Here is a 95,217-nt window from a genome sequence, read left to right as displayed (position 1 = left end):
CAATCGCTGTGAGAATTCCCATCTCCCATTCCGACGAAGAGAGCGGGCGATGTTGTATTTCAGGCGCCTGCGAAGTTTACAGAAATTCGTCTCAATCCACTCATCAGTCCATAACCACTTTAATCAAGAACGTCACCTGACCAGCCGAGAAGAATTCAAGTTTCAAAGAAATACCGCGCTTGTCGAGTGGCAGCAGCTTGGTGCGGCATAGTAGGGGCACCTTATCGCCATTTTACGCCAAACAGAGATGTGGTCGCATTCGTCTGACAGCACCGCCATTTTCCTAATCTCTTTTAAAATCGATGATGTAGGGATATTAAAATTTACCTTTCCCGCACGTCTCTCCTCACGCTTCCCCTTCCTGTAGTCGTTAAAGACGAGGGTTCTATTATAGCGCCTTCTCGGTTTCAATCAGGAAGACGATTGATGAGGCCGGCATATCGCCATTAACAAGCTGACAGGCAAAGGGTAGCGAAATATCGCTGTCGAATATGACCGTGTCCACACGGGAGAATAGGCCATTGCTTGAAATGTAGTGGGAAGAGGGGGATAAAATAGTGAGAGCACTACGCATGCATCGCGGCATGACATACGAAGCGCCGAAAGGATTGCGAAACCGAAACTATCGGCTTGGGTAATATGCCAATGACATTATTTTGGAACGTTGGATGATAACCGCGCCCGACCAGTAGATGTGTAAAGGATTGTTCCGGAAAAACTTCCCAAACTGATGTAAGGAGCAACTTACAAATCAAGTCACGAATATATTTTGTAAAGGTTATCTTTGTATACTTTCTAGAATTCTATAAATTTTGCAGGTGACCTATAAAAAGGATACCCACCATTGTCTGAATTACATAAACAAGCCATGATGCCGTCGGATCGGAAGTTCGGTATATTTTTTGCGTTAGTATTTCTCGCAGTGGCAATTTATTTCGGCATCCAAGAAAGCGGCTTTTGGGCTGTTCTGTTCGCTATTGCTGCCGCAGTATTCGGGCTGTTCGCGGTCATAAGCCCTCGTCGTCTACATTTCCTCAACAATCTTTGGTTTAAATTTGGCTTACTATTAAGTCGCATTGTAAATCCACTTGTTCTCGGGCTGATATTCTTTGTTTTACTCACACCGCTAGGCATAGCAATGCGGATGTTTGGACGGGATGAACTAAAATTGCGAAAGCGCAATGTAGAAACTTATTGGGTAAAAAGAGAGCCGACGGGACCAGAACCCGAAACTTTCAAAAATCAATTCTAAGGACGTGAAATGGATTTTATCAAAGAACTCTGGGCATTTCTTCGTGCACGTAAAAAGATCTGGATGGTTCCATTGATCGTTTTAATGGTTGCGATTGGCGGGTTGCTCATATTGGCTCAAGGTTCTGTCGTGGCGCCATTTATCTATGCGCTTTTCTAGCAGGGGTGAGGGATGTACATTCTAGGAATTTCTGGATATTACCACGACTCTGCGGCCTGTCTCTTGCACGATGGTGAAATTATTGCGGCAGCTCAAGAAGAGCGTTTCACGCGCATAAAGCATGACCTCAAATTCCCGATTAATGCGGTTGATTATTGTTTGTCTGAAGCAGGAATAGTTGCCTCACAGTTGGACCATGTTGTGTTTTATGACAAGCCCTTCTTGAAATTCGAACGAATTCTTGAAACCTATATTGCTTTCGCACCGAAGGGTTTTAAGAGCTTTTCCGCATCGTTACCTGTGTGGTTAAAGGATAAGCTGTTCCAAAAAACTATTATTACCAAGGAACTGAAAAGCAGCCTTGGTGATGATGTGGATTGGAACAAGAAGCTGCTGTTTTCCGAACATCATTTAAGCCATGCCGCCAGCGCTTATTTCCCATCCCCCTTTGACAACGCCGCGGTTCTCACAATGGACGGTGTTGGCGAATGGACAACCACTTCACTGGCAATTGGAAACAGAAATAAACTGGAGGTACATAAAGAGATACATTTTCCTCATTCTTTAGGGCTTCTGTATTCGGCATTAACTTACTACACCGGGTTTAAGGTCAATTCTGGGGAATATAAAATCATGGGCCTCGCACCTTATGGTGAGCCCAAATATGTCGATACAATCAAAGATAACCTAATTGATATTAAGGAGGACGGGTCCTTTGCCCTGGATATGTCATTTTTTGACTATTGCACGGGGCTCACTATGACCAATGAGAAGTTTGATGAATTATTTGGTGCACCTCCCCGCAAACCAGAATCTGAGCTGACGCAGCGGGAAATGGATTTAGCGGCGTCTATTCAAAAGGTCACCGAGGAAGTTGTTATCAAGTTGGCGAAAGGCGTGGCAAAGGAAACGGGTGAAAAGAATCTTTGCTTGGCAGGAGGTGTGGCGCTTAACTGCGTCGCGAACGGTATCTTGTTGCGGGAGAATATTTTCGACAAGATATGGATTCAGCCTGCAGCCGGGGATGCAGGTGGCGCACTTGGAGCGGCGTTCGGCGCCTATCATATTATGTTGGACCAACCACGAGCTCCGTCAAGCGGCAAAGACAAAATGAAGGGTGCGTATCTGGGGCCAAGCTTCTCGCCGGACGATATTGAAAAAAGCCTCAAAGATTGCGGTGCGGTTTATTCTACCTATACCGAGAGTGAGATCATTGAACGTACTGCGCAAGCGCTGGCGGAGGGCAAGGCAGTTGGTTGGATGAACGGAAGGATGGAATTTGGTCCACGTGCATTAGGCGGGAGAAGCATCATTGCTGATCCGAGATCACCAACCATGCAAAAGCTTCTTAATCTTAAGGTGAAGTATCGAGAATCCTTCCGGCCTTTTGCCCCTAGTGTCTTGAGGGAAGACGTAGCGGAATGGTTCGAACTTGATGTTGATAGTCCTTACATGCTGTTTGTTGCGGATGTCGACAAGAGCAAACGGAGGGAAATGACGGATGAAGAGAAAAATCTGTTTGGCATTGATAAACTGAATGTTCCCAGGTCAGAAATACCGTCAATCACGCATGTCGACTATTCCGCGAGAGTTCAAACAGTTCATTTCGACACAAACCCCCGCTACCACAAACTTATCAGCCGGTTCAAGGAGCTAACGGGATGTCCGGTTTTGGTGAACACGTCATTTAACGTGCGTGGAGAGCCCATTATTTGTACCGCAGAAGACGCATTCCGATGTTTCATGGGAACAGAACTAGATATGCTCATAGTGGGAGAAACGTTGCTTTTAAAAGAAGATCAAAACGCATCACTTAAAGAAAATTATGAGACCAAATATGAATTCGACTAAAATTCTTGCCTATTTCGGATTTGTCCGTCCCTACAATTTTAATAGGGCGATCCTCGTTTTACTAAGTGCCTTCTTTGTGTTTCTTACAATTTGTCTGGCTGCATTTTTGCTTGCGGAAGGAACCTTGGGGTACAAGTTTAATGTATCATTTATAATATATTTGCTCGTGTTGTTTGTTTTATCTATTGCGATGGTCAGGTTCCCAGGGGTTTCCCTGATTATTTTGTTCGTCGGTGTGCTCGAGTTTTCATTGGCGACAATTTCAGAAATCGGATACCGCAAAAATTATCTTGCGAATTCATTGTTTCCAAACAACTGGGGGGACTTTAACAAAGGAAGATTTAAATATCATCCGCTGCTGGCTGGTGTGCCAGTAAAAGGGTATCACTACAAAACCCGAGAGGGGCAGGAGTATTCGCATAATTCCCATGGCTTGCGTGGGCCGGAACTGGAATTCAGTCCAGGCGATACGTTGATAAGTGTTTATGGTGGCTCGACGACTTATGATCTAACGGTTGGTGACGGAAAGACCTGGCCAGAATTACTTGACGGCCTTTTGGGAAATGGCTTTGTTGTCGCCAACCACGGTATGGATGGTTATTCAACGGCAGAGCATGTTATTCAAACAGCATTTTACCGTAATAAACTCAATTATCCTGTGACCTGTGCGGTTTATTATATCGGGTGGAACGATATTCATTCGGCCCATCTGCCCAACCTTGATGACGGATACGCCAATTATCACATGATCTTCCAGGTCGATGCCTTGGAGGTACGGTCAACCAGTGGCGCCGCGTTTTCACCGCTTATACTTATTGGGTCGAGACTATTGGGGACGGTAATTGATACAGTTCCACAGCCAGCCGAAATTAAAATCGGTCCGCAACGGGGTTCTGATCAAAAACTGGAAGAAATTTTCAAACGGAACGTTGAAAGCCTGATTGCGCTAAATTCCGTGGATGGGACAATACCGATTTTTATCGGGCAAATTTTGAACCGGTCGCAACTCGTTTCCGACAAGACAAATGAGTGGATGGCTCTGACAATGGAAAAGGATGTCTGGCCCCTTCAGGAGCATTTCAATAATATTCTGGAAGGAATCGCACGTCACAGAAATGTTCCATATATTTCAGTCGATGTTAATGAATTTAATGATGCAGATTTTTCTGACATAGGTCACTTTTCTCCATCAGGATCAGAAAAATTCGCCCGTCTAATCCTGGAAGATGTTAAGTCGAGCTGTCGGCCGCATCAATAAACAATGCCAAGGAGGCGAACCTTCCAATCCCGAAAGAGCCTATCATTTTTATGAAGGCGACGACGGCCATAAACGGTCCCTATGACGATGTGGAACTGCCGGCGTCGTCCACGAAGCTGGACTGGGAGGTTGAGCTCGGTTTCGCCATCGGAAAGCGCGCGAAGAATGTGTCGGAAGCAGATGCCCTCGACCATGTCGCCGGATATTTCATTGTCAATGAACTCTCCGAGAGGGACTGGCAGGCGGAGCGCGAAGGCCAGTGGACCAAAGGGAAAAGCCATGACACCTTTGCCCCGCTGGGCCCCTGGTTTGTGACGGCCGATGAAGTTGCCGATCCCGGTGACCTGAATCTTCTCCTGAAAGTAAATGACGAGACGCGACAGGACGGTTCCACAAAAACAATGATTTTTGGGGTCGCGGAAGTGTTAAGCTATATTAGTGGCTTCATGACCCTGGAGCCAGGTGATATCATCTCGACCGGGACGCCTCCGGGCGTTGGGTTGGGGATGAAACCTCCGCTTTACTTGAAAGAAGGAGACCGCATGCATCTGGAAATTAATGGCCTCGGCCACCAGCAACAGCTTGTCGTCAGAAAAGCAGATTAGCGCCATCATGCAGGACTCAAAAGCCACTCAAGATTTTGGGGAGTTTGATGTTGTCATCGTCGGGGCCGGTTCGGCGGGCTGTGTGCTCGCGAATAGGCTGAGTACTGACGCCGCCACCCGTGTGTTGCTGATTGAGGCCGGCGGCAGCGATAACCGCTTCTGGGTACATGTCCCGGTCGGATATCTATATTGCATGGGGAACCCGAAAACGGACTGGTGCTACAAGACCGAACCGGAAGCCGGGCTGAATGGGCGATCTCTTGCCTATCCTCGCGGCAAACTGCTGGGCGGTTGTTCCTCCATCAACGGGATGATTTATATGCGCGGGCAGGCGCGCGACTATGATCACTGGCGTCAACTCGGGAATGTCGGTTGGGGGTGGGACGACCTGTTGCCCTACTTCAAGAAGTCCGAGCATCATTATGGTGACGCAGGCGAATTTCATGGCACGGATGGGGAATTGCTGGTTGAAGAGCAGCGCTTGTCCTGGCCGGTACTGGATGCAGTGCGTGACGCCGCCGAAGAGTTGGGTATTGCACCAACGGATGACTTCAATGCGGGTGATAATGAAGGCTCCGGCTATTTTCCGGTGACCCAGAAAAAGGGCATCCGCTGGAATGCGCGAAAAGCCTTTCTGGACCCGGTCCAAAACCGCAGTAACCTCACAATCCTGAAGAATGCCCAGGTGGAACGCCTGCTATTTGACGGCAAGCGCGTCATCGGGCTGGAAGTGCGTCGTAACAATAGGGTCGGGAAGATCACCGCCCGAAAAGAGGTGGTTCTCTCAGCGGGTTCAATCGGAACCCCGCAAATCCTGCAGTTATCTGGCATTGGGCCGTCGGAGATTTTGAAGGATAAGTCTATCCCGGTCGTTCACGAACTCAAAGGTGTTGGCGAGAATTTGCAGGATCATTTGCAGATCCGGACTATTTTCGGGATTGAAGGGGCCGCCACGCTGAATGAACGCTCCAATAGTCTTTTTGGCAAGTTGTCGATTGCCGCAGAGTATTTTCTGAAGCGGTCCGGCCCCATGGCGATGGCGCCGAGCCAGCTGGGTATTTTCACGAAATCATCCGCCGAATATGAAACGACGAATATTGAGTATCACGTTCAGCCACTGTCACTGGATGCCTTTGGGGAACCATTGCATAAATTTCCCGCGATTACGGTTTCCGTCTGCAACTTGCGCCCGGAAAGCCGTGGCTCCTGTCATATCAAAAGCAACGATCCGCGCGATTATCCCGCTATCAAGCCCAACTACCTGTCAACACTAACAGATCGTAATGTTGCGGCGGATAGTATCCTGCATGCCCGGAAATTAATGGCCACCAAGAGAATGTCGGCGTTTTCCCCGATAGAACTCAAGCCAGGGGCAGATATCTCGGAGCCTGACTCACTTGCGAAAGCAGCGGGAGATATCGCGACGACCATCTTCCATCCCGTCGGGACCGCCAAGATGGGAAGTGACGAGTACGCTGTTGTCGATGACCAGCTTCGCGTTCACGGGATTGGCGGATTGCGTATTGTCGATGCGTCCATCATGCCAACAATTACATCGGGCAACACCCATGCTCCCGTTACCATGATAGCGGAAAAGGCCGCAGACCTGATGATGTCGTCCCGATAACGGTGGAAACGGGAACATCCTTCCCGAAATTATTTCAACAGGCGACGTCTTCCGGCATTTCTTATGCGGGGGCTTTTTTTGGAATGATGTTGCGAAGATGCGGCACGCATCAGCAGGACAATTTTTTAATCCTGGCGCGTTCAGGAGGGGCAAATTTGGACCTGCCGCGTTTACATACCTTTAGGCATCTTTAAGGCAACCCATATTCGGTATTAGCCAATTAACCGAATAATGTGATAACACGGTCGGAAAAGAACAAAAAACTCTGGAGAACAGAAAGATGAACGCCGCTTTACAGGATCTGCTGAAAATTAGAAGTCGTGACGACATGCCGTCAGTGGAGATCACGGGAAATGATCCGGTATATTCCACCCGGTTCAAGGTTGCGGAAACGGGCGCGGCCATACTGGCGGCCACAGGGGTCGCAATCTCTGATATCTGGGAAATGAAAACCGGGCGGTCTCAAAAAGTATCTGTAGATGTCCGCCATGCGGCGATGGCGCTTAACAGTGTTGCCCATTTGATGATCCGGCAATCCGATGGAGAGTACAAAGTCTACGGGGACTCACCCCTGGCACAGGCGGCCTATGACACCATTCGGGCCTATCCCACCAAGGACGGACGCTGGTTCATGCCGCATTTCGGGATGAAGCAATTGAAGGAAAAAGTGCTCGGCATTCTTGACTGCGAGCAGACGCAGGAAAGCATCGCCAAGGCGGTTGCAAAATGGGATGCCGAAGAGATCGACCAGAGAATTGCTGCCGCCAATGCCTGCGGCGGAATTGTCCGCACGGAAGAGGAATGGCGCAATCATCCTCATGGGCAGGTTCTTGGCGCTCAGGCGGTTGTTGAGATCGAGAAGATTGGCGAGAGCGAGCCAGAGCCCTTTCCTGAGGACGGGCCGGCGCTTCAGGGAGTACGGGTTCTTGACCTGACACGAATTCTTGCCGGGCCTGTTGCTGCGCGGACGATGGCCGAGCATGGGGCCGATGTCCTGATGGTTGGGGCAAGCCATGTCCCGCAGATCAAGAAATTTGTTCTTGAACTGTCTCATGGTAAACGAAGCTGTTTCCTGGACCTTAATACAGCGGAAGAATCCGCCCGATTGAAAGAACTTGTGCGGGGCGCGGATGTGTTTTCGCAAGGATACCGGCCCGGCGTCCTTGATGCGCGTGGTTTTGGCCCCGAGGAGTTGGCGAAAGAACGCCCGGGACTGATCTATACCTCAATCAATTGCTATGGCGAGGGTGGGCCTTACAGCAACCGGGGCGGATGGGAACAGATTGCCCAGACCGTGACGGGAATCAGCCATGAGGTCGGCAATCCGCCCGAGCTTCTGCCGGTTTATTTCTGTGACTATAGCACAGGATATCTCGGCGCCTATGGCACTCTGCTGGCGCTTGCCCGCCGCGCGGTTGAGGGCGGCAGCTACCACGTCAAGGTATCGCTATGTCGATCCGCAATGTTCCTGCAGGATCAGGGACGGGTTGACTATCCGCGGGAAGGAATGGGCATCTCGGCCGAGGAGGCACGGTCGCTGCAAATGGACAGTGAGACAACATATGGGCAGGTTCGCCACCTCGGGCCCGTTATCCGCTTCTCTGAAAGCAAGCCCGGCTGGGGTTGGCCATCTCCGGCCCTTGGCGCGGACAAGGCGGAATGGTTGTAAAATATTACGGCTTTTAACTAGTCGCGTGCATACAAACTTCAAAGAAATGCCGTAACAGTCTGGCTGCAACAGCCTGACACGCCATAGTAGTATTTTTTTATTATATCCGGCACCTCAGTGAGGCGAATTCGCCTTCGCCCTACAGTCGCCAGGCGGGTTTTCGCATGCCTGGTGAGAACAACTTTTTGCTGTAAGAAAACTGAGAATCCGTGCTAGACTGACACGCTTTAAGTATCCAATGGTGACGCCTAAAGTTTTACATATTAAAGGGAAAATTAACTGTATCTGGTGCATAACCTTATTTTTAGCGGGGAAATAGCTGGAATAATACAAGGCTTGATAAAGTTTAATGGGACATGTAAGCGGAGTTCAGGGCACCACTCTAAATAGTAGCTATGCAGTTTCCGTGGGGCATGACGTCGCCGCCGGGATCGCCGCAGATGTGCTTGAGGCGGGAGGAAATGCCATAGACGCCGGAGTAGCTGCATCCATTGCGCTCACCGTCCTGCATTCAGAGCAGGTACAGTTTGGCGGCGTTGCGCCTATCCTTCTCTATATTGCCGATGAGAACCGGTACTTTTCTATTGAGGGGGCCGGACGCTGGCCTGCGAGTGCCAATCCAGGATTTTTCGAGGAAAAGCACCGGGGCCGAATTCCGCAAGGTATTTTGAGAACCGTTGTTCCGGCCGCACCAGACGCCTGGGTGACGGCACTGTCAAGGTTCGGGACCATGAGCTTTGCCGATCTCGCAGGGCCTGCACAAGTTCTTGCCGCCGAAGGCTTTTCCGCGCATGAGGATCTCGTCTCCTGTTCCGCCCAGTTTGAGCGCCATTACCGACGTATCAGCGATGATAATGCCCGCATCTGGTTGCCGAACGACGCCCCTGTTAAACCAGGACAGAAGTTCCGCCTGCCTGATCTTGCAAATACAATCAGCATCCTGATCGATGCAGAAAAGAAAGCCGCTTCAAAAGCAGGGCGCGCGCGCGGACTAGAAGCGGTGCGCGATGCCTTCTACAAAGGCGAAATTGCCGACGCTATGATCCGACATGTAAAGACCTATGACGGCTGGCTCACGCATGCTGACCTCGCCGCTCATCACACGCCGGTAGTTGAGGCCACCCGGGCACGCGTTTTCGGAGGAAGTCTTTTTACGCCGGGAAGCTGGACACAGGGTCCGGCTCTTTCACAGGCGTTACAAATCCTGGAGGCGGGCGGTATCGCGCGACACGGTCATCAATCCGTCGACGCTTGCCATATGATGATAGAGGCGCTGAAGCTGGCGCTGGTGGACCGGGAAGCCTTTTATGGCGATCCGGATTTTGTGGATGTGCCTCTCGATATATTGCTCTCGCCTGCGTATGCCGCGAGCCGGGCTGCCATGATCCAGATGGAGTCTGCAATACATCCTTTGCCGGCCGCTGGCCAAATACCGGAAAAACCAATTCCCAGGCGAGTTACTCCAAATAACACGGGCGAGAATGCCGTGACACTTGATACCTCTATCGCGGCAATTATCGACGGCGGCGGAAATATCTTTGTGTCCACGCCCAGCGATCCGTCCTTCGACGGCCCGGTGGTGCCAGAGCTTGGTTTTGTCATCTCGACCCGCGGGGCGCAAAGCTATACCGATGCGGGCCACCCGGCATGCCTTCAGGCCGGAAAACGTCCCCGCGTCAGTGCCTACCCCCTTATTTTCAGGGAGGGGAACGGTCGCCATATAGCGGGCGGTGGTCCCGGCGCAGACTTGCAGCTTCAGGCCATGGCGCAAACCCTGATACATCATCTTGCTCATAACCTCAGCCTGAGCGAGGCTTTAAATGCGCCACGCGTCTTCACCCATGGCATCCCGGCTTCCACCGAACCCCATCTTTCATTTGCCGGAAAAGTCGTTATTGAGGAGACCGCTCCCGAAGCAATGATGACGGGGCTTTCTGCGCTTGGACATAAAGCCTCCCTTGGCAAGGTCGGTGGCATTGCCCAGCCCTCCATTTGTCTTGTTGCCGGTCATCCAGATCAGGAGATGGAAGCGGTGGGGGACCCGCGTCGTGCCAGCGGTCAACGCATCAAGCAGAACCCGCATTCCGGAAAGGGGGCATCTTGAGCTGTTCTCTTATGACTGATAGCTGGACTGTTTCCGTCCATACCAACATTGCCGACATTTCGCCGGAGGATTGGGATCGTTGCGCCGGCATGGACAATCCTTATGTCCGCCACTGCCATCTGCTTGCGCTGGAAGAAAGCGGTATTGCCAGCCCGGAAAACGGTTTTCACCCGCGACATATCCTAATGCGCGATCGGAAAAACAAGGCCGTTGCCGCAGCTCCCGCCTACCTCAAGGATCATTCAGAGGGTGAGCTTGGCATCGATCTTGGCCTTGCCATGGCGCATAGCCGCGTGGCGGGATCCTATTATCCAAAACTCCAGGTCGAAGTCCCGATGACGCCGATTTCCGGGCCGCGCTTGTTGGTGCATGCGGCGGTCGATGAAGACGAGGCCCGAGGTGCCTTACTGGTGGCACTTCGGCAACAGGCGAAGAAGGACGGCGCGTCTTCCGTACAGGTCACCTATATGACCGCGCCGGAGTGGGAAGCTACAGACGCTGCTGGATTTCTAAAAACAGAGGGCAACGCCTATATCTGGCGTAATTCGGGCAATGAGAATTTTGAGGACGTTCTGGCATCGATGCACAAGCGGGGACGCGTCAAGGTACGACGGGAGCGGAAAAAAGTCGCATCTGAAGGTCTGACCTACAAGCAATTTACCGGAGCCAATATTACGGCGGAACTGGTGGCACCATTTTACGATTTATATGCGGCAACCTATCATCGCAATGAAACGGAACTGTGGCATAATCGCGCTTATTTCGAGCATATTTTCCGGTCAATGCCAGAGGCGCTGGATATCACATTCGCCTATCAAGGAGGCGACCCGGTCGCCATGCAGCTCAGTTTTCTTGGTGAGGATATGTTGTTTGCCCAGCACTGGGGACAATCGGCCGACATCCGGTTTCTGCTATTTGAGCTGGGTACCTATCAAACGATTGAATCCGCGATCAGGCTGGGAATACCCGCCATCAATTTTGGTACGACCGGGCAGTATAAGGCCGAGCGCGGCATCGGCATGGAACCGGCGTATCACAGCCTGTGGTTTCGCTCAGAAGATTTTCGGGAAATTTCTGAAATGGGATTAAAGCGTAAACGGGCCGCCGCCGAGAAAGAGCGCGCAATAGAAACCTCCCGCTTGCCCTATAAAATGACCGTTGCCGGGGGAGGCGGGGAATGAATATGCAGATGTCACATCGTACCTTACCCCGCACCCTGATGCGAATGAATAGTCTGGACACCGGCGGTAGCATTGTTTTTCTTCCGGATTTCGGCGGCAATGTCATTTATGCCCAGCCGATACAGAAATTCCTGTCTAAGGAATATTCATGCTTTGGTGCGCGCCTTGCGCCAGATATGGTGGAGGCTCTCGACAGTCTCAGCTTGATCGATATTGCAGAGCGTTTCGCAGTTGATATTCACCAGACGGATATCCCCCGCCCAATCCATATCTGCGGTTTTTCATTCGCCGGTTTTCTGGCCTTCGAGGTGGCCCGACATCTTTCGACACTGGAACAGGAAACGGGGGAGCTCCTCATTCTGGATACCCGCATGCGACCACGTTCCATGTTTGCGCGTTTCCTGCACAACCCGATACAGGAATCCCTCTACGCTGTACGCTTTTTTATCAAAAACTGGCGCTCTCTTCTTTCACGCGCGGACGACCAATTGATCCTCCATCGATACGGACAAATCCGTATGGATCTTGGCAATCATGCCGAAGCTCACCGGACGATCATACGCCAATTGTACGGCAAGATGGCAGAGTATCATCCGCGTCCCTGGACAGGCTCCGCCACCATTTTTCGTGCCGAGGAGATTCCGTGGGGCTTCTTCCTGGATGACCTTGGATGGGGCCGTCTGATTAGAGGTCCGCTCTCATTTGTGAATGTGCCGGGCAACCATCTTTCGATGCTGCGCAACGCGGAAAACGCTGCGGTGCTTGCAGAAAAATTGCGCCTTCGGCTGGAGGCTGTAGATAAGGAGCAAGTTGATGTTTGAATTGCCGATCAAGCCGGGCCTTCATGCTTTCGATCACTTTTGCCATCATCTCGACGGAATGCTCGTCGAGAAGTCGTCGCAAGAATTCGCTGACCTCCCAGCCGGGTCTGTTTCCTATGAAGACTTGGCACGCGATATGCGCTGCCTTGCTGCAGCGTTCGCCCGGACGGGGCTTGTTGCCGGGGATCGGGTGCTTGTCGCCTCGAAGGATGAGGATGCAACCATAAAACTTTTTCTCGCGTTGCTTCGTGCCGGGATGACACCGGTAATCGGGGATTCAGATATTACCGGCCCCGAACTGAGCGAGTTGCTGGAGGTATGCGATCCCGCCGCGCTCTATGGGGATGAGGTCATGCTGGACAATGCCGATTTGGGCGGCAGGCTGCCCCAAAGCCGGATTGTTCCGATCCGCGACGTTCATGAAACTTTGTCGACCAGTCGCGATCCCGGCACTTGGCGTGCCATCGAAACCAAACCAGAAGTGGCACTTCTCGTGTTGACGTCCGGCACAACTTCGACGCCCAAGGCTGTTGAACTGACTTTTGAAAACCTGATCGCGCAACTTGCCATTTTTGAAACGGTCTACGGCTTTGACAGCGCTACGCGTTTGCTTAACCTGCTACCGCTCCATCATGTGGACGGGCTGATCCGCGGGCCACTCGTGGCGCTTTGGTTCGGTGGGTATCTTTATCGAGAGACGCCCTTTTCAGTGCAGAATGTGCCGACAATTCTGAATAAATTCTCAGAAAAGAAGATTACCCATTTTATCACGGTGCCCGCTATGCTCCGGATCATGGCGCGTCTCGGCAGTGATCAAAGAGACGCTTTTTGTGGGCCTGACTTCCGGTTTATTTTGTGCAGCGCCGATCTTCTTGACGTCCAACTCTGGACCGATGTCGAGGAGAGCTTCAAGGTGCCTGTGGTCAACGCCTATGGGTTGAGCGAAGTGGTCTGCGATGCCCTTTTTGCCGGGCCGGACAAGGCTACCCGCCGGATTGGGTCACTCGGGCGGCCCTATGGCTGCATAGCAGATGTTTTGGATGACGATTTCCGTCCCGTTCCCCAGGGCGAGGTTGGCGAGCTGGTGTTGTCAGGGCCGACAGTGATGCGGGGCTATTTCCAAGCGCCGGACATTACCGCAAATGTATTGCGTAACGGTGCCTTTCATACGGGCGACTATGTGCGCGTCGGACCGGACGGACTTTACGATTTCGTGGGGCGCAAGAAAACGGCAATAGTATCCGCCGGGGCGACAATCCACCCGGAAACCGTGACGATCGTTCTCTCCACCATGCCAGGTATAGCGGAGGCTGTCGCTTTTGGCGTTCCCGATGCAGCGCGCGGCGAGAAGCTGGTTGCAGCAGTTGTACCGCAGCCAGGTCAGGAGCTTACCGCTGCCGATGCCTTTGCCTTCTGCCGGCAGCATCTCTCGGCAGAGCGGACGCCAACCGACTTTTATATTATGACATCGCTCCCGCGTAGCGCCGCGGGCAAGGTCCTGATGGCCGAGTTGACGGCCATGGCTTCCTCAAACGTGGCCACAGTAGCACAGGATATTGCTCCTTCCGAGGAGGGGAGTGGAACTCTGGAGGAAAAAGTCTGCGCGGTCGCGGCGACTTGCTTCAATGTCGACGCCACCGGGTTGTCGGCGGACTCCACGCCGTTCAATACGGATGGCTGGGATTCATTAGCGCATATGACCCTTATCGAGGAACTCGAGCTAACCTTCGACATGCAATTCTCCGCTGCTGAAATAGCCTCGATTGCGTCCCTCGGCGACGCCATGGAATTCATTCAAGGGGTTCTAGATAACTAGGCCGGCAATTCTGTTGAATAGCTCAAACCAGCTCGAACTCGTCTGAAAATTCCGTGAGAAGATATCACTTTCATCTGGAATGACTGATCCAATCCCGGCTTTACCAAGCGGTTGATGTGACAAAATCAGCATTTTCCATGTAGTGGAATATAGCACCAGCTTGGTTGCTTGCATTCTATCGTGATTGGTGGTTTATTTTATATTAGAATAAACGAAAGTAAAAATGTTTTCATGGGAGGTGAAAATGACTGAGAAGACTATGGATCGCAGAAAATTTCTGAAAGGCAGCGCGCTTGCGGCCGCCGCAACCGCTGGAAGCTTTGCAGCACCTGCAATAGCGCGGGCCGAACCTGTTACATTGAAAATGCAGGCAGCGTGGGGCGGCGGCATTTTTCTTGAAAATGCACAATCATATGTTGACCGGGTTCATGCCATGGCAGGCAAGGACATCAAAATCGACCTTTTGCCCGTTGATTCGGTAGTAAAGACCAGTCAGATGCAAGACGCGGTGCATCGCGGAGTGCTCGACGCAGCCCATTATGTGCCTGCCTACTGGTACTCTAAATCCCCGACGGCGTCGTTGTTCGGCACCGGCCCGTGTTTCGGCTGGTCGTCGCAGGAAGTACTCGGATGGGTTAATTATGGTGGCGGACAGGAACTATTCAACGAGTTGATGGGTAATCTTGGCCTGAATGTTGTCTCGTTCTTCAACAGCCCAATGCCGGCACAACCGCTGGGATGGTTTAAACAGGAAATCACGGACGTCTCCCAGCTAAACGGGCTGAAATACAGAACCGTTGGTCTTGCTGCCGATGTCCTCCTCGAAATGGGCATGTCGGTCGTACAGCTACCGGGCGGTGAAATCCAGCCAGCGATGAAGGCCGGTTTGATTGATGCGGCGGAGTTTAACAATCCGACGTCGGACCGCGATTTCGGTATGCAGGATGTTTCGAAATTCTATCATCTTGCTTCCTTCCACCAGTCTCAGGAATTCTTCGAGATTACATTTAACAAGAAGAAATATGAAGGCCTTCCCGCAGAGTTACAGGCAGTATTGAAATATGCGTCTGAGGCGGAAAACTCCAACTTTTACTGGAATAATACCAAACGCTATGCAGACGATCTCAACAAACTCCGGGACGAGCAGGGCGTAAATGTTTACCGGACACCGGATAACGTCATGGCGGCTCAACTCGCGGCCTGGGATGTTGTTATCAAGCGGATAAGCTCCGAAGATCCGTTCTTTGCAAAGGTAGTCGACTCGCAAATGGCTTATGCCAAGAATGTCATGGGCTATTTGAACCTGAACCAACCGGACTACAAGCTGGCCTATAATCATTACTTTGGCTCGTGACCACGAGTAAATGTAATACGCTCCGGGGACTACAAGTTAGTCCCCGGTTTTGCTTAGGAGTTTGCGGATAGGGTGCGATGACAAAATTCGTCTATACGATTGAGGGGCTAAACCTCTGGGTAGGCAGGGCATTTGGCTGGTGCATTATGATACTGACCTTTTCGGTATCCTATGAGGTTTTCGTCCGTTATGTGTTGAACTCTCCGACGGTCTGGGCATTTGATGTAATGGTTCAGATGTATGGTGCGTTGTTCCTGATGGCAGGACCTTATGCCCTCGCGCAGGATTCACATGTTCGCGGCGATGTGCTTTACCGCCTGTTTCCCATACGCTGGCAGGCCCGAATAGACTTCGTGCTGTATATTCTGTTTTTCTTTCCCGGAATACTCGCCCTGTTCTGGTATGGCGCGGAAATTGCCGCCGACAGTTGGCGATATAAAGAAGTAAGCTGGAACAGTCCAGCCCGCATCCAGGTCTATTTTTTCAAAACACTTATTCCCGTGGCCGGCTTCCTGCTGATTTTACAGGGCATAGCGGAAATGGTGCGCTGCTGGAAAGCAATCAAGCAAGGAGTATGGATGGATCGGCTGGAAGATGTGCATGAGACCGAAGACATGCTGATGCATAAGTCCGAGATACACAAACCATGATTTCAGCCGTTTCCTTCGCTTTTATTTTGAGAGACGCCCATGACAAACCCTGAAGTCGCCATTTTCATGCTTTGTTTGTTTATCCTGCTGGTGTTGCTGGGCTTTCCAATCGCCTTCACACTTTTGGCAATGGGCGTAGCGTTCGGCTACTACGCCTATTTCCAGGGCGGGATCGAAAGCTTTGCCGACCTGTTCAGCAACAATATCTTTTATCTGCTGAATCAGAATACCTACTCGGTAATGGAGAATGATACGCTGGTTGCGATCCCGCTGTTTCTTTTTATGGGGTACGTCGTCGAGCGGGCGAATATTGTTGATCGGCTTTTTTTCTCCTTGCAGATGGCGGCGCGAAACCTGCCCGGTTCCATGGCGATTGCCGCGCTGATCACATGCGCGGTCTTTTCGACAGCCTCGGGTATCGTTGGCGCGGTCGTCACCCTGATGGGACTGCTTGCCTATCCGGCGATGGCCAAGGCCAACTACCAAAAGGAGTTTGCCGCGGGGGTTATTTGTGCCGGCGGCACGCTTGGCATCCTGATACCGCCTTCCATCATGTTGATTGTCTATGCGGCAATTGCCGAATTATCCCCTTTGCGGTTATATGCTGCGGCCGTATTTCCCGGCCTGATCCTCGCCGGGCTTTATATGGCTTACGTCATTATCCGTGTCCTGATAAAGCCGTCGATTGCGCCAAAGCCACGTCAGGAAGATATCCCCCCGCCCATCAAGATTTACATGGACCTTCTTGTATCTTTTGTACCGCTGACAGCCCTTATCATGCTGGTGCTGGGATCCATTCTGGGCGGACTTGCCACGCCTGCTGAGGCCGCGGCAATGGGGGCTTTGGGTGGGCTTGTGCTCGCGGTCCTTTACCGTTCCCTGACCTGGAAAAAGGTCAAGGAAAGTGTGTTTCTGACGGCGAAGGCCACGGCGATGGTATGCTGGCTGTTTGTCGGATCATGGACCTTTGCGTCGGTTTTCTCTTATCTCGGCGGACATGATCTCATAAGTGCCTGGGTCGTCGGCTTGAACCTTGAACCCTGGCAGTTTCTGGTTCTGGCGCAGGTAATCATTTTCCTGCTGGGTTGGCCGCTTGAGTGGTCCGAAATCCTGATTATTTTTGTGCCGATTTTCTTGCCGATGCTTGATACCTTTGGCGTCAATCCGTACTTTTTTGCGATGCTGGTTGCGCTGAATTTGCAGACCTCCTTCCTGACCCCGCCGATGGCGATGTCGGCGTATTATCTTAAAGGGGTGTTGCGCAACGCCATCCAGCTTGTTGAGATTTTCAGGGGTATTATTCCCTATCTCGGCATTGTTATCCTTTGCATGGTTCTCATGTATCAATTCCCTGGCATTGCCTTGTGGCTGCCGGACTATCTTTTCGGGAAGTATATCCCTTGATGACAGTTGTTGACCAATCAATGCCGAATGTCCTGCCCGCCTTGGACGCGGTCCGCCAGATACGTGACGGACGGTTGACGTCGGTGGAGCTGGTAAGGGCTTGTCTCAACAGGATTGAGGAAACCGACGGGCAGATCAAGGCCTGGGCCCAGCTGGACCCGGATTATGCCTTTGCCCAGGCAGCGGAAATGGACAGTATTCGCCGCGCTGGCAGGCCCCTCGGGACGCTGCATGGCATTCCCGTTGGTCTCAAGGATATTGTTGATACCCGGGATTTTCTCACTGAGCGGGGAACGCCGATTTTTGCCGGAAGGCAACCTGCGGAAGATGCCGCGATCGTCGAACGACTTAGAGATCAGGGAGCGATCATCCTAGGGAAAACCGTAACGACCGAGCTTGCTTTTGTGCAGGCAGTTGAAACAAGGAATCCGCATAACGTTGCTCATTCCCCGGGAGGGTCATCGAGCGGATCCGCTGCCGCCGTTGCCGCTTTCCAGGTTCCGCTGGCGATCGGCACCCAGACCAATGGGTCGGTCATTCGTCCGGCCTCTTTCTGCGGAACATATGGGTTCAAGCCGACGCGTGGCATGATCTCGCGTCGCGGCATCTTGCAGACTTCAAAATCTCTCGATCAGGTGGGGGTATTTGGCAGGACGCTGGAAGATGTGGCGGCATTATCAGACGTTATTAAAGGATATGATCCGGCGGATCACTCGAGCTATGCCAGGCCCAGGCCGCTAATGCTAGAAGGATGTCGTGCCGATCCCCCGGTGGACCCCGAATTTGTCTGGCTAGAGCTGCCCTTTAATAACCGACTGACGCCGGCAGCGCGGGAGGGGCTGGAAGAAATCATGGCCTTGCTTGGTGACAGGGTGGACAAAGTTTCAGTTCCGGCTTCCTTTGACGGGTTCATCGAGGCACAACGGGTTATCCATGAATTTGAAATCTGTCAGCATCTGCAGGAAACATTTAGCGGATACTGGGAGAAAATCAGTCCCGCGCTGCAGCAGATTGTTGAACATGGACGGACCATCAGCGCGGCCCAATATGAGGACGCGGTTCAATTTATGGTCTCTGCAAACGAGTATTTTGACGTATTCTTCCATGACTATGATGCCGTTCTCACGGCAAGCGCACCGGGTGAAGCATCAGAATTTGTGGAAGGCACGGGAGACCCCGTTTTCTCAACCATCTGGACATTGTGCGGCTTGCCCTCAGTAAGCCTGCCCCTTCTGGTTGGCGAAACCGGCCTTCCGATTGGTGTGCAGTTAGTTGCGCGGACAGAGCAGGATGATCGCTTGTTCAGGACCGCCAACTGGATACAGAATAAATTGAAAGCGCAGCAGGCGTAAGGATAGGGAGAAAAGGAATGCTGTCGGATATAAGCAAAAAAATCCTAGGATTCATCGGCATAGCATTGGTGGCGACCTTCGTTCTTGGCCTCGCCTTCAGCATCTCCAGCGGCTTTGCCGGTTTCTGGGGAGGACTGCCGTTCTGGATCGTCTCACTTTTTGTTCTCTCCATGGCCGTCTATAATTACTGGGAAGAAACACTGCGGAAGAAGTGACACCATGGCGGCAGAGAAAGTTCTTTGGATTACGCGTAAGCTTTCCGATAAATCACTTGAACGGGCGGCGAAAGACTATGACGCCATCATCAATTACGAAGACGGGCTGCATAGCGCTGACGAAATTGTTGAGATGAGCGCCAAGGTCGATGCGATCCTTCCCTGCCATTCGGAGCTTTTTACGGCCGATGTGGCAGCGAGACTTGATCCCCGTGTTAAAATTATTGCGAACCATTCCGTTGGCGTTGATCATTGCAATCTCGATGCCCTGAAAGCGCGCGGTATTGTTGTGACGAATACCCCGGATGTTCTTTCCGATGCGACGGCGGAAACGGCCTTTCTGCTTATGCTCGGCGCGGCGCGGCGGGCGGTTGAAGGTGACCGGATTGTGCGGTCAGGGGCGTGGAATTTCTGGAGCCCGTCCTTCATGGTCGGCAAACAGGTTACCGGTCAACGCCTTGGCATCATTGGAATGGGTCGCGTCGGTCAGGCCATGGCCAGAAAAGCGCGCGGCTTCGATATGGAGGTCCATTACTTCAACAGGCGGCGACTGCCAAAGGAGCGAGAACAAGGCGCGCAATTTCACGAGGACATCGACAGCCTGCTAGCCGTTGCTGATTTTCTGTCCCTTCATTGCCCCGCGACGCCGGAAACGACGGGAATGATTAATGCGGAGCGTATTGCCCGGCTTCCAGATGGCGCGGTTATTGTGAATACCGCGCGCGGTGCGCTCGTTGATGAACCAGCACTAATTAAAGCCCTGACGTCGGGCAAGATCTTTGCGGCTGGCCTAGACTGTTTCATAACGGAGCCGGGGGGCAATCCGGCTTTCTCGGCCTTCGAGAATGTTTTCATGCTGCCCCATATCGGCAGCGCGACGGTGCAGACACGTGATGCGATGGGCGCGCGGGCACTCGATAACCTGGATGCCTTCTTTGCAGGAAAAACTCCAACCGACACGTTATAGCAGGGACGCTAAATGACCGAAATGACACGGCTTTCTGCAGGGAAGAGAGCCTGAATCTCGAGCAGAGAGCCGCGATATTTTGGCGGCCAATGTTTCCTAAACTGAGATGGTTTCTCAACTGGCTGAGAAATTGGTCACCAACTCCATGGTAATCTTACGTGATATCCACTGGCGATAAATTTATCCCCGGCAAGATCAGTGCCCACAGCCCGTCAGCTGCGCGGGGCTGGGGTCTTTTGACAATGCCATTTTAGGTGTCAGGAAAGGCCGGTAATCTTCTGATATGTGGTTTTCCTTGACTGCAGCCGGAAATTTTCAGCTAGCAATCGATAGCTTTGCCGAAGCGTGATTCTTTGATAGGTAGAAAGGGCCATAATCACCTAGTATCAAATCGATAGTAGTCATATGATACCCTGATAATAGTAACGGATGGTGGCATGACATGGGCATATGAGAAAATTTCGGGGCTTTCTCTATGGCGAGTGACACCGTCCATTGAACCGCTGGATGGTGGTATGACGAATGCGAACTTCCTCGTGACGGAGGGGGAACGCCGCTATGTCGTTCGTCTGGGGGAGGATATCCCGTTCCATCATATTGCACGCACCCATGAGCTGGCGGCAAGCAAGGCCGCGCAGGCAGCGGGCATCTCGCCGGCGGTTGTTTATAGTGAGCCGGGCGTTCTGGTTCTCGAGTATATAGTGGGGAGGACACTCGCTCCGGAGGATCTGCGCGATGACGATTTGCGTGATCGGGCGATCCGCCTGATCCGACGCAGTCACCGGGACATTCCGGCATTCCTGCACGGACCTGCACCGATTTTCTGGGTCTTTCATACGCTGCGGGAGTATGCCCGCCTTATAACCAACAGCGATAGTCCCCATAAGAACCGCATTACCGAGTATCTTAGAACTACGGCGGAGACAGAGGCGCGGTCCGGCCCCCACGATATCGTCTTTGGCCATAATGACTTGCTGGCGGCCAATTTCATAGATGACGGTGACCGTCTCTGGTTGATCGACTGGGAGTATGCGGGCTTTAACACACCGCTTTTTGATCTTGCCGGGCTGGCGTCCAACAATGATTTCACGGAAAGCTCGCAAAGATCGATGCTGGAACGCTATTTCGAGGCACCGCTCAACGATGACCTCTGGGGGCGGTATCAGGCGATGAAGATTGCGTCTCTTCTTCGGGAAGTGATGTGGAGCATGGTATCGGAAATTTATTCCGAGCTTGATTTCGACTATGGACACTATACTCAGAGCTGTCTTGAACGGTTCGAGCCGGCGTACGAAAGTTATAAGAAGGACAATCTCTGAATGGCGAAAGATTTACCGACGACGGCGCGGGCGGTTGTGATTGGTGGCGGAATTGTCGGCTGTTCCACGGCCTATCATCTGGCGAAGCTCGGCTGGACGGATACGGTCCTGCTGGAGCGGAAAAAACTCACCTCGGGAACGACCTTCCATGCCGCGGGGCTGGTGGGTCAGCTTCGGTCCAACGCCAATATCACGGAACTTCTGGGTTACTCTGTTGATCTCTACAACCGGTTGGAAGAGGAAACCGGGCTCGCCACGGGATGGAAGATGAACGGCGGCCTCCGTCTTGCCTGTAACGATGCGCGCTGGGAAGAAGTCAAGCGTCAGGCAACCACCGCCCAGTCCTTTGGCCTGGATATGCAGCTCTTAACACCAGCGGAGGCGAGGGAACTCTGGCCCATCATGACGGTGGAGGATGTTGTCGGGGCCGCGTTCCTCCCGACCGACGGGCAGGCCAATCCGTCCGATATCACGCAAGCACTTGCGAAGGGTGCACGGATGGCCGGTGCGACGATATTTGAGGATACGGCTGTAACGGACATCCGGATAGAGCGCGGGAAAATCAAGGGTGTACAGACGGATAAAGGATTTATTGAATGTGAGGTCGTAATCTGTTGCGCTGGGCAATGGACGCGGGAATTCGCCGGCCGTTTCGGCGTAAATGTGCCGTTGGTCCCGGTCCAGCATCAATATCTGATAACCGAACCGATCAAGGATATGCCACGTAACTTGCCAACGCTGCGCGATCCCGACCGGCTGACCTATTATAAAGAGGAGGTCGGCGGCCTGGTCATGGGCGGGTATGAGCCCAACCCCGTGCTGTGGGCGGAAGCCGGCATTCCGGAAGATTTCCATTTTACCCTGCTGCAATCCGACTTTGACCATTTTGAGCCGATGATGGAACTCGCTCTTGGCCGCGTCCCGGCGCTGGAGACTACCGGGATCAAGGAACTGGTCAATGGGCCGGAAAGCTTTACACCGGATGGAAATTTTATCCTGGGGGAAGCGCCGGAACTTAAAAACTTCTTTGTCGGTGCCGGTTTTAATGCTTTTGGTATCGCCTCGGGCGGCGGCGCGGGGATGGTCCTCGCCGAGTGGGTGGCGAAAGGAGAGCCTCCCTATGACCTTTGGGCTGTCGATATCCGCCGTTTCGGCAAGCCGCATTTCGACGCCGACTGGATCAAAAAACGCACCGTTGAGGCCTATGGCAAGCATTACACCATGGCCTGGCCGCATGAGGAGCATCAAAGCGGCCGGCCGTTTCGAACCTCGCCACTCTACGACAAACTGAAAGCCGCTGGTGCTTGTTTCGGTGAGAAGCTCGGGTGGGAACGGCCGAACTGGTTTGCGGATGTAGAAGCGGGAGAGACGCCGGAGGATACCTACAGCTTCAGCCGGCAAAACTGGTTCAAGGCCGTCGCGCGGGAGCATAAGGCGACGCGGGAGGCCGCGGTTCTGATTGACCAGACATCCTTCGCGAAATTTCATCTTACCGGACCGCATGCCGCCGCTGCATTGGACTGGATCGCGGCAGGCAACGTGCTGCGGCCGCCCGGGTCTGTTATCTATACCCAGATGCTGAATGACCGGGGCGGGATTGAATGCGACCTGACCGTGACACGCCTTGACCAGAATGAATTCTATATCGTGACGGGAACCGGTTTCGCGACCCATGATTACAACTGGATCTTGAGAAATATTCCGCCGAATATGACGATCGCCTTGAGCGATATTACCGAGAAGCGATCCGTCCTCTCGCTGATGGGGCCATTATCGCGGGAAATTCTGTCGCAGGTCACGAATGATGATATTTCCCATGAAGGCTTCCCCTTTGCGACCGGCAGAATGATCGAGATCGCGGGCCATCCCGTTATGGCCCTCCGCCTGACCTATATGGGGGAACTCGGCTGGGAGCTTCATATGCCTGTTGGTCACGCAGCTGCCGTATATGATGCCCTGATGACGGCCGGGGCGCCTTCCGGTCTTTCGAATGCAGGATATCGGACGATCGAAAGCTGCCGCCTGGAAAAGGGTTATCGCGCCTGGGGGGCGGATATCGGCCCGGATCACACCCCGATTGAGGCCGGGCTTGGCTGGGCCGTGAAACTGAAATCAGGCCGCGATTTCAAGGGGCGTGCGGCAATCGAGACGCAGAAGGCGGCGGGCGTCAAGAAAATGCTCGCCTGCTTTACGGTTGATGACCCGGATGTTGTCCTGCTCGGACGGGAGACAATCTACCGAAATGGCAAGCGTGTCGGTTGGCTTTCCAGTGGAGGCTATGGTCATACAATTGCAAAATCCATTGGCTATGGATATGTTCGCAATCCGGAGGGCGTGGACGCGGAGTTCGTGCTCGATGGCAGGTATGAGCTGGATGTGGCGCTAACCCGCGTACCGTGTCAGGTGCATCTGGAACCGCTTTACGACCCAGGGATGAAGAAGATTAAATCGTGATGACAACTGCGTGATACCAAACGAATGTCTGAAAATAGCTATATAGAAAATGTCGAGGTGGCCGGGGATGGGGACTATATTGTCCTCCATACAAAACGCGGCGACAGTTTGCGGTTTCATGCCATCTGGCTCCGGGACAATGCGCTGGATGCGGATACCCGTTCCCCGCAGAATGGTCAGCGTCTTATCACGATTGATGACATTCCTGCAGACACCAGGATTTCCAACGTGTCGATGGACCTGCCGGACAGGCTCACCGTCACCTTTCAGCCGGAAGCAAAAACGCTTTCATACTCGCTCCGCTGGCTACAGGCCCATGCCTATGATATCGCGGAGGAGCGACCTGCCGGATGGCTAGGCCCAAATATTGAGCTTTGGGATGAGTCGTTGAATAGCAATGTCCCAATGGCCGATTTTGACTCGGTCAAGCGTGATAAAATGGCATTGACGAAATGGCTCAGCGATATTCGCCGGTTCGGATTTGCGAAAATGACAGGCGGCCCCGTAAAAAGCGGAGCACTCCTGGATGTTGCCGCGCTGTTTGGCTTTGTGCGGGAAACGAACTACGGAAAATGGTTTGAGGTGCGGGCCGAAGTGACGCCAACGAACCTTGCCTTTACCTCGGCGGGATTGCAGGCCCATACGGATAACCCCTACCGCGATCCGGTGCCGACGATGCAAATTCTCTATGCGCTGGAGAATTCGGCGAATGGCGGGGATTCGCTGGTTGTGGATGGTTTTAAGGCGGTTAAGCGGCTGCAAGCGGAGCATCCCGATTATTTTGACCTTCTGTCCCGTTACAGTGCCAGGTATGAGTATGCCGGACAGTCGGACGTCTGCCTGCAGGCCCGCAAGCCGATGATTGAACTGGCGCCGGACGGGGAGCTTGTCGGGGTCCGTTTCAACAACCGCTCGATCGCACCAGTCACGGATGTACCATTTGAGAAAATGCCGGACTATTACGCCGCCTACCGGAGCTTGAGTGAAATCATTAATGACCCGGACATGGCAGTCAGCTTCCGTCTGGAACCCGGCGACTGCTTTATTGTCGATAATACGCGCGTATTACATGCCCGCAATGCCTACTCCGGTCGCGGAACGCGCTGGCTACAGGGCTGCTATCCTGATAAGGATGGCCTGCTGTCGACTCTTGCGACCCTTGAACATCAACATTTGGGAAGAAAAGATGCCTAAGCCCGATTTTTCACACCTTACCAAGGACAATATTGTCGCCTTTATCGCCGATATTTTTGCACGGCGCGGCGCCGAGGAATATCTTGGCGAAGAGGTAACAATCTCGGAGCATATGTTCCAGACGGCGGAACTTGCGGAGGAATCGGGCGCGAATGAAGAGCTGATCGTTGCGGCGCTGTTGCATGATATCGGGCATTTTACCAACGAGTTTCCCGATAATGCGGCGGAACTTGGCATCGACAGTCATCATGACCGGGCAGGGGCGGCCGTTCTGGCGCCATTTTTTCCGAAAATCGTCACTGACTGTGTGCGCCATCATGTCTCGGCGAAGCGTTATCTTTGCACGGCAGAACCCGCCTATTTTGCAAAGCTGTCCGACGCGTCGGTTCTCAGTCTGAAATTACAGGGTGGTCCGATGAGCGAAGCGGCCGCAGCGAAATTTGCACAGAACGAGGATATTGACGCAATCGTCCAGGTGCGCAAATGGGATGACGAAGGCAAAATCCCTGGCAAGAAAACACCGGGCTTCTCTCATTATGTCCCGATGTTGCAACGGGTCGTTGACAGTAATATGCGGGTGTGAGTTTCGCTTAAGCTCTCTTCAGCGAAATACGATCATGCGCCATTTCCATGAATGCGCTCACCAAATTGCCCTTGCTGCGTTCCTTCAAGCAGATCAGCGCTTCATCCATCAGCGGTTTGCATCCTGAAATCGGGATCTTGCAAAGCCGCTCGTCATAGCCGAATTCGGCCTCTGAAACGATTCCGATGCCGGCGCCGCTCGCGACGATTTCACGGATAGCTTCCCGACCCACCGCCTCAATCGAGGGTTTAAGAGTGAGGCCCGCAGCGGCAGCAATCTGCTCAAGTTTCTGACGGGTTTTTGATCCCTTTTCCCGAAGTACAAGGGGCTTGGTCACCAGTTCCTCCAAGGAAATGGATTTAAGTTTACCCGCAGAACTCCTTTTCGAGGCAAAGGCAATAATCGGAGTCGAACTCAGTTTTACAATATCGAAATCGCGCGATTCCGGAATTTCTCCCAATACACCTACATCTGCCTCATAACTGCAGAGTTTTTCAATAATTTCCGGGGTATTGCCGGTGCTGACGGAGATAAACACCTCCGGAAACTGCTGGCGGAAGGGGCCCAGTACAGGATGAAGATGCTGCACTGAATCGGCAATTATCCTCAGCTTTGCAGACCCCAATGCCCGTGATTCCGATAATAGTTCGTGGGCCTGATGCTCAATATCGAACATCCGATGGGTAATTTCGAGAAGTTTCTTGCCAAAATCTGTTAGACTGACCTGTTTCTTTTGTCGATTAAACAACAAAACGTCATACTCAGTCTCTAGTTTACGCACCTGATCCGATATGGCCGGCTGGGTCAAGGATAGTGCTTCGGCCGCACGCGAAAAGCCCCCTTGAGTGGCGACGTAGTGAAAAGCACGAAGCTGTACATACCGCATATTTTTTCCAATCCAGTGTACCGACAGTATAGCTTAGACAAGGATTGAAGGCCATATGTATCGATTTAAATTATAGAACGATTTTAAATAACGATTTTACATATATTACGTTGTTAATTAGATTTTGGATCACTATTGGTTAATTCTTTTTTTACGGCGAGGGTTTGACGCGATGAAAATGGATCAGGAATTGCAGTCAGGTGCAGCGTTTCCGCCACCCCATATGGGCGAGCCTTATCTGCTCACCCCGGGTCCATTAACCACGTCCTTTGATGTCAAGCAGGCGATGCTGAAGGATTGGGGGTCATGGGATGGCGATTTCCGGGCGATGACAGCGGCGCTTTGTGAAAAGCTGCTTGCCATTGCCGGTAATGAGAGCGGTGACTTTGACTGTGTTCCCATGCAAGGGAGTGGCACCTTCGCTGTTGAGGCAATGCTGGGGTCCTTTTTGGGACCGGACAGCAAGACGCTGGTGCTGGTCAATGGCGCCTATGGGAAGCGGATTGTTGAAACGCTCTCCTATCTTGGCCGGGAACACGCGGTTATTGATAAAGGGGACTATATGCCGCCGCGTGGAGATGAAGTGGCCGCAGCCCTGACCGGAGATCCGACGATAACGCATGTTGTCCTTGTCCATTGTGAGACAAGTTCCGGTATCCTTAATCCGGTGCAGGAAATTTCCGAGGTTGTTGAAGCCGCAGGACGCAAGCTTCTGATTGATTCGATGAGTGCTTTTGGCGCGCTCCCGCTTGATGTCCGGGAGATCAAGTATGAAGCAATGGTCTCCTCCGCCAACAAATGCATAGAGGGCGTACCGGGGTTCGGCTTTATCATTGCCCGCAAATCCGAGCTGGAAACCGCGAAAGGTAATAGCCATTCCCTCAGCCTGGATGCGCATGCCCAATGGGTTAATTTCAAGAAAACAGGGCAGTGGCGCTTTACGCCGCCAACCCACACTGTTGCGGCCTTTATGAAGGCACTGGAATTGCACGAGGCCGAAGGCGGCGCACCGGCCCGGCTTGCGCGATATGAACGCAACAGGGACGTTATGGTGGCAGGCATGCGCGACCTTGGTTTTGAAACCTTGCTGAAGGACCGCTGGCTTTCGCCGATTATCGTTACCTTTTTTAATCCAGCGCATGCCAATTTCAGCTTTCCCCGCTTTTACGACTTGATGAAGGCCCGGGGCTTTATCATTTATCCTGGTAAGCTGACGGTGGTGGACAGTTTCCGGATTGGCTGTATTGGTCGGCTTGATGAACAGGTGATGCACCGTGTTGTGACGGCGGCGCGCGAATCCCTAGAAGAAATGAATGTCGATAGCGCAAGCCCGCCTGAAGCCGCGCTGAAAGAACGTGCCCGTCTGGCGGCCTGAAATATCTGAATTGGAGTTTAGAAAATACGATGAATAAAATGTCCCTGAGCGGTGTTACTGTGAACGACCGGACGTATCCTTTCCCGAACCGGACAGCAGTGGTAATCTGCCTTGATGGCTGCGAACCGGCCTATATAGATGCCGCGATTGACGCTGGCGTAATGCCGACGATGAAGCGTATACGTGAGACCGGGACCATGAATCTGGCTCATTGCGTGATCCCGAGTTTTACCAACCCGAATAATATGTCGATTGCGACGGGACAGCCCCCCGCCGTCCATGGAATTTGCGGTAACTTCCTCCTGGATCCGGAAACCGGGGAGGAAGTGATGATGAACGACACGCGCTTCCTTCGGGTGCCGACGATCTTCAAGAGTTTCTATGATACAGGTGCGCGCATCGCCATCGTCACAGCAAAGGACAAGCTCCGGGCATTGCTCGGTCATGGGCTCAAGTTCGACGAGGGGCGGGCGCTCTGTTTCTCGACAGAGAAATCCGATACGACCACCCTGGCTGAACATGGCATCGACAATGCATCCGAGAGCCTTGATATTCCGGTGCCGTCTGTCTATTCGGCGGAACTTTCCGAATATGTCTTCAATGCCGGCGTGAAGTTGATGACTTCCTTCAAGCCGGATCTGATGTATCTGACAACAACCGATTATGTGCAGCATAAGGCCGCGCCGGGAACGAAGGACGCCAATGCCTTCTATGAAATGTTTGATTCCTACCTTGGTCAGCTTGATGCACTCGGCGCGGCGATTGTCGTCACTGCGGATCACGGCATGAAACCCAAGCATAAAGCCGATGGTACGCCGGATGTGATTTACCTGCAGGACCTGCTGGATAAGGAAATCGGAAACGGGGCGAGCCGCGTGATCCTGCCGATCACCGATCCCTATGTCGTGCATCATGGCGCACTCGGTTCCTTCGCGACAGCCTATCTCACGCCGGACGTTGACCAGGCGGCCGTGATTGCCAAGCTTGAGGCAACAAAGGGCATTGAACTCGTTCTCGACAAGGCGGCCGCTGCCGAACGGTTCCAGCTTCCGCCGGACCGGATTGGAGATATTGTGATTGTGTCCGGAGAGAACCAGGTACTCGGGACTTCAGCGGACCGTCATGACCTTTCCGGCCTTGAGGTGCCGCTTCGTTCCCATGGCGGGATCAGCGAGCAGGTCGTGCCCTTTATCGTGAATGTCGCCATGCCGGACTTGCCGGAAAAACCGACGCTCCGTAATTTCGACGCTTACTACTATGCAACGCGCGCTGCGGCGCTCGTTTCCGCGAAATGAACAAGATGACAGCATCAAAATCCGCTCGGCCGGTTATTGTTGAGGCGATGCGTATCGGCGGAAAGAAGGTATCGACCAAGGACGTGGTCGAGGTTCGTTACCCCTATACCAACGAAGTGATTGGCACCGTGCCCGCCGGAAATGCGGAACATGCGCGTGAGGCGTTCGAGATTGCGGCGAACTACCGCGCGACGCTGACGCGTTACGAACGGCAGCAGATCCTGTTCAAGGCGGCGGAGCTTATCCGGGCACGACGTGAACAGCTTGCGAAAGTCATCACACTAGAGCTTGGAATCTGTCACCAGCACGCGCTCTATGAGACGGGCCGGGCTTATGATGTCTTCATGCTCGCGGGTCAGCTGGCCATTCTCGATGACGGGCAGATTTTTTCCTGCGATCTCACGCCCCATGGCAAGGCGCGGAAAATCTACACCAAGCGCGAACCAGTCAATGTGATTTCTGCAATCACGCCGTTTAACCATCCGCTCAATATGGTGTCGCACAAAATCGCACCGGCGATCGCGACAAATAACTGCGTCGTCTGCAAACCGACAGAACAGACACCGCTCACCGCGATCGCCTTGGCCGATATTCTCTATGAGGCGGGGCTGCCGCACCAGATGTTCCAGGTTGTGACGGGCTGGCCGCAGGATATTGGCGAAGAAATGATCGTCAACAAACATGCGGATATCGTTACCTTCACGGGCGGTGTGCCGGTCGGCAAGATGATTGCCGAGAAAGCGGGTTACAAGCGTCTCGCGCTGGAACTCGGCGGCAATGATCCGCTGATCGTTCTGGATGATCTGAGTGACGCGGAGTTGATCAAGGCGGCCGAAATTGCGGTTGCGGGCGCGACGGGTAATTCAGGACAGCGCTGCACGGCAATCAAGCGAATCCTTGTCCAGGAAAATGTCGCCGACAAGATTGTTCCGCATATCCTTGAAATTGCAAAGAAAATTAAGTTTGGGGATCCAGAGGACCCGGAGACGCAGCTCGGCTGTGTCATCCATGAACAGGCGGCAGAGACCTTTGAAAAGAGGGTATTCCTGGCGGAGAAACAAGGTGCGAAAATACTTTATCATCCTGGCCGGGAAGGGGCGCTTCTGCCGCCGATTGTTATCGACCATGTGCCGCATGACAGCGAACTTGTGTTCGATGAAACCTTTGGCCCGATCATACCGATAGTCCGGGTGCCGAATGACGATGAGGCCTTGATCAAAATCTCGAACTCGACACCCTTCGGTCTTTCTGCGGGGGTCTGTACCAACCGGCTTGACCGCATCACGTGTTTTATCGATGGGCTCGACGTTGGGACAGTGAACATCTGGGAACAGCCGGGCTATCGAATCGAGATGTCGCCCTTTGGCGGAATCAAGGATTCAGGAAACGGTGTTAAGGAAGGCGTACTTGAGGCAATGAAATTTTTCACCAACGTAAAGACCTATTCCTTGCCCTGGCCGCAAAATTAGAGCCGGGTTCGCAGAAACATGCACCTGTCAGGGAGCGGTTGTCTTTATCATTGTATCGATTTAAGTTATACAAACATAAATATAATAGATTTCTTCTATTTGTCACATTACGCCAGTATTGCAGTGAGTATCAATTGATTGTGTTTCAAACTTGGATCTTTGTGGATCTTTGTGGGTATGATCTAATTTTAATCTCAACTAATCTCTTAAAAAGGGGGAGGGACAAAATGTTACAATTGAAGAAATTGGCTTTGACAGCTATTGCGGGCCTGTTCGTTGCGAACAGCGTGATGGCGGCGGAGCTGACCGTATATACGGCAGTCGAAGCGGAAGATCTGAAGCGTTATGCTGAGGAATTCAACAAGGCTCATCCTGACATCAAAATTAACTGGGTGCGCGATTCCACGGGCATTATCACGGCGAAACTGCTCGCCGAGAAGAACAATCCCCAGGCTGACGTTATCTGGGGCCTGGCCGCAACGTCCCTGTTGCTGATGAAATCCGAAGGCATGCTCGAGCCTTATGCGCCGAAGGGTGTTGAAAAGCTCGACAAAAAATTCGTCGATAAAAGCAATCCGCCAACCTGGACAGGCATGGATGCCTGGGTTGCCTCAGTCTGCTTTAACACGGTGGAAGCTGAAAAGCTGGGCCTGACGGCGCCAAAAAGCTGGAAAGACCTGACCAAGCCCGAATATAAGGGCCATGTCATCATGCCGAACCCGAATTCATCCGGTACTGGCTTCCTTGACGTATCCAGCTGGCTGCAGATGTTCGGTGAAGAGGGCGGCTGGGCATATATGGACGCGCTGCATGAGAACATCGCGCGTTACACCCATTCCGGTTCCAAGCCCTGTAAACTGGCGGCTGCCGGTGAAATTCCGATCGGTATCTCCTTCGCCTTCCGGGGTGCAAAATCCAAGGCTGACGGTGCCCCGCTCGACATTATCGTGCCGGAAGAAGGTGTAGGCTGGGATATGGAAGCAACGGCTATCGTTGCTGGCACATCCAATCTTGAAGCGGCCAAAACCCTCGTAGACTGGACTGTCACGAAGGAAGCCAACGAGATGTATAATACCGGGTATGCCGTTGTTGCCTATCCGGGTGTTGCTAAGCCGGTTGAGTTCTTCCCGGAAAATCTCCTGGAGAAGATGATCGACAATGATTTTGAATATGCCGCGAATAACCGCAAGGCAATTCTGGAAGAGTGGCAGAAACGCTACGATTCGAAATCAGAGGCCAAGAGCTAACCAAAAAACAAGAAAGAAGGCATCGCATTTGCGATGCCTTTTTTTATCCTGGACGAGTAAAGGTATTTAGGGACGGGGGAACATGCTGACGGAGTCAACGCGCGAAATTGGTAATGGTAAGGCGCATGCTCAAGGGGACGCCTATCTCCGGATAGACAGCCTGTGGAAGGCATTTGGTGAATTTATCGCGCTTAAAGATATCTCCATGCGTATTTCAGAAGGAGAGTTTGTCTGCTTTCTGGGACCGTCGGGCTGCGGAAAAACAACATTGTTGCGCGCCATTGCGGGACTTGACATCCAAACCCGGGGAACAGTTGAACAGGCGGGGAAGGATATTTCCAACCTGCCACCTGCAGAACGGGATTTTGGTATTGTTTTCCAGTCCTACGCCCTTTTTCCTAATCTAACGATTGAAAAGAATATTTCCTTTGGTCTGGAGAATGCCGGACTGTCGAAGAGTGCAATCAACGCCCGGGTGACGGAACTGCTCGACCTTGTCGGGTTGCCGGATCAGGGCAAGAAGTATCCGGCCCAGCTTTCGGGCGGACAGCAGCAACGTATTGCTCTTGCGCGTGCGATCGCCATGTCGCCGGGACTACTCCTGCTGGATGAGCCGTTATCCGCGCTCGACGCAAAGGTGCGCGTGCATTTGCGTCATGAGGTGAAAGACCTGCAACGCAAGCTTGGCGTTACAACGATCATGGTGACCCATGATCAGGAAGAGGCGCTTTCCATGGCGGACCGGATTGTCGTGATGAATCATGGCGTGATCGAGCAGATTGGCTCACCGACAGATATCTATCGGGAGCCGGCCACGCTATTTGTTGCGGATTTTATAGGCGAAATGAACAAGCTCCCGGCGGTCTCCGGTGAGGCCAAGACCGTTACGATTGGCCGTAAGGCGTTTAAATCTGCGGGCGGCGAAATCCCGCCGGGCAAAGAAGTGATTGCCGCCGTGCGACCGGAGGATATTATTCCGCATGGGGACGTTGTAACCGAACCCATGGAAGAGCCTGACAATTCCATCACCTGCCGGATTACCGAAATGGAGTTTCTTGGCTCTTTCTGGCGGTGCCGACTTAAATGTGAGGCGCTAGGTGAGCATGAGCTGATCGCGGATTTTTCCATTAACGCTGTGCGACGGCTGGAACTTGCGGCGGAAAAGGAACTCGTGATTGAGATACCAAGTAACCGGTTAAAAGTCTTTGCACGACCAGCGGGTGAGTAGGGATGAGCGTAACAACGTCTGACAACCTTCCGAAGGGACGTCCGCTGACCCTGAAGCTCGGGCGGGACGACCTGATGATGCGCGGGTTCATTCTCGTCATCGCGTTATACCTCATCATAACGCTCGCATTTCCGCTATACGCCATGTTGTCGAAGGCATTCTCGACATTCCAGTTCGATCTCTCGCAAGTTGAACTGCAGGTGAGCGACCAGGACGGGAATTTCGATGGTACGATCCTGTCTGCGGAAGCGCTTAACGCGCAACTCGGCGCTATTCCTGAAGACGAGATGGCGACCAGCAATGATGGCCGATTGAGCCTGACACCGTTGTTTCCTGATTTCAGTTTTAGAAGTCCTGTTCTCTATAAAATTCGCGGTACGACAGCGGATACGGTTTACCTGATCGGGTCTGACAGGATAACCGGGACCGACTGGCATGAGCTTGATTCCAATACCTTCCGCCGGGTTGTCCTACGTCCGGTCCAGTCAGTCGGGCTGAGTAACTTCACGACCTATTTCTCGACGCCCTCTCTCTTTCGATCCATTGAGAATTCACTCTTTATCTCGACGGTCAGCACTATCGTCACTGTCAGTCTCGCCTTCGCCTTCGCCTATGCCCTGAGCCGAAGCTGTATGCGGTTCAAGGGATTGTTCCGCCTGGTGGCTATGGCCCCGATCCTGGTGCCGTCGCTCTTGCCGGGGATCGCCCTCGTGTATCTATTCGGCAATCAGGGGATGCTGAAAGAGGTGATGATGGGGGAATCCATCTATGGGCCTTATGGAATCATGCTGGGGTCCATCTTCTTCACCTTCCCGCATGCCTTCATCATTATCACGACGGCACTCGCCATCTCGGATGCGCGGCTTTACGAGGCGGCGATCTCGCTTAGGGCAAGCGCCTGGAAGACCTTCTGGACGGTCACGATTCCGGGGGCCCGGTACGGCCTGATTTCGGCGGCGTTTGTTGTTTTCAACCTCGTGATTACGGATTTTGGGCTGCCAAAGGTGATTGGCGGACAGTATAATATGCTGGCCGTTGACATCTATAAGCAGGTGATCGGCCAGCAGAATTTCGAGATGGGCGCCGTGGTTTCGGTCGTCTTGCTGATGCCGGCCTTCGTCGCGTTCGCTGTTGACCGGCAAGTGCAGAAGAAGCAGGTAGCCTTGCTCTCCGCCCGGTCCGTCGTGTTCGAGCCCAAGCCCGACCGGAAATTTGACCGCATTTGCTTTATCTATTGCACCCTGATCGCGATTTTCATTCTCGGGATACTCGGGGTTTGCCAGTTTGCGGCTCTGGTAAAGTTCTGGCCCTATGATCTTTCCCTCAGCCTGAAAAACTACAATTTCGATGTGATGGATGGCGGCGGATGGGAGGCCTATGGCAATTCCATCAAACTGGGGCTGTTGACCGCGTTTTTTGGCACCATCGTGGTCTTCATCGGTGCCTATATGGTGGACAAGACAAGAAGTTTTCGTGTCGGCCGCGGTCTTTTCCAGTTTCTCGCGATGCTGCCTATGGCGATCCCGGGCATGGTGCTGGGCCTTGCCTACATCTTCTTTTTCAACGACCCCGATAATCCCCTGAATGCGATATACGGCACGATGGCGATCCTGGTGATTGTCACCATTACCCATTTCTATACGGTATCGCATTTGACAGCGGTCACGGCGCTCAAGCAGATGGATGGCGAGTTTGAATCTGTTGCCGCTTCGCTGAAGCAACCTTTCTACAAGTTGTTCGCGCGCGTGACAGTTCCGGTTTGCATGCCCGCGATACTGGACATCGCCATCTATCTCTTCGTGAATGCGATGACGACTGTCTCGGCGGTTGTCTTTCTTTACTCGACGGATACCGCACTGGCCTCGATCGCAGTTCTGAACATGGATGACGCGGGAGATATCGCGCCGGCCGCAGCGATGGGTATGATGATCTTCTATACGAACGCCGCTGCCCGTATTTTACATTTGGCCGTGTCGAAAGGCATTCTGAAACGAACGCAGGCATGGCGATCGCGCTAGGAGGTCAGGGGCAAAATGTGGGCCTGTCGAGGACCTATTTCCCGCCCCATTCAATGATAACCTTATGCAGGGCCCGGTATTCGCGATCAGCCTCCCGGCCGAACACTGGGTCGCCCTTGTCGCGCATCCGCGTCTCGATAACGTCCCAGTCAGCCTGAATTAGATATTCCTCTGCTGCCGGAAAGAAAAATTCCTCTTCCTTTTGCATATGCTGCACAAGAAGATCTTCATAGGCGTTCAGCGTCGCAACAAGTTCGTCCTTCAAAATTGGTGCTCCCGGCTCGATACACTCAACGTCGTGTACGAAACGGGTTACAATGTTTGCCAGCATTTCATGTTCATTCAGGATTTCCGCCGAAATTGCCCCGGCTTGTGGATTGCGGCGGGTCAGGCTTCTCAGGAGAAAGTTTTCAATCGGGTGATGACACTTCTGTGGGAAATTCACGATATAATCGAGGATCGTCCTGATCATGAACAAGTTCAGGTTATTTCCCTCGGTGAGGTTTGCTATTTTCCGGTCCAGCACTCCCAGAATGACTTCCATACGCCGGTGATCTTCCTGAAGCTTTGCAATAACCTCCGACATGCATCCTTCCTGCGTTTTTTGAAGTAACAGGCACTATACCCTACAGGGGCGAAGTAGCATTGATCGCGATCAACAGATGATTTCTGCTTGAAGAGAAGGCCGGACTTGGCATTTGGCCCTGTCGAAATATGGATTCTGTCGTTATCATGGGAAGGTCGGTATACAGCCGGAAAACCAGAACAGGCACAGGTGGTCATGATCGCGTTTGAGAACGAAAATACACATATCTACCACGCTGATATCAGTGAAACGAGCCCGATTGATTATGCGAAATGTTGGCAGGTGCTGACTCCGGCCGAGCAGGCGCGGGCAGAACGGTTCCGTTTCGACCTACACCGGAACCGGTATGTGCGGGCCCATGGGCAGGTACGGCACATCCTCGCGGCCTATATGGATGTTGCGCCGTCGGAGATCGGTTTGCAAACCGGGGACCGGGGAAAGCCCTTCATCCCGTCACATGATATCTACTTCAATATGTCCCATTCGGCGGATACGGCCGTTTTCGCGGTGACCCGAAGCGGAGAGATCGGTGTAGATGTGGAGATGTTTGACCGCAAGGTGGAAATTGATGATCTGAGCCGGCATTACTATACGGCGGCAGAGCAGGGGGCGCTTGCCCGTCTTCGGGAGGCCAGCGATCGCCGGGAACTGTTCTTCTGGCTCTGGACGGCGAAGGAGGCGCGCATGAAGGTCACGGGAGAGGGGCTGGCGCTCGACCCGCGGCATATAGATGTCGCGATAGAGGCGGGACGCCCGTTTGCTTACCGCAAGCCTGACGAGCCAAAGGCAAGCCTGGCTCCGGTTGAGTTCACTAGATTTGCCGGGGCGTGCAGCGTCGCCGGGTTATTTGAACCCATCCTTGCCATCAAATCCTTGGCAGATATCGACTAGAACGCCGCAGGTTCGCAAACCGATCAGCTCTTGATGTCGAGGGTCACTTTTTGTAGTTCGCTCCATACCTCGAACATTTTGACATTGGCGCGGTAGCTGTGCAGGGCGACATTCTGGTTCACAATCTCTTCGGCAATATCCACATTCGGGCTTTCAACGAGCCCTTCTTCATTGGCAAGCGGATGTTGGGGCGCGTGCACATGGACGGTCGCCGGATCTTTTTCGCGTATCTTTACAGTTGGCGCACCGGTTTCATCCGTCGTTTGAACGGGATCTACGGCCTTGTAGGAGGCGGTGTCGTCCTTTGCGCCGGGAGTACCCACACTGTTTGCGTTGGCCAGATTCTGTGCGGATACTTCGACCCGCTTGGTTGCGGCGGCCATGCCACTAATCGCAGAGCCCAGAATTGATGTCATGATTGTCTCCAATCAATACAATTTTAAATAATATTTATACGAATACTATTTTTCTAATAGACACGTTATAGGGGCAAATTCATTAACAAACCGTTAATTCTTGTGATGTTCATTTTCCAGGAACTGCCGCCAATAGTCGAGAAGGAGAAAGAAATCACGGCGCGGGCCACCTTGCGGTGACCGCCTGTCCTCGTAGAGAGGTGTGATACTGTAGCGATCCGGGGTGAGCGTGAGCGAGAAGGCATTGCCGGTGATTTCAAAATCCTTCCCCTCTTGATGGGTTGCTTTTGTCACCAGATAATCAATGAGCGCCATATCATCCTGAATTTCAGTTTCAAAGAACTCTTTCAATAGCTTGTTTTCAGGCGTTATTTTTACGTCTATCAGGCCACTCTCTGTATCTCTTGTGAGAAAGATTTCTTCCATTCGGACGGTCCCTAATTCGCGACATACAAGGGGTATGCCGTGTTTATATCGCCATTGCCGAAGCGATACCCTTCAATAAGGAACCCATGGCCTGACGGTCCGCGCCACCGCGATCCTTCCGGTAAACGGTTGTTCGAGTGGGCAAACAATATGCTGTCGATGATCTGCTGCCGGGAAAAATCGTCGGGATAGAAGCTGGAGAATTTCTCTTTCCAGCGTCCGGTGGCGGGATCATAAATCTCAACAATGGCAGTATAGATCCCGGCGCGGTTCGGACCTGAAAGGATTTGTTTGATGCGCGATTTAGCTCCCATTGGGTCTTTGGGTGCCACATGAAAGCCGACCGGTTTGCCATGCCGGTTAATCTCTCCATCGAATATATGGGTGAGGTTGAGGGATGGTGTCGTATCGGACCAGGAGCTGCGGGCAGGAACGTCACTGGCAACAAGGGGAACAACGATATAGAGAAGGGCGAGACAGGCAAGAAGCGCGACGGCAAGCCCCGCCTTTCGAAATGGCGACATTCCAATAAATGAGGGGATCCCGTTACCCCGGCCCATTGACGAAACTCTCGACAAGGCTTTTCGCCACCAGGTTCCATCCGTCCACCAGGACAAAGAAGATCAGCTTGAAGGGGAGGGATATCATGACCGGCGGCAACATCATCATACCCATCGACATCAGAATGGACGCGACCACCATATCAATCACGATGAAGGGGACGAACAGCAGGAAGCCGATTTCAAATGCGCGCTTGAGTTCGCTGATCATGAAGGCCGGCACCAGCACCTTGAGCGGCACTTCCTCCGGTGTCTCTGTCGTGGGCGTTGCGCTCAAATCCATGAACAGAAGGATGTCCTTCTCCCGCGCATGCTGCAGCATGAAGGTCTTGAACGGGGTAACCGTCCGGTCAATGGCTTCGGTTTCGGTAATCTCATTGTCAATCAGCGGGACAATGCCGTTTTCATAAGCGGCCTCGAAGGTTGGCGCCATGATAAAGGCTGTCAGGAACAGCGCAAGGGAGATAATCACAACGTTCGGCGGGGTCGACTGCACACCGAGCGCGCTGCGCAGAAGAGACAGGACAACGATCAGCCGCGTGAAAGACGTGGTGACGATCAGGATGGCCGGCGCCAGGCTAAGCACGGTCATCAGGACCACGAGCTGGACAATTCGGCCGGTCAATGGACCCGCATCCTCGCCTAGATCCAGGGAAATGGACTGCGCCAGAACATCAAGCGGGAGCGCCATGATTATGACGGCGACCGCGAGGGCGGCAAGATTACCGTTGGACAGTTTGGAGGCGCAAAGTCGGCCGAGGCTGCGGTACTTCATCATGCGTTTTTCTCATCGCCCTGTTCGGTGTTTTCATTGACGGAAATATTCCGCTCGACGACAACATCCCGTTCCGGCCCGAGCAGCAGAAGATGCTCCCGATCGTCCCGCTTTATAAGGACAAGTCGTCGTTTGGCGTCGATGGAAAGGACATCGGTTATGGAAAGGCGCCTGGGGGCGGAGGGGTCTCGCGTTACCCGGGGGACCATTCCAAAACGCCGGGCAAGCAGAGCAATGAGCGCAATAAGCCCCAGAACAATCAGCAGGCCGACAATATATTTCAGGTATTGTACGGGTTCCATTGGCCTGCCATCAAAATATCTGTCCCAACATTATAGTGCGTTTCGGACATACAGTAGCGGGCCTTGGTGTATTTGAAAACTATTCTTTGTGGGAGTTGTTTTCGAGAGTGCCAATATCACGGGTGAGTGAATCATATCGGAGCTGGATCTCGTTCGACAGGGTATTCAGGGACTGCATAACCTGGTCCATGAATTTGGTCAGTTCCTGCCGGTCGTCTTTCGGCGCGTTCTGGACCCGGCCCTGGATACGAATAATCTTCTCGGGCAGCGTACTCATATCGATCATGATACCGCGCTGTGTCTGGTCCAGATAATCCGAGATATCATTCATCAAATCGGATATATCGGCATTTATCGTTGCGAAATTTTCCATTAGAGGCTTGCTAATAAAACTGACTATTTACTCTGACACTTGTACAGATAAGACAGAATTTCCGAAACTGCGGCGAAAGCCTCAAGAGGGATTGGGCAATCTACCTCAATTTCCGACAAAATTTGCGCCAAATCAGAATCGGTGCGCACCTTTACACCACGAGCGAACGCCAATTGCAAGATTTGTTCGGCAACTTCGCCTCTGCCGCTTGCCGTTACCCTGGCAAGCGATGCCGGAGTCTCGTCATAACTCAAGGCAACAGCGATGGCGTCATCGGTGTTCTGCGGTGCGTTATTTTCGTTTTGTGACATCTATATCTCCGGCCGAAAGTGACCTTCGTCGCCGAAGATAGTCAAATGCGCTTAAATATTACTTAACCAGTGCGTGGAATTGCCGCAGGAGGTAACTTCTTTCTTGCAACTCTGTTTGGGAACGACTATGTTCCGCCTCGCCGGGCAATGGCGACATCGCCTTTACTTATTGCTAACGGCACTGTGCAGCGACACTGACAGGAGCGATGGCTCCGATTTGCACAAAAGAAATTGAACAAATGTCATTATGACACGTTGGCCATTCCGGTAGAGAATTGCCATGTAATATTGAATGCTCCCGTCGTTCAATGAAATTGAAAACGCGCGGTGGATGCCACAGACTAAAGGAGTATGGATTATATGAGTGACTTGGAAAATGCGTTAAATGGCAAGTCTGTTGCCATTCTTGTAGCCAACGGTTTTGAAGAATCCCATATGACAAGCCTGCATAAGGCCCTCGTGCTGACCGGCGCGGAGGTTAAAATCGTATCGCCGGAAAAAGGCGTCGTTAACAGCTGGCACGGCAATGGCTGGGGACATTTCTTCCCGGCAAATGCGCATCTTGCAACCTCAATGTCTCATCACTTTGATGCGGTCATCATTCCTGGCGGCACACGCCATGTGAACCGCCTTATCTCCGATCCGCAGACAGCCCGTTTCATGCGCGGGTTTATGGAAGATAACAAACCCGTCGCCCTGATTGAAGAGGCGCCGAAAGTTCTTGCAGAGGCGGAATTGCTGGGCGAACGCAGCGTGATTTCCACAGAAGCGATCAATGAGGTCCTTCAGGAAAAAGGCGCGAAGGTTGTCGAGGCGGACATCCATGTAGACGACATGCTGGTTACCGGTAAGTTCGCTGACGATACGCTGGTTGAGAAATTTGCCGGTTGCATCCAGAATTATGAACCGGAAGCCTGGGAAGCCGCCTAAACATCCTGCGGCACCTGAACTGATGAAAACGTCCCGATTTCGGGGCGTTTTTTTTGTGCTGCCCTCGAGAACATTACCGAAATTCACAGTCTGTTAAGGTTTCTCGCCTATTGTAGGATCAGGAAAAACCGCGAACAGAAGCGATCCCGATATGAATTTGGAAAAAATTCCGCTCTTCGCCGCGCTGACGGAGAAAATGAAATGGCTGACAGCCCGGCAAAAGGTGCTGGCGCAGAATATTGCCAACTCTGATACGCCGAACTACCGCGCGCGGGATCTTAAGCCGCTGGAGTTTCGCCAGATGATTGAGTCACCTGAAGACAAGAGCGTGCATATTAACAGGACGAATAAAAAGCATATTTATGTCGACGAAATAACGAGTTATGAGACGCAGATAAACCGGGACGTGAGCGAAATAACGCCCACCGGAAACGCTGTGCTTCTCGAAGAAGAGATGATGAAAGTCGCGGAAACGCAAATTCAGTATGAATTGACAACATCTCTTTACAGGAAAAATCTGGGGATGTTGAAAACAGCCCTTGGTCGCCGCTAGTCGGGTCATGAAAGGAAACCGGTAACATGGATCTTTTGAAAACAATGTCCATCTCTGCCTCGGGTATGGATGCCCAGGGAAAACGGATGCGGGTTATCTCTGAAAACCTGGCCAACAAGGACAGCATGGGCAAGACGCCTGATGAAGATCCCTATCGGCGGAAAATTATCTCCTTCCGGAATGTGCTCGATCGCGAAGAGAATGTCACCAAGGTCAAGGTCGGCCGTATCGGTGAAGACAAATCAGATTTTGACCTTAAGTTCAATCCAAGCCACCCCGCCGCCAACGCGGATGGCTACGTTAAGATGCCGAATGTCAACTCATTGGTCGAAATCATGGATATGAAGGAAACCCAGCGGTCCTATCAGGCCAACCTGGGTGTGATCGAGGCATCCAAGAAGATGATCATGCGGACGCTGGACATCCTGAAGCAATAGGGACGAGTGGAGAATAGACGATGGCTGATACAAGCGCCTTAGCGGCAACACAAGCCTATTCAAAAGCAATTAACAACAGTCTGGGTGCCAAGCCTGAAGCGGTATCCCAGGAAGCCGTCGACGGGCCGAGCTTTGCGGAGATGCTGTCCCACGCCGGAACCGATGCCATTGAAACCGGCGTCAACGCGGAGCAGATCAGCCTGGAGGCAATCACCGGCAATACCGGCCTCGCTGATATCGTGACGGCGGTCAGTAACGCAGAGGCAACCCTTGAAACGGTGGTTGCCGTACGCGATCGTGTAATTCAGGCTTATCAAGACATCATAAAAATGCCAATCTAGGCTGTAACGGTTACTTACAGCTTAAGGATTGATGCAACATGACCCCAACCGATGTCGTTGACGTAGTCCGCGAGGCGATCTGGGTCCTGCTCGCTGTCGCCGCGCCAGTCATGCTGGTTGCCTTGGGGGTTGGCCTCGTGATCGCCCTCATACAAGCGTTGACCCAGGTTCAGGAAATGACGCTGGTATTCGTCCCGAAGATCCTGGCGATCTTTCTGTCCCTGATCATTTTCATGCCGTTCATGATCTCCTCGATGATCGGGCTGATGGAACAAATAGCCCAGCGTATTTCAGGCGTATGATCGCCGGGGAAAGATAGATGCTGGACGAGTTTCTCAGCGTTAATATCTTTGCCTTTCTATTGGTGTTTATCCGTATTGGGGCAGCCTTTATGGTGGTGCCCGGCTTTGGGGAGGCGTTTATTCCGCCTCGCGTACGGCTGTCGATTGCGCTCGGCGTCAGCTTTATCGTCATGCCCTTTGCCGCCGGTCAGCTGCCGCCGGAACCCTCGACACCCATCGAGCTATTGCTACTGATCGTTGGCGAGATGGTAATCGGGCTTGTAATGGGCGGCGTTCTCCGGCTCCTGCTCAGCAGCCTGCATATTGCTGGAACGATCATCGCCCAGCAATCAGGCCTTGCGGCCGCACAGTTCTTTGACCCGGCGCAGATGACTCAGGGCGCGATTACAAGTACCTTCATGACCCTGATGGGGCTGACGATGATTTTCGTGACCGATATGCATCATCTGTTTATCGAGGGAACCTTTGCGACTTATCGTCTTTTTCCAGTCGCCCAGGTACCGGATTTCGGTAGTATCAGCATGTTAATCACGGATTTCGTTCAGCAATCCTTCCTGCTCGGGTTCCAGATGTCCGCGCCGTTCCTGGTATTCGGGATCACATTTTATATGGGGATCGGCCTCATCAACCGCCTGATGCCGCAGGTGCAGATCTTCTTCGTCGCAATGCCGCTGCAAATTATCCTTTCCTTTGCCATTCTGGCGATTACAATTGGCGCCAGTATGATGTGGTTTATCAGTTATTACGAGGAAGCGCTGATCCGCTTTCTCGGGGAGTAAGGGCAGGTGGCTGACGATACAGATGATGCCCAAAAAACCGAAGAGCCGACCGCGAAGAAACTTGAAGATGCCTTCAAGAAAGGGCAGGTGCCGAAGTCGCAGGAGGTAAGCCACTGGTTCATGACCATCGGGATTACACTGGTCGTTATGATTTTTATCGCCGGACTCGGCAATGGCCTGACTTATGATCTCCTGAAATTTATCGAACAGCCCCATGCGATCGCGACAGACCGTTTTCATCTCGGCCTTGTGTTCGGCGATCTTGGCTGGGCCGTTGTCTGGGTCGTGGCTCCTGCGCTTGGGACCCTGATGATCGCTGGCTTGCTCGGAAACCTGGTGCAGCACCGGCCTGTCTTCTCAACGGAGCGGATCAAGCCGAAACTGGAGAAACTATCCCTTCTGAAGGGAGCCAAACGCCTATTTTCCCTGAAATCAATCGTTGAGTTTCTAAAGGGGCTGTTCAAGATCACCCTTGTCGGATCGATTGCCATTCTGTTCGTGCTGCCGTCCATGGATCAACTCCCGGTCGTTGTCTCCTATGATGTGCCGCAGGTGCTTGAGCTGATACAGGATCAGGCGTTGCTATTGCTCGCCGGTGTGGTTGCGGTGATGAGCGTCATCGCCGGGCTCGATTTCATGTATCAGCGCTACAATCATCATAAAGAACTCCGCATGACCAAGCAGGAGATCAAGGATGAATACAAGCAGACTGAAGGCGACCCGATGATCCGTGCCCGTCTTCGGGCCTTGCGGGCAGAACGATCCCGCCAGCGCATGATGCAGTCGGTGCCGGAGGCGGATGTTGTGATTACGAACCCGACGCATTTCGCCGTTGCCTTGCAATATAAGCCCGAGGAAGAGCGCGCGCCGGTGGTCGTTGCCAAGGGAATGGACAATATCGCAGCGAAAATCCGGGAACTCGCGACTGAGAATGACATTCCGATCGTCGAAAACCCGCCGCTTGCGCGGGCTCTGCATAAAGCATGCGATCTGGATGATGAAATCCCCTATGAGCATTTCAAGGCGGTTGCCGAGATCATCGGCTACGTCATGCGGCTCAATAAAATGAAAAAGAAGAACTAGCAGGTCCAGATGGTGCGAAAGCGGAGTAGACGGCGAAATCCGAAGTTTTTCATGGGTGTAGACGCCCGCCAGCTGGCGGCCGCCTTTTTCCTGGTCGCCGCTCTTATCGTCATCTCCGCCCTGCTTGGACGGGAACTCGGGCTGATCAATATTATTATCCTGAGCGCCATGGTCGTGGCCGCAATGGGACTTGGCCTGTGGTACCTCATTTTCCACGGGTTGCGTCAGGCCGCAACCGGGAACCTCGACCTCCTCTCTGACGTGGTTTCCTCCAGTCCGGAAGGGCGATTGCTGACGACAAAGGACGGACGGTTTGTCTATGCCAATGACGCCTATTGCAACCTTCTTGAACTGCCGGCGAACGACGCGGGGCAAACGCTCAGTGATTATTTTGCTGACGATAGCGAGGTGCGGGCGGAGATTGACCGGCTCCTGAAAGCAGCCGTCTATGATGGTACGACGGGTGGCCGAATTGATATCGAGACAAAAACCGGGCGGTGGCTCTCTATCCTTGCCCATGCCATAGACGTCATGCCCGATAACATTGTCTGGTACGTGACCGAGACGACGCGCCAGCATCGGCTGGAAGAAGAGGAGCGGGTTGCCCGTGAAAAACTTTCCGAATATTTCAACAATGCGCCGGTGGGGTTCTACTCCCTCGGGGGGGACGGCAAGATTCAGTTTGCAAACAGGATATTTGCCGACTGGTTGGGGTATCAGCAGAAAGAGCTGAGCGACGGAAACTTCGCCTTCTCCAACCTTGTCGTCAAGTCGAATGAGGACCAGCTCGACCTGATGGAGATTTTCTCCGCTGACGGGCCGCTTTATGAGGGCAAGATCACGTTGCGCCGCCGTGACGGGACCCTGTTACCGGTTCATGTGACCCAGACAGTCATACGAGGTGAAAATAGCGAGTTGATGGGCTCTCGCTCGGTAGTGCGGGAGTTGCTGCAGGAACAGGAGTGGCGGGAACGGGTCGCGAATGCCGAACTGCATTTCCGCCGGTTCTTCGAGGCTGCGCCAATCGGTATTCTGCTGCTCGACGCGAATGGTGTCGTGATTGAATCCAATCCTGCCTTCCGGGCGCTGACCGGCACCGTGATCAACAAGGCCGTCGGCAGCCATGTCACTGAACTGGTGGAAGAGGCGGATCGGGCGACGCTGCAGGAAAAGCTGGTTGAGGCAGTGGCGAGTAAAGCGGCTGCGCCATCGGCGGAAGTAAAGCTTGTCGGTGCGACGGAGCGGGCCGCCAACTTTTATATTAATGCCTTGGCCGGAGAGGATTCGAACTCAGGACGTCTTCTTGTCCATGTAATTGATACTTCCGTTCAGAGAAGCCTCGAGGTTCAGTTTGCGCAAAGCCAGAAAATGCAGGCCGTCGGTCAGCTGGCGGGCGGTATCGCCCATGACTTCAACAATCTCCTGACCGCGATGATCGGCTTTTGCGACCTGCTACTGCTGCGCCATCAGGTGGGCGATCCATCCTATTCCGACATCAACCAGATCAAACAGAATGCTAACCGGGCGGCTGGCCTCGTCCGGCAGCTCCTGGCGTTCTCACGTCAGCAAACCCTGCGGCCCGAGGTAACGGACCTTACGGATGTTCTGGCGGAACTCTCCAACCTGCTCAGGCGGCTGATTGGTGAGGCAATACAGCTCAAGATCAGTCATGCCCGCGATCTCTGGCTGGTCAAGGTGGACCGTGGGCAATTCGAACAGGTGATCATGAACCTGGCGGTAAATGCGCGGGATGCCATGTCTGGTGACGGTCTTCTCACCTTTGAGACCCAAAACCTCACCATTGCGCCCGGACAACGGGACTTTAATGACCTGATCCCGCCCGGCGACTACATCCTTGTCAAGGTCTCAGACACGGGTACCGGCATTCCCGACCATGTTATCGAGAAAATATTCGATCCCTTCTTTACAACGAAGAAGGTCGGGGAGGGCACCGGCCTCGGCCTCAGTACGGTTTATGGTATTATCAAGCAGACCGGTGGTTTCATCTTTACCGAAAATAATGAAGATCGCGGCACCACCTTCAGCATTTTCCTGCCGCGTTACCTGGAGGACCTCAAGAAAGCCGATGCATCGGATATGCTGGAGAAACCGACCCATCGGGACCTGACCGGAAAGGGAACGATCCTGTTGGTGGAGGATGAGGACCCGGTCCGGTTGTTCGCGGCACGGGCCCTGGAGAATAAGGGTTATACGGTCCTGCAGGCCGACTGCGGCGAGACAGCGCTTGAGGTCGTGCATGACCATGAGGGCACGATTGATCTGTTGATAACCGATGTTGTCATGCCGGTGATGGACGGACCGACTCTGGTGAAGAACATCCTCAGCGAGACGCCGGATCTTAAAGTCATTTTTATCTCAGGCTATGCGGAAGATGCGTTCCGTAAAGATCTCGACTTCGATGTCAGCAAGATTGACTTCCTGCCCAAGCCTTTCTCGCTGAAAGAGATTGCCACCAAGGTAAAGGAAGTCCTGGTTCGTGAAAACGACTGAATTCAATGAGCTAGTGACGTCAGGTGTCAGCCGGCCCGCTATCATCTGGGAAATACTATCCATCGAAATGCGTCAACGCTAATGAGGATAGGGCGGATGGCGCGAGGTTGTTTCTTTGACCGGTCACGCCGAGATTGCCGGCATGCGATGGCGCGGTCCCCAAAAAATTGATGCGCCCTCGGCAGGCGCGATGTCGCAGAAACGCTGATTCCGTTTCGCCGGATTATGGCCGTTATAATGATATTTTCATTCCATCATGGAAAATCGAGAACAAACTAAAAACGCGGCAGGAATAATCCAGTGTTTACAAAGCGATAAAATTTTCTTGCAAATAAGAACAAAACATGTACAACTGATGACAGTTGCATCCGGGACGGACCTATGAAATAAGGGGAGATCGATGGTAAATACAGCTTTAAAGCTCGTTGAAGCAGGTGGTATGGATAAGAAAAAAGCGTTGGAAGCGGCTCTGAGCCAGATCGATCGGGCCTTTGGTAAGGGGTCGGTGATGCGCCTTGGCCAGCAGGAGGCCCTGGACGTTGCCGCGATCCCCACGGGATCGCTTGGCTTGGATATCGGTCTTGGCATTGGAGGGCTGCCCAAAGGCCGGGTGATCGAGATTTATGGCCCGGAAAGCTCCGGTAAAACGACACTGGCCCTGCATGTGGTCGCCGAGGCGCAGAAACAGGGCGGCACCTGCGCCTTTATCGATGTGGAGCATGCGCTGGACCCGGTATATGCCCGCAAGCTCGGGGTGAATATCGATGAGCTATTGATTTCCCAACCGGATACGGGCGAGCAGTCGCTCGAGATTACCGATACGCTGGTACGCTCCGGCGCAATTGATGTACTGGTGGTTGACAGTGTGGCCGCCCTTGTTCCCCAGGCCGAACTGGAAGGGGAGATGGGCGATACCCATGTCGGGCTTCAGGCACGGCTGATGAGCCAGGCCCTGCGCAAGCTGACCGGATCCATTTCACGCTCTAATTGCATGGTGATTTTCATCAATCAGATCCGGATGAAAATCGGTGTGATGTTCGGCAGTCCGGAAACGACCAGCGGTGGCAATGCGCTGAAATTCTATGCCTCCGTGCGGCTTGATATTCGCCGTATCGGCCAGATCAAAGCGAAGGACGAGATTGTTGGGAACCAGACCCGCGTCAAGGTCGTCAAGAACAAGGTGGCACCGCCCTTCAAGGTAATTGAATTCGATATCATGTATGGCGAAGGGATATCAAAGACCGGGGAAATTCTTGACCTTGGCGTGAAGGCGGAGATTGTTGAAAAATCCGGCTCCTGGTACTCCTACGACAGCCAGCGTATTGGTCAGGGGCGGGAACAGGCGAAAGCCTTCCTGAAGGAGAACCCCGAGATCGCGAAAGATATAGAGCAGAAAATTCTCGCCAATGCGGGGGTTATTTCTGAAATCCTGCAAGGTGGACCGGATAGCGGAACCGAACAGGACGCGATGGCATCAGACGATTAACATCGACAGATGAGAGCGATAAAAAAGCCGACCCGGTTGGGTCGGCTTTTTCTTTGGGATCGTGATTGTGGACGTGGATCAGGCCATTTCTTTTTGCAGGTTTGAATCCAGCGCATCCAGGAACTGGTTGGTGGTCAGCCACGGCTGATCGGGACCGACCAGAAGGGCAAGGTCCTTCGTCATCTCGCCGCCTTCAACGGTAGCAATACAGACTTTCTCAAGGGACTCTGCGAACTTCCTCAACTCGTCATTGCCGTCCAGCTTGGCGCGGTGCATCAGACCACGGGTCCAGGCGAAAATGGAAGCAATCGGGTTGGTCGAGGTTTCCTCGCCCCGCTGGTGCATCCGGTAATGGCGGGTCACGGTGCCATGAGCGGCTTCTGCCTCAACCGTGTCCCCGTCCGGAGTCATCAGCACCGAGGTCATCAGCCCGAGGGACCCAAATCCTTGCGCCACCGTGTCGGATTGCACGTCGCCGTCATAGTTTTTGCAGGCCCAGACATATTTACCGGACCATTTCATTGCGCAGGCGACCATGTCGTCGATCAGGCGATGTTCATAGGTCAGGCCCAGCTTGTCGAACTTGGCCTTGAACTCATTGTTGTACACCTCTTCAAACAGGTCCTTGAAGCGTCCGTCATAGGCCTTCAGGATCGTGTTCTTGGTGGAGAGATACACAGGCCAGCCGCGGTTCAGGCCGTAGTTCATGCAGGCGCGTGCGAAACCACGGATGGAGTCGTCAAGGTTATACATGCTCATGGCGACACCGCCGGAGGGGAAATCAAATACTTCGAATTCCTGGGCTTCGCCCCCATCGGCCGGCTCGAACTTCATGGTGAGTTTGCCAGGGCCTTTCACAACCATGTCCGTTGCACGGTACTGGTCTCCAAAGGCATGACGGCCGATGACGATTGGATCTGTCCAACCCGGAACTAGCCGGGGAACATTTGTGCAGATGATGGGTTCCCGGAAAACGGTGCCGCCCAGAATATTACGGATTGTGCCGTTAGGGGAGCGGTACATGCGCTTCAGGCCGAATTCCTCAACCCGTTCTTCATCCGGCGTGATAGTGGCGCATTTTACGCCGACGCCGTACTTGATGATGGCATTGGCCGCATCGACGGTGATCTGGTCGTCAGTTTTATCACGAGCTTCGATCCCGAGGTCGTAATACTTCAGATCGATATCCAAATAGGGAAGAATGAGTTTATTCTTGATGAACTCCCAGATAATCCGGGTCATTTCGTCGCCGTCCAGTTCAACGACTGGATTTTTGACTTGAATTTTTGGCATATCGACGTCCTTCTTAGCCTATGGGTTAGTTGTTCTGCGGCAGCAAAATATCATTGCCGACGATCTGTGCAAGCTGATCCGACAAAAAAACAGCGAATTCCCTCTAAAATTTTGAGATATCGGCCTTAATTTCCGCATCCGGTGCTTTCACAAGGGCGGGAATGATGTCCTTTAGCTCTTCAACCACCGTGAAATAGCCAAGAGCCTCCTTTTCCACGAATCCCGCTTTTATCATGTGATCCAGCAAATCCAGGAGCGGGCGCCAGTAATCTTTATGATTGACCAGAATGATCGGCTTGTCATGCAGGCGGAGCTGCCGCCAGGTGACCATTTCAAACGTCTCGTCGAGAGTGCCAAGACCACCGGGAAGCACGGCGAAGGCATCCGATACCTGGAACATCTTCTCTTTTCGGGTGTGCATGCTGTCCACAATGTGGAGTTCCGTCAATTTCTCGTGACTGACTTCAATATCATGTAGATGGCCGGGGATAATACCGGTAACCTGACCTCCAGAGTCCAGTGTGGCGTCCGCGATGACGCCCATCAGGCCGACATGCCCGCCACCATAGACAAGCCGGATTCCGTTCTCGGCAAGGTCTTTGCCGAGGGATTTGGCGGCGTCAATATGAGACGGGTCCTTGGGTATCCGGGAGCCGCAATAAACGCAAAGTGAAGAGATTTTGGTCATGGCACGAACTATACTGGTAAAAGGTGGGATATGAGAAGCATCTTTACCCTTGTTATGTGCGGCTTCCTGCTCATGCCGTCAAGCCCCCTTTTGGCCGGTGAGGCGGATGTCATTGACGTCAAGGTCGTGAAGGTCGATGCGGATGTCTACCGTTTCAGTGTGACTGTCCGTCATACGGATGAGGGGTGGGACCATTACGCGGATCGGTGGGATATACTGGACATGGATGGCAATAATCTCGGGAGCCGGGTCCTGATGCATCCCCATGAGGATGAGCAACCCTTCACAAGATCCAAGACATTATCCCTGCCGATGCAGGTAAAAAAGGTTCGTATCCGTGCCCATGACAAGGTTCATGGAGTTGGGGGCGCAGAAGTAGTTGTCATTATCCCCCAATGAACTTAGTGTTTTATTTCTACATGAGACAAAAGGCACGGGCAATTTGGTATTAGGTTTATCTAGCTTGGGAGTTTTAAAATGAAAAAAATGTTCACGAAACCCGTTATGGCCATATTAATCGGCGGGGCCTTGTTTGGGGGCATGGCCAGCGCCCATTCAGAATCTACGGGGAACGCAGAAGCGGACTTCAGAATTGCCGAAATGAAGAAACTCGGTATGAACATGGGCGCCATTGCAAAGGTCGCCAAAGGAGAGGTAGCCTACAGCGACTCGTTGAATGACAACGCCGCGCAGATTGCCGAGATTGCGGCAAACATGCCCAAGCTTTTCCCCGAAGGATCGGGTGTCGAGGCGTCCCGCGCAAAGCCGGAAATCTGGGTAGAGAAAGATGTATTCCAGAAGGATATAGAAGATTTACAGGCAGCGGCGACGCAATTGGTTGCGGCTGTGCAAACGGGTGATCAGGCAATGATCGGTGCGGCGCTCAAGGAAACGGGCGGTACCTGCGGGGCTTGCCATAAACAGTTCCGTAAACCGAAAGACTAATACAACGCATGAGAGCGATCGCGATCATGTTACGAAGAAGAAGGCGGCTTTTTCATTTAAGGGCCGCCTTTCTGCAAATGGGGGCTTTTTTACTCACGTCGGCACTCGGTATCGGCGCGCTGCAGGCACAAGAGGTTACCGATAAGGGCGCCTATCTCACCGCGGCTGGCGGTTGTTACGGCTGTCATACGGATATCAAGAACAAGGGCGTTCCCTTTGCGGGGGGGCGTCCGCTTGAAACGCCGTTCGGCGTCTTCTATACGCCCAACATCACGCCCGATCCGGAAACCGGCATCGGCTCCTGGACAGATGAAGAATTTCTGGCTGCCCTTAAAGACGGGGTTTCACCATCCGGGCATTACTATTTCCCGGCTTTTCCCTATACCTCCTACACCAAGATGACCGATGAGGATGCGCTCGCGATCAAATCCTATCTGATGTCATTGGCACCCGTCGCGCAGGAGAACCGCGCACATGATGTGTCCGCCCCGTTTTCGTGGCGTTGGCTGCAGTGGGGATGGCGGCTCCTCTTTTTCAAGGATGGCCCATATGTACCGCCTGTGACCGCCAGTGACCCAGTTGCCCGGGGGGGGTACCTGGTCGAGGCCCTGACCCATTGCGGGGAATGCCACACGCCGCGCAACTTCCTTGGCGGAACGGACAGCAGCCTGTATCTCGCAGGTGCCGCTGCGGGCGGGGAGGGAGAGAAAGTCCCTAATATCACGCCGGATGACGCGACGGGGATCGGCGACTGGTCGGAAGCTGACCTCGTCAGCTTCATGAAGGATGGCATGATGCCTGATTTCGATAATGTCCAAGGCAGTATGGAGGAAGTGATCGACCATAGCCTGTCAAAACTGACCGAGGATGATCTCGCCGCAATCGCCGCTTACTTAAAGAGCATTCCACCGATTAATAACAAGATTCAGTAATCCAGAACGCCACATAACCCAAATTTTACTAAAGATTGCGTGAATTGCCGCAGGGGTTCATAATAGCGACATATATAGTTAATCGAGTGAGGCTCTGGTGCGCGTATTTGGTATCCTGGCGATTTTGCTGCTTTTAGTAGCAGCTCTGTTTCTCTATCACCGCAGTGACATGTTTTTCGGCTCGGAACCTCAGGGTCCGGTTGAAACCGCCGAGCAGGCAAGCACCGATACTGCCACCCCCACAGCAGATGACGTCAATAAGGCGCCGGATACGGAGCAGGCAACCGTCTCGGCGGCCAAGGTCATCGAGAAAAACCTCGATGATACATCCGGTGAGGAAGGCAAGCGCATGGCGCTCGCCCGGCCAAGCTTTGATATTATTCGAATTGATCAGAACTGCGATTTGGTGGCCGCCGGACGGGCGGAGCCAAAGGCCGTTATCTCAATTTTTGTTGGAGATGATAAAACCGGTGAAGCGACAGCCTCCGCCAGCGGGGAGTGGGTTTTTACCTCGAGCAAGCCCTTGCCGTCTGGATCGCAAACCGTGAATTTGACTGCCCTTAATCCGGATGGTCAGGAACTGGAGTCAGGCAGCCTCGTTGTCATGAATGTACCAGACTGCACAATTCCGGCGGATGACCGGGTGCCCGCTATTGCCATGCTGATTCCGAAGGAGCGCGTACAGGGAACGGCCAACGGATCGTCGGTGAAACTTTTGCAGGTGCCTGACGCGAAAGGGGATGTTTCTGCCGCACGGGACCTCTCTCTAGGTGCCGTTAATTATGATGACGAGGGAACACTTTCTCTCTCAGGGAGGGGCAAGCCGGGCAACCGGATTACGGTGTATGTAAACAATAAGCCTGTTGGCTCGACGGAAGTCGATGACGACGGGAACTGGTCACTTGTCCCGGATCACTCTATCCCGGCCGGCAATCACACCCTCCGGATTGACCAGCATGATGAGACCGGCAAGGTCATCTCGCGGGTTGAACTACCCTTCCAGAAAGCCCCGGCAAGCGATGTAGTTCTCGCGCAGACCAGCGGGAGCCTCAGCGCCATTGTCCAACCTGGAAACAGTCTCTGGCGCATCGCCAGGCGGGTTTATGGAGAGGGCATGGAATATACCGTGATCTATCAGGCAAATCAGGACCAGATCCGCGATCCCGATCTTATTTATCCGGGGCAGATTTTTACCCTGCCCAAGCAAGAATAGGGCGAGACCCCTTATCAACCTTGTAGTGACCATCACAAAAAAGCTGCTGCGGGAAATTTCTCGGGCGAAATTGCCGGGCGTTGCGCTATGTTACTATAACTTGGGTCTATGCGGATAAATCATGAGCAATCAGACATTCGACAGTCACAGCCAGTCCGGGACACGTAGCCATTTCGCAACGTTGCGCACCCTCGGTGAATATCTTTGGGTTGGCGGGCGGCGGGATTTGAAGATCCGTGTCGTGATTGCGGTTATCCTGCTGGTAATGGCAGAGGTGGCTTCCGTCTATACGCCCTATCTCCTGAAATATATCGTTGACGACATGACAGGGGATGTTAATCCGCTCATTGTCATGCCGGCGGGCCTGATTGTTGCTTTCGGCGTCGCGCGGGTCCTGACCCAGACCTTTGCCGAACTGCGTGATGCGGTGTTTGCGAAAGTCGGTCAGAACGCGATCCGGAAGGTAGCGCTAAATACCTTTCAGCATTTGCATCGTCTTTCCTTGCGGTTTCATCTGGATCGTCAGACAGGCGGCTTGAGCCGGGTTATCGAGCGGGGAACCAAGGGAATAGATTTCCTGCTCCGCTTTATGCTGTTCAACATTGCCCCGACCTTGCTCAAAATCCTGTTTATTTGCGGGATTTTGCTGGTTCAGTATGGCTGGCTGATGTCGCTGATAACCCTGGTTACGCTGGTCAGCTATATCTATTTTACGCTGACAATCACGGAATGGCGGCTGCAATTCCGCCGCACCATGAATGAGAAGGACAGCGAGGCGAACACCAAGGCCATTGATAGCCTGCTGAATTTCGAGACGGTAAAGTATTTTGGCAATGAAGCCCATGAAGCACGCCGGTTTGACAAGGCACTCGCGTCCTATGAGACCGCGGCCGTCAGGAGCAATACGACCCTTGCGTACCTGAATATTGGGCAGGGCGTCATTATCAGCATCGGCCTAATCGCGGTTCTCATCCTCTCCGCCCGCGGGGTGGTTGAAGGGATATATACCGTCGGTGATTTCGTGGCGATCCATGGCTTTATGATGCTGCTTGTCCAGCCCCTTAACTTTCTTGGCTTCGTCTATCGTGAAATCAAGCAAAGCCTGGTCGATATGGAGAAGATGTTCGAGCTACTGACCGTATCACGCGAAATCGATGATGCGCCGGGCGCAATACCGCTCGCCGAGGGAGGTGGGGAGGTCGAGTTTCATCATGTTAATTTCGGTTATGACGCCAACCGGCAGATCCTGCATGATGTCTCCTTCAAGGTGCCTTCCGGCAAGACAACGGCCATTGTCGGCCCGTCCGGCGCCGGAAAGTCGACCATATCGCGTATCTTGTTCCGCTTCTACGATGTCGATCAGGGCGACGTTACCATCGATGGTCAAAAAATTAACGATGTCACCCAGGATTCCTTGCGTGCCGCGATCGGGATCGTACCGCAGGACACGGTGCTCTTTAATGATACGATTCGCTATAACATCGCCTATGGGCGCCCCGGTGCAAGTGACGCGGAAATAGAAGAGGCGGCACGGCTCGCCAGCATCGACAAGTTCATTGAGAAATTGCCCGATGGGTTCAAGACCATGGTCGGGGAGCGGGGCCTAAAGCTTTCCGGCGGGGAGAAGCAGCGCGTTGCGATTGCGCGGGCGATCCTGAAACAGCCGCGAATTCTCCTTTTCGACGAGGCGACTTCTGCGCTTGATTCTCATACGGAGAAGGAAATACAGGCGAGCCTGGCCGAAGTCTCGAAAAACCGAACAACGCTGGTGATTGCCCATCGTCTTTCCACGGTGGTGGAGGCAGATGAAATTATTGTTCTCGAGAATGGCAGTATTCAGGAACGCGGCCGCCATCATGAGCTTCTAGCAATGGACGGGAAATATGCCGCCATGTGGACGCGTCAGCAGGAAGCGGCAACCTATCAGGAGAAACTTGAGCAGGTCCTTGATTAGAAGATAACATCGTTCCCGAATGTCGGAAATTCATCTTTTTGTTCTTTTTGACGGTGACATGCGGTATGACCTAGGTTGAGTAACAGGTCGTATGCCGAAGGGAAGATATAATGGATACGCTAAAATCAGTTCTGGTGCCGATAAATCAGGAAGGCCATCGGTTTATCGCCATATTTGCCGCGATAACCGTTGCCCTGTTCCTGTTTACCTGGCCGCTGCTCGGCTGGATCGGTGTGATCTTGACGCTCTGGTGCGTCTATTTCTTTCGTGATCCTGATCGCCATGTGCCTACGCGAGAAGGCCTGATTGTCAGCCCGGCCGACGGGGTTGTCCAGTTGATCGAGCGCGCCGTCCCGCCGGAAGAATTAGGCATGGGGTCAGATGCACGTCTTCGCATCAGTGTTTTCCTGAATGTTTTTAACGTACATGTTAATCGCATCCCGCTTGGCGGAACCATTGTTCGGCAGGTTTATCGCCCCGGCAAGTTTCTCAATGCCGCACTGGACAAGGCGTCGGAAGAGAATGAACGTCATGCGGTTCATCTTCGCGACAATGATGGCAATGACATCGTGTTCGTGCAGATTGCCGGCCTCGTGGCGCGACGGATCGTTTGTTATCTTGCCGACAATCAGGAAGTACGGACGGGTGAAAGATTTGGCCTTATCCGCTTCGGCAGTCGCACCGATATTTATCTTCCCGATGGCGTGGAGCCGCTGGTCGGCGTCGGACAATCGATGGTAGGTGGTGAGACGATCATTGCCGATTTGAAGGGAAAGAATGAGGCGCCAATGGCGCTGGAGGTTCGTTAAATGACCTTTCAACAGCGCCGCCGCTTGCGGTTTATGTCGCTTAACTCTCTGATACCGAACATGTTAACCCTGCTGGCCCTGTGTGCCGGACTGACGTCCGTGCGCTTCTCACTCGACGGGAAATGGGAGATGGCGGTTATTGCGATCTTGGCGGCCGGTGTACTGGATGGGCTCGACGGACGCATGGCTCGGTTGCTCAAAAGTACCTCGAAATTCGGGGCGGAGCTTGATTCCCTGTCCGATTTCGTAAGTTTTGGCGTCGCTCCGGGTTTGGTGCTGTTCCTATGGACGCTGGAAAGCGGTCTCGGCGGTGTCGGCTGGATTATTGCGCTGATTTTTACTATCTCTTGCGCGCTTCGCCTGGCACGGTTCAATTCCATGATGGACCAGAAACAACCCGTCTGGGCCAACCGTTATTTCACCGGGATTGCGGCACCGGCGGGTGCCTCGATTTCGCTGCTGTTCATGGTAATGCACTTCTATACGGAGAGCGATTTTTTCCGCTCGGCCGTCCTGAATGCTGCCTGGATGCTGTTCATGGCCTTTATGATGGCCAGTCGTATTCCCACCTTCTCCATCAAGCGCATTCGCATCGCACGGCGTTTTATTATGCCGGTCCTGCTATTGGTTGGTGGGTTGGCCGCGGTGCTGGCGAGCTATCCCTGGCAATTGCTGTCCCTGATCGCGATAATTTATATGGCGACCATCCCCTTTTCCATCCTCAGCCATCGCCGGCTGCTGGAGCAGGACACTCAGAAAAATAATGATGCGGAAGATCCCGATGGGAACACCGACGACGCGGACGAGGAAGAAAAAAAGGCTTGAGACATCTCAAGCCTTTTCGATCGGTCACATAGATATTGAACGGGACGGGCAGAGGACTGCCTATTCCGCCGGTTCAGGATGACGATTTTTCAGCGTCTTCTTCGCCGCCTTACGATCACGGCGCTTTTCCAGCGCGCTGCTGACATTTGCTCCCAGCATCAATAATGCCGGTGTCATCACAAGGGTGAGGAGCGTTGCGAAGGTGAGACCGAACGCCACCGCCGTCGAGAGCTGTACCCACCATTGAGAGGAGGGCGCCCCGGTCACGACTTCACGGGAGACGAAATCAATATTGATTTGCAGCGTCATGGGCAGCAGGCCGAAAATCGTCGTAACGGTCGTCAGCATCACAGGACGCAGACGCTGCGCCCCAGTCCTGAGAACTGCTTCCATTGCCTCCATGCCCTGCTTGCGTAAATGCGCATAGGTATCGATCAGAACGATATTGTTGTTCACCACGATACCTGCAAGGGCGATGACCCCGACGCCCGTCATGACAATGCCGAAAGGTTGCCCCGTAATAATCAGACCCACGAACACACCGATCGTCGACATGATTACCGCCGTCAGGATCAGAAAGGCGTGATAGAAGCTGTTAAACTGGGTCACCAGAATAATCGCCATGATAAAGAGGGCGACCGCAAACGCCTTGCCAAGGAACTCCCCGGCCTTCTTCTGTTCTTCGTCCTGACCCTTGAATACATAGGATACTTCGGGGTCGATGTTCGCCTCATTCTCCATCCATGCCTGAATTTCCTTGACCTTGTCATCGACCAGCACGCCGGCGGCGACATTGGCCTTGACCGTCATAATCCGTTCGGAATCTGACCGGCTGATGGTACCGACTTTCTGGCGAGCTTCGCGCTTGACGAAGTTGGAAATAGGGACCATGCCGTTGTTGGTCATCACACGCAGGTTGTCCAGCTGGTCGATACTGCGTTTGTCGTCGGGAAAGCGAAGACGGATATCAATCTCGTCATCGGCATCATTCGGGCGATACTCGTCCGCCTTGATGCCATTGGTAACGAGCTGGATCGTTTTGCCGACCGACTGTATATCCGCACCGAAACGCCCTGCCTGGGCACGATCGACCGTGACCTGCCACTCAATGCCGGGAATAGGGCGGCTATCTTCAAGGTCAATCAGGTCACTGACATTGGTTTCAAGATGATTCCGGATTTTCTCAACTTCCTTCGGCAGGAGATCCGGATTGCGCGAAGAAAGCTGGATCTGGACATGTTTACCCGTTGGCGGGCCATTATCCGGTTTACGTGCTTCCACGATAATGCCGGTGAGGTGGGCCGTTCTTTCGCGGATATCAGCAAAGATTTCGTCGACCGGACGGCGCTCCTGCCAGTCCTTGAACTCCATTTGAATGACGCCAATTACGTCTTCAGAAACATTTTGACCGCCGCCGGTGGACCCTGAGCGGGAATAAAGGCCCTCAAAATCGTCAAGTTTCAGAATCTCTGCTTCGACTTCCCTGACAAGCTGGTCTTTCTCGTCCGTTGACATATTTCCGCGCGCATGCACATAGATCAGCGCCATTTCCGGTTCGACGTCCGGGAAAAATTCGACGCCATTGCCATGTGTCGCGTAATAGCCCTGCACCCCGACCAGGGCTACAAGACCAACAAAGACGATCTTCGCAGGATGCCTAATGCACATCGCAAGGAAACGCACGTAACGGCCCGTAAACCCGCCCAGGCTTCGAATGTCGCCGCTCTCCGCAGCGGCCAGCGCCGCAAGGGTTTTCGAATTGGTCGTTCCTGCCTTGCCGAATACGGATCCCAAGGTCGGCACGAAAATAAGCGCCATCAGCAGCGAACCGGTCAGCGTCGTGATCAGCGTGAGGGGGAGGTACTTCATGAATTCTCCGACCACGCCCGGCCAGAACATCAGTGGCATGAAAACGGCGAGTGTCGTTGCGGTTGAGGCGATAATCGGCCAGGCCATGCGTTTGGCAGCGAGCGCATAGGCGTCTCGCTTATCTATGCCTTCCGCCATTTTCCGATCGGCGAACTCCGTCACCACAATCGCCCCGTCCACCAGCATGCCGACAGCAAGGATGAGCCCGAAGAGCACGACAATATTAATGGTTAGCCCGAACAGATACATATACAGGATGCCGATGAGGAAAGAGCCGGGGATAGACAGCCCGACAAGACCGGCTGTGCGGACGCCCAGCGCACTAATCACCACGATCATGACCAGAATGATGGCGCTTATAATATTGTTCTGCAGGTCCAGCAGCATATTGCGGATATCTTCGGACCGATCCTGTGAATAGGTTACGACCACATTCTCGGGCCAGTATTTCTGCTCATCGGCGACGGCCTGTTTGACGGATTCAATCGTCTCAATGATATTTTCACCGACGCGCTTCTTGATTTCCAGGGCGACGGCCGGTCGGCCGTTTAGCCGGGCATAGCTATCGGCGTCCTTGAAGGTGCGTCGTACTTCGGTTACATCGCGAAGCGTGACAACGCCTTCGTTATTCACCTTCACGGGAATGTCCAGAACATCCGAGGCTGTCTTGTACAGGCCCGGAACCTTGATCGCAAACCGGCCCTTGCCTGTATCCATGGAGCCGGCGGCAACCAGCTTGTTGTTCGAGACAACCGCACTGGCAAGCTCGGCATTTGATATCTTGTAGCTTTCGAGCTTTACAGGATCGATGATCACTTCCAGCACTTCTTCGCGGTCACCACCGATGTCAGCTTCGAGCACGCCCGGCAGGCCTTCTACGCGGTCCTCAAGATTCTTCGCCAGCTTGATCAGCGCCCGGAGCGGCACATCGCCCGAAAGGGTCACAACAATGACCGGGAAAAGCGCGAAATTAACCTCGTTTACGGTTGGATCGTCCGTTTCCTGCGGCAGTTCATTCTTGGCGATATCGACTTTTTCACGCACGTCCTGCAGAGCCTTGTCGACGTCGAAGCCTGCATCGAATTCAAGCGTAACGGAGGCATGGCCTTCCGAGGCACTTGCCGTCATTTCCTTGACGCCCTCGATTGAGCGCAGCTCCAGCTCCATCGGCCGGATCAGCAGCCGCTCCCCATCTTCCGGCGAGATGCCCTCGTGGGTCATGGACACGTAAATTATCGGGATATTGATGTCCGGATCGGATTCTTTCGCAATGTCAATATAGGCGTAAGCGCCGGCCACCAATATCAGCAGGAGTGCCGATATAACCGTTCTGGAACGGTTGATGGCGGCGTCAATAAGTGCGTTCATTGGGATGCCTCGGCAACAAAGAGGTCAGGTTTCACCTTGTCGCCCGCCCGCACAAAATCCTGTCCGACGACGATCAGGCGAACAGTTTCCGGCAGTCCCTGGACCCAAATGCCTTCCGGTGTGTCCGAGAGGATCCGGACCGGGTGAAACTCGACAATATCGTTCTCCCCAACCGTTCGAAGGCCAAGAACGCCGGCGTCATTCAGCGTCAGGTACGCCGGGGAGAGGAAATGCGCCGCAACCGAGCTCGTCTTGAAGGTGATTTCCGCCGTTACGCCGCTCCGGAGCTTATAGCCATCATTGGGCACCTCCAGTTCCACGCGAAAGGTCCGTGTTTCAGGTTCCGCGACCCTCCCGATGAACTTGACCTTGCCCTTTACCGTTTCCCCGGTCACCAGCTTGGCCGAGCCTTCGCCGCCCACTTCTATTTTTCCGACCTGGAGTTCGGATATCTGTCCCGTGATCAATAAAGGATCGCTTTCCACGATTGTGGCAATGCTATTCCCGTCCTTGACGAAATCGCCGACCTCTGCTGCCCGCGCTTCGATATACCCATCGAAGGGCGCCGTGATTACCAGATCATTCAGGCGGATTTTCATGGCGGTGACCTGGGCATTCGCACTGTCGAGCTGGGCCTGGGCACTTGCGAATGTTGTATCGGAACTGAAACCCTTCTTATTCAGTTTTTTTGCCGCGTTAAACTCGATTTCACGCTGTCGGACAAGTGCCTGTGCTTCCTGCAGACGCGCCTGGTTATCCTTGACGTCAAAGCTGACGATGCGATCGCCTGCCTTGACCCGATCTCCTTCATCCACATGTATCTTCTTCACCCGGCCTGAAATTTCGGCTTTTAGATCAACGACCCGGTTTGCTTCCGTTCTTCCATGAACGATGATTTCCTGCTCCCGCGGCTGGGCCGTCGAAATGGCATAACGTACCCCCATGATCTTGGGCTGGTTTTTTTCCGTTTCGGCGGTTTCCGCGGTAGTACTTTCCGCCTTGGTTGCCGCAACAGCATCACCGGAGCCACTTTCACTGTCATTGCCCATGTCGATCTGTCCGGACGCAATCCAGGCCGTAACGCCTACGGCGATAATTATTGCGATGATGATTGAGCGGTTCACAGTGGTACCTCTTTTTGTCGAGTATGTTTAAAGTTGCTTCATTCGGCGGCGCGATTGCCCATTAACGCATCCGCTTCCAGCAAGTGTCTATTCTCTTGCAGGTAATCTATTTCCGCCTGATACATTTTTAGACCGAAATTGCATAGAAACCGGTCCCTGTCCGTCATCTTGGTTTGACAATCGTCGTACAATGACTCGATTTTCTGGGCGCGATCCTTAATTCTGTCGTCGATAAGTTCTGAGATCACCGATGCCGGCAGAAGATGGGAAAACATCAAGGTCGCCAGGAATTCCGACCGGAATCGATCTGCCGCCGGTTTTTTCATGATGGCGTCGAAAAACTGATAGCGACCGTTCGCGGTAATGGAATAAATTTTCTTGTCAGGCCGCTTTTCCTGGCTGAATTCCCGACAGGAGACAAGACCTTCGTCCGTCAGCTTGTTAAGCGCGGGATAAATTGACCCGAAACTGGCGTGGAATATCAGGCCCAGTCGATCTTCAAAGGTCTTTTTAATCTCATAGCCGCTCGCATCCCCCATTGTGAGGATGCCAAGGCATAAAGTGCGAATATCCATTAATTCCACTTAGTCTGTATAATGTCGAGAAACGCGCCCACGTTATCACTCGAAAATAGATTTTCGATATTTCGAACGAGTATATATCGAACTGATATAATTTCAAATTTAAATATAGATTAATTTTTGATTGCTGCATGTGATCGGGGTCACGGAGAATAAACATTTCGTGAATGCCGTATATCCGGGTGTGCAAGCGGGAGGATTGCATTAAAAAAGCGACCTGCGGCCGCTTTCTCCAGTTTATCCTGAAATCGCGAGGTTGGGCCTACATTTGACGGTAGAAAATATGATTGCCGATATTGGCGGTTACTTTCAGGCTCTTCGACCAGGTCGGGGAGACATAATTCGCGTGGTAGAAGGTCGCATCGCCGGAAAGGTCCCGCATATTGCCGCCTCTGACCAGGCTGGCCACCATCAGCGCCCGTTGCCAGGAAACCTGGTCTGTTGCGGTGTCTGATTTACCGTCGCAGGCAAAGGAGAACTGGCAGGCATTACGGCGCGAGCTGCCTTCAAATACCACCTTGCAATAGGATGTGCCCTTTGCCGCGACACGGTTATGGACGACCTGAGCTACCGCGACCTGCCCGCTGAAAGGTTCACCGCGCGCCTCGAAATAAACTGCCTGAGCCAGGCATTTGGTCTCGGGGTCATTATCGGAAGAGGCGACGAGAGTCGTTGCGGCAGGCATGAATGTCGCCATTACAAGAAACAGCAAGGACAGAAAGGAAACTGTCAAAATGCTCAGGGTTTTCAAATACATTTGTGCCCCCATTACTTGAATGCAAGCTTACATTGTTATTAACGACGCTTGCATTAAGCGGGCGGAAGTAGGCAAAATTATGGCAGTTTTTCTGAAAGACGGGATTCCCGACGCCGCTGGCGTATTTCCTTCAGAACATCCATTTTCTCTACATTGGTCATCAAAACCCAGCCGCCGATTTCATTTCTTGTGCGGAAGCATCCCCGGCAATAGAGGTTTTGCGTATCCATGCTGCAAATTCCGGTACAGGGGGAAGGAAGGTCCGGCAGGTTTTTTATTTTTGGATTTTTACGGCGCATCTCAGACTTTCTTGTTCGCAGTCTCCAACGCCCGGATCAGGGCGTCGAAGGGAAGGAGGACACAATGATGCCGGCTCTTGTGAAGCGCGACAACATTGAAATATTCAAGTTCTTTCCACTCCGATGTATCCTGAAGAGGCGCTCCATGCAACATGGATTGCAGATTGTGGCGTGTTTCCAGAATATCCTCGAGGTTTTTGCCGATGGCATGTTTGCCAATCAGGGACGCGGACGCCTGACACAGCATGCAGGAACGATTTTGGTGGTTTAACTCTCTAATTTCATTCTCTTTTAGCCGGATCTGGATGGTAATACGGTCGCCGCAGGTGGGGTTATCCAGCGTTTCTTCCGCATCCGGGTTGTCAAGCGTTCCGTCGCCAGTGGCGTTGGCGGCAAGCCGCAGCAAATTCTTCTGATAAAGCTCATCGATCACGTTCTTTACTCACGCTTGCTGGAGGGCGATTAGGGCCTCTGGTGTATCGATGTCGGTGAAGATGCTGTCCTTATCGGCCTCGACATTGAAGACATAGGATTCATTCTCCGCAATCAGGGCTTTTGCCCCGATATCGCCTGTCAGGGTGAGAATATCGCTTTTGTACTGGCTGCCGATGAGAACGGGATTGCCCCGTTTGCCCTGGAAAGTAGGGACGATTATCGCCCGTCCTTCCTCCACATCGAAGGCGTCGATCAGGGCGTTGAACAGGCTTGTACTCACGAGAGGCATGTCGCCGAGGCAAATCAGGACGCCGTCGAAATCATCGGCGAGGGCGCGAAACCCGGTTTTGAGGCTGCTGCTCAGGCCCTGGGCATAGTCTGGGTTGTGAAATGACGTGATCCCGAGATCGTTAAAGAGGGCTTCAACCTGCTGTTTTTCATGACCGGTCACGCCAAATACGCCTGCCGCCTTTGATTTGAGGGCTGTTTCCGCCGTATGGCTCAGCATGGCCTTGCCGTCGATTTCCGCCAGCAGCTTGTTTTTCCTGCCCATACGCCGGGACTGCCCCGCTGCGAGGATAAGGACGGCAACCGACTTCCCTTGCGCCGCTGTCGTCTTTCTTTCCTGATTGCGCGGTTGCGGCCGGCTCGGGATTTCCTTTAGCAGGCCCCCGGCACCCATATCCATGATATCCGATGCCGTGACCGGGATATCCGCAAGTAGACGATCGAGGACAAAGTCAAACCCGTTCAGTTTCGGGGAACGGGTGCAGCCGGGCAGGCCGATAACAAGCTTTTCCCGAAGATGACCAAGGAGGAGAAGGTTGCCCGGGTCAACCGGCATGCCGAAATGATCGATCTCGCCGCCCACCTGCTTCAGGGCCGCAGGAATGACGTCATTCCGGTCCGTAATGGCGGAGGCGCCGAAAATCAGGATAAAATCGCATCCTTCCTTATCGAGCGCCGATATGGCCTCGGCAAGAGCTGTCTCATGATGATCGCAGCGTCGACTGACATCAATTTGGTTGTCACATCGTTCCAGACGGTCGGCCATGATCCGTTCCGACTTTGCAATCACCTTTTCCTTTGTATTCGGCAGCATCGTCGAGATCACGCCGATCCTTTTCTTGACGAAAGGATGAATGGAAACAATTGGTTGCGCGGCACTCTCCATGCAGGACAGGACTTTCTCCACCTTGTTCTTTGGGGCCGCGAAGGGGATGATCTTCACGGTTGCCAGCATCTGGTTGGCCTCTACCAACTCATATCCCTTCACCGTTGCGATGGTAATTGTCTCGTCAATGTGGTTGAGCGTCTTTATTTGCGCCTCGTTGATGACGGCTATCCCGCGCTTTGCAGCAAACAGGTTGGCGCGGCCGGTGAACGGGGGCTTGACGGTCACATTGGCACCCGCGAGAGGGGCGGCGACCGTCGCCGCGGCGGTGTCCTCCGACATATCGGTTTCATCAATTCTCGCACCAAGAATGGTCTGTATGCCATTGTTTTTAATAGAATCTATGTCCGCCTTGGTGAGGACATGACCCTTCTTCAACAGCTTGCCCGGTGCAACCTCCACCGCATGGGCAAGTACAATCCCTTCCGCGTTTTCTACTGCTAGACGGCCGAAGTTCATTTGACCTCCTTCCGGCGGAGAACGGCGATAATCTCCGCCATGATGGAAATGGCAATTTCCGCTGGCGACTTGGCGCCGATGTCAAGACCGATCGGGCCATGTATGCGACTGAAATCCGTTTCGGTAAAGCCGGCGGAGATTAACCGTTGCTGTCTTTTTGCATGGGTTCTTCCGCTGCCGAGGGCACCAATGTAAAAAGCGTCGGATTTCAGGGCAAATTGCAGGGCTGGGTCATCCAGTTTTGCATCATGGGTTAGTGTCACGATGGCCGAGCGTCGGTCGGGAGATAACGACTCAAATGCTTCATCGGGCCAGCGATTATCAAGGGTGACATTGGGGAAGCGAAAACTGGAACCGAAACTCCGGCGCGGATCGATGACGGTCACCTCATAATCCGCAGCTGCCGCCATGGGGACGAGAGCCTGCGCAATATGGACCGCGCCGACGATAAAAAGGCGGAGCGGCGGATTGAATATATTCAGGAAAACCGGGCCGTCCTCCGCCTCAAATGTGGCCGGTTTGTCGCTCCGAAGCGCATTTCTTGCCGCTTCTGACAGATCAGAACTATATTCAGTTTCAAAGGGATATAATAGTTTCTGATCACCGGACTTTAAATTAGTCGCGAGGACGACCTGACGCTTTTCCGTGCGGGCCTGTTGCAGTTCTTCAAGGAGAGCCGTTTTCATCGCGCCGCCTTAGTCCAGTTTCTCGACAAAGACATTGATCTTACCACCACAGGCAAGGCCGACTTCCCAGGCCTCGTCGTTACTAACGCCAAATTCCAGGGTCTTCGGTGCGCCACTCTTGATGATCTCAAGCGCTTCCTGAATGACCGCCCCCTCCACGCAGCCACCACTGACCGAGCCGGCCATCTGGCCGGTTTCATCGATGGCGAGCTGGCTTCCCGCCGGACGGGGCGCGGATCCCCAAGTGCTGATAACGGTCGCGAGGGCGACCTTCCGCCCGTCTTTCTTCCAGTTGAGCGCCTGGGCCAGAATGTCGTCTTCGGGCAGGGTCGTTGTGGGGTTGGTCATGCTGCAAAACTCCTCTTCTCAGGTTGCGCGCCCAAAGGATTTGACAGGATATCAGCGAGGTCCCGCAGGCTGTTGAGATTATGGACCGTCCGAAACTGATCGACATGGGGCAGGATCGCCTTGACGCCCTTGGAGCGTGGCTCAAACCCCTGATAGCGGAGCAGGGGGTTCAGCCAGATCAGTTGTCTGCAGGATTTATGCAGCCGTTCCATCTCAACGCCTAATCCTTCTCCTGCGTCCCGGTCGAGCCCGTCGGAAATGAGGAGCACCACCGCCCCCTGTCCAAGAACACGGCGCGACCAGAACTTGTTGAATTCCTTCACCGTTGCGCCGATACGGGTGCCGCCGGACCAGTCCTCCACTTTTTCGCTGACCGCATCTAGTGCCGCATCCACATCCCGATAGCGCATGTATCTTGTTATATTAGTCAGCCGCGTACCAAATACAAATGTATGGACGCGATCGCGGTCGTTGGTGAGTGCGTGCATGAAATGCAGCAGCATCCGGCTGTACTGCGCCATGGATCCCGAAATATCGCAGAGGATGATCAGGGGAGGATGCCGCGTCACGCGGGATTTGAAGCGCAGCGGAATGCTGGCCCCACCGCTTCGAAGGCTCGCGCGCATGGTTCGGCGCATATCGATCACACCACCATGAAAATCCGCCTGATGGCGGCGCGTTTTTACTTCCATGATCGGCATACGCATGGTGGCCATGACCTTTTTGGCTTCCTCCATTTCTTCCCTGCTCATGCTTTCGAAGTCCTTGGACTGCAGGAGTTCATTATCCGAGGCGGTGAGGGTCGCGTTTATCTCCACTTCCTCTTGCTCGCTTTCCTGGTCGGAGTCAGCAGCGGGAGAGGGGGCCAGGGCCTCGGAAAGACGCCGGTTTAACTCTGGTTGATCATCGCGCTTGGTACTGTCGAGAAAAGTCGTCGGCAGCATCATATCCATCATCTTCTTCAGGAGCTCCGGATTACGCCAGAAAACGTGAAACGCCTGATCGAAGATATCCCATTGATCGCGGCGGTTGACGAAAACCGAATGCAGGGTCCAGTAAAAATCATCGCGGCGGCGAATGCCGGCCACCTCTACCGCGCGGATCGCCTCCATTACCCGACCGGGACCGACAGGCAGCCCGGCCCGGCGTAGCGTTCGCGCGAAATGCATGATGTTTTCCGCGAAAGTGCCGCCGGTATGTGCCGCCGGGTCCTTCATGTGGCTTCCAACTCCGTGTTGATTTTCTGGATGATGTCGGCGGCCTCGCTGCCCTGAATTTTCACGATATCGTCCTGATATTTAAGGAGCACACCGAGGGTGTCATTGATGACATCCGGATCGAGGGAGATGATATCGAGTTCCTTGAGCGCATTGGTCCAGTCCAGCGTTTCCGCGACGCCCGGCAGCTTGAACAGATTGGGGTCTTTTCTCAGTTCCTGAATGAACAGCACGATCTGCTCTGACAGGCGTTCCTCCACACCGGGGATTTTCCGGGTGATGATTTCCTTTTCGCGCGCTGCATTTGGATAATCGACCCAGTGATAGAGACAGCGGCGCTTCAGCGCGTCATGAATCTCCCGCGTCCGGTTCGATGTGATAACGACAATCGGCGGCTCCTTCGCCTTGATGGTGCCAAACTCCGGGATCGTCACCTGGAAGTCTGAAAGAACCTCGAGCAGGAACGCCTCAAACGGCTCGTCAGTCCGGTCCAGCTCATCGATCAACAGGACAGGCGCCCCGCCGACAGTGCTTTCCAGGGCCTTCAGAAGCGGCCGCTTGATCAGAAATTTTTCCGAGAAAATATCACTGCTGAGGCGGTCACGGTCGGCCGTTTCGGTTGCCTCTGCCAGCCGGATCTCGATCATCTGGCGGGCATAGTCCCACTCATAGACGGCGGAACTGACGTCGAGGCCTTCATAGCATTGCAGCCGGATCAACGGGCGCCCCAGCTGTTCCGCCAGCACCTTGGCGATTTCCGTCTTGCCAACCCCGGCTTCCCCTTCCAGAAACAGCGGACGCCCCATTTTGAGCGACAGAAAGAGGACAGTGGCCAGGCTGCGATCCGCCACATAATTAGCGTTTTGTAACAGGTCCTGTACGGCATCGATGGATTGCGGTTGGACATTTGTCATGATCGTCGGATTTTCCTTGGTTACTTAATCCTGGTTGCGCCGGAAACTTGACCCCGAATTGGGGAAATGGGGATTAAAGTGGAAAGGGGAAGCCAAAACTTCCCCTTTAGTCGCTGTCCGCATTACCGGGGTAGATTATGACGCGGCCTTAACCGCCCGCGCCGCCATGACGGAGATCAGGTTTGCCCGGTAGTCGGCGGAGGCATGGATATCGGCACTCAGGCCCGATGCCTCGGTCTTGATGCCCGATAGTGCGTCCGCTGAAAAGTTACTGGATAACGCAGCTTCCATATCCGTCTGGCGGAACACGCATGGACCTGCGCCGGTGACCGCAACGCGCACGCCTTGCGCCGTTTTCGCGACGAAGACGCCGGTTAGGGCATAACGGGACGCCGGGTTTGGAAACTTAGCATACCCCGCCTTCTCGGGAATGGGGAAGGTGACCTTGGTGACCAGTTCATCCTCTTCCAGCGCAGTCTCAAAAAGGTCGACAAAGAAATCCTCCGCCGAGAGGCTGCGCTTGTTGGTGTGAACCGTTGCACCAAGTCCTACAAGGGCTGCCGGATAATCCGCCGCCGGATCATTGTTAGAGATGGAGCCGCCAATCGTGCCCCGGTTTCGCACCTGTGCATCGCCAATATGGCTGGCAAGATAGCTAAGGGCAGGGATAGCGGATTTGACATCTGCTGAATTGGCGACATCAACATGACGGGTCATGGCACCGATGGAAACCTCTGACCCGCTGACGCTGATACCTTTAAGTTCCGCAATCCCGCCAAGATCAACCAGCTTCCCCGCCTGCGCAAGACGGAGCTTAAGGGTCGGCAGCAAGGTCTGGCCGCCGGCCAGAAACTTGTCGTCTTCACCAATGGCGGAAACTGCCTCATTTACCCCCGAAGGGCGTTCATAATCGAATGAATACATGGGTTGGTCCCTTCTTAGTTGCTGTTGATGGCGCGCCAGACCTTTTCAGGCGTCGCCGGCATATCAATATCTTTACCCAACGCATTGACGATAGCGTTCATAAGGGCCGCGGGGGCCGCGATGGCGCCCGCCTCGCCGCACCCCTTGACGCCCAGCGGATTGCTGGGGCAGGGGGTGTTCGTCGTAGCGATGCGGAAACTCGGAAGATCATCGGCCCGTGGCATGCAGTAATCCATGTAGGAACCAGTGAGAAGCTGTCCGCTTTCATCGTCATAGACCACGCCTTCAAGCAGCGCCTGACCAATGCCTTGTGCGACACCGCCATGAACCTGCCCTTCAACGATCATTGGGTTGATGATATTGCCGAAGTCATCTGCGGCCGCCCAGTCGACAATGTCGACAACGCCTGTCGCCGGATCAATCTCGACTTCCGCAATATGGGTCCCCGCCGGGAAAGTGAAGTTGAGCGGGTCATAGAAGGCATTTTCCGCCATGCCCGGCTCCAGATCCGCGGGATAATTATGCGGGACATAGGCCGCAAAGGCGATCTCGCCCATGGTCAGTTTCTTGTCTGTCCCGGCGACCGAGAAGACGCCATGTTCATGCTCGATATCCTCGACCGAGGCTTCCATGAGGTGGGCGGCAATCTTCTTCGATTTCTCGACGATCTTGTCGATGGCTTTCACTATGGCTGATCCGCCGACGGCGAGGGAACGGGACCCATAGGTGCCCATTCCGAAGGGCACCTTGCTGGTGTCACCATGCACCACCTCGACACTTTCGATCGGCACGCCGAGCTTGTCGGAGATAATCTGGGCGAAAGTTGTTTCATGGCCCTGTCCATGGCTGTGACTGCCGGTAAAGACTGTCACGCTGCCTGTCGGGTTGAAGCGAACCTCTGCTGATTCCCAGAGACCCACGCCGGCCCCGAGCGAGCCGACGGCCGCAGAAGGGGCAATGCCGCAGGCCTCGATATAGGCGGCGACGCCGATACCGCGGATCTTGCCATTGGCCTCTGACTGGGCCTTGCGGGCGGCAAATCCGTTATAGTCGATCATGTCCTTCGCCATATTCATGGCAAGGGGATAATCGCCTGAGTCATAGGTCATGATGACCGGTGTCTCATACGGATAGGCATCCGGCTGGATAAAGTTTTTAAGGCGGAATTCCGTGGGATCCATCTTGAGGTCCCGCGCTGCCGTATCCATCATGCGTTCGACAACGTAGGTGGCCTCCGGCCGGCCGGCGCCGCGATAGGCATCCACCGGCGTCGTGTTGGTGAACCCGGCCTGCACCTCGCAATAGATGCTCGGGATTTTGTACTGACCACTTAAGAGAGTTCCGTAAAGATAGGTTGGCACGGCACTGGCGAAGGTCGAGAGATAAGCCCCCATATTCGCCTGGGTCGAGACCCGGAACGCCAGGATCTTGCCGTCACTGTCCGTTGCCAGTTCCGCATGAGTGACATGATCGCGGCCATGGGCGTCCGTGAGGAATGCTTCGGATCGATCGGCCGTCCATTTGACGGGACGGTTGATTTTCCGGGCTGCCCAGATGGTCGTCGTTTCCTCGGCATAGACAAAAATCTTGCTGCCGAAGCCACCGCCCACATCTGGGGCGATCACGCGCAGCTTGTTCTCAGGCGCGATGCCCAGGAAAGCTGACATGATCAGGCGGGCGACATGGGGATTCTGGCTGGTCGTGTGAAGGGTCAGCTCCCCACTGCCTGCGTCATACTCGCCGAGGGCGGCACGTGGTTCCATCGGGTTCGGCGAAAGACGGTTGTTCACCACGTCAATCTTCGAGACATGAGCCGCATTGGCAAAGGCGGCATCCACCGCCGCCTTGTCACCCAATTCCCAGTCATAACAGAGGTTTCCGGGCGCTTCGTCATGTATCTGTGGAGCGCCTGAATCCAAGGCTTTGGAAATGTTTGTAACGGGGGTTAAAACCTCGTAATCTACCTCTATCAGCTCTGCGGCGTCTTTTGCCTGCTGCAGGCTTTCGGCAATCACGAAGGCAACCTGGTCCCCGACATGCCGGACCGCATCAACGGCGAGGCTGTTATGGGGAGGGGCGTTATGGGGCGAGCCGTCCTTGCTGGTAATGCCCCAGCCGCAGATCAGGCCGCCAATCCCATCGGCAACCATATCCGCGCCTGTGAAGATATCGACAACCCCCGGTGCTGCCTTGGCTGCGCTCAGGTCAATATTCTTGATTTTGGCAAACGCATAGGGCGAGCGCAGAAAATAGCCGTAGGCCTGCCCAACCCTGTTGATATCGTCCAGATAGTGGCCGTTGCCGGTTATAAACCGTTGGTCTTCCTTACGCCTGACTGAGGCGCCAATTCCATTTTCGACAGACATTGATCACCCTCCCATATTCTCCGCTGCTGCTTTGACTGATTTGACAATGTTATGATAGCCCGTGCATCGGCAGATATTGCCCTCAAGCTCGGTCCTGATTGTCTCCTCGGAAGGGTTCGGGTTGCGCTTTACAAGGTCAACCGCGCTCATGATCATGCCGGGAGTGCAAAAGCCGCACTGCAGGCCGTGGTTTTCCTTGAAGGCGGCCTGCATCGGATGCAACTCGCCATTCTTCGCCAGACCTTCAATGGTGGTGACCTCCGCGCCGTCAGCCTGAACCGCCAGCATCGTACAGGATTTGACACTATCACCGTCGACATGAACGGTGCAGGCACCGCACTGGCTGGTATCACAACCAACGTGAGTGCCGGTCAGTCGGAGATTTTCACGGATAAATTGAACGAGCAGGGTGTTGGGCGCAACATCGGCGCTAACCTTTTTCCCGTTCACCGTCATGTTAACGGTTGTCATATGATCTTCCTCCCTTGATCTAACGTTTTGTTTGAGTTCGTTTCGATGTGCCAGACTGAAATACAGAACTTTCGTTTTATTCGAATAAGAGTTTCCAACTGATCTAGCGCGACGTCAATAGCTGTAAAGGCTTTTCAAAGATTAAAATCAGTCGCCGGCAAGATAGAACAGTATGATGGCAGCTATAATCCCCAGCGGAATCAGGATCGCGGGCCGCATCCAGTCGGGTGAGGCGGCTTTCTCTGCACGCGGGGGCGATGATGCCTTTGCCTGCGCACCTGCTTCAGGGACAGGGGCTTCGCTGGCGGGAGTTTCCTCAGCCACCAAATGTTCAACCTCAGGTTCTTGATGGCCGGAACTGACAATTTCATTGAATTTTGTGAAAAATTCGGACGCCAGCTTCTTTGCCGTGCCATCTATCAGGCGGGAGCCGATCTGCGCCATTTTTCCGCCGACGGACGCGTTAACGTCATAGGAGAGCAAAGTACCGTTATCGCCGTCTTTCAGGGAAATATCCGCGCTGCCCTTGCCAAAGCCCGCCGCGCCGCCCTTACCCTCTCCGGTAATGGTATAGCCGTTCGGGGCATCAATATTGCTTAACGTTACATTGCCTTTGAAGTTGGCGGAGACGGGGCCTACCTTGACCTTTACTGTTGCGGTAAATTCCGTGTCGCTCACCTTTTCGACAGACTGGCATCCAGGGATTGACTGGCGCAGAATTTCGGGATCGTTCAACGCGTCCCAGACCTCCGCCCGTGAGGCGTTGATAAGTTCCTCACCGCTCATTTGCATGGTATCTCTCCCGACGTTGACTTGATTGATTACATCTAGCCTACTCCATGAAGAACAGGAAGAGCAAGCCCGTTATCGGGGCCTACAATTTGAATCTCGGGCGGTCTATCAGATGGTGCCTGACATTGAAAAAATTTATGCCCACCAGTAACTTGTCTGCCTTGTCGCCGCTTGTCGTCAGGGGCAGCACAACACGCTCATAATTTAGATTCTGATCAGAGGGGGTGCGGGCCGAACTGGCCATGTATGTTGGCTGCTGATGGGTAACCGTGTAGTCGAACTGGGCGATAATCTTCTCGCGGTCCTGCTCGTCTAGAATGTTTTCGAGATATTGCCCGGTTATGGATTTTTGATAGACGGGATTGACCAGTGAGCCAGCGAGACGGATGTAATATCTTGGCCTGTCGGTACCAACATCAAAAAGGACGATGTGCCGAAGGCAATGCGGGATATCGACGGGATTGAACTGCTGGCGGTTTGGTATTGTCGGCGCAGGGTCGAGTTGTTGCCAGTATTTCACCAGATCAACCAGCGCCGGGTGGGTAATCTCGTCAAGAGATGTGGTAAAATCCGTCATCAACATTTCGCCTCTCGGTCAAAAAATGGCCGCGCAGAAATAAATTATATACAGAGATTTTACAACATATTTATTCGTCTAAAGGTAGTGTGTCCGGTTACTTTGGGTTAATTGCAATTTTTTGTGACATTAAGACAACGAAGTCGGCTTTTTATTAAGCGGGGATTAACCATTACCTCGTAGGTTGGGCCATATAAAAAAACTTAACGGGACCAGATATATGCGCCCTGCGACACGCTCGACTTTTGACATTCTCTGCTGGCTGAAAAATCAACGCTGGACGTCCGACAAGGCGTCTGATGTGCCTTTTTTGCTGAAACTTCTCTATCTGTCACAGGCGCTTTATGCGGCGACCCATAAGCAGAGAAAACTAATGCCGGCAACGTTTCTCGCAACCGCGGCCGGACCGATTGAGCCGGATATATTCCTGGCGCTTGAGAATAACCTCAAGGTCAGCAATCCGTTGACGCCGAGCGTAGAAGTTGAGGGATATCTCTCTACCTTTCATGCGGAGTTCAAGGACAAAGGCGAGACGGAGCTGGACTTTATTCTGTCAAAGGATACGGCGATCCGCTCGGCAATGGCGCGCGGACGGAATTCGGAAATTCAGATCGCTGATATGGCTACAGCCTACCGGAAAGGGGTACCATCACCGGGTGTCGGCAATGATCCTGCCCAACCCGTTCCGTCATTTCGCGATGGCGGCCGGACAAACCTTGAGGCGGCCCCGACCGAGAAACAAGAGGTCCGCTTTACCGCCGACGGACGCTCCGTCACCCGATGGATGCCCAAGAAACGGATTGTCACCAAGGATAATGTCGTCCTGAATTGACCAAACCTACATTGGCACCGGCTGCTGCAGGAAGCGGTAGAAGAACACCACAACAAAGCCCAGCACCGCCACGATGATCATCACCGCCGTACTAGACGCCGTTGTCCGTGCGAGGATCTTGCCGTTTCCATGCGTGTTGGCCGTTGTATTAATGACGCTGTAGACAATGTTATTCGCAATACCCAGGATCCAGTTCCAGACAATCAGGATCAACCGGCCTGTATACAGGGCCAGCCATTTCAGCGGGACGCGATAAAACCAGTCGAAATCGAGGTTCGTAGACCGAAGCTCCGGCGGGTAGATTTTGTAGCGCATCAGGAGTGCGAAGGCGAGCGTGGCAAAGAACAGGAGCTGCAGTGAGGTAATCACATGACCTGCTGTGTAGGGATGATAGGTCGGCTCATAGGGAAGCAGTTCGTACAGCAGCCCTGGGAAGACACCGATCCCGATGCAGAAGAACGCAGCAAATCCCATTGCAAACAGCATGTTCTTCGGCGCTTCCTTTACCCGGATATCGCTGTCATGGGCGAAGAAGGTGAAGAAGGGCACCTTGATGCCGGAATGGTCCATCACACCGGCGCTGGCGAACAGCATGACAAGCCAGATCACGACCATGCCGCCGTCTGCGGCCGCCGACTGGATCATGGCCTTCGAGACGAACCCGCCGGTCAGAGGGAATCCCGCAATGGAAACGGCGCCAATGATACAGAAGATCATTGTTATGGGCATGGATTTGTATAGCCCGCCTAATTCCGACGCCTTGATCGTGCCGGTTCGGAACAGGACAGCGCCCATCGACATGAACAGCAGGCTCTTGTACATAATATGCGCGAAGGCATGGGCCGCGGTACCGTTAATCGCAAGTTCGGTCCCGATGCCAACGCCGATCACCATATAGCCAAGCTGGTTATTGAGAGAGTAGGCAAGGACACGCCGGAGATCGTTCTCCAAAACAGCAAAGAAGATCGGGAAGACGGTCATGGCGCCACCGATCGGGATCAGGATATCCGTTCCGGGAAAGGCCCGCGCCAGCGTGTAGATAGCAAGCTTCGTCGTAAAGGCGGAGAGGATCACCGTGCCGGTGACGGTCGCTTCCGGATAGGCGTCCTGCATCCAGTTATGCAGGAAGGGAAACGCGCTCTTGATGCCGAAGGCAACCAGTATCAATCCGCTCGCAAGGCCTGTGAGCCCGATATAGTTGAAGGCGATCGAGCCGGTTTCCTGATAGTAGAGAATGATCCCGCCGAGCAGAATAACGCCGGAGGACACCTGGATGATCAGGTACCGCATGCCCGCCTTGTAGGCGCGTTCCGTCCGGCTTGCCCAGATCAGGAAGACGGAGGATATTGCCGTCAGCTCCCAGAAAACGAAGAGCGTCACCATGTCGCCGGCAAAGACTGCGCCGATGGCGGAGCCGATATAGATCAGGGCAACGAAATGTTGGACCGTGTCTTTCACGTGTAGGGCATAGATCATGCCCATAAAAGCCGCCAGGCAGAAGACAGTGCCGAATATCCGCGCAAGGGGATCTATACGGGTCAACTCGATTGAAAGACCGAGAAATTCATACTGGCCCCAGGTGCCAAGCCCGAGGGTATAAATCTGTGCGAGCGCGAGGACGGGCAGCGTCAGGAGCAGAATAGAACGGATGATCCCATTCGTGAACGGGACCAGCAGGGCGCCGAAAATCAGGATGAACCCGGGATTAAGACCTTCAATCATAGTAATCCTCATCCCGCATCAAGACGTTACGGAGTTTCTTGGCGATCAAAACGAGCCCGACGTAGCAAACCAGACCATACAGGGAGTAAAACTCGAAGATATTCTCAAACTCAAATTCGATATGCTTGTGGTAGAGAATATTGAGAAGCGACAGAATGTCGGGTACGGCTACCAACGCACAAAGAATCAGGACGGCGTAAAACACCTTGTCGATATTCTTTGGCTCATCCAGCCAATATTTTTTCTCGTCATCCGGTTTTGACATCTTTTCAATCCCTATGGCGTCAAAATGGGTTCGATCAGCCTGACGATCGGGTCCGCAAGGAAGAAGAGGACCACACAGGCCAGAGCGGTCAGCACCGGAGGCAGCACACAAAAGAGCGGTGCCTCCTGTATATTCCGCCAGGAAAAATCGGATTTTTCATATCCGACCGGTGTCGGCTCTTCGATCTGCCCGAGCGGCGGATAGAAGAAGGCGCGGGCAACAATTGGTAGCAGGTACGCGATGTTGAGGAGCGAACTTACCAGCAGCACGATCATCAGGTAAATCTCATCGGCCTCTGCGGCTCCAAGCATCAGGTAAAACTTGCTCCAGCTTCCGCCGAGTGGCGGCAGGCCGATGATGCTGAGGGAGCCGATCAGGAAGGCGATGAAGGTAATGGGCATCTGCCGGCCGAGGCCGCGCATATCACTGATTTCTGTTTTATGCACAGCAGTATAGATGGCGCCTGCGCAGAAAAAGAGGGTGATCTTGCCAAAGGCATGCATGACGATTTGGAGTGCGCCGCCAGCCACCGCCATGGACGTTGCCATCGAGGCCCCGAGAACCACATAGGCGAGCTGGCTGATGGTGGAATAGGCGAGCCGCGCTTTCAGGTTATCCTTGGTGAGCGCAACGACCGAAGCCGCGATAAGTGTATAGGCAGCGACCCATGTAAGCCATTCTGCCGCGCCTGTCTCTGTAAGAAAATCAATGCCGAAAATATAAATTACTACTTTCAGCACTGAGAACACGCCGGCTTTCACCACGGCGACAGCATGCAGCAGGGCGCTGACCGGTGTCGGGGCCACCATTGCGGCGGGTAGCCAGCGATGGATCGGCATCAAGGCGGCCTTGCCAATCCCGTACATAAAGAGGAACAGAAGAACTCCCGTTACCCCGGCGCCGGCATGGCCTGAAAGGATGCCACCCTTTACGAAATCGACCGTTCCCGCAAGGGTCCAAGTCCAGATGATCGCGGGCAGGAACAGCCCGATGGAGGTGCCGATCAGGATACCAAGGTAGATCCGGCCGCCTTTCAGGGCATCCGCGTTCTTCTTATGCGTGACCAATGGATAGGTCGACAGCGTCAGGACCTCGTAAAATACGAACAAGGTCAGCAGGTTGCCGGAGAAAGCGACGCCCATCGTCGCGGCAATCGCGATGGCAAAGCAGATATAAAAGCCGGTCTGGCGGGGCTCGTTATTCCCGCGCATATAGCCGATGGAATAGATCGAGTTGATGATCCAGAGAGAAGACGCCACGGCCGCAAATGTCATGCCGAGGGGCTCGACCTTCAGGGTGAGCGCAATGTCGGGGAGCAATTCGACCAGTAAAACAGCGGGTTCCGCGCCATCCATGATCCCGGGCAGAATGCTGAAGACATTGAGGCAAAGCAGGACCGAGGTGACCAGCGTGACTGTTTCGCGGATGTTGGGCGCGGACGACGTAATCGCAATTCCGATAGCGCCAACAAGCGGAATAATCAGGGAAAGAGCGACATGGGTTTCAAGGGCAAACATGATTTTACGCGCCCCCCATCAGAAAGGCGGCGGCCGCTTTGGCCATGCCGACGCTAAAGCTGGTTTCTATGCCGAAATAGAAACTGCCCAGAATGAAGAGCCAGGTCGGTACCAGGAGGGACATCGGTGCTTCCTCTTTTTCTGCACCATCGGGTGGATCGCGGAAATAGGCGACCTCTACCACCCGCCAGATGTAAATCACGGCGAGCAAGCTGGATACCATCAGGAGGGCGACCAGGCCGTATCCGATGAACGATCCCTTTTCGAGAGCCGCCACCACCAGATACCATTTGCTGATAAAGCCGGGAGTCAGCGGGACGCCGATCAGGCCAAGCCCGCCCAGAACAAAGCCGAACGTGGTAATCGGCATCCTTCGCCCGATCCCGTCCAAATCCTTCAGGTAGTTTGAGCCGACGACATAAAACATGCAGCCCACGGACAGAAATAGACCTGTCTTGACGATGGCATGGTTGAAGATATGCACGATCGATGCCGTTAGTCCGCTCTCGCTCGCAAGTGCCAGCCCGAGAATCATATATCCGAGTTGGGCGACACTGGAATAGGCGAGGAGCCGCTTGATATTTGTCTGGTAAATCGCCACGGCCGACATTGATAGAAACCCGAGAACCGCGAGCGGCAGAAGGATATCCGTAAGTTCGAGGCCGGTGAAGCTGTAGTTCACGCCGAACACCGTGAAAATAAAGCGGATCAACAGATAGACCCCGACCTTGGTTGCCGTTCCGGCAAAAAAGGCGGTTATGATGCTGGGCGCATAGGTATAGCTGTTCGGCAGCCAGACATGAAACGGAAAGAGCGCCAGCTTGATCGCCAGTCCGATGACGATAAACCCGGCGGCCGCCAGTATCGGACGGGTGCCTTCGATTTCAGGAAAGCGCGCCGCGATATCCGCGATATTCAACGTCCCGGTCATCATGTAGATGAGGCCGACGCCGATCAGATAGAAGGTTGCGCCGACGGTGCCGATGATCAGATACTGAAACGCAGCGGTCAGGGCGCGTTTGTCGGTCCGTTCTCCCATGGCGATAAGCGCGTAGGAGGAGAGGGACATGATCTCCAGGAATACGAAGACGTTGAAGGCGTCGCCCGTGATACAGATGCCGAGCATGCCGGTCAGCGCCAGCAAATAGGCCGCGAAAAACAGGCCGAGCTGCGAGGTTGGAATTTCCTTTACGACACTTTCTCTGGCGAAGAGCAGGACGCCTGTGCTGATCCCGCTGATCAACACCAGCAAAAAGCCGCTTAACAGATCGACCACATACTCAATTCCCCAAGGCGGGGCCCAGCCGCCGAGCTCATAGGAGATCGGGCCGGAGGACGCAACGGTCAGGAGAAGTTGAAGGCTGACATAAAACGCAAAGGCGCTGGCAATCGTCGTGAAGGCCCATGGGGCGTTTCTCCCTCGCAATAACGCGCAGACAGGCGCCGCCATTAGGGGAATGATTGCTACTAAAATGGGGAACTGGGAACTCATAGACAGCATGTCAGGCGCCATCCTTCATCTCGAGAATTTCTTCTTCGTCTATGGTGCCAAAGGATTCCCGGATACGCACGACCAGCGACAGGCCGAGTGCCGTTGTGGCGATACCGACAACAATCGCCGTCAGGATAAGCACATGCGGGAGCGGGTTCGAATAGACGGGAGCGGCTCCGTCTGTGATGTTCTCAACAACAATGGGGGCCGTGCCGCCACTGATTTTGCCCATGCTGATGTAAAACAGAAAAACGGAAATCTGGAAAAGTGAGAGCCCGATCATTTTCTTGACGAGGTTGGACCGGCTCATCACCGTGTACAGGCCGATCATCAGCAGGATGATGAATACCCAGTAATTGAAGAAACCAAAGGACATCAGTTATTCTCCTGCTCTGCCTTGGCGGCAATCAGGTCGGCGCGCCCGACAAAGGCGTAGAAAATGGCCAGCATGGCTGCTGTCACCGTTATGCCGACACCCAGTTCCACCAACAGAATACCAAGATGCTGACCTGCCACCGGATCACTCGCGAGAACGTTGTAGTCGAGGAAATTACCGCCAAGCAACATGCTGGCGACCCCAACACCGCCGTAGAGCAGGACACCAGCAGAAATCAGGAGAAGGATCGCCTTTTCATTGATGACGTGCCGCGCATATTCAAGACTGAAAACGAGGGCGTACAGAATAATGCCTGCCGCAAAAATCACACCTGCCTGGAAGCCGCCGCCCGGACCGTAGTCGCCATGGAACTGGACGTAGAGGGCGAAAACAAATATGAACGGAATCAAGAGCTTGGCGATCACATGGGGAATAAGATCATGCTCACTTCCAAGCCCGCTCAGGCTTCCCTTTCGTCCGGTTTTCCCCTCATCAAGCGGGACGTCAGTCTCATCATCCTCATTCTTGCGCCGCCGACGTTGCCGCAGGATGAGGAGAACGCCAATCCCGGCTGTGAAAATCACGGTGGTTTCACCAAAGGTATCGTATCCGCGATAGCTTGCGAGAACTGAAGTCACCATATTGGGAACGCCGATTTCAGTCGGGCTATCCTCGATATAGCGCGGGGCGACATGCGTATGGACCGGATTATCCGCCTCGCCGAAGCGGGGCATTTCATAGGTCGCATAATAAAGAACGGCCCCTACCGCGAGACAGATGACCATGGGCCCGGCCGCAAATCTCGGCTTATCCTTCTCCTGCGAGCCAACAAGGGCCAGGGTGCCAATATAAAGCACTGTGCTGATACCAGCACCGACCGCGGCTTCGGTAAAGGCAACATCAACCGCATCCAGGCTGATAAAAATCAGCGCCATGGTGAAACTGACAATTCCCAGAAGCATGGTCGCGACGAAAAGATTTCGCACCAAAAGAACGGCCATGGTCCCGGCAATCAGCAATAGCATCAGAAAAACATCTACAAAGGCGGCTATGGTCCTGTCTCCCTCTCGCTCAGAATTTGGTTACGCGTCTTCTTTTGTTTGATCTCTATCGCCAAAGCCGTCGAGTTTTGGCTTAAGCCCCGCAACGAAGCTCGCCTGTGCCAAGGCGTAGGAAGCGGTTGGGCTGGTGAAGAATATGAATACGATCACCAACAGAAGCTTGACCGAGACAAGGGAAAAGCCACTTTGCAATGACAGCCCGACAAATATCAGGAATGTTGCCAGCGTATCGGCCATGCCGCCGGCGTGGATGCGGGTATACAGATCAGGCAGTCGCAGCAGGCCAAGCCCCGTAATAAGCAGGAGCGCACTACCGGCCAGCAACAGGACCCAGGTGGCGATATCAAGTATAAGATCCATCAGGAATTATCCGCCGGTTTTGAAAGAGTGCCGCGCAAGGTTCCAAATTTGAAATATTTCAAAACGGCGAGGGTGCCAATGAAATTGACAAGCGCATAGACCAGGGCGAGATCCAGGAAGTCAGGGCGCCCGGCAAGAAATCCCATGACCCCGATCAGCAGCACGGTCTTTGTTCCGATTGCATTGGCTGACAAAATGCGATCATAGGATGTCGGGCCCAGAATAGCCCGGGTGAGGGCAAGCGCAATGCTGATCAATATGGCGATGGCGGTAATTGCGTAAATCATCATGTCTCTCTCATCACCTTGGTTACCCGGCGGTCCATATCCCCGCCTTTCACGCCGTCCGCAGAACCTGTCGTCATGGCATGAACCATAACCTTGTCGTCGTCGAGATCGACGGTCACGGTGCCCGGTGTCAAGGTGATGGAGTTGGCATAGATGACTCGCCCGAGATCGGATTTCTGGCTGGCGACGACCGTGAACATGCTTGGCCGTAGAAACTTCTTTGGGAACAGGACGCATTTGGCGACATCGATATTCGCCTTGAAGATTTCACCGACCAGCCAGCCCCAATAGAAAATTATACGGGGGCCCAGATAGATGGGATGACCTTCATGATCGATCACGTCCATGCGATAGGCAATGAGCGCAGACAACAGGCAGGACACAACGCCAAACCCTGTGATCAGCGGCGTGTAATGCCCCGACAACAAAAGCCAGACAGCCATAAGCACAAGAAACAAACTAATGGTTTTCAACAACGTCCTTTATTCCCTGTCGTTTGTCGTCATGGTTAAATTTTAGGGAGTGACACTCCTGGGTGATCGATGACTTGCCTCCGTATATGCCACGGGATTTCCATGTTCGCAAGTATCAACGGTGGAGAAATCGAATTGGCGAACAGACTGCCGATTATCAGTGAATTCTACGTCCTTTTTAATCATCGATAGAACAGTTAAGGCTTAACTAATTCGAATATTGAAAGTTTCCTTAATATTGTGTTAAACTGTTGTTCTGGCGAGACGTCACAATTCGTCCGTCAAGTTCGGGAGTAATATATGACAGCCAAAATTGAACAATTGCGGAGTAAGCAGGAAGAGGCAAAATCGAACGAATCCCCGGAAGCAACCTTTGAAATGACAGGACGTGTTAAATGGTTCAACACGGTCAAGGGTTTTGGTTTTTTAACACCGAATAACGAACCGGGTGATATCTTTCTGCATCTTTCTTGTTTGCGCGAAGCGGGTCATGAATATGTGGCGGAAGGTGTTAGCGTAACCTGTGTTGTTGTGCGTCGATCGAAGGGTCTGCAGGCAATTAAGGTTCTTGATATCGATACATCGACGGCTGTTCCTTTTGAACCTCGGGTGCCAGAGAAAAACAACGTGACCAATCACCCTGCTGTGCAGCCAGAAGGGGATTTCGTCGAGGTGGAAGTCAAGTGGTTTGACCCGGTCAAGGGATATGGCTTCCTGACACGAGGCGATGGAACCCAGGACATCTTCGTTCATATGGAAACACTGCGCCGTGAAGGCGCCCTGCCGGTACAGGCAGGCCAGAAGATGAATGTCCGGATTGGCGATAGCCCGAAGGGGCCACAGGTAGCAGAGATTGAGCGTCCGGAATAATTTCCGGACGACACATCTTTTCTCTTTTTTTTAGTCGCTAGTTAACAACGGCGGCGTAGCTATCCGCACTTTTCGTTTCTTTAATCAAGCCCTGCGCCTGCATAAAGGCGGCAAACCTCTCATATCGGCCAACATCAAGGGCCGCTGGTCGTAGCGCAAAACGCGGCAAGGTATCGGCCCAAGCGCGCCGGTTCAATTCATCATCCAGCTCTTTGTGATTTTTGATAAACAGTTTCCAGCTTTCGTCCGGATGGTTGACAAGAAATTGCACTGCTTCTTCCAACGCATCGACGAACGGTTTCAGGCGCGGGTCGTCCAGCTTGTCTGAATGGGCGATAACGATCAGTTCGTCATAGGCCGGAACACCTTCTTCTTCGGGGTAGAAGGCACGACCGGGATAGCCTTCAATATCCATCTGGTTAAGCTCGAAATTCCGGAAGGCGCCAATCACTGCATCGACCTGCCCGGAAAGCAGGCTGGGTGACAGGGAAAAATTGACGTTGATCAGCGTCACATCATCCGCGGAAATGTTATGAGGCGAGAGCATGGCCGTCAGCAGGGCAGTTTCAAACCCGCCGACCGAATAGCCGATTTTCTTGCCTTTCAGATCAGCGAGGGTTTTCACGGGTCCGTCCCTCAGCACGACAAGGCTGTTAAGCGGTGTCGCAACCAGGGTTGCGATCCGCTTGACCGGCAACCCTTCCTCCACCTGCAAATGTAGCTGTGGTTGATAGGAAATGGCCAGATCGGCCTTGCCGGCCGCAACAAGCTTTGGCGGTGCGCTCGGATCGGCAGGCGCGATCATTTCCACATCCAGCCCATGCTTTTCGAAAATACCTTTCTCATCGGCGATGATCAGGGTGGCATGATCAGGGTTCACGAACCAGTCGAGCAGAACGGTAAGCTTTTCTGCAGCCTGCGCCGTCGTTCCCTGAATCAGGAAGGCGGCCAGAAGTGGCCAAAGTATTCGTCGTTTCATCTAAAGCTCCATTATTGAGTTGTATTGTTGTTGTGAGTTGAAAGCCAGGGCAGGGCGCGCAGAAGCAAGGCGTCGATAAGATAATAGATAAGAAGCGCCATGGCGGTCAGGACCAGCAGGCTCGCGAACATGAGGTCCGTTTGCACTCTGGCATTTGCATGCAGCATCAAGTAACCAAGCCCGGATGAGGCGCCGACCCATTCGCCGACCACGGCGCCGATCGGCGCAATAGCCGCCGCGACCCGGATGCCGGAGGCGAGGGAAGGCAATGCGAAGGGGATCTTGATATAGAGATAAAGATTGACGAGCTTTCGAAAGCGCCCGGTGCGGCCCGATTGCTGCAAAAGCCCCGCGAGATTGAGCCATACCGGTTCTGTCCGGTTGAGGCCGTCGAGAAAGCCGACTGTGACCGGAAAATAGATAATCAGCAGGCTCATCACGATTTTTGGTGCCATCCCGTAGCCCAGCCAGAGCACCAGTAAGGGGGCAATGGCAAAGACCGGGATCGCCTGGCTTGCTATCAGCAAGGGAAAAACCCACTGCTTTACAGGCCTGTAGGCGGAAATCAACAGGGCGGAGACCATCCCGAACAGGACCCCAAGTATAAGGCCGACCAGAATCTCGATTGCCGTTGTCATTGCATTGTCCGCGATCAGGCTCGCGTGGGTCAGCAGGGCCTCCGCGACGATCAGCGGGGAGGGGAGCAGGAATTTCGGCAATCCAAGTATTGCAGTGATCAACCCCCAAATGAGGAGAAACCCGGCGAGGGTAATCCCGGCGCGCAACAGTCTCATGATGCGTCCTCTGTTTCTCCGGCAAGGCGCGTCATAATCGCGGAATAATGCTGCGAGAAAGCGTCATCCGCCGGGTCACGCGGAATGTCTTTTTCCGGCCTGATCGCTTCCGAGAGGCGCGCAGGATGACCGGCCAGCACATAGATAACATCGCCCAGACGCAAGGCCTCCATCGGGTCATGTGTTATCAAAAGGACGGTTTTTTCGGTGAGCAATCGCGCCGCCAGTCCCTGCAGCCGGAATTTGGTGATCGCGTCGAGGGCGGAAAAAGGCTCATCCATAAGAAGTATGGAACTCCCTTCCATCAGGGTGCGGGCAAGTGCAACCCGCTGGCGCATGCCGCCGGACAGAGTGTCAGGCCGGCTGTCCCGCCACTTTTCAAGGCCGACCTGTTTGATCAGCCTGTCAGCGCGCACGCGATCCGGAATTTCGCCCCGCAAGCGGTTGCCAATAAGAAGATTGTCGAAAACCGACGCCCAGGGCAACAGCAGGTCCTTCTGGTCCATATAGGAAAGTCGACCCTCAAGGCTCTTGCCGTCGCTCGTGGTAACGCGGCTGTTGCCGGGAAGAGGGATAAACCCGGCCAGAATTTTCAGGATACTGCTCTTGCCGACACCGCTTGGCCCGAGCAGGCAGGTGATTTTTCCCGGCTCGAGCTCGAGATTGAGATCACTCAGGATCGTGTCCCCGTCAAAGACCAGCTCGTCCAGGGAAAGATCGACGCCAATGCCGGCTTCGCCTTGATCATGCAAGACATCGGGCATAGATTCCGCAGCATCGGAATAGGTTGGATTGTCAGGTTCCATTGATATCTCGTTCCTACGCAGGTATTAACCTGATCAGGTAATCGGGGTCGTCCCGTGCAACGGAACCTCTCAGCCATAATGGCTCCCCCCGAGGAGGCTTCAATATAGTGAAATATCGTTTGCAGGCAAAGGATTAATCTTATCGATGTCAACACCGCCTAGAAATTACGCCGCCGCGCTGTTTCTTATTGTCGTTGCAGCCGCGATATTGGGGCCGGCACGGGTGACGATGGCGGAACGGCTTGTCGTTATAACGGCGGATCAGTCAATTGAGTTGGATGTGGAAGTCGCGGATGACAGCGCTGAGCGCAGCAAAGGCCTGATGCATGTAACCTATCTCCCGCCACATGCCGGCATGCTGTTTGATTTTCAAGAGACCAAGCCGATTACAATGTGGATGAAAAATACGGAAATTCTTCTGGATATGTTCTTTGTGGATGCAACCGGGAAAATTCTTTACATTAAGGAAGAGGCAGAACCTCATTCGCTTGAAATCATTACACATGATCAGCCCGCGCGGGCCGTACTCGAAGTGAATGGCGGGTTTGCGCGAAAAAATTCTGTTCAGGTGGGGGACATGCTGTCCCACCCCCTTTTTGAAAATAAGTAAGTGCCGGAATAACAATGAATAAACAAAACACCGGAATCCTCTCCGTTCCCGAGGGATTTGAGATCATCGAAGGAAAAGGTCCTTTCACAGATATCAACGGGCCCTTTTTTGGCAAAATAGTCAGTAAGGAGAAGGTCGTCCGGGCCTTCCGCGTCGAGAAGCGTCATCTTAACAGCATCAAGATAGTCCATGGCGGCATGTTGATGACCTTCGCAGATTCTGCCTTGGCGGCGGCCGTCCGGCACGTTAGTGGCCGGTCCAGTGTTACCATCAAGATGAACTCTGAATTTCTCTCGCCAGCCCGCGAGGGGGATTGGGTGGAATCCGATGTCGAGGTGATCCGGAGCACGCGCTCCGTCGCATTCGTGCGCGGGGAGTTGAAAGTCGGGAAGAGGGTAATTTTCAAGGCAGACGCAATTTTTCACTATGTTCACGCAAGACGATAGAAATTTATTGGGACCTGCAGGCAATTCTGGCTTGCGGGCCGGGCCTTGATAGTATAGATCATCACATTCACCGCGCGGGGCGTAGCACAGCCTGGTAGTGCGCTCGCTTTGGGAGCGAGAGGTCGCAAGTTCGAATCTTGCCGCCCCGACCAATAAAAAGCTTTGCAATTCAATGGATTGCAAAGCTTTTTTTTTGACAAAATTCAGTGCCGTATTTGACAGTTTGTTTAAATTTCCCGCTCTTTTGCGCTTTAGTTTGCTGTCTGTTGAATTTTCACTAAAATGTGATCTTGTCATAGATGGTCAGGAGGAGGCACCAAATTGATGACTAACGTAAGTGCACATGGGAAGTTCAGGTTCGGAACGCGGTTAATTGTTCTATTGTTTGGTCTTGCGATTCTGCCTGTATTGGCGCATGCGGAAACCTTTACCGGGCTCAAGCCAGCGTCACCACAGCCCGATCCTGCCAACTTGAAGCCTGGCCTTGCGGTCACCTATTACGGGGTGAAGGTCGACAGCATCAGAGAGCTTGAAGAGAATATGGGCTATATGGACGGTAAGCCCGGCGCGCCTATTCCGATGCTGAACTATCAGGTAGGGGCCGGAAATGTGCTCACCTCCAACAGCAACGACATGGTTGGGGCGATCATCAAGGGCTTTATCAAGATGGAACAGCCGGGCCGCTATGTTTTCATGGTGCATTCGAATGACGGCGTCTGGGTCGCAATTGGTGATAAATTGATCTATGAGGACCCGGACGTTCATGCAGACCGGTTCTCAGATGAAATAGTTGTTGAGATTTCGGAACCGGGCTGGTATCCGATCCACATTAAATATTTCGAAAAGAAAAATACCTCAACACTGGAGTTATACTGGGAAGCCCCGGGATTCGGTGAAATGGACTATGTTCCGGCCGAGGTGTTTGGTCATATTGGAGAGTAACCGCGCAATGACAGCGAAGGCGAGACTATTTCAACCGGCGAAAAACGCCATGCAATCGGGCCGTAGAGGAACGAAGCACTGGCGTCTTGAATTTGCACCGGCAGAAGCCAGATATGTTGAGCCGTTAATGGGCTGGACAGGGTCACGCGATATGAATGCGGAAGTGACGATCGATTTTGACGACAAGGAAAGTGCGATCGCCTTTTGCAAGAACAACAATATCGAGTATACGGTCGTCGAACCCAAACACCGTCGGCTCCACCTCAAGACTTATGCCGATAATTTCTCTTATACGCGCGTTCGTGGGTAAGAGGGAAATTCGATACGAGATGATGGCCCCGTAGCTCAGTTGGATAGAGCAATTGACTTCTAATCAATAGGTCGCACGTTCGAATCGTGCCGGGGTCACCACTTATTCCAATGGCTTACCGTTTATTCGGTAAGCCATTTGTTTTGGCGGAAAAGTGTTCGAGAAACGACAACAGCAAAGCGGAAGCCGTTTTTCATTACCTCACACCGGTAATAATTCAATCTGTATGCCAAAACTTAGAAGATAGACAATCGACCCTATTCTCCTCGGGACGGAGCGGAAAGAGAGTAGCATAATCACCGGACATCCCGGTAAGTCGGGCTCTTTTTCTTGGGATGTTATCAAAGCTTATGGCCATCTGGGTTGTCGTTTAAATGACAACCAGCTTTTTGAGTTCTCTTAAATCGAAGGGTCGGTGAGGCAACTGGATGCCTCACCATGTTCGCTTGAAGACCGCTTACTTTAGCTTGCCGGGCAGACTAAGATCACTTGACGCGACATCGAAGACATCTGTCACACACAGAAGAGGTGCGTGAACATTTGCGTTCACTTTCAACGCAGCGGTAACGCCGTCATATGAGGCCCCCGCAATCTCTATTGTATCGGCAAAGGAAACATTGATCTTGATTTCAGGCCCGTCAAATAAGGGAGTGAAACCAGGGCTGTCGATAAAGATAGGAAGGCCCGGCCAGGTGGCGGGCATAGCCGGAGTCTCGCCTTCAGGAATATCCCGAACGGCCAATGCGCCGTCGCCACATGCTTCTGTCGGCGTGAGGACGACCCAGTGAGTATGCCACTTTGTTCCGTCATTTGTCGGGTCACCGTCACCATCCTCATCGTATAGCGGAGTGTCATCAAAATCAGGGTGGCTTGTGGCGACAAGCGCCAATATTCCCGTTTTTCCTTCGAATCCGACGGACGAAGGGTCAAGAGATGTCGGCCAGACATAGGACAAAACGGTGGCGCCCCCCAGAGAGCCGGTGGGGGATGGCACTTCCGAACCCGCAAGGCCGTTTGTGGTCATGTGAAAGGTGACCGAGCGTCCCTTGCGGTGAACATGTGCCGCCAGAATGTCAAAGGCAGCTATTTTTGACCCATCCGCCGGAGAGACAACAGCACCCTCCTGGTTGATTGCGTGGGATTTGTGGCTGGCATCCGCAAATGCAGAGCTGGTGCTGAAGAGTAGAGTTATTCCAATGACCAAGGTTCTCATAGCGTGCTCCTAAATATAATATCGACTCGATACTAGTAACGGGAAAAATTGGATATTGCAATAATAATTTCGACTCGCTATCTTCGATACCATGAAAATGAATGATAAGAGACGTATCAAGGAACTGATTGAGAGGCTTGACCGCATCACTGCTGCGGATGAATGGGGCGATGACATCAACCCGACCCAGTGGACGGCACTCTCCTACCTGTCACGGGCCAACAGTTTTTCGCGTTCTCCGTCCCATGTTGCCGATTTCATGACGACAACGCGGGGAACGGTTTCCCAGACACTCAAGGCACTCGCCCGAAAAGGACTCATCACCGAGATCCGATCTGAGCATGACAAAAGATCAATTTCCTATTCGATCACTGAAAAGGGCGAGAAGCTCTTTAAGAAGGAAAGCACGATCGAAGAGGCGGCATTGCAGTTGGGCGGGGAGGAGGTTTCCACTCTACTCGCCGGTCTCGAGGCGCTGGCTCGCACGGCATTAAAGCAAAGGGGATATAAGAGTTTCGGGGTTTGCGACACCTGCAGCTATCATCGTAAGGAGGCGGAAGGCGGCTACTGTAACTTGCTCAACCTGCCTCTATCGCCACCGCAAACCAAGCAGATTTGCCATGAACATACATCCGCGAAATAGTCGATTATTTTATGCCTACGCGGGCAGTATTATCTAGGGGAATGGTCAACCGTTCTATGGATCATTCACGATGCATGGCTAACGTATATTTTTGCATATGGATTCTGGGTAGACGTCGATACTGTACAAATGTTGACAGTGTAATTGGCTAAAGTCGATACTGGATTGGAAGAAGGGGTGACTTACCCTGTCGACGCTTTGTTTCCGTAAAATGCCAAGACGGAGATTTGAAACAGGCATTTGTGTAAATGTATGAGTCTATAAAACACACATGACAAAAACTGCCGACCAGCGATTTGCAATTGTTTTGACGGGGGGCGGAGCTAGGGGCGCCTATCAAGTGGGTGTCCTCAAGGCGTTGGCTGAAATCTCGGAAAAGAAACCCGTTGCGTTTCCGGTTATCACGGGGGTCTCGGTTGGCGCAATTAACGCGGCTGCGCTTGCATCAAATTTCGACAATTTCAAATACTCAGTACAGTTGATAGAGAAGTTCTGGCGAAAACTGCATATTGAGGATGTGCTGGACGCCCGTATAACAACGGTTCTGTTAAATGGTTTTCGAATGTTTCTGTCTGAATTCTTTTCCGTTTTTAGACGTAATACGCCAAAATCGCTATTTGAAAACGATCCGTTGCGGCAATCCCTTCGTCAGGGCCTGGATTTTTCCAGCATTTCACGTTCAATCACGGCAAAGGAACTTTATTCCATTGGCATTACCTGCTCCGGCTATTCCAGCGGTAATGCCAAGACATTTTTCGAGACGGCTTCAGAAATCCCGGATTGGCAGCGCGAACGTCGGGAAGGTGTGCGCAGTCATCTAACCATTGATCATGTCATGGCATCCTCGGCGTTGCCGTTACTGTTTCCGGCGGTAAAAATCGGCAATGAGTATTTTGGGGACGGTTCATTGCGTTTAACCTCTCCGCTCGCTCCTTCAATCCATTTGGGAGGAACAAGACTGCTCATTGTTGGAACCCGCGATATAATCCAGGCGACATCTTTGGAGGATGGCTTTGCCTCCCAGTATCCATCTGTTGGTGATCTGACCGGTTATGCGCTGGACACCATATTCCATGATAACCTGGATGCCGATATTGAGCGATTGCAGCGTATCAACCAGACACTCAAGCTCATTCCCGGAGAAAGCCGCCAAAACACGCGGTTAAGGCATATTGAGACGCTGGTAATAAATCCATCGCAGAATCTGACCCAGATGGCATTGCGCTATCGGCACGAAATGCCTCGTACCATGAAATGGATACTGGCAAGTCAAGGCTCGTCGATGAAGGTCGGTATGCTGGAAAGCTATTTATTGTTTGAACCGGGATATATCGGCAGCCTGATCGATCTCGGATATGGGGATACCATGGCGATGCGTGACGAAATCTTGCAGTTCCTCAAGGAATGAGATGTTCGGGCAGAATGGAACTGGTCGCCTATATTTAAAATCGTGTAACGCCGGCAATTATTTGATTTGGATACCTGAAAGCCTTTGCCAGATTCTCAGTACTTCGACTGAAATACAGTGATGCGGTTTCTCCACAGGAAATTTCTCGACCCGTTGGGCAGGACTATCACGATGCCATCGCCCTTATTTTAAAAGCCCGGCCATTATGGCCGGGCTTTATCTGTTTTGTTCGTACTCGCTCAGCCCTGAAGGGCAGCTTCGAGAGGGGTGTGGTCAAGCTTGAGATCCTGGGCAACAGGTTCGCAGGTGACCTTGCCGTTCCAGACATTGAGCCCGTTTGCCAGATGAGGGTCGTTTTTCAATGCCTGTTTCCAACCCTTGTCAGCGATTCTAAGAGCGTGGGGCAGGGTGACATTGTTGAGCGCGTAGGTTGACGTCCGGGCAACGCCGCCCGGCATGTTGGCAACGCAGTAATGCACAACGCCATCGATCACATAGGTCGGATCCGCGTGGGTCGTCGCCTTTGATGTTTCGAAACAACCGCCCTGGTCGATCGCGACATCGACAATGACCGAACCGTCCTGCATGGTTTTCAGCATCTCTCGCGTCACCAGCTTCGGCGCCGCTGCGCCCGGGATCAGCACCGCGCCGATCACAAGATCGGCCTCCATGACGAGCCGTTCAAGCAAGGCATTGGTGGAGTAAATGACCTTGGCCGAGGATTCAAAGTGATTTTCGAGGCGCTCCAGCGCCATCGGATTGCGATCAAGGATGGTGACATCCGCATGCATGCCGATTGCCATCTGAGCGGCGTTAAAGCCGACAACACCCCCGCCGATGATGACGACCTTGCCCGGTGCAACGCCCGGCACCCCGCCCAGCAACACGCCGCGGCCGCCGTGGGATTTTTCGAGTGCCGAGGCGCCTGCCTGCACGGACATGCGGCCGGCTACCTGACTCATGGGTTTGAGGAGCGGGAGGCCGCCGTTGTTATCCGTTACTGTTTCATAGGCAATGCAGACGGCGCCTGATTTCATCAGGTCATGGGTCTGCTCAGGGTCGGGGGCAAGATGAAGATAAGTATAGAGGATCTGGCCCTCGCGCAGCATTGCCCGTTCCGCCGCCTGTGGTTCCTTCACCTTAACCACCATGTCAGCGCGGGTAAAAATTTCTTCCGCAGTATCTACTATTTTTGCGCCGGCTGCTTCGTAGGCATCGTTTAGGGCGCCGATGCCCTTGCCCGCGTCGGTTTCGACCAGCACTTCATGTCCATGCGCGACGAGCTCACCGACGCTTTCCGGTGTCAGCCCGACGCGATATTCATGGTTTTTGATTTCTTTAGGCGTTCCAACGATCATGCCTTTTGCTCCCTGTTTGCAGATTGAGTTGATTGTCGGAGTATAGCTTTTTCTCACCGGTATATTTTCCGAAATTTATTTCCGTGACACCTTAATTTGGTGTAAAATACGGTTCTAGACACGAATATTAGGAAAATATTCTATAGACCACTTTGATAGCAAAATATTATCTGAATTGCAGAGCGACTCCGGCAAGTCGATTTCTGAGATAGCGGAGCGGGTCAATCTTTCGCTCTCCGCCTGTCATCGGCGCATAAAAATGCTGGAAGAGGCGGGTGTGATTGACGGCTACGCGGCGCGGCTCGATCGGCACGCGCTGGGTCTCGAAGCTGATGTCTTCGTTGAAATTTCCCTCACGTCCCAAAGCCAGGAAACACTTGATCTTTTTGAGAAAGCAGTCATGAACTATGACGAAATTCTCGAATGCCATCTGACAACGGGCAACGCCGACTATATCATCCGGGTGGCGGCGCGGAACGTGCCGGATTATGACCGCATCCACCGCAACTGCCTGGCCAAGCTGCCCCATGTTGCGAGTATGCGATCCACCTTTGCGCTCCGCGCGATCAAGACGTGGAAAGGCTATCCGGTCCTCTAGGTTTTTTTGAAGTCCCCATGTCGGCCTTCACCGGCGGCGAAGCGGGCGGCGCCAACTTGCGCTTCTTTCTGCTTGGCCTCTTCCGCAGCGGTCATTTCGAAGTGAATGGCGTCTGCATCGGTCTTTCCTTCCTGCATATAGATGCTCTCGCGGTCCGACAGCATGGCGATTTGCGGAAAATTCGCAATTTGAAGGGCGAGCTCTTCCGCGGCGGTACGCGCGGTGCCAGTGGGAACAACACGTGTGGCAAGTCCGATGGAAAGGGCTTGGTCCGCGGAAACTGGCTTTCCAGTCAGCATCATGTCGAGGGCGCGTCCCATACCGATAACGCGGGGCAGCCGGACTGTCGTCCCGTCACTCATCGGGACACCCCAGCGGCGGCAGAAAATGCCAAAAACGGCTGAGTCAGACGCTATGCGGATATCGCAATAGAGGGCGAGGCCCATACCGCCGGCAACTGCATGTCCCTCTACGGCGGCAATGAGGGGTTTTGACAGGGGGGCGTGAAACGGCCCCTCCGGATGGCCGGCCCAGGCCTTGTAATCGACACGGGTCGCTGTTTCCTTCAGGTCAGCACCCGCACAGAAAGCGCCTCCGGCGCCTGTAACGACGGCAACCCGCTGGGTATCATCCGCGTCAAACTCGCGAAATGCCTGCGCCAGCAAGTCAGAAGTCTCCTGGTCCAGGGCGTTTCGGACCTCTGGCCGGTTGATAATGATTGTGGTCACCGGACCGTTTGTTTCGGTTATTATTTTTTGTTCTTGTGTCATTTGTTTCCGTTACCATAGTGTCATCGCGGCAGGGTGCTCACGATCCTGATATGGTACGGCAAACAATCCGTTCAGGTGAAACTTTTTTGAACCGGCGTGCGCGTCAGTTCAACCGTTTCGTCACGAATCCCTTTTCACGCGGATATTTCTTTGTAATGCAATTTTCCGCTTCCCGAGAACTCTCGGCCTCGATTGCGAAACGGCAAGGCTGGGCCCAGCGCATCGAAATATGGGGATGTTCCTGATTGTTTTTCAGCGCAACCCGCGCTTCAGCATGATAAACGGAAAAAACGTAAGTACTCATCGTTCTCTCAATTCTTTACTTCGGGCTCAAGCCCACCACCACCGGAGGTCCAATGGCAATGACATCTCCGGCTGACCGCTCTGATTCGCCATTGCCCCCTAATATTATACATCAACCATCGTTAAGAATAGCATAATTGCGCCCCTTTTTGCCCGATTTTCCGCCATGAGATAATCGGGCACATGGAAAATTGACGATAATCCCGATGGGCAATGCCTCCCTAAGTGATAACCTGCTTTTGATATTCTTTGGTCGTTTCAAGCGCGTGGCTGATGAACTTTTCCGTTACCGGATTATACGGTTCTGTTGGATAAGACGCCGTAAATCGCAGGTTCGGGGGGCGCCAATCGCAGGGAACCTCCTTCAAGGTACCGTTTGCAAGTTCCGCCTGAATCATTTTGCGGGGCAGGGTGGCGACGCCAATACCATCCTGCGCCATTTTCAGAATTGCGGCCAACGAACTGCAGGGGAAAATACGAGCCGGCAAGTCGGTGTTTTTCCTGAGTTGCCGGGAAATTTCGGCAAATGGAGGTGTGTTTTTAGCAAAGGTAATCAACGGAATTCTTGCAAGTTCATCAAGGGAAAGTGGGGCGCCTGCGTCGATCTCGAGCGACCGGGACGCAGCCCAAACAACCTCGAATTCAATCAAGTCATGGTTCTCAATCTGGAAATCAGTTACCGGGCCCATGAGGAAAGCAAAGTCGAGAGACCTATCTGTCAGCTCCTTCCGGAGATTAATCGTTGTATCGACGACAATCTCCACTTCGATTGCCGGATATTTCTGATGTAATCCCGAGAGGAAGGCCGGAAGCCACGTATGGACTATGGTTTCGGAAACGCCCAGACGTATGATGCCAGCGAGATTTTCTTCCTGACCAATCCGTTCCACAAGCAGTGCGGATGTTCTCAACAGCTTTTCCGCATATGGCAGGAGTTCGATACCCTTGCTCGTTAAACGAATAATACTTGCTTCCCGCTCAAATAGCCGGACGCCCAGCGTCTCTTCCAGCCGTGCAACCCTTGCGGAAATAGCCGGCTGCGTTGTATTCATTTTTTCGGCTGTTTTGCGGAAACTGCGCAAGGAAGCAACCCAGAGGAAAGTCTGAAGCTGGGTCAAATTAATATTTCCCGGCACCATAAAATTGTCCTATTGATTATAACTAGATATGGTAAAAAAGAGTTATATAATAAGCTGGAGGTAATGTCAGGAGCGTTTCTACAAATTTAACAAGTAAAAATTGATAAGTCACGCAAACTAACTCTTTCGCGATGGCAGCGCATTGTTTATGCTTTTGCCAAAATTAAATCATGTCAGACATCAATAAGATAAAAGAGGAATAAGCATG

98 protein-coding genes, 2 tRNA genes, 1 pseudogene and 1 riboswitch (1 of these 102 running past the window's edge) are annotated in these 95,217 nt (G+C 53.3%); of the genes and pseudogenes, 57 read left to right on the top strand and 44 right to left on the bottom strand.

Going from position 1 to position 95,217, the window contains the following annotated elements; translation table 11 throughout:
- From J0X12_RS17705 to tmpB, 22 genes and pseudogenes are all read left to right on the top strand, one after another.
- The coding region (locus J0X12_RS17705; protein ID WP_420497090.1) for a DDE-type integrase/transposase/recombinase at nucleotides 1-211 on the top strand (211 nt) is incomplete at its 5' end.
- Nucleotides 212-844: 633 nt separating this feature from the next.
- The gene (locus J0X12_RS16210; protein WP_207047476.1) at nucleotides 845-1,252 is read left to right on the top strand and encodes an SxtJ family membrane protein; all 408 of its coding nucleotides are present in this window, start codon (nucleotides 845-847) and stop codon (nucleotides 1,250-1,252) included.
- Nucleotides 1,253-1,261: 9 nt separating this feature from the next.
- Entirely contained in the window at nucleotides 1,262-1,411 is a 150-nt protein-coding gene (locus tag J0X12_RS16205; RefSeq protein WP_207047475.1) for a DUF5989 family protein, read from the top strand.
- Nucleotides 1,412-1,423: 12 nt separating this feature from the next.
- Nucleotides 1,424-3,262, top strand: a complete 1,839-nt coding sequence (locus tag J0X12_RS16200; RefSeq protein ID WP_207047474.1) for a carbamoyltransferase family protein — start codon at nucleotides 1,424-1,426, stop codon at nucleotides 3,260-3,262.
- Nucleotides 3,249-4,520 (top strand): hypothetical protein, encoded by a 1,272-nt coding sequence (locus J0X12_RS16195; RefSeq protein ID WP_207047473.1) that lies wholly within the window; start codon nucleotides 3,249-3,251, stop codon nucleotides 4,518-4,520. Before J0X12_RS16200 ends, J0X12_RS16195 begins: the two co-directional genes overlap by 14 nt.
- Nucleotides 4,520-5,125 (top strand): annotated as a pseudogene (locus tag J0X12_RS16190) (fumarylacetoacetate hydrolase family protein); the annotation flags it as partial. The gene J0X12_RS16195 and the pseudogene J0X12_RS16190, both read left to right, overlap by 1 nt.
- A gap of 7 nt (nucleotides 5,126-5,132) precedes the next feature.
- Nucleotides 5,133-6,752, top strand: a complete 1,620-nt coding sequence (locus J0X12_RS16185; RefSeq protein ID WP_420497096.1) for a GMC family oxidoreductase — start codon at nucleotides 5,133-5,135, stop codon at nucleotides 6,750-6,752.
- A 280-nt stretch (nucleotides 6,753-7,032) separates the two neighbouring features.
- Nucleotides 7,033-8,421 carry a CoA transferase gene (locus tag J0X12_RS16180; RefSeq protein WP_207047471.1) on the top strand — a complete coding sequence of 463 codons (1,389 nt, stop codon included), beginning with the start codon at nucleotides 7,033-7,035 and terminating at the stop codon, nucleotides 8,419-8,421.
- A gap of 349 nt (nucleotides 8,422-8,770) precedes the next feature.
- Nucleotides 8,771-10,525: a gamma-glutamyltransferase family protein gene (locus J0X12_RS16175; protein WP_207047470.1), complete on the top strand. Its 1,755-nt coding sequence runs from the start codon at nucleotides 8,771-8,773 to the stop codon at nucleotides 10,523-10,525.
- The gene (locus J0X12_RS16170) at nucleotides 10,522-11,706 is read left to right on the top strand and encodes a GNAT family N-acetyltransferase (RefSeq protein WP_207047469.1); all 1,185 of its coding nucleotides are present in this window, start codon (nucleotides 10,522-10,524) and stop codon (nucleotides 11,704-11,706) included. Before J0X12_RS16175 ends, J0X12_RS16170 begins: the two co-directional genes overlap by 4 nt.
- Nucleotides 11,703-12,527: a thioesterase domain-containing protein gene (locus tag J0X12_RS16165; RefSeq protein WP_207047468.1), complete on the top strand. Its 825-nt coding sequence runs from the start codon at nucleotides 11,703-11,705 to the stop codon at nucleotides 12,525-12,527. The genes J0X12_RS16170 and J0X12_RS16165 overlap by 4 nt, the downstream gene beginning before the upstream one ends.
- Nucleotides 12,520-14,343 (top strand): AMP-binding protein, encoded by a 1,824-nt coding sequence (locus J0X12_RS16160; protein WP_207047467.1) that lies wholly within the window; start codon nucleotides 12,520-12,522, stop codon nucleotides 14,341-14,343. Before J0X12_RS16165 ends, J0X12_RS16160 begins: the two co-directional genes overlap by 8 nt.
- A 244-nt stretch (nucleotides 14,344-14,587) precedes the next feature.
- The gene (locus J0X12_RS16155) at nucleotides 14,588-15,697 is read left to right on the top strand and encodes a TRAP transporter substrate-binding protein (RefSeq protein ID WP_207047466.1); all 1,110 of its coding nucleotides are present in this window, start codon (nucleotides 14,588-14,590) and stop codon (nucleotides 15,695-15,697) included.
- A gap of 77 nt (nucleotides 15,698-15,774) precedes the next feature.
- On the top strand, nucleotides 15,775-16,347 hold the full coding sequence (locus J0X12_RS16150; RefSeq protein WP_207047465.1) for a TRAP transporter small permease subunit: 573 nt from the start codon (nucleotides 15,775-15,777) through the stop codon (nucleotides 16,345-16,347).
- A gap of 39 nt (nucleotides 16,348-16,386) precedes the next feature.
- Nucleotides 16,387-17,751, top strand: a complete 1,365-nt coding sequence (locus J0X12_RS16145) for a TRAP transporter large permease (protein ID WP_207047464.1) — start codon at nucleotides 16,387-16,389, stop codon at nucleotides 17,749-17,751.
- Nucleotides 17,751-19,103 carry an amidase gene (locus tag J0X12_RS16140; RefSeq protein WP_207047463.1) on the top strand — a complete coding sequence of 451 codons (1,353 nt, stop codon included), beginning with the start codon at nucleotides 17,751-17,753 and terminating at the stop codon, nucleotides 19,101-19,103. The genes J0X12_RS16145 and J0X12_RS16140 overlap by 1 nt, the downstream gene beginning before the upstream one ends.
- A gap of 17 nt (nucleotides 19,104-19,120) precedes the next feature.
- A complete protein-coding gene (locus J0X12_RS16135; protein WP_207047462.1) occupies nucleotides 19,121-19,318 on the top strand; it encodes a hypothetical protein in 198 nt (65 codons plus the stop codon).
- 4 nt (nucleotides 19,319-19,322) lie between these two features.
- Nucleotides 19,323-20,285, top strand: a complete 963-nt coding sequence (locus tag J0X12_RS16130) for a 2-hydroxyacid dehydrogenase (RefSeq protein ID WP_207047461.1) — start codon at nucleotides 19,323-19,325, stop codon at nucleotides 20,283-20,285.
- Nucleotides 20,286-20,722: 437 nt separating this feature from the next.
- A complete protein-coding gene (locus J0X12_RS16125) occupies nucleotides 20,723-21,604 on the top strand; it encodes a choline kinase family protein (RefSeq protein ID WP_207047460.1) in 882 nt (293 codons plus the stop codon).
- Nucleotides 21,605-24,058 (top strand): GcvT family protein, encoded by a 2,454-nt coding sequence (locus tag J0X12_RS16120; RefSeq protein ID WP_207047459.1) that lies wholly within the window; start codon nucleotides 21,605-21,607, stop codon nucleotides 24,056-24,058.
- A 24-nt stretch (nucleotides 24,059-24,082) separates the two neighbouring features.
- Nucleotides 24,083-25,252 (top strand): 2-trimethylaminoethylphosphonate dioxygenase, encoded by a 1,170-nt coding sequence (tmpA, locus tag J0X12_RS16115; protein WP_207047458.1) that lies wholly within the window; start codon nucleotides 24,083-24,085, stop codon nucleotides 25,250-25,252.
- Complete coding sequence (gene tmpB, locus J0X12_RS16110; RefSeq protein WP_207047457.1) at nucleotides 25,245-25,835, top strand: (R)-1-hydroxy-2-trimethylaminoethylphosphonate oxygenase; 591 nt, start codon at nucleotides 25,245-25,247, stop codon at nucleotides 25,833-25,835. Before tmpA ends, tmpB begins: the two co-directional genes overlap by 8 nt.
- A gap of 7 nt (nucleotides 25,836-25,842) precedes the next feature.
- Here the strand turns inward: tmpB and J0X12_RS16105 are convergent, their stop codons facing one another.
- Complete coding sequence (locus J0X12_RS16105; RefSeq protein WP_207047456.1) at nucleotides 25,843-26,721, bottom strand: LysR substrate-binding domain-containing protein; 879 nt, start codon at nucleotides 26,719-26,721, stop codon at nucleotides 25,843-25,845.
- 178 nt (nucleotides 26,722-26,899) lie between these two features.
- Between J0X12_RS16105 and J0X12_RS16100 the strand changes: the two genes are divergently transcribed.
- The 6 genes from J0X12_RS16100 (at nucleotide 26,900) to J0X12_RS16075 (ending at nucleotide 35,353) form a co-directional block, all read left to right on the top strand.
- On the top strand, nucleotides 26,900-28,096 hold the full coding sequence (locus J0X12_RS16100) for a 2-aminoethylphosphonate--pyruvate transaminase (RefSeq protein WP_420497095.1): 1,197 nt from the start codon (nucleotides 26,900-26,902) through the stop codon (nucleotides 28,094-28,096).
- Nucleotides 28,097-28,125: 29 nt separating this feature from the next.
- The gene (gene phnA / locus J0X12_RS16095) at nucleotides 28,126-29,391 is read left to right on the top strand and encodes a phosphonoacetate hydrolase (protein ID WP_207047454.1); all 1,266 of its coding nucleotides are present in this window, start codon (nucleotides 28,126-28,128) and stop codon (nucleotides 29,389-29,391) included.
- Between the two features lie 5 nt (nucleotides 29,392-29,396).
- Nucleotides 29,397-30,860: a phosphonoacetaldehyde dehydrogenase gene (gene phnY, locus J0X12_RS16090; protein WP_207047453.1), complete on the top strand. Its 1,464-nt coding sequence runs from the start codon at nucleotides 29,397-29,399 to the stop codon at nucleotides 30,858-30,860.
- A 227-nt stretch (nucleotides 30,861-31,087) separates the two neighbouring features.
- Complete coding sequence (locus J0X12_RS16085; protein ID WP_207047452.1) at nucleotides 31,088-32,107, top strand: putative 2-aminoethylphosphonate ABC transporter substrate-binding protein; 1,020 nt, start codon at nucleotides 31,088-31,090, stop codon at nucleotides 32,105-32,107.
- 82 nt (nucleotides 32,108-32,189) lie between these two features.
- Nucleotides 32,190-33,335, top strand: a complete 1,146-nt coding sequence (locus tag J0X12_RS16080) for a putative 2-aminoethylphosphonate ABC transporter ATP-binding protein (protein ID WP_207047451.1) — start codon at nucleotides 32,190-32,192, stop codon at nucleotides 33,333-33,335.
- A gap of 2 nt (nucleotides 33,336-33,337) precedes the next feature.
- On the top strand, nucleotides 33,338-35,353 hold the full coding sequence (locus J0X12_RS16075; protein WP_207047450.1) for a putative 2-aminoethylphosphonate ABC transporter permease subunit: 2,016 nt from the start codon (nucleotides 33,338-33,340) through the stop codon (nucleotides 35,351-35,353).
- A 34-nt stretch (nucleotides 35,354-35,387) separates the two neighbouring features.
- Here the strand turns inward: J0X12_RS16075 and J0X12_RS16070 are convergent, their stop codons facing one another.
- Nucleotides 35,388-35,939 carry a hemerythrin domain-containing protein gene (locus J0X12_RS16070; RefSeq protein ID WP_207047449.1) on the bottom strand — a complete coding sequence of 184 codons (552 nt, stop codon included), beginning with the start codon at nucleotides 35,937-35,939 and terminating at the stop codon, nucleotides 35,388-35,390.
- A gap of 105 nt (nucleotides 35,940-36,044) precedes the next feature.
- On the opposite strand from J0X12_RS16070, the gene J0X12_RS16065 reads away from it, so the two are divergent.
- A complete protein-coding gene (locus J0X12_RS16065; protein ID WP_207047448.1) occupies nucleotides 36,045-36,830 on the top strand; it encodes a 4'-phosphopantetheinyl transferase family protein in 786 nt (261 codons plus the stop codon).
- A 23-nt stretch (nucleotides 36,831-36,853) separates the two neighbouring features.
- On the opposite strand, the gene J0X12_RS16060 is transcribed toward J0X12_RS16065, so the two are convergent.
- From J0X12_RS16060 to J0X12_RS16030, 7 genes are all read right to left on the bottom strand, one after another.
- Entirely contained in the window at nucleotides 36,854-37,246 is a 393-nt protein-coding gene (locus J0X12_RS16060; RefSeq protein WP_207047447.1) for a flagellar basal body rod protein FlgC, read from the bottom strand.
- 93 nt (nucleotides 37,247-37,339) lie between these two features.
- Nucleotides 37,340-37,672, bottom strand: a complete 333-nt coding sequence (locus J0X12_RS16055) for a hypothetical protein (protein WP_207047446.1) — start codon at nucleotides 37,670-37,672, stop codon at nucleotides 37,340-37,342.
- An 11-nt stretch (nucleotides 37,673-37,683) separates the two neighbouring features.
- Nucleotides 37,684-38,232, bottom strand: a complete 549-nt coding sequence (locus J0X12_RS16050) for an EndoU domain-containing protein (protein ID WP_207047445.1) — start codon at nucleotides 38,230-38,232, stop codon at nucleotides 37,684-37,686.
- Entirely contained in the window at nucleotides 38,219-39,010 is a 792-nt protein-coding gene (gene fliP, locus J0X12_RS16045) for a flagellar type III secretion system pore protein FliP (RefSeq protein WP_207047444.1), read from the bottom strand. The genes J0X12_RS16050 and fliP overlap by 14 nt, the downstream gene beginning before the upstream one ends.
- Nucleotides 39,007-39,309 (bottom strand): flagellar biosynthetic protein FliO, encoded by a 303-nt coding sequence (locus tag J0X12_RS16040; RefSeq protein WP_207047443.1) that lies wholly within the window; start codon nucleotides 39,307-39,309, stop codon nucleotides 39,007-39,009. Before J0X12_RS16040 ends, fliP begins: the two co-directional genes overlap by 4 nt.
- A 79-nt stretch (nucleotides 39,310-39,388) precedes the next feature.
- On the bottom strand, nucleotides 39,389-39,682 hold the full coding sequence (locus J0X12_RS16035; protein ID WP_207047442.1) for a hypothetical protein: 294 nt from the start codon (nucleotides 39,680-39,682) through the stop codon (nucleotides 39,389-39,391).
- A 23-nt stretch (nucleotides 39,683-39,705) separates the two neighbouring features.
- Nucleotides 39,706-39,993 carry an EscU/YscU/HrcU family type III secretion system export apparatus switch protein gene (locus J0X12_RS16030; protein WP_207047441.1) on the bottom strand — a complete coding sequence of 96 codons (288 nt, stop codon included), beginning with the start codon at nucleotides 39,991-39,993 and terminating at the stop codon, nucleotides 39,706-39,708.
- Nucleotides 39,994-40,353: 360 nt separating this feature from the next.
- Between J0X12_RS16030 and J0X12_RS16025 the strand changes: the two genes are divergently transcribed.
- From J0X12_RS16025 to recA, 9 genes are all read left to right on the top strand, one after another.
- Nucleotides 40,354-40,923: a DJ-1/PfpI family protein gene (locus J0X12_RS16025; protein ID WP_207047440.1), complete on the top strand. Its 570-nt coding sequence runs from the start codon at nucleotides 40,354-40,356 to the stop codon at nucleotides 40,921-40,923.
- Nucleotides 40,924-41,074: 151 nt separating this feature from the next.
- Entirely contained in the window at nucleotides 41,075-41,476 is a 402-nt protein-coding gene (flgB, locus tag J0X12_RS16020) for a flagellar basal body rod protein FlgB (RefSeq protein WP_207047439.1), read from the top strand.
- A 26-nt stretch (nucleotides 41,477-41,502) separates the two neighbouring features.
- Entirely contained in the window at nucleotides 41,503-41,913 is a 411-nt protein-coding gene (gene flgC / locus J0X12_RS16015) for a flagellar basal body rod protein FlgC (protein WP_207047438.1), read from the top strand.
- 20 nt (nucleotides 41,914-41,933) lie between these two features.
- Complete coding sequence (gene fliE, locus J0X12_RS16010) at nucleotides 41,934-42,254, top strand: flagellar hook-basal body complex protein FliE (RefSeq protein ID WP_207047437.1); 321 nt, start codon at nucleotides 41,934-41,936, stop codon at nucleotides 42,252-42,254.
- Nucleotides 42,255-42,292: 38 nt separating this feature from the next.
- On the top strand, nucleotides 42,293-42,556 hold the full coding sequence (gene fliQ, locus J0X12_RS16005) for a flagellar biosynthesis protein FliQ (protein WP_207047436.1): 264 nt from the start codon (nucleotides 42,293-42,295) through the stop codon (nucleotides 42,554-42,556).
- Between the two features lie 17 nt (nucleotides 42,557-42,573).
- Nucleotides 42,574-43,335, top strand: coding sequence for a flagellar biosynthetic protein FliR (gene fliR, locus J0X12_RS16000; RefSeq protein ID WP_207047435.1), 762 nt, complete (start codon nucleotides 42,574-42,576; stop codon nucleotides 43,333-43,335).
- Nucleotides 43,336-43,341: 6 nt separating this feature from the next.
- A complete protein-coding gene (flhB, locus tag J0X12_RS15995; protein ID WP_207047434.1) occupies nucleotides 43,342-44,418 on the top strand; it encodes a flagellar biosynthesis protein FlhB in 1,077 nt (358 codons plus the stop codon).
- A 51-nt stretch (nucleotides 44,419-44,469) separates the two neighbouring features.
- On the top strand, nucleotides 44,470-46,929 hold the full coding sequence (locus J0X12_RS15990) for a PAS domain S-box protein (RefSeq protein WP_207047433.1): 2,460 nt from the start codon (nucleotides 44,470-44,472) through the stop codon (nucleotides 46,927-46,929).
- 400 nt (nucleotides 46,930-47,329) lie between these two features.
- Nucleotides 47,330-48,415 (top strand): recombinase RecA, encoded by a 1,086-nt coding sequence (recA, locus tag J0X12_RS15985; RefSeq protein ID WP_273543437.1) that lies wholly within the window; start codon nucleotides 47,330-47,332, stop codon nucleotides 48,413-48,415.
- A gap of 78 nt (nucleotides 48,416-48,493) precedes the next feature.
- On the opposite strand, the gene J0X12_RS15980 is transcribed toward recA, so the two are convergent.
- Nucleotides 48,494-49,708 carry an NADP-dependent isocitrate dehydrogenase gene (locus tag J0X12_RS15980; RefSeq protein ID WP_207047432.1) on the bottom strand — a complete coding sequence of 405 codons (1,215 nt, stop codon included), beginning with the start codon at nucleotides 49,706-49,708 and terminating at the stop codon, nucleotides 48,494-48,496.
- A 103-nt stretch (nucleotides 49,709-49,811) separates the two neighbouring features.
- The gene (locus tag J0X12_RS15975) at nucleotides 49,812-50,396 is read right to left on the bottom strand and encodes an LOG family protein (RefSeq protein ID WP_207047431.1); all 585 of its coding nucleotides are present in this window, start codon (nucleotides 50,394-50,396) and stop codon (nucleotides 49,812-49,814) included.
- A 30-nt stretch (nucleotides 50,397-50,426) separates the two neighbouring features.
- Between J0X12_RS15975 and J0X12_RS15970 the strand changes: the two genes are divergently transcribed.
- The 7 genes from J0X12_RS15970 to J0X12_RS15940 all read left to right on the top strand — a co-directional run bounded on the left by J0X12_RS15970 (nucleotide 50,427) and on the right by J0X12_RS15940 (nucleotide 57,074).
- A complete protein-coding gene (locus J0X12_RS15970) occupies nucleotides 50,427-50,795 on the top strand; it encodes a hypothetical protein (RefSeq protein ID WP_207047430.1) in 369 nt (122 codons plus the stop codon).
- A 78-nt stretch (nucleotides 50,796-50,873) separates the two neighbouring features.
- Entirely contained in the window at nucleotides 50,874-51,341 is a 468-nt protein-coding gene (locus J0X12_RS15965) for a c-type cytochrome (RefSeq protein WP_207047429.1), read from the top strand.
- Between the two features lie 77 nt (nucleotides 51,342-51,418).
- The gene (locus J0X12_RS15960) at nucleotides 51,419-52,273 is read left to right on the top strand and encodes a c-type cytochrome (protein WP_207047428.1); all 855 of its coding nucleotides are present in this window, start codon (nucleotides 51,419-51,421) and stop codon (nucleotides 52,271-52,273) included.
- Nucleotides 52,274-52,370: 97 nt separating this feature from the next.
- A complete protein-coding gene (locus J0X12_RS17615; RefSeq protein ID WP_207047427.1) occupies nucleotides 52,371-53,486 on the top strand; it encodes an Ig-like domain-containing protein in 1,116 nt (371 codons plus the stop codon).
- A 121-nt stretch (nucleotides 53,487-53,607) separates the two neighbouring features.
- Nucleotides 53,608-55,440, top strand: a complete 1,833-nt coding sequence (locus J0X12_RS15950) for an ABCB family ABC transporter ATP-binding protein/permease (protein WP_207047426.1) — start codon at nucleotides 53,608-53,610, stop codon at nucleotides 55,438-55,440.
- Nucleotides 55,441-55,550: 110 nt separating this feature from the next.
- Nucleotides 55,551-56,249 (top strand): phosphatidylserine decarboxylase, encoded by a 699-nt coding sequence (locus tag J0X12_RS15945; RefSeq protein ID WP_207047425.1) that lies wholly within the window; start codon nucleotides 55,551-55,553, stop codon nucleotides 56,247-56,249.
- Nucleotides 56,250-57,074, top strand: a complete 825-nt coding sequence (locus J0X12_RS15940; protein ID WP_207047424.1) for a CDP-alcohol phosphatidyltransferase family protein — start codon at nucleotides 56,250-56,252, stop codon at nucleotides 57,072-57,074. It abuts the gene before it with no gap.
- 60 nt (nucleotides 57,075-57,134) lie between these two features.
- Here J0X12_RS15940 and J0X12_RS15935 read toward each other — a convergent pair whose 3' ends face one another.
- The 16 genes from J0X12_RS15935 to J0X12_RS15860 all read right to left on the bottom strand — a co-directional run bounded on the left by J0X12_RS15935 (nucleotide 57,135) and on the right by J0X12_RS15860 (nucleotide 73,435).
- Nucleotides 57,135-60,311, bottom strand: a complete 3,177-nt coding sequence (locus tag J0X12_RS15935) for an efflux RND transporter permease subunit (protein ID WP_207047423.1) — start codon at nucleotides 60,309-60,311, stop codon at nucleotides 57,135-57,137.
- The gene (locus J0X12_RS15930; RefSeq protein WP_207047422.1) at nucleotides 60,308-61,435 is read right to left on the bottom strand and encodes an efflux RND transporter periplasmic adaptor subunit; all 1,128 of its coding nucleotides are present in this window, start codon (nucleotides 61,433-61,435) and stop codon (nucleotides 60,308-60,310) included. Before J0X12_RS15930 ends, J0X12_RS15935 begins: the two co-directional genes overlap by 4 nt.
- A 38-nt stretch (nucleotides 61,436-61,473) precedes the next feature.
- Nucleotides 61,474-62,010, bottom strand: coding sequence for a PadR family transcriptional regulator (locus tag J0X12_RS15925; protein ID WP_207047421.1), 537 nt, complete (start codon nucleotides 62,008-62,010; stop codon nucleotides 61,474-61,476).
- Between the two features lie 268 nt (nucleotides 62,011-62,278).
- Nucleotides 62,279-62,773 (bottom strand): cell wall hydrolase, encoded by a 495-nt coding sequence (locus J0X12_RS15920; RefSeq protein ID WP_207047420.1) that lies wholly within the window; start codon nucleotides 62,771-62,773, stop codon nucleotides 62,279-62,281.
- Nucleotides 62,774-62,850: 77 nt separating this feature from the next.
- On the bottom strand, nucleotides 62,851-63,072 hold the full coding sequence (locus tag J0X12_RS15915) for a DUF1289 domain-containing protein (RefSeq protein ID WP_273543436.1): 222 nt from the start codon (nucleotides 63,070-63,072) through the stop codon (nucleotides 62,851-62,853).
- A 1-nt stretch (nucleotide 63,073) separates the two neighbouring features.
- A complete protein-coding gene (locus J0X12_RS15910; protein ID WP_207047418.1) occupies nucleotides 63,074-63,505 on the bottom strand; it encodes an iron-sulfur cluster assembly scaffold protein in 432 nt (143 codons plus the stop codon).
- A gap of 9 nt (nucleotides 63,506-63,514) precedes the next feature.
- Nucleotides 63,515-65,140: an NTP transferase domain-containing protein gene (locus J0X12_RS15905; protein ID WP_207047417.1), complete on the bottom strand. Its 1,626-nt coding sequence runs from the start codon at nucleotides 65,138-65,140 to the stop codon at nucleotides 63,515-63,517.
- Nucleotides 65,137-65,826, bottom strand: coding sequence for an XdhC family protein (locus J0X12_RS15900; protein WP_207047416.1), 690 nt, complete (start codon nucleotides 65,824-65,826; stop codon nucleotides 65,137-65,139). The genes J0X12_RS15905 and J0X12_RS15900 overlap by 4 nt, the downstream gene beginning before the upstream one ends.
- Before the next feature lie 9 nt (nucleotides 65,827-65,835).
- Nucleotides 65,836-66,174, bottom strand: coding sequence for an XdhC family protein (locus tag J0X12_RS15895; RefSeq protein ID WP_207047415.1), 339 nt, complete (start codon nucleotides 66,172-66,174; stop codon nucleotides 65,836-65,838).
- Nucleotides 66,171-67,391: a vWA domain-containing protein gene (locus J0X12_RS15890; RefSeq protein WP_207047414.1), complete on the bottom strand. Its 1,221-nt coding sequence runs from the start codon at nucleotides 67,389-67,391 to the stop codon at nucleotides 66,171-66,173. The genes J0X12_RS15895 and J0X12_RS15890 overlap by 4 nt, the downstream gene beginning before the upstream one ends.
- The gene (locus J0X12_RS15885; RefSeq protein WP_207047413.1) at nucleotides 67,388-68,305 is read right to left on the bottom strand and encodes an AAA family ATPase; all 918 of its coding nucleotides are present in this window, start codon (nucleotides 68,303-68,305) and stop codon (nucleotides 67,388-67,390) included. Before J0X12_RS15885 ends, J0X12_RS15890 begins: the two co-directional genes overlap by 4 nt.
- Nucleotides 68,306-68,440: 135 nt before the next feature.
- Nucleotides 68,441-69,229 (bottom strand): FAD binding domain-containing protein, encoded by a 789-nt coding sequence (locus tag J0X12_RS15880; RefSeq protein WP_207047412.1) that lies wholly within the window; start codon nucleotides 69,227-69,229, stop codon nucleotides 68,441-68,443.
- Between the two features lie 14 nt (nucleotides 69,230-69,243).
- The gene (locus tag J0X12_RS15875; protein WP_207047411.1) at nucleotides 69,244-71,595 is read right to left on the bottom strand and encodes a xanthine dehydrogenase family protein molybdopterin-binding subunit; all 2,352 of its coding nucleotides are present in this window, start codon (nucleotides 71,593-71,595) and stop codon (nucleotides 69,244-69,246) included.
- A gap of 3 nt (nucleotides 71,596-71,598) precedes the next feature.
- Nucleotides 71,599-72,066: a (2Fe-2S)-binding protein gene (locus J0X12_RS15870; RefSeq protein ID WP_207047410.1), complete on the bottom strand. Its 468-nt coding sequence runs from the start codon at nucleotides 72,064-72,066 to the stop codon at nucleotides 71,599-71,601.
- Between the two features lie 147 nt (nucleotides 72,067-72,213).
- Nucleotides 72,214-72,858, bottom strand: a complete 645-nt coding sequence (locus J0X12_RS15865; protein WP_207047409.1) for an SRPBCC family protein — start codon at nucleotides 72,856-72,858, stop codon at nucleotides 72,214-72,216.
- A gap of 82 nt (nucleotides 72,859-72,940) precedes the next feature.
- A complete protein-coding gene (locus J0X12_RS15860) occupies nucleotides 72,941-73,435 on the bottom strand; it encodes a PAS domain-containing protein (RefSeq protein ID WP_207047408.1) in 495 nt (164 codons plus the stop codon).
- Between the two features lie 220 nt (nucleotides 73,436-73,655).
- Between J0X12_RS15860 and J0X12_RS15855 the strand changes: the two genes are divergently transcribed.
- A complete protein-coding gene (locus J0X12_RS15855; protein WP_207047407.1) occupies nucleotides 73,656-74,267 on the top strand; it encodes a hypothetical protein in 612 nt (203 codons plus the stop codon).
- Between the two features lie 6 nt (nucleotides 74,268-74,273).
- Here the strand turns inward: J0X12_RS15855 and J0X12_RS15850 are convergent, their stop codons facing one another.
- The 9 genes from J0X12_RS15850 to J0X12_RS15810 are packed head-to-tail and all read right to left on the bottom strand — an operon-like array spanning nucleotide 74,274 to nucleotide 81,820.
- Nucleotides 74,274-75,989 carry a Na(+)/H(+) antiporter subunit D gene (locus J0X12_RS15850; RefSeq protein ID WP_207047406.1) on the bottom strand — a complete coding sequence of 572 codons (1,716 nt, stop codon included), beginning with the start codon at nucleotides 75,987-75,989 and terminating at the stop codon, nucleotides 74,274-74,276.
- Nucleotides 75,982-76,254, bottom strand: a complete 273-nt coding sequence (locus J0X12_RS15845; protein ID WP_207047405.1) for a hypothetical protein — start codon at nucleotides 76,252-76,254, stop codon at nucleotides 75,982-75,984. The genes J0X12_RS15850 and J0X12_RS15845 overlap by 8 nt, the downstream gene beginning before the upstream one ends.
- 11 nt (nucleotides 76,255-76,265) lie before the next feature.
- Nucleotides 76,266-77,771: a monovalent cation/H+ antiporter subunit D family protein gene (locus J0X12_RS15840; protein ID WP_207047404.1), complete on the bottom strand. Its 1,506-nt coding sequence runs from the start codon at nucleotides 77,769-77,771 to the stop codon at nucleotides 76,266-76,268.
- Between the two features lie 4 nt (nucleotides 77,772-77,775).
- Nucleotides 77,776-79,263: a monovalent cation/H+ antiporter subunit D family protein gene (locus J0X12_RS15835; RefSeq protein WP_420497094.1), complete on the bottom strand. Its 1,488-nt coding sequence runs from the start codon at nucleotides 79,261-79,263 to the stop codon at nucleotides 77,776-77,778.
- Nucleotides 79,264-79,273: 10 nt separating this feature from the next.
- Complete coding sequence (locus J0X12_RS15830) at nucleotides 79,274-79,639, bottom strand: cation:proton antiporter subunit C (protein ID WP_207047402.1); 366 nt, start codon at nucleotides 79,637-79,639, stop codon at nucleotides 79,274-79,276.
- Complete coding sequence (locus tag J0X12_RS15825) at nucleotides 79,639-80,691, bottom strand: DUF4040 domain-containing protein (protein ID WP_288900594.1); 1,053 nt, start codon at nucleotides 80,689-80,691, stop codon at nucleotides 79,639-79,641. The genes J0X12_RS15830 and J0X12_RS15825 overlap by 1 nt, the downstream gene beginning before the upstream one ends.
- A 30-nt stretch (nucleotides 80,692-80,721) precedes the next feature.
- Nucleotides 80,722-81,060 (bottom strand): monovalent cation/H(+) antiporter subunit G, encoded by a 339-nt coding sequence (gene mnhG, locus J0X12_RS15820; RefSeq protein ID WP_207047400.1) that lies wholly within the window; start codon nucleotides 81,058-81,060, stop codon nucleotides 80,722-80,724.
- Nucleotides 81,060-81,347 carry an MrpF/PhaF family protein gene (locus tag J0X12_RS15815; RefSeq protein WP_353890836.1) on the bottom strand — a complete coding sequence of 96 codons (288 nt, stop codon included), beginning with the start codon at nucleotides 81,345-81,347 and terminating at the stop codon, nucleotides 81,060-81,062. Before J0X12_RS15815 ends, mnhG begins: the two co-directional genes overlap by 1 nt.
- A complete protein-coding gene (locus tag J0X12_RS15810; protein WP_207047398.1) occupies nucleotides 81,347-81,820 on the bottom strand; it encodes a Na+/H+ antiporter subunit E in 474 nt (157 codons plus the stop codon). Before J0X12_RS15810 ends, J0X12_RS15815 begins: the two co-directional genes overlap by 1 nt.
- Nucleotides 81,821-82,120: 300 nt before the next feature.
- Between J0X12_RS15810 and J0X12_RS15805 the strand changes: the two genes are divergently transcribed.
- Nucleotides 82,121-82,690, top strand: a complete 570-nt coding sequence (locus J0X12_RS15805) for a cold-shock protein (protein ID WP_207047397.1) — start codon at nucleotides 82,121-82,123, stop codon at nucleotides 82,688-82,690.
- Between the two features lie 37 nt (nucleotides 82,691-82,727).
- Here J0X12_RS15805 and J0X12_RS15800 read toward each other — a convergent pair whose 3' ends face one another.
- The 3 genes from J0X12_RS15800 to J0X12_RS15790 all read right to left on the bottom strand — a co-directional run bounded on the left by J0X12_RS15800 (nucleotide 82,728) and on the right by J0X12_RS15790 (nucleotide 85,269).
- On the bottom strand, nucleotides 82,728-83,669 hold the full coding sequence (locus tag J0X12_RS15800; RefSeq protein WP_207047396.1) for an ABC transporter substrate-binding protein: 942 nt from the start codon (nucleotides 83,667-83,669) through the stop codon (nucleotides 82,728-82,730).
- An 11-nt stretch (nucleotides 83,670-83,680) separates the two neighbouring features.
- On the bottom strand, nucleotides 83,681-84,463 hold the full coding sequence (locus J0X12_RS15795; protein WP_207047395.1) for an ABC transporter permease: 783 nt from the start codon (nucleotides 84,461-84,463) through the stop codon (nucleotides 83,681-83,683).
- Nucleotides 84,460-85,269 carry an ABC transporter ATP-binding protein gene (locus J0X12_RS15790; protein WP_207047394.1) on the bottom strand — a complete coding sequence of 270 codons (810 nt, stop codon included), beginning with the start codon at nucleotides 85,267-85,269 and terminating at the stop codon, nucleotides 84,460-84,462. Before J0X12_RS15790 ends, J0X12_RS15795 begins: the two co-directional genes overlap by 4 nt.
- Nucleotides 85,263-85,368, bottom strand: a riboswitch (TPP riboswitch). It overlaps the preceding gene by 7 nt.
- Before the next feature lie 46 nt (nucleotides 85,369-85,414).
- On the opposite strand from J0X12_RS15790, the gene J0X12_RS15785 reads away from it, so the two are divergent.
- The 6 genes from J0X12_RS15785 to J0X12_RS15760 all read left to right on the top strand — a co-directional run bounded on the left by J0X12_RS15785 (nucleotide 85,415) and on the right by J0X12_RS15760 (nucleotide 87,678).
- The gene (locus J0X12_RS15785) at nucleotides 85,415-85,879 is read left to right on the top strand and encodes a DUF192 domain-containing protein (RefSeq protein ID WP_207047393.1); all 465 of its coding nucleotides are present in this window, start codon (nucleotides 85,415-85,417) and stop codon (nucleotides 85,877-85,879) included.
- A 14-nt stretch (nucleotides 85,880-85,893) separates the two neighbouring features.
- Nucleotides 85,894-86,325: a PaaI family thioesterase gene (locus tag J0X12_RS15780; protein ID WP_207047392.1), complete on the top strand. Its 432-nt coding sequence runs from the start codon at nucleotides 85,894-85,896 to the stop codon at nucleotides 86,323-86,325.
- Nucleotides 86,326-86,400: 75 nt separating this feature from the next.
- Nucleotides 86,401-86,477: transfer RNA gene (locus J0X12_RS15775), tRNA-Pro, on the top strand.
- 172 nt (nucleotides 86,478-86,649) lie between these two features.
- The gene (locus J0X12_RS15770) at nucleotides 86,650-87,267 is read left to right on the top strand and encodes a PA14 domain-containing protein (RefSeq protein WP_207047391.1); all 618 of its coding nucleotides are present in this window, start codon (nucleotides 86,650-86,652) and stop codon (nucleotides 87,265-87,267) included.
- A gap of 7 nt (nucleotides 87,268-87,274) precedes the next feature.
- A complete protein-coding gene (locus J0X12_RS15765) occupies nucleotides 87,275-87,577 on the top strand; it encodes an ETC complex I subunit (RefSeq protein WP_207047390.1) in 303 nt (100 codons plus the stop codon).
- Between the two features lie 24 nt (nucleotides 87,578-87,601).
- Nucleotides 87,602-87,678 (top strand) — tRNA-Arg (locus J0X12_RS15760).
- Nucleotides 87,679-88,034: 356 nt separating this feature from the next.
- Here J0X12_RS15760 and J0X12_RS15755 read toward each other — a convergent pair.
- The gene (locus J0X12_RS15755) at nucleotides 88,035-88,790 is read right to left on the bottom strand and encodes a hypothetical protein (RefSeq protein ID WP_207047389.1); all 756 of its coding nucleotides are present in this window, start codon (nucleotides 88,788-88,790) and stop codon (nucleotides 88,035-88,037) included.
- 97 nt (nucleotides 88,791-88,887) lie between these two features.
- Between J0X12_RS15755 and J0X12_RS15750 the strand changes: the two genes are divergently transcribed.
- Both J0X12_RS15750 and J0X12_RS15745 read left to right on the top strand, forming a co-directional pair.
- Entirely contained in the window at nucleotides 88,888-89,433 is a 546-nt protein-coding gene (locus J0X12_RS15750; RefSeq protein WP_207047388.1) for a MarR family winged helix-turn-helix transcriptional regulator, read from the top strand.
- Between the two features lie 271 nt (nucleotides 89,434-89,704).
- Nucleotides 89,705-90,841 carry a patatin-like phospholipase family protein gene (locus J0X12_RS15745; protein WP_207047387.1) on the top strand — a complete coding sequence of 379 codons (1,137 nt, stop codon included), beginning with the start codon at nucleotides 89,705-89,707 and terminating at the stop codon, nucleotides 90,839-90,841.
- Nucleotides 90,842-91,080: 239 nt separating this feature from the next.
- Here J0X12_RS15745 and ald read toward each other — a convergent pair whose 3' ends face one another.
- Nucleotides 91,081-92,199, bottom strand: a complete 1,119-nt coding sequence (ald, locus tag J0X12_RS15740; RefSeq protein WP_207047386.1) for an alanine dehydrogenase — start codon at nucleotides 92,197-92,199, stop codon at nucleotides 91,081-91,083.
- Nucleotides 92,200-92,341: 142 nt separating this feature from the next.
- Between ald and J0X12_RS15735 the strand changes: the two genes are divergently transcribed.
- Entirely contained in the window at nucleotides 92,342-92,797 is a 456-nt protein-coding gene (locus J0X12_RS15735) for an Lrp/AsnC family transcriptional regulator (RefSeq protein WP_288900595.1), read from the top strand.
- Here J0X12_RS15735 and J0X12_RS15730 read toward each other — a convergent pair.
- The 3 genes from J0X12_RS15730 to J0X12_RS15720 form a co-directional block, all read right to left on the bottom strand.
- Complete coding sequence (locus tag J0X12_RS15730; RefSeq protein WP_207047384.1) at nucleotides 92,794-93,567, bottom strand: crotonase/enoyl-CoA hydratase family protein; 774 nt, start codon at nucleotides 93,565-93,567, stop codon at nucleotides 92,794-92,796. The two genes, J0X12_RS15735 and J0X12_RS15730, sit on opposite strands and share 4 nt — an antisense overlap.
- A gap of 103 nt (nucleotides 93,568-93,670) precedes the next feature.
- On the bottom strand, nucleotides 93,671-93,871 hold the full coding sequence (locus J0X12_RS15725; RefSeq protein ID WP_207047383.1) for a hypothetical protein: 201 nt from the start codon (nucleotides 93,869-93,871) through the stop codon (nucleotides 93,671-93,673).
- A 220-nt stretch (nucleotides 93,872-94,091) separates the two neighbouring features.
- A complete protein-coding gene (locus tag J0X12_RS15720; protein ID WP_207047382.1) occupies nucleotides 94,092-94,988 on the bottom strand; it encodes a LysR family transcriptional regulator in 897 nt (298 codons plus the stop codon).
- A 226-nt stretch (nucleotides 94,989-95,214) separates the two neighbouring features.
- Here J0X12_RS15720 and J0X12_RS15715 point away from each other — a divergent pair, with 226 nt between their 5' ends.
- On the top strand, nucleotides 95,215-95,217 hold the start of the coding sequence (locus J0X12_RS15715) for an aldehyde dehydrogenase (RefSeq protein WP_207047381.1). It continues 1,503 nt past the right edge of the window; only the first 3 of its 1,506 coding nucleotides appear in the window; its start codon is at nucleotides 95,215-95,217; its stop codon lies off the right edge, out of view.

Source organism: Sneathiella sedimenti, from assembly GCF_017313765.1.
In the GTDB taxonomy this organism is placed as follows: Bacteria; Pseudomonadota; Alphaproteobacteria; order Sneathiellales; family Sneathiellaceae; genus Sneathiella; species Sneathiella sedimenti.
Note: the sequence above shows the minus strand (reverse complement) of the source record. Positions and strands in the feature narration are given on the sequence as shown.

Coding starts and splice junctions, on each gene's coding strand:
- J0X12_RS16205 (WP_207047475.1), top strand. CDS start 1,262: ATGGATTTTATCAAAGAACTCTGGGCATTTCTTCGTGCACGTAAAAAG.
- J0X12_RS16200 (WP_207047474.1), top strand. CDS start 1,424: ATGTACATTCTAGGAATTTCTGGATATTACCACGACTCTGCGGCCTGT.
- J0X12_RS16195 (WP_207047473.1), top strand. CDS start 3,249: ATGAATTCGACTAAAATTCTTGCCTATTTCGGATTTGTCCGTCCCTAC.
- J0X12_RS16185 (WP_420497096.1), top strand. CDS start 5,133: ATGCAGGACTCAAAAGCCACTCAAGATTTTGGGGAGTTTGATGTTGTC.
- J0X12_RS16180 (WP_207047471.1), top strand. CDS start 7,033: ATGAACGCCGCTTTACAGGATCTGCTGAAAATTAGAAGTCGTGACGAC.
- J0X12_RS16175 (WP_207047470.1), top strand. CDS start 8,771: ATGGGACATGTAAGCGGAGTTCAGGGCACCACTCTAAATAGTAGCTAT.
- J0X12_RS16165 (WP_207047468.1), top strand. CDS start 11,703: ATGAATATGCAGATGTCACATCGTACCTTACCCCGCACCCTGATGCGA.
- J0X12_RS16160 (WP_207047467.1), top strand. CDS start 12,520: ATGTTTGAATTGCCGATCAAGCCGGGCCTTCATGCTTTCGATCACTTT.
- J0X12_RS16155 (WP_207047466.1), top strand. CDS start 14,588: ATGACTGAGAAGACTATGGATCGCAGAAAATTTCTGAAAGGCAGCGCG.
- J0X12_RS16150 (WP_207047465.1), top strand. CDS start 15,775: ATGACAAAATTCGTCTATACGATTGAGGGGCTAAACCTCTGGGTAGGC.
- J0X12_RS16145 (WP_207047464.1), top strand. CDS start 16,387: ATGACAAACCCTGAAGTCGCCATTTTCATGCTTTGTTTGTTTATCCTG.
- J0X12_RS16140 (WP_207047463.1), top strand. CDS start 17,751: ATGACAGTTGTTGACCAATCAATGCCGAATGTCCTGCCCGCCTTGGAC.
- J0X12_RS16135 (WP_207047462.1), top strand. CDS start 19,121: ATGCTGTCGGATATAAGCAAAAAAATCCTAGGATTCATCGGCATAGCA.
- J0X12_RS16130 (WP_207047461.1), top strand. CDS start 19,323: ATGGCGGCAGAGAAAGTTCTTTGGATTACGCGTAAGCTTTCCGATAAA.
- J0X12_RS16125 (WP_207047460.1), top strand. CDS start 20,723: ATGACATGGGCATATGAGAAAATTTCGGGGCTTTCTCTATGGCGAGTG.
- J0X12_RS16120 (WP_207047459.1), top strand. CDS start 21,605: ATGGCGAAAGATTTACCGACGACGGCGCGGGCGGTTGTGATTGGTGGC.
- tmpA (WP_207047458.1), top strand. CDS start 24,083: ATGTCTGAAAATAGCTATATAGAAAATGTCGAGGTGGCCGGGGATGGG.
- tmpB (WP_207047457.1), top strand. CDS start 25,245: ATGCCTAAGCCCGATTTTTCACACCTTACCAAGGACAATATTGTCGCC.
- J0X12_RS16105 (WP_207047456.1), bottom strand. CDS start 26,721: ATGCGGTATGTACAGCTTCGTGCTTTTCACTACGTCGCCACTCAAGGG.
- J0X12_RS16100 (WP_420497095.1), top strand. CDS start 26,900: ATGGATCAGGAATTGCAGTCAGGTGCAGCGTTTCCGCCACCCCATATG.
- phnA (WP_207047454.1), top strand. CDS start 28,126: ATGAATAAAATGTCCCTGAGCGGTGTTACTGTGAACGACCGGACGTAT.
- phnY (WP_207047453.1), top strand. CDS start 29,397: ATGACAGCATCAAAATCCGCTCGGCCGGTTATTGTTGAGGCGATGCGT.
- J0X12_RS16085 (WP_207047452.1), top strand. CDS start 31,088: ATGTTACAATTGAAGAAATTGGCTTTGACAGCTATTGCGGGCCTGTTC.
- J0X12_RS16080 (WP_207047451.1), top strand. CDS start 32,190: ATGCTGACGGAGTCAACGCGCGAAATTGGTAATGGTAAGGCGCATGCT.
- J0X12_RS16075 (WP_207047450.1), top strand. CDS start 33,338: ATGAGCGTAACAACGTCTGACAACCTTCCGAAGGGACGTCCGCTGACC.
- J0X12_RS16070 (WP_207047449.1), bottom strand. CDS start 35,939: ATGTCGGAGGTTATTGCAAAGCTTCAGGAAGATCACCGGCGTATGGAA.
- J0X12_RS16060 (WP_207047447.1), bottom strand. CDS start 37,246: ATGACATCAATTCTGGGCTCTGCGATTAGTGGCATGGCCGCCGCAACC.
- J0X12_RS16055 (WP_207047446.1), bottom strand. CDS start 37,672: ATGGAAGAAATCTTTCTCACAAGAGATACAGAGAGTGGCCTGATAGAC.
- J0X12_RS16050 (WP_207047445.1), bottom strand. CDS start 38,232: ATGGGCCGGGGTAACGGGATCCCCTCATTTATTGGAATGTCGCCATTT.
- fliP (WP_207047444.1), bottom strand. CDS start 39,010: ATGATGAAGTACCGCAGCCTCGGCCGACTTTGCGCCTCCAAACTGTCC.
- J0X12_RS16040 (WP_207047443.1), bottom strand. CDS start 39,309: ATGGAACCCGTACAATACCTGAAATATATTGTCGGCCTGCTGATTGTT.
- J0X12_RS16035 (WP_207047442.1), bottom strand. CDS start 39,682: ATGGAAAATTTCGCAACGATAAATGCCGATATATCCGATTTGATGAAT.
- J0X12_RS16030 (WP_207047441.1), bottom strand. CDS start 39,993: ATGTCACAAAACGAAAATAACGCACCGCAGAACACCGATGACGCCATC.
- J0X12_RS16025 (WP_207047440.1), top strand. CDS start 40,354: ATGAGTGACTTGGAAAATGCGTTAAATGGCAAGTCTGTTGCCATTCTT.
- flgB (WP_207047439.1), top strand. CDS start 41,075: ATGAATTTGGAAAAAATTCCGCTCTTCGCCGCGCTGACGGAGAAAATG.
- flgC (WP_207047438.1), top strand. CDS start 41,503: ATGGATCTTTTGAAAACAATGTCCATCTCTGCCTCGGGTATGGATGCC.
- fliE (WP_207047437.1), top strand. CDS start 41,934: ATGGCTGATACAAGCGCCTTAGCGGCAACACAAGCCTATTCAAAAGCA.
- fliQ (WP_207047436.1), top strand. CDS start 42,293: ATGACCCCAACCGATGTCGTTGACGTAGTCCGCGAGGCGATCTGGGTC.
- fliR (WP_207047435.1), top strand. CDS start 42,574: ATGCTGGACGAGTTTCTCAGCGTTAATATCTTTGCCTTTCTATTGGTG.
- J0X12_RS15990 (WP_207047433.1), top strand. CDS start 44,470: ATGGGTGTAGACGCCCGCCAGCTGGCGGCCGCCTTTTTCCTGGTCGCC.
- recA (WP_273543437.1), top strand. CDS start 47,330: ATGGTAAATACAGCTTTAAAGCTCGTTGAAGCAGGTGGTATGGATAAG.
- J0X12_RS15980 (WP_207047432.1), bottom strand. CDS start 49,708: ATGCCAAAAATTCAAGTCAAAAATCCAGTCGTTGAACTGGACGGCGAC.
- J0X12_RS15975 (WP_207047431.1), bottom strand. CDS start 50,396: ATGACCAAAATCTCTTCACTTTGCGTTTATTGCGGCTCCCGGATACCC.
- J0X12_RS15970 (WP_207047430.1), top strand. CDS start 50,427: ATGAGAAGCATCTTTACCCTTGTTATGTGCGGCTTCCTGCTCATGCCG.
- J0X12_RS15965 (WP_207047429.1), top strand. CDS start 50,874: ATGAAAAAAATGTTCACGAAACCCGTTATGGCCATATTAATCGGCGGG.
- J0X12_RS15960 (WP_207047428.1), top strand. CDS start 51,419: ATGGGGGCTTTTTTACTCACGTCGGCACTCGGTATCGGCGCGCTGCAG.
- J0X12_RS15950 (WP_207047426.1), top strand. CDS start 53,608: ATGAGCAATCAGACATTCGACAGTCACAGCCAGTCCGGGACACGTAGC.
- J0X12_RS15945 (WP_207047425.1), top strand. CDS start 55,551: ATGGATACGCTAAAATCAGTTCTGGTGCCGATAAATCAGGAAGGCCAT.
- J0X12_RS15940 (WP_207047424.1), top strand. CDS start 56,250: ATGACCTTTCAACAGCGCCGCCGCTTGCGGTTTATGTCGCTTAACTCT.
- J0X12_RS15935 (WP_207047423.1), bottom strand. CDS start 60,311: ATGAACGCACTTATTGACGCCGCCATCAACCGTTCCAGAACGGTTATA.
- J0X12_RS15925 (WP_207047421.1), bottom strand. CDS start 62,010: ATGGATATTCGCACTTTATGCCTTGGCATCCTCACAATGGGGGATGCG.
- J0X12_RS15920 (WP_207047420.1), bottom strand. CDS start 62,773: ATGTATTTGAAAACCCTGAGCATTTTGACAGTTTCCTTTCTGTCCTTG.
- J0X12_RS15915 (WP_273543436.1), bottom strand. CDS start 63,072: ATGCGCCGTAAAAATCCAAAAATAAAAAACCTGCCGGACCTTCCTTCC.
- J0X12_RS15905 (WP_207047417.1), bottom strand. CDS start 65,140: ATGAACTTCGGCCGTCTAGCAGTAGAAAACGCGGAAGGGATTGTACTT.
- J0X12_RS15900 (WP_207047416.1), bottom strand. CDS start 65,826: ATGAAAACGGCTCTCCTTGAAGAACTGCAACAGGCCCGCACGGAAAAG.
- J0X12_RS15895 (WP_207047415.1), bottom strand. CDS start 66,174: ATGACCAACCCCACAACGACCCTGCCCGAAGACGACATTCTGGCCCAG.
- J0X12_RS15890 (WP_207047414.1), bottom strand. CDS start 67,391: ATGAAGGACCCGGCGGCACATACCGGCGGCACTTTCGCGGAAAACATC.
- J0X12_RS15885 (WP_207047413.1), bottom strand. CDS start 68,305: ATGACAAATGTCCAACCGCAATCCATCGATGCCGTACAGGACCTGTTA.
- J0X12_RS15880 (WP_207047412.1), bottom strand. CDS start 69,229: ATGTATTCATTCGATTATGAACGCCCTTCGGGGGTAAATGAGGCAGTT.
- J0X12_RS15875 (WP_207047411.1), bottom strand. CDS start 71,595: ATGTCTGTCGAAAATGGAATTGGCGCCTCAGTCAGGCGTAAGGAAGAC.
- J0X12_RS15870 (WP_207047410.1), bottom strand. CDS start 72,066: ATGACAACCGTTAACATGACGGTGAACGGGAAAAAGGTTAGCGCCGAT.
- J0X12_RS15865 (WP_207047409.1), bottom strand. CDS start 72,858: ATGCAAATGAGCGGTGAGGAACTTATCAACGCCTCACGGGCGGAGGTC.
- J0X12_RS15860 (WP_207047408.1), bottom strand. CDS start 73,435: ATGACGGATTTTACCACATCTCTTGACGAGATTACCCACCCGGCGCTG.
- J0X12_RS15855 (WP_207047407.1), top strand. CDS start 73,656: ATGCGCCCTGCGACACGCTCGACTTTTGACATTCTCTGCTGGCTGAAA.
- J0X12_RS15850 (WP_207047406.1), bottom strand. CDS start 75,989: ATGATTGAAGGTCTTAATCCCGGGTTCATCCTGATTTTCGGCGCCCTG.
- J0X12_RS15845 (WP_207047405.1), bottom strand. CDS start 76,254: ATGTCAAAACCGGATGACGAGAAAAAATATTGGCTGGATGAGCCAAAG.
- J0X12_RS15840 (WP_207047404.1), bottom strand. CDS start 77,771: ATGTTTGCCCTTGAAACCCATGTCGCTCTTTCCCTGATTATTCCGCTT.
- J0X12_RS15835 (WP_420497094.1), bottom strand. CDS start 79,263: ATGAGTTCCCAGTTCCCCATTTTAGTAGCAATCATTCCCCTAATGGCG.
- J0X12_RS15830 (WP_207047402.1), bottom strand. CDS start 79,639: ATGTCCTTTGGTTTCTTCAATTACTGGGTATTCATCATCCTGCTGATG.
- mnhG (WP_207047400.1), bottom strand. CDS start 81,060: ATGGATCTTATACTTGATATCGCCACCTGGGTCCTGTTGCTGGCCGGT.
- J0X12_RS15815 (WP_353890836.1), bottom strand. CDS start 81,347: ATGATTTACGCAATTACCGCCATCGCCATATTGATCAGCATTGCGCTT.
- J0X12_RS15805 (WP_207047397.1), top strand. CDS start 82,121: ATGACAGCCAAAATTGAACAATTGCGGAGTAAGCAGGAAGAGGCAAAA.
- J0X12_RS15800 (WP_207047396.1), bottom strand. CDS start 83,669: ATGAAACGACGAATACTTTGGCCACTTCTGGCCGCCTTCCTGATTCAG.
- J0X12_RS15795 (WP_207047395.1), bottom strand. CDS start 84,463: ATGAGACTGTTGCGCGCCGGGATTACCCTCGCCGGGTTTCTCCTCATT.
- J0X12_RS15790 (WP_207047394.1), bottom strand. CDS start 85,269: ATGGAACCTGACAATCCAACCTATTCCGATGCTGCGGAATCTATGCCC.
- J0X12_RS15785 (WP_207047393.1), top strand. CDS start 85,415: ATGTCAACACCGCCTAGAAATTACGCCGCCGCGCTGTTTCTTATTGTC.
- J0X12_RS15780 (WP_207047392.1), top strand. CDS start 85,894: ATGAATAAACAAAACACCGGAATCCTCTCCGTTCCCGAGGGATTTGAG.
- J0X12_RS15770 (WP_207047391.1), top strand. CDS start 86,650: ATGACTAACGTAAGTGCACATGGGAAGTTCAGGTTCGGAACGCGGTTA.
- J0X12_RS15765 (WP_207047390.1), top strand. CDS start 87,275: ATGACAGCGAAGGCGAGACTATTTCAACCGGCGAAAAACGCCATGCAA.
- J0X12_RS15755 (WP_207047389.1), bottom strand. CDS start 88,790: ATGAGAACCTTGGTCATTGGAATAACTCTACTCTTCAGCACCAGCTCT.
- J0X12_RS15750 (WP_207047388.1), top strand. CDS start 88,888: ATGAATGATAAGAGACGTATCAAGGAACTGATTGAGAGGCTTGACCGC.
- J0X12_RS15745 (WP_207047387.1), top strand. CDS start 89,705: ATGACAAAAACTGCCGACCAGCGATTTGCAATTGTTTTGACGGGGGGC.
- ald (WP_207047386.1), bottom strand. CDS start 92,199: ATGATCGTTGGAACGCCTAAAGAAATCAAAAACCATGAATATCGCGTC.
- J0X12_RS15730 (WP_207047384.1), bottom strand. CDS start 93,567: ATGACACAAGAACAAAAAATAATAACCGAAACAAACGGTCCGGTGACC.
- J0X12_RS15725 (WP_207047383.1), bottom strand. CDS start 93,871: ATGAGTACTTACGTTTTTTCCGTTTATCATGCTGAAGCGCGGGTTGCG.